The following is a 112,707-nucleotide window of genomic DNA, read 5'->3' as shown; positions in this document are numbered from 1 at the left end:
AACGCCGCTCGGCCGCGAACGGAAGCTGAAGGCGATCCGGTTCCGCTCCGCAGCGAGTTCACCCCTGTCCGCAGCAGGAGTGGCGGCCGGCGAGATCCACGGGTCGCGCGTGCCGGCTGGAGCCTGGCCTCATAATGTCCCGGTGACCCTTCCTCAGACCCTCGGGCGCCTGCGCCAGGTCAAGCCTCTCGGTTCCGGCGGATTCGCCGAGGTGTGGCTCTACCACGACCCCGACCTCGACTCGCCCGTTGCCGTGAAAGTCCTCAGTGCCCAGTGGACGCAGGCGGCCGACATCCGGGAGCGGTTCCTGCAGGAGGCGCGCTTCCTCCGGTCGGTCGACTCGCCCCATGTCGTCTCGGTCCACGACATCGGCGAGACCCCGACAGGTGCGCCCTACTTCGTGATGTCGTACGCCGACGGGGGAAGCGTCGCGGAGCTGATCGCCCAGCACCCTCAGGGGATGCCGCCGCAGCTGGTTGCGGACCTGGTGGCACAGGCTGCGTCCGGCCTCGACGCACTGCACGTTCGCTCGGTCATCCACCGCGACGTGAAGCCCGCCAACATCCTGCTCACCGGGGGGTCCGACGGGCGGCTGCGCGCGATGGTCGCCGACCTCGGTGTGGCCCGCGCGCTAGACCAGCACTCTGAGGTGACCCGGCAGATCGGGACGCCCGCCTACATGGCGCCCGAGCAGTTCGACGAGTCCCTGCCGATCGACCATCGCGCGGACGTACGCAGCCTGGGCGCGGTCGCGTGGGCGATGTTCGCGGGCCGCTCGCCCGCGCCGGCGTTGACGGTTGTGTCCCGGGTTCCCGAGCTCGGCACGGTTGCGCCCGTGCCTGCAACGGTGTCGGCGGTGATCATGCGCGCCCTGGAGCCGAGGGCCGAGGACCGCTGGCCGGACGCGGGGAGCTTCGCCGCAGCACTCACCGCCGCGGCCGCGGGGCGGGCGGTCGACGTACCTCCCCCTTCGGACGCGCAGACCGTGCTCCGTTCGCCGTCCCCAACGCAGCCGCAGCCGCAGCCGCCCGCACGCCGCCGGCACAACGCCGTCCTCGTCGCGGCCGCCGTTGTCGCCGCCCTGGTGCTGGGCGGCGCCGCGACCTGGTTCGTCGCACGCGGCGGCCCGGCCGAGGATCCGGCCGGCGGCGCGGAGACCGCGGCGGGGCAGCCGGTCAGCGGCGCGGAGACCGCGGCCGTACGGTTCGTCGACGCACTCCAGGCGGGTGACTGCGAGGCCGCGGGCCTCTACATCCCCGATCTCGACGACGCGGCCGCGTGGGACTGCACCGATGACGCCAACGGCGGCGACGGCTTCTACTACCACATCCTCGAAGACCTCGACGCCGGCGGCGAGCGGCGGGTCGAGGACCTCGGGGACGGCCTGTTCCGCGTGGTCTGGGTGGACCAGGGCTACGTCAATATGCAGCGCCAGGAGGACACGCTGTTCAAAGTGCAGCAGGTCGTCTGCTGCTAGAAACCGCAGCTCACTCGTCGCGCAGGATCTTCGGCGGTCCTGCGGGAGTGGCTTCGCCGCGTTCCACGGCGGCGGTGTGGCTGGCGAGGGCGGCTTCGAGGAGCTCCATGAGAGGGGTCTCCTCGCGTGCGATCTGCAGATACTTCGGGCCGAGGGAGACGATGATGTCGCGCTCGGCGAGGAGGGCGTTGTGGATGCGCTCGCGCTCGGCCGGGTCGGCGGTGTATTCGGAGTCGAGGTAGGCGGCGGCGTGCCGGCGGGCGTTGCCGATCGCGTTCTTCGCGCGGCCGCGCTTGCTGAAGAGTGAGGCGACGACGGTCACGACGAGTACGCCGAGGATGACGGTCAGGGAAAGGCCGGTGCTGATCTCGACGACGTGCACGGGATCGCCGTCGTTGATGAACGGGATGTTGTTCTCGTGGAGGGCGTGCAGGATCAGCTTCACGCCGATGAAGGCGAGGATCGCGGCCAGCCCGTAGGACAGGAAGATGAGCCGGTCGAGCAGGCCGTCGAGCAGGAAGTAGAGCTGGCGCAGGCCCAGCAGCGAGAACGCGGTCGCGGTGAAGACGAGGTAGACGTTCTGGGTGAGGCCGAAGATCGCCGGGATCGAGTCGAGGGCGAAGAGGATGTCGGTGCCGCCGATGGCCACCATCACCAGCAGCATCGGCGTCAGGATGCGCTTGCCGTTCTCCACCGTGAAGAGCTTGTCGCCGTCGTAGTGCTCGCTGACGTGGAACAGCCGTCGGGCCAGGCGGACGACGACGTTCTCCCCGTGGGAGTCGTTGTCGGGCTTCAGCATGTTGCCGGCCGTCATCAGCAGGATCAGGCCGAACAGGTAGAACACCCAGGCGAAGGTGTTGATCAGTGCGGCGCCAACGAAGATGAACCCGGTGCGGGCGATCAGCGAGAACGTGATCCCGAAGAGGAGCACCTTCTGCTGGTCCTCCCGCGGCACCCGGAAGCTCGTCATGATGATCAGGAAGACGAACAGGTTGTCGACCGAGAGCGCCTTCTCCGTGATGTAGCCGGCGAAGTACTCCCCGCCCATCGTGCCGCCGCCGAAGATCAGCACGCCGACGCCGAACAGCAGCGCGATCGCGACGTATACCGCCGACCAGGTGGCCGCCTCCTTCAGCGTTGGCGTGTGGGCCTTGCGTACGTGGAAGACGTAGTCGAACGCGAGCAGGCCGACGATCGCGACCACCGTGACCAGCCACACCCATGTCGGTGCGCCCATGTGACAACCCCCTGAGAGTCGACCCGAGAGTGGGACCGGACCTCAGCCTAGGCGGAGGTCCTCGGGATCGACAGACCATCGATGATCTGGGGGAGCGCGTCTTCGAGAAGCCGGTCGGCACGGGGGTCGTCGGGGCGGATCGTACGCATCGTGACGCTGTGGAGGAACACGCCCATCATCGTCTGGGCGAGGAGGTCGGTCGGCATCGTGGAGGTGCGGTCGAGGCGGTCCAGCGCGAGATCGACGACCTCGACGAGCTGCTCGCTGAGCGCGGTGAACGTCGCCGAGCTGATCTCGCGCGCGTCGGGGTCGCGCAGACTCTGCAGCACCACCTCGCTCTGCAGGACGAACCAGCGGTCCTGGAGGGGGCGGATCGCGTCGAATGCCGCGCCGATCAGTGATCCGCTCGAGTCGGCGTCGCTGTGCTCGCCGACGGCGGTGCGTACGGCCTCGATCAGCCGCTCGGACTCCTCCTTGAACGCCTCGAGCAGCACCTCCTCGACGCTGCCGAAGTTGGAGTAGAACGCTCCGCGCGTGTAGCCGGCCGCGCTGACCAGGTCGTCGACGGTGACCCGGCGCGCCCCGCGCTCGACAAAGACATCGACGGCCGCGGACAGCAGCCGGGCGCGGGTGTTCGTACGTCGCCTGGGGGCCTTCACCTCGGTCATGTAGCAATCCTCACATACGCCAACGATACACTTTTGTATTGAATGCGTTAATGTATTGAACGTGTCCTCCTACCTCTACCGGCTGGGCCGACAGGTCGCCCGCCACGCCAAGACCGTGCTGGCGCTCTGGCTCCTGCTCGCGGTGCTCCTGGGTGCGCTGACCGTCTCGCTCGGCGGCAAGCTGCAGAACGACTTCACGATCCCGGGCACCGAGTCCCAGCAGGGTCTGGACGCGCTCACGCAGCGCTTCCCCGAGGTCTCCGGGACCTCTGCCCAGCTGGTTTTCGTCGCTCCCGAGGGGGAGAAGATCGACGACCACCGCCAAGAGATCGAGAAGGTGCTCGCGCGGGTCGAGAAGGTGGACCACGTCGCGACGGTCACCGACCCGCTGGCCGCGGAGAGCAGGACCGTCAGCGACAACGGCCGGGACGCGCTGGCGACGGTGCAGTTCGACCTCGGTCTCGACGAGCTCCCCGAGGGTGTGACCTCGGATCTGGAAGAAGCTGCGGAGCTGCCGTCGGGGTCTTCGCTTGAGGTCCACGTCGGTGGGGATGCGTACTCCGTCACCGGGGTGCACGTCAGCGCGACGGAGGGGATCGGGATCCTCATCGCCCTGCTCGTCCTGGCGATCACGTTCGGGTCGCTGCTGGCCGCCGGCCTGCCGATCCTGACCGCGCTGCTCGGGGTGGCGATCGCGATGGCGGGGATCTTCTCGGTCGCCGCGGCCACCACGATCTCGGCCACCACCCCCACCCTCGCGCTGATGATCGGGCTCGCGGTCGGGATCGACTACGCGCTGTTCGTGATCGCCCGGCACCGCAGCCAGCTCGCCACCGGTCTCGGGGTGGAGGAGTCGATCGCCCGCGCGGTCGCCACCGCCGGCAGCGCGGTCATCTTCGCGGGTGTCACGGTCATCATCGCGCTGTGCGGCCTCGTGGTGGCGGGCATCCCGTTCCTGGCGGTCATGGGGTACGCAGCAGCCTCGGCCGTCCTGGTCGCCGTGCTCGTCGCGCTCACCGCCGTGCCGGCGCTCCTCGCGCTCGCGGGTGAGCGGCTCCGGCCCAAGCCTGGGTCTCGGGCCCACCGGCGTGAGGCTGTCGCGGAGGGGCGGCCTCACGCCACCACCCTCGGGGCACGCTGGGTGCGGCTGGTGACCAAGGTGCCGGTCCTCACCGTCGTGGTCTCGCTGCTGGTGATCGCCGTCCTGGCGATCCCCGCGCGCGACCTCGCGCTAGGGCTCAACGACAACGGCAGCGCCGAGCCTGGGAGTGCTCCGCGGGAGACGTACGACCTGATCAGCCGCGACTTCGGGCCGGGCTACAACGCGCCGCTGTTCGTGACCGCGGACATCATCGACACCACCGACCCGATCGGGGTGATGGACGACTTCGGCAAGGCGCTCGGGACCTATGACGGGGTGCAGAAGGTCGCGCTGGCCACGCCGAACCGGACCGCCGACCTCGGGCTCGTGGTGATCTACCCGACCACCGAGAAGAGCGACCCGGCGACCGCAGCGCTGGTCAAGGAGATCCGTGCGGACTCGGCAGACCTGGCGGAGCGGTTCGGGATCGAGGACGTCATGGTCACCGGGCAGACTGCGGTCGCGATCGACGTCAGCGCGCGTCTGTCCGGTGCGATCCTGCCGTTCGGGGCCGTCGTCGTCGGGCTGTCGCTGATCCTGCTGACGATCGTGTTCCGCTCGATCGCGGTCCCGTTGAAGGCGACGCTGGGCTACGTGCTGTCGGTGGCGGCCTCGTTCGGGGTGGTCGCCGCGGTCTTCGAGTGGGGCTGGGGTGCCGACCTGTTCAACGTCGCCAAGGTCGGCCCGGTGATCGCGTTCTTCCCGATCATCCTGATGGGCGTGCTCTTCGGGCTCGCGATGGACTACGAGGTGTTCCTGGTCTCCCGGATGCGGGAGGACTTCGTCCACACCGGCGACGCCCGGCGGTCCGTGGACACCGGGTTCGCCGCCAGCGCCCGCGTCGTCACCGCCGCGGCGATCATCATGATCGCCGTCTTCGCGGCCTTCGTGCCCAACGGCGATCCGATCGTGAAGCCGATGGCGCTGGGCCTCACCGTGGGGGTGCTCGTGGACGCGTTCCTGGTGCGGATGACGCTGGTGCCGGCGGTGCTCGCCCTGCTCGGACGCGGTGCCTGGTGGCTGCCGGCCTGGTTGGACCGGCGGATGCCGGTCCTCGACATCGAGGGTGAGGCGCTCATCCACCACCTCGAGCACGCCGACCACGTCGCCGCCAACGGCGAGGTCGCGGTCCGCGCACGGCAGGTCGAGGTGTCGGAGGCGCTCGCGCCGTTCGATCTTCACCTGCGGCCGGGAGGGCTCGGGATCGTCCACGGGGCCGACCCGGTTGCGCGGACCGCCGCGCTCGCTGTTCTCACCGGGCGGCTCGGCTTCTCGGGGCAGCTGGTCGTGCTCGACCGGCTGCTGCCGGAGGAAGCAGGCGCTGTGCGTGCCCGGGCAGCTCTCGTCGGCGACGTAGCGGAGGCGCTCCGGGTCGTGGGTGCTCGGCGGGTGCCGGCGCTGGTCGCCATCGACAGCCCGACCTCGCTCGACAGCGGGCAGCTCGCGGCCCTGTCCGCACTGACCTCGCGGGGCACGACGGTCCTGCTCGGGATGCCGTCGTTGCCCGCGGCGCCACAGGTCGCGGACGCGATCGCTCATGCCGCGCCCGCACGCACCACACCCGACCCTGAGCTCACCGACCCCGCGGCTTCGGTCGCCGACCTGGAGACAGTCCGATGAAGCGTACGAAATCATGGTGGTCGGGCCGCCGCCTGGTGGCGGCCGCGATCCTGCTGCCGGTCGTCGTGACGGTGCTCGCGCTCGTCGCGCTCAGCGACCGCGCCGAGAACCTCGACAAGGTGCCCGCCGCCGTGGTCAACCTCGATGAGCCGGTGACGACGGGGAGCGGGAAGGACAAGCAGACGGTCTACGCCGGCCGGGCGCTGGCCGCGGACCTCGTCTCCTCCTCGGGCTCGTCCGCGAGCCCCACGCTCGGCTGGGAGCTCACCGATGCAGCGGATGCACGGGAGGGCTACGCGGACGGGACGTACGCGGCCGTGATCACGATCCCCAAGGACCTGTCCAAGACGCTGTCCGGGGTGCAGGGGAGCGACCCGAGTGCCGGCCGGGTCAGTGTCGAGGCGTCCGACGCCTCCAGCGAGGTGACCGCCGAGATCGCTCGTCAGGTCGCGCGGCAGTCGGCATCGACCCTGGGGCGTACGGTCACGACGACCTACCTCGACGGGGTCCGGGACCAGACCGGGAAGCTCAAGACCAGCCTGGACTCGGCCGCCGACGGGGCCGACCAGCTCGCCGACGGCACCGCTGCCGCCGACTCGGGTGCCGGGAAGGTCGCCGACGGTGCTCGGTCGCTCAGCTTCGGTGCGGCCGGGGCTGCCGACGGCGCCTCGCAGGTTGCGGGCGGGCTCGACACGCTCGCCGGCGGGACCGCGCGGCTGGAGTCGGGTGCGGGAACGTTGGCCGGGGGCGCGGGCAAGGCGTCGAAGGGCGCGTCCTCGCTGGCCGCCGGTGCCGACGAGCTGAGCGGAGGGCTCGACCAGCTCGACAGGTCGACCGCGGGCCTCCCCTCGCAGGCCTCGTCGCTTGCGACCGGCGCCTCGCAGGTTTCGGAGGGCGTGGCCGGCTACACCCAGCTCGCCAAAGGCTGGGCGCAGGCGTGCGCGAGCGACCCGCTGCTCGCGGCCTCCAAGCCGCAGCTGTGCGGCGCCACCGCCTCGGCGGTCGGCTCCGGCGGCGGGCAGGCGGACCAGCTCGCAGCAGGGGCGGCGCAGGTCGCCTCGGGGGCTTCCGCCCTTTCGCAGGCGGCTCCTGAGCTGACCGGAGGGATCTCGTCGGCGGCGGACGGTGCCGGGAAGGTCGCGTCCGGGGCGTCCCAGGTCGCCGACGCCAACGCCCGCCTCGCCAAGGGCGCGCGTGAGCTCGAGTCCGGCCTCGGGAAGACCAACGACGGCGCCACCGAGCTGGCCTCGGGGGCCGATCAGCTCGCCTCCGGGACCAAGCAGCTCGAGAGCGGTTCGGCTTCGCTGGCCTCCGGGGCCGACGACCTCTCCTCCGGTACGTCCTCGCTGACCGAGGGCGCTGACTCGCTGGCCTCGGGTCTCGACGACGGTGCCTCGCAGATCGCGGTTCCCGGTGAGAAGCAGGCCGAGGTCGTCGCCGACCCGGTGCAGGTCTCGGTCGCTTCCGGCCCATCCACGTCGGGGGCGACCCGGCTGGCGCCGGCGGTGATCGCGCTGGCGCTGTGGCTCGGTGCGCTCGCGATCTACCTGCTCCGGCCGGCCTTCCCCGCCGGGCGGCTGCGGGAGGCGCTCACGGCGGGGCGGCTCACCTTCGCCGGTCTGTGGCCGGCGGCTCTCGTCGGGCTGGCGCAGGCGGTGCTCCTCGTGGTCGTCGCTGATCTTCTCGGCGCCGATCTCGCGCAGCCGATCGCCACGGTCGGGATCGCGGTGCTCGCCGCGTCGGTGTTCGTCGCGGTCCACCAGGCCGTCGTCGCGCTCGCCGGCCAGCGCCGTGGCTGGCTGATCTCGCTCGCGTTCATCGCCCTGCAGCTGGTCTCTCTCGGCGGGCTGTTGCCGGTCGCCACGGCCTCCGCGCCGTTCGGTGCGCTCGCGGGCATCCTGCCGGTCCCGCTCGCGGCCGAGGCGCTCCGCGGGGTCGCCGTCGCGCAGAGCGGTGCCGCGGTCGGTGCGCCGGTCGGAGGCCTGGTCCTCTGGCTCCTGCTCGCGGTGGCGGTCAGCCTCTTCGCGGCGGGCCGGGCGCAGCGTACGTCTGTGGCGGAGATCCGCGGAGCGGCTGCTGCCTGACGGGGTGCCGCCCCATGTAACACGTCGTTCGTAGGACTATCCGGTCGCCCCAATAGGGCGAGAAGTCCTACGAACGACGTGTTACAGCTCGTCGCGGCGGCTCAGAGCGAGGTGTCGTGCAGCACGATGTGCTCGTCGAGCGCGGCGCGGCCGACGTCGAGGCGGTTCACCGCGGCGTCGGGGTCGGCGGTGCCGAACGAGATGCCGTAGAGCAGCTTGCGGTCGGCGGGCAGGCCGAGGTGGGCGCGGACGGTGTCGGCGAAGAGGCCGTGCATGCCCTGGGGTACGCCGTGGTAGCCGCGGGCGGTGAGGGAGAGCAGGAAGTTCTGGGCGTACATGCCGACGTCGTTGGCAGCGCGTACGACATCGCCGAGCTCCGGAACGAAGAGCAGGGCCACGTGGGGCGCACCGTAGAAGCGGAGGTTCTCGGCGACGGCCTTGGTGCGGCCGTCGACGTCCTCGCGGGCGATGCCCAGGGCGCCGTAGAGGACGGCCCCGGTCTGCTGCGACCGCTGGACGTGGACGCTGTCGTCGTCACCGTACGTCGTGGTGAAGTCGGGACTCATCTGGCCGGCCTCGAACGCCTTGAGCATCGCCTCGCTGAGGCGCTCGCGGGCCTCACCGGAGAAGACGTGGACCTCCCACGGCTGGGTGTTGCTGTGCGACGGGGCGCGCTGGGCGTCCTCGAGCACACCGCGGATGTCGTCGGCGGGCACCGGGTCGGGCAGGAAGGCTCGCGCGGAGCGGCGCGAGCGGATCACGTCCGTGAAGGTGTCGACGGCGGTCGTGGTCACAAGAAGTTCCTCTCAGGTCTGCCGAGGCCGACGGCCTCGATCCACTCCTGACCCAAGACGGAGGGACTCTCCGGTATTCCTGGGGCGGTGCCGAGGTGGCCCATCACACAATCCGGGGGCTACCCGGTTCGGGTGATACCCGGGGATCGGACGGAGGCCTTTATCGGGGTGCGACGAAGACTCGAGATCCGACCTATCCGAGGGGGAAACCCATGATCCGAAAGCTCGTCTGTGCGGTCGCGGCGGGGGTGGCCGCGGCGGCGCTCTGGTCGATGCCGGCCTCGTCTGCACCGTTGCTGCAGCTCTCCGGCGCGATCTTCACCACCGACGTAACCGGCGCGCCCGTCAACCTCAACCACTATGCCGCCAAGCAGGACGTCTATCTCAACGGCGGTCCCGGCATCAACGCGCCCGATGACGCGGCCGGCCTGCCTGCCGGGATCTATGCCTTCCAGGTGACCGATCCCTCCGGCAAGACGCTGCTCTCCACCGATCCCGTCGGATGCCGCCGGGTCGAGGTCGACGCCAGCGGCCGCTTCGTCAGCGTCGCGCCGAGCGGTGCGTGCGCTCACGCGACCGGCACCGACGCGGAGGACGGCGGGATCACCGTGCAGCTGTTCCCCTACCTCGACACCCCGAACAACGGTGGCGAGTACAAGGTCTGGCTGACGCCGTACGACGCGCTCGACTCCACCGCTCCGGGCAACCGGCACGGTTTCGTCCCGTCCGACAGCAAGACCGACAACTTCAAGGTCAAGGCACGGGCGATCGTCGAGATCGACACCCGGTTCTCACGCGACGGTGGACCGTTCATCGATGGTCTGGCTGCCGAGTGGACCGACACCCTGGGTGCGCACAACGTGAAGTACTCCGAGTACAACCCGGCGGTCCTCGCGTTCCACGAGGCGCACGTCGAGGCGGCTGAGGCGGGTCTGCACAAGATCACCGTGACCGACCAGGTCGGCTGCGAGCTCGACGACGTGCACTACGCCGGGCAGACGTTCACGCCCGACGCGAACGGCTCGGTCACCGTTCCGGTCCAGGTCAAGAAGCACATGAGTGGGGACCACACCTACTGGGTGACCGTGCACTGCGTGTGAGGCGCTGCGTCTGACCCTCTGATCCGGTCACCGCGATCATCAACCTAGCATTTGCTTGGTAGGCGTTCTAGACTGCCGCACATGGCAGTCGAGATCGACTTCAGCGGCAAGGTGGTCGCGGTGACCGGTGGCGCGCGCGGAGTGGGCGCCGGGATCGTCGCGCGGTTCCTGGCGGCGGGAGCGGAGGTCGAGATATGTGGCCGCTCGACTCCCGATGATCTGCCCGTCGTGGACGGGCGCAAGCCGGTGTTCTCGCAGGTCGACGTGCGGGACCCGGAGCAGGTCGCGGCGTGGATCGCCGCGATCACCTCGCGGCTCGGGCGGCTCGACGTGGTCGTCAACAACGCCGGCGGCGCGCCCTACGCCGACTTCGCGACCGCGTCGCCGCGGTTCCACGAGAAGATCTCGGCGCTCAACTTCCTGGCCACCGCCTACGTCAGCCAGGCGGCGTACGAGGCGTTGACGGCCTCACGCGGATCCATCATCAACATCAGCTCGATCTCGGCACGGCGGCCCAGTCCCGGGACCGCGGTCTACGGGGCCGCGAAGGCGGCCGTCGAGAGCCTGACCGGGTCGCTCGCGGTCGAGTGGGCTCCGGACGTACGCGTCAACGCAGTCTCCTGCGGGCTCGTCGCCACGCCGGGGTCCGAGGACCACTACGGCAGCCCGGAGCAACGGGCCGCGGTGGCCGCGACCATCCCGCGCGGCGTCTTCGCGACGCCCGAGGAGGTCGGTGACGCCTGCCTTCTGCTCGCCTCCCCGCTCGCCGCGCACATCACCGGCGCCGTCCTCGCCGTCGACGGCGGCGGCGAGTGGCCCGCCTTCCTCCAGCACACCCCCAACTCCTGAGGAGCCCCCATGCCTGAAGCCGTCATCGTCTCCGCCGCCCGCTCACCCATCGGCCGCGCCTTCAAGGGATCGCTCAAGGACCTGCGTCCCGACGAGCTGGCCGAGCAGATCGTACGCAGCGCCGTCTCGTCGGTTCCGGAGCTGGACCCGACGCAGATCGACGACCTGATGATGGGCTGTGCCCAGCCCGCGGGGGAGCAGGGCTACAACATCGGACGGGTCGTCGGCGTACGGCTGGGTCTGGACGCCGTGCCCGGCACCACCGTCCACCGCTACTGCGCGTCGTCGCTGCAGACCACCCGGATGGCCTTCCATGCGATCCGCGCGGGGGAGGGGGACGCGTTCGTCTCCGCCGGGGTGGAGTGCGTGTCCCGCTACGAGCGCGGCAAGGCCGACGGGATGCCGGACACCAAGGCCGAGGAGTTCCTCAAGGCGGGCGAGCGCGGTGCCGCGCGGGTGGCCGCGGGCGAGGCCTGGACCGACCCTCGCGAGTCCGGCGACCTGCCCGACTACCACCTCGCGATGGGCGAGACCGCCGAGAACGTCGCGGAGATGTACGGCATCACGCGCGAGGCGCAGGACGAGTGGGGCGTACGTTCCCAGAACCGCGCCGAGGCCGCCGCCGTCCGAGGCTTCTGGGAGCGGGACATCACCCCGGTGACGCTGCCGTCCGGTGAGGTCGTCGCCACCGACGACGGCCCGCGAGCCGGGGTCACGCTCGAGAAGGTCGCCGGCCTCAAGCCGGTCTTCCGCGAGAACGGCACCATCACCGCCGGCAACTGCTGTCCGCTGAACGACGGCGCGGCCGCGCTGGTGATCATGAGCGACGTACGTGCCGCTGAGCTCGGCATCACACCCCTGGCCCGGATCGTGTCGACCGGAGTCTCCGGGCTCTCGCCGGAGATCATGGGCCTCGGGCCGGTCGAGGCCTCCCGCCAGGCGCTCGCTCGCGCGGGGCTCACTCCCGACGACATCGACCTGGTGGAGATGAACGAGGCCTTCGCCGCCCAGGTGCTGCCCAGCATCGCCCAGATCGGCCTCGACCCCGAGCGGGTCAACGTCAACGGCGGCGCGATCGCCCTCGGCCACCCCTTCGGCTCCACCGGGGCCCGCCTCACGACCACGCTTCTCCACGGCCTGCAGGAGACCGGCGGCCGCTACGGCCTCGAGACCATGTGTGCCGCCGGCGGCCAAGGCATGGCGCTGGTCATCGAGCGGCTGGGCTGAGCAGGCGTGTAACACGTCGTTCGTAGGACTACTCGCCCTATCAGATAGGGCGAGTAGTCCTACGAACGACGTGTTACACAGCCGCTTGGCCGTCGACCAGCAGGGGATCAGACGCTGCGGCGACCCAGGTGGATGACGGCGACGGTGATGCGGCGCTCCTCGACCACGTAGACGATGCGGTAGCGGCCGACGCGGAGGCGGTAGCGGTCCTTCCCCCAGGCGTAGGCGCCGATGTCGCGCGGGGTCTCGGTCAGGGTGTCGACGGTGTCGAAGACCTGGATCAGGCCGATGGGGTCGTCGTCGACGTACGCCTCGGCCGACTGCAACGCCTCGTCGGCCCAGACGACCTGATAGGTCACTCGCCGGCGTGGCGGTCGAGACCGAGGGCGCGGCGGGCCTCGGCGTGCGGGGTGTAGCTGACCTCGCCGAGCTCGCGGCGCAGGGAGTAGCGCGCGAGGGCGAGATCGTCCTCGAGATCCTCGATGCGCCGCTCGTGATCGTTGAGGTAGGCGCGGATGGCCTCGCGGGCGACCTCCTGCTTCGACCGGTTCTCCGTCCTGGCACGGTCGGTCAGCAGCCGGTCGTCGGCCTCGCTGAGTCGCAGAGTCATAGCCATGGACCCACTGTAACCCGAAGTGGTATCACGCGGTATCGTACGCGTGTCGGATCGTCGAGTTTCACCCTGGGGGAAGTCCAATATGACGCTGACCGCGCTCTATCTGCTCGTCGCACTCGGAGCGGGGCTGGTCGCGATGTTCCTCAAACTCCCGCCGCTGGTCGGCTTCCTGGCCGCCGGGTTCGGGCTGCACGCCGCCGGCGTCGGTGAGATGGCGGGGCTGCACACGCTGGCCGATCTCGGCGTCACGCTGCTCCTGTTCGGCATCGGCCTCAAGCTCGACGTGAGATCGCTGCTCCGGCCCGACGTCTGGCTGAGCACCTTCGCCCACCTCGGCTTCAGCGTCATCATCGGGGTCGGCCTGCTGGCCGGCATCGCGCCGCTCGGGTTCGCGCTCCTCGCCGACGCCGACCTGGGCGAGATGGCGTTGATCGCCTTCGTGCTCTCCTTCTCCTCGACCGTCTTCGCGATCAAGGTGCTCGAGGAGCGCCACGACAACAACACCCTCTACGGCCGGATCGCGATCGGCGTGCTGGTCATGCAGGACATCGTCGCGGTGGTGTTCCTGACCATCTCCAAGGGCCACTGGCCCTCCCCGTGGGTGTTCGCGCTGGTGCTGCTTCTCCCGGGTGCCTGGCTCGCCCACCGGATCTGGGACCGGATCACCTCCGCCGAGCTGACCGCGCTCTTCGGCCTGGCGATCGCGCTCGTGCCGGGCTACTGGCTCTTCGAGGCAGTGGGGCTCAAGGGCGACCTCGGGGCGCTGGTGGTCGGCGTACTCCTCGGGTCGCATGCCAAGGCGCCGGCGCTGGCCAAGCTGCTGTTCAGCACCAAGGAGCTCCTGCTCATCGCGTTCTTCCTGAGCATCGGGCTGACCGGGGTGCCCTCGCTCGAGGACCTGGCGCTGGCCAGCGTGCTCCAGATCCTGCTGCCGCTCCAGGCCGTTGCGTACGTCGTGATCTTCGCGTTCATGGGGCTGCGCTACCGCACCGCGACGCTCGCCTCGTTCACGCTGACCAACTACTCCGAGTTCGGGCTGATCGTGATCGTCATCGCCTCCGCGACCGGGCTGGCGTCGGCCCAGTGGCAGACCGTGCTCGCGGTCGCGACCTCACTCTCGTTCCTGGTTGCCGCGGTCTTCAACGTGTACGCCGCGAAGCTCATCAACCTGCTCAACCGCCGGCTTCCGGAGCGGAGGCCCGAGCGGCTCCAGGAGGCGGACCGGCCGATCAACCTCGGTGACGCCAAGGCGCTGGTGGTCGGGATGGGCCGGGTGGGGCGTACGACCTACGAGGAGCTGCGCGACGCCCAGGGCTACCAGGTCCTGGCTGTCGAGCACGACTCGCTGCGGGCCGACTCGCTCAAGCAGGAGGGCTTCGACGTGGTCGAGGCCGACGCCACCGACCAGGACTTCTGGGAGCGGGTCAAGAAGGGCACCGGCATGGAGCTGGTCGTCCTCACCATGCCCTTCCACGGCGACAACCTGCTCGCCATGGACCTGCTCCAGAAGCTCGGCTTCACGGGCACCGTGGCCGCCATCGCCCTGCGCCCCGAGGAGCGCGACGAGCTCAAGAAGCGCGGCGCCCACGCCGTCCTGAACCTGTACGCCTCCGCCGGCTCCGACCTCGCCGAGAAGGCACTCCGGGTCAACCAGGAGCGCCGTCTCTCTGCGTGAGTTGTGAAGCTGAGAGTGACCCATAGGTCACTCTCAGCTTCACAACTCGGGTCAGCCCAGCAGGTTGTAGCCCGACAGTGCACCCAGGTAGGTGCGGGTCACGCCGGTGCCGGTGCTGTTGCGCTCCAGCGCATAGATGTAGCTGCCCGACCGCACGATCAGGTCGCCGCCCGAGCCGGCCCGCAGATCGCGCACGCCGAGTACCGCGTCATAGCCGGACAGGTTGATCGACAGGGTCTGCGTGGAGACCAGGCCGCCGGGTCCGTTGCTCTCGTGGACGACGGTGCTGGTGCCGTTGACGAAGAGCACGTCGGGGGTGTTGCCGCTGTTCCAGCGCCCGACGCCGACCAGGCGGGTGCCCGAGGCCGAGGACTTCATGGTGATCGAGGCGCCGACCTTGGTCGAGCCCTTGCCCGGCCACAGCTTGATCGTGCCGCCGGAGGTGCGGCCCATCAGGTCCGGATAGCCGTCGCCGGTGACGTCGCCGACCGCGTCGATGACGCTGACCGTGCCGAGGCCGGTCGCGATCGTGACGGGGCTGGTGAACTTGCCGGTGCCGTAGCCCCGGTAGAGGCGGACGGAACCGTCGGACATCTTCGCCAGGAAGTCGCCCTTGCCGTCGCGGTTCCAGTCACCGGCGTTCATCAGTGCGGTGGCGCTCGTCAGGGTGATGCCGCTGTCGACCGGCGCGGCCAGGCTGACCCGACCGCTGTTCGGCTTGACGTAGAGCGTCGAGCCGGACTTCATCACCAGGTCCGGGAGGCTGTTGCCGACGAGGTTGACCGCGCCGACGATGGTGCGGTTGATGTCCGCGTACGGCCCCAACGGCTTGCCGAAGCCCGAGCCCGAGGCCGGGTAGATCCAGCCGCGGTTGGACGAGTCGCGGCCGATCAGGTCGCCGCGGCCGTCGCCGGTGAAGTCGCCGTAGCCGCTGATCTGGGCCAGCGAGGACCAGGACGGGCTCTGGGTCGCGAGCTTGATCGGCGAGCCGAACGTACCGCTGCCGGACCCCTTGAAGTAGTAGAGCGCCCCGGACTTGCGGCCGATCAGGTCGCGCTTGCGGTCCTTGTTGACGTCGCCGGTCGCGGCGAGCTTGTCGAAGCCGCTCAGCGAGCGCGTCGTGCCCGTCCGGGTGAACCCGCCGGCGCCGTTGCCGGTGTAGCGGACCAGGTAGCCCTTCGCGTTCTTGCCGACCAGGTCGTTGGCCGAGGTGCCGCCGATGTTGCCGGTCGCGGTGATCTTGGAGACCCCGTAGAACGTGCTCTTGCCGAGGTTCTTGAAGACCGCCGCGAAGGTGCCGTCGCCGCGGCCCTTGCGGATGCCGGCCGAGCCGTCGGTGCGGACCTGGACCAGGTCGGCCTTGCCGTCGCCGGTGATGTCCGGGGTGACGACGGCCTCGCGCACGGTGCTGCCGACCGTCGTGGACGTCTTGGTCGAGTTGAACCCGGCGAACCCGCCCGTGCGCAGCGTGAAGATCCGGCCGTCGGATGCCCGTCGTGCCACGAAGTCGGAGTGGCTCGTGCCGGCGATGTGGGACTCCAGGTCGCGGCCGCTCCAGCTCTTCTGGAGGCTGGCGGCGAGCGTACGGATGGCGGGGAGCTTGGCTTGGAGGTTCGCGCCCGGGCAGACGGTGGTGCCCGCGTCGCGGTGGCCATTGATCGCGTGCGGGAAGACCGTCTTGGTGCCGTCGGTCTTGGTCAGCGCCACGTTGGTGGCGTTGGCGGTGACGCCGTGGAGCGAGAGCTTCCAGGCGTAGAGAGAGCCGTACGCCTGGATCATCGCGTCCGTGGGCTGGTTCTGCGTCGAGCCGGTGTCGTCGGGGCAGCCGGCCGCGACCGTGTCGAAGCAGCCGAGCGCCGAAGCGCCGAAGCTGTCGTAGTTGTAGCCGCTGGTGTGGGCGCCCTCGACCGGCAGCGCGACGCCGCCGTGGCGGCCCTCCCAGATGCGGCCGAACTTGTCGACGAAGAAGTTGTAGCCGACGTCGCGGTAGCCGCGGGTGGTCACGTGGAACTCGTAGATGCCCCGGATGATGCTGGGCACGTCCGTCTCGGTGTAGGCGTTGGTGCCCGCGGTGTGGTGGACGAAACCGCCGTGGATCGCGCGGTAGCTCGGGGCCGTCTGCTCGCGGATCGTCTCGTCGGCGCCCCACTGCGCACGGCTGTAGATCGTCGGGCTCGAGGTGTAGGTGGACGCGACCAGGTTGAGGTCGGAGTCCTTGCTGCCCTTGTGGACGTTGGTCGCCCGCGGCTTGTCCTTGTCGGTCTCGATGTCGGGAAGCTCGGAGACCGTGTCCTCGGGCTTGCCCGGCTCGATCACCGCGAGCTCGAGGTCGCCGGGGATCTCAGCAGCGTCAGGGATGATGATCCGGGTCTGCACCTGGTCGACATGCCCGGCCAGGAACTCGTCGGTGCCTGGGCGGACACCCTTCGCCTCGGCGGTGCCCGCGTCCGGACCGTGGTCCTCGACATCGACCACCATCGGGTTCCACGACGACCACACGTCGTCCTTCAGGGTGCGGATCTCGGGGCGTACGTCGTCGGCGATCTCACCGGACCAGGTCACGCCGACGACACCGAAGCCGGTGACGTCCTGTGGTTCGCTCTTGATGACGTTGGTGCGGGGCTTGTCGACCTTCGTCGCGTGCTCGGTCGCCTTGCCGGTCGAGGTGGTCAGTGCGACCTCCTCGACGTGAGACTTCACCGAACCGGCGGGGAGGGTGGACGGCTCCCTGTTCGCGGCCTCGAATGCGGCCAGCGGGCCGGACGTGGTCGGTTCGGCGGTGGCGGAGTTCAGCGTCAGGGGGATCGCCACTGCGGCCGCGCCGAGAATGAGGGTGGTGCCGGAGATGGACGCGATCTTGGCGCGTCGGGGCATCGAAGCCTCCGTGGGGGAAGTAAAGAACGGGCTGAGGAAACCTATACCCCCGCGGGGTGGGGTGTCTCACCTATATCGAGTTGTCGCGCAGATCCGTCTTCAGGACCTTGCCGCTGGCGTTGCGCGGAAGGCTGTCGACCAGGACGTACGCCCTCGGCTGCTTGTAGTTGGCGAGGCGGTCCTTGAGCCAGGTCGCGATCGAGTCGGCGCTCAGGTCGTCGCTCACGACGACGAAGGCCTTGCCCACCTGACCGAGGCGGGCGTCGGGGACGCCGATGACCGCGGCCTCGACGATCCCAGGGTGGCCGGCGAGGGTGTTCTCGACCTCGGCCGGATAGACGTTGAAGCCACCGACGGTGAACATGTCCTTGATCCGGTCGGTGATCTTCAGGCAGCCGTGCTCGTCGAGGAAGCCGACATCGCCGGTGTGGAGCCAGCCGTCCTCGTCGATCGCCTCGGCGGTCGCCTCGGGGTTCTCGAAGTAGCCGAGCATGACGTTGTCGCCGCGGATCCAGACCTCGCCGTCCTCGCCCGGCTCCGCGTCGTCGCCGGCCGCGGTGACCGTGCGGATCTCCAGACCCTCGACCGCCGGCCCGACCACCTTGGCCACGTGCTCCGGATCCTCGCCGGGACGGGTGGTGGTGGCGACCATGCACTCGGTCAGGCCGTACGCACCCTTGACCTCGTCGATCCCGAGGATGTCGCGCATGTCGGCGAAGAGGCTCTCCGGGACGCTCGCGGCGCCGGCGATCGCGAAGCGCAGCGAGGAGAGGTCGTACGCCTTCAGGTCGGGGTGGTTGATGAGCGTGGTGAAGATCGTGGGAGCGCCGGGGAGGACCGTGATCCGCGCGTCCTGGATCAGCTGCAGCGCCTGCGTCGGGTCGTAGGTCGCGATCGGGTAGACCGTCGCGCCCGAGGTGAACGCCGCGATGAAGCCCGCCTTGTAGCCGAAGCCGTGGAAGAACGGGTTGACGATGGCGTAGCGGTCCCGCGTGGTGAGCTCGGCGCCGCGCGCCCAGACGTCGGCGACGCCGAGCGTCTGCCGCTGGGCGCTCATCACGCCCTTCGGCCTCCCGGTGGTGCCGGAGGTGAACAACAGGTCGGCGAGGGTGTCGGGGGTGACCGACGCTTTCGCGTCCTCGAGCTGCTGGTCGGTCGTGTCCTCGCCTCTGGCGAGGAAGTCGTCCCAGTCACTCGCGAGGTCGACGATGGTGAGCAGGTGCTCCGGGAGCGGGCCGGCGTCGTGGAGCATCTGGACGTAGTCGGTGCCGAGGAAGCCGTTGACGGTGACCAGGGCGGTGGCGCGGGAGCGATCCAGGATCTCGCGCGCCTCATGGCCCCGGTAGCGGGTGTTGAGCGGCACCACGGCCGCTCCGATCGTCTGCGCACCGAGAACCGCGACCGGGAACTCCCAGCGGTTGGGCGCCCAGATCGCGACCCGGTCGCCGCTGCGTACGCCGCTGGCGAGGAAGGCGCGCGCGGCTCTGTCCGCTGCCTCGGCGAGCTCGGCGTAGGTGAGTGTCGTGGGGCCGTCGACGATCGCCGGGTGGTCGGCGTAGGTCTGCTTGGCCTTCTCGATCAGGGCGGGGATCGTGCGCGGGGTCACCCTCGCTAGCGTAGTTGAGCAACTGCTTGTTTGGTAGGCTTCGTCCATGACTGACACGGGGGTTGCGCCGAGAAGGCGGGGGACGGCGTCGGGGTCGTCGCGACGGGCCGAGCTGCTCACGCTGGCTGCCGAGATGTTCGCGACCAAGGGCTTCGCCCAGACGACCGTACGCGACATCGCAGACGCCGCCGGGATCCTGTCCGGCTCGCTCTACCACCACTTCCGGTCCAAGGAAGCGATGCTGACCGAGCTGCTCTCGGGGTTCCTCGACGGGCTCAACGCACGGTTCACCGAGATAGTCGAGAGCGGGGTCGACCCGCAGGCCGACCTGGACGGTCTGATCACGGAGTCGTTCCGGACGATCCATCGGGAGCGGCTGGCGGTGGCGCTCTACCAGAACGAGGCGTCCTTCCTGGCGACCGTAGAAGGCTTCGAGTTCGTCGCCGAGCGCTCACGCGACAACGAGGCGCTGTGGATCCGGGTCATCGAGGCCGGACAGGCCGCGGGAGCCTTCCAGGCCTCCCTCGATCCAGCGCTGACCTACCGGTTCATCCGTGACGGCGTCTGGTCCACCGTCTCCTGGTATCGCCCCGGCGGCCGCCACACCCCCGAGACCCTCGCGGAGCAGTATCTGAAGCTGCTCCACGCCGGCATCCTCGCCTGACCTGCCTCGCGGGGGAGAATCCGGTGCCACCCGGATGAGGGTTCTGGCAGTCTTGCGTCGACCATTACCGGGCCAAGGAGATCGCTGTGGGCCGTTGGGGTGCCTTCCTTTACTATCCGTCGGACCGCTCACCGGAGGAGCTCTACCCAGATCTCACGGCCGATCCGATGGGCGGGTGCATTGCAGGGTGGACCGCCTGGGACTTTGGTCGTTAGCTTCCTGATCACTTCGCGCAGGCCATCGCGGCAGCGTTCGGGGTGTCGTTGTTGGCGGCCGAGATCTGGGACAGCGATGCGGCGATGTTGACGTTCTGCGGCCATGGCAGCGAGCTTGCCTGGAGCACGCCGATCCATCAGGACATGTACGTCGACTATGTCGCCGGTCCAGGTCACGCGCCGTTCTACGACGACGGCACCCCGATGTCAGCGCAAGACGAGTCCGAGCTCAACGCGCAACGTGACCGGAAGGTCGAATCGGCGCGAGAGTGGGTCGCGAGGACCTTCCCGGTCGGTGAGGCGGCTGGTGAGCGGGCCGTGGATTGGGCCACCGCAACGGGTCTGTCTCCGCAGAGCGTCGAGCGGGTCGCGGCGGCGCTCGGCGGTGACAACGTATTCGTCGAAGAGACGGTCTGGGAGATCGCGGCGGCGCTAGGCATGTGCGTCGTGCGCGAGTAGCTGCGCTGATCCGGCGTCGCTGAGTCGGCTCGTCATGACGAGCCGACTCGGCGGGAGGGTTAGGGGACCTCTTTGAAGCGGAGGCCCTTGGGGTCTTCTGCCTCGATGATCTTCAGCTCGTCCGGGGTGGGCTCGCGGGTGAGGGGCGCGTCGGTGGCGTCGATCGGGAAACCGGTCGCCTCCTGGAGCTCCTCGGGCGTGACGCCGGGGTGGATCGAGTCGACCTTGATCAGGCCGCTCTCGTCGTAGCCGAAGACGGCAAGGTTGGTGACGACGACGCCGAGGTCGTGGAAGCGCCCGGCGGTGCCGGTAGCGCGGTCGTTGCCGACGCCGCTGGCGACGTCGACGCGGTCGACGAAGATCCGGGCGGAGTGCTTGGCGACCCAGTAGTCGACGCGGTGGTTGACGGTGTTGCCGGGGGCCCCGCGTACGCCGATCAGCTGGCGTTTCGGCCGCCGCCAGTCGCCGATCGAGGAGATGTTCTGGTTGCCGTGGCGGTCGATCTGGCTGGCTCCCATCATCGAGTGCCGGCGGCCGCTGGCGACGATGTCGAAGATGCTGCGGAACGGCACCCATGCCTCCGGGGTGCCGCCGGCCGCCGCGGTCTTCAGCAGCGGCGGAGCCTCGGCCATCATGAACGCCTCACCGTCGCTGAGCGCGAGCTCGGGAGTGTGGGTGGCCTTGGCCAGGCGTACGCCGATGGCCGGGACGATCCCGACGGCGTGGGCGAGCACCTCGCCGGAGCCCTTGAAGGCGTCCGAGACGGCGGCCACGCAGATGTCTGCTCGGCTGATCGTTTGCAGGGTCACAGGTAACGCTCCTCGAACTCGGTCCAGTCACTGTCGGAATCCGACTTGGCTGCGGCGACGTACGTCTTCTGGAACTCTTCGTCACGGCTGTAGTCGGGCTCGCAGCTGGTGAAGTGGGCGCCGCCTGGGGCCTCGACGACGTGGTTGACGAAGATCCGCGGGACCAGGAGCGTCTGCGGCGGGGCCTTGGCGGTCAGGTCGTCGGTGGAGACGATCTGCTCGACCGACATGATCGTGGTGTCGGCGGCCATCGCGAAGAGGTCGTCGAAGTAGGGGTCGGGGCCGAGGTACTGCCCGTTGCCGGCCGCGTCGGCGCGGTTGAGGTGGATGAGCGAGACGTCGAGGCGGAGCCCGGGGACGGCGACGTACTCCTCGTCGTCGTAGGGCGACTTCACCGTCTTGAGGTCGGGGTTCATCGCCATCACGTCGCTGCCGAGGCCCGCCCGGATGGGCTGGAACGAGAGCCGGTTCGCCCCGGCGCGAAGGCCGGCGACGAACATGCCCTCGTCGTACTCGCTCGTCTCCGGGATCTCGCCTCGCTCGCGGGCGCGGGTGAAGTTCGGGTCGAGCGGGATCGAGTCGAGGCTGACGAAGCCGTAGACCAGCTTGCGGATCCTCCCGGCCCGGGCCAGCAGGCCCACGTCGGGGCCACCGAACGCGACCACTGTGAGGTCCGTGATGTCGCTGCGGAGGATCTCCTTGACCAGCGCCATCGGCTTGCGGCGCGAGCCCCAGCCACCGATGCCGATGGTCATCCCGGACTCGAGTTTGCTGCTGACCTCGGTGAGGGGGAGTGTCTTGTTCACGTGTCTCCTCGGAAGAGCTGAGCGGTGGCGTGGGCGCGCTTGAAGTAGAGGTGGGCGTCGTGCTCCCAGGTGATCGCCACCCCGCCGTGGAGCTGGATCATCTCGGCCGCGACCTGCGAGAACGCATCGGAGCACCAGGTCTTGGCGGCGCGAATGAGACGTACGTCGGGTGTCGTCTGAGTCAGTTCCCACGCCGCTGCCCAGCTCATCGTCCGGGCGGTCTCGACCTGGACCAGCAGGTCGGCGCACCGGTGCTTGAGCGCCTGGAAGGAGCCGAGCGGGCGGCCGAACTGGTGGCGCTCCTTGAGATAGGCGACCGTACGCTCCAGCGCCTCGCGCGAGGCTCCGGCCTGAAGGGCGGTCATCATGGTGGCGCCGACGGTGGTGACGTACGCCGGGTCGACCGTGCCGACGGATTCATCCGGGTGGTCGTCGATCGTGACCGTCGCGAACCGCCAGGTCGGGTCCAGGGCCGGGGTCGGGGCGACCGTGGCCGCCGAAGGATCCACCGCGCGGACCTGGTCGCCGCGCAGCACGAGGAGGATCTCCGCGCCGGACGCGTCGATGACGAGATCGGATCCCGGAGTGGCGACCGCGGCCGTGGCGCCGCCGGCGATCCGCTTCAGCAGCTCGCCGGCCTGCGGGGTGTCGGCGGCAGTCAGGACCTGGGTCGCCAGCAGCGTGCCGACGAACGGCGAGGGCGTGAGCGTGGCACCGAGCTCCTCGAGGACGAGATGCGCCTCGATGTAGGAGCAGCCGACCCCGCCGTACCCCTCGGGGACCGCCAGCGCGGTCACCCCGATCTGCTCGGTGAGCGTCTGCCACAGGGTGGTGTCGTAGCCCTCGGGCCTGCTGATCGCTGCCCGCAGATCCATCGACGCGGCCCGCTTGGCGATCAGCGTGTGTACGGTCGCGACCAGGTCGGTCTGCTCCTCGGTGAGCGCGAACCTCATCGGCCCTCCACCAGCGACTCGAGGATCCGTGCACGATGCTCGGCCGGGGTGCCCCAGGCGCCGACCAGCGCGCGCACCTTCAGGATCCACAGGCTCAGGTCGAACTCGCGGGTGTAGCCGATCGCACCGTGGACCTGGAGCGCGGTGCGCGAGGCGAGGTACGCCGCATCGCCGGCTGCGACCTTGGCCGCAGAGACGTCTCGCGGGGCGAGGGTCAGGCTCGCGTTGTGCACCAGCGGGGCCGCGAAGTCCAGGGCGACGCGTACGTCCGCGAGCAGGTGCTTGACCGCCTGCTGGCCGCCGATCGGTTTGCCGAACTGGTGGCGTTGTTGGGCGTACGCGACGGTGTCCTGGAGCATCCTTCTGCCGGCTCCGAGGAGCTGGGCGCTGCAGGCCAGAGTTCCTAGATCCAGGGACTGACGTGCGTCGACGGTTGCGATCTGCTCGGTTGGAGTGAGGTCGAAGACGTGTCGTGTCGCGTCGACGGATTCATATCGGTCACCAGCCTCAGCGCGGTACAGCGCGGAGATGGTCGTGAGCGTGAAAGCGTGGTCGGCGACGTCCGCATCGAGCGCCCTGGGCGTCATCGGCTGGACCGCGAGCGTGGCGACGTTCTCGCCCGAGGCGATCCCGGCGAGCACCTTGGCCTCGTCGGCCTGTGTCAGCAGCCCCGGAAGGACGGCGACGGACTCGACCCAGGGGCCAGGAGCCCCGTGATACCCGAGCCGCTCGAACGCGACAGTGAGGTCGACGGCGGACGCACCCGAACCGTCATACTCCTCGGGCACGAGCAATCCCGCGACCCCCAGCTCCGCAAGGCGCTGCCACAGCGACAGCCCGAGTGCAGGGTCCCCATCAGCCCACGAACGTGCCGCGCCCGGAGTGTCGGCGGCCCCCAGCAGATCGTCGAGGGCGTCCGCGAACGCCGTCTGTTCCGGCGTACGTCCGAAACGCATGTGCCCCTCCTTGTGTGTCGCTGCATAGCGAGGCTACCAAGCAAATGCTTGGTCGTCGAGAGGTGTCCGAAAAGGATCGGAGCGCCGCCTGCGGGTTGCAGGCGGCGCTCCGACGGCGTCGTCAGCGAGGATCGACGAGAACGCGGCGTGAAGCTGGTGCGTATCTCGTCGTTCCGGCGTACTTGACGATCCAGTACCCCTTGGCCTGCACCGGGATCGACGTGCGGTACGTCCCGGTCGAGGCGGTGGTGAGCGTGCGCTTCAGCACGGGACCGGCTGTGCCCGCGGGGTCGAAGTAGATCTTCACCGTTGACCGTGCAAGAGGCCGCCAGCGCGGGCCTGCCGAGGTCTTCTTGACGGCCTTCAGGTCGCCGGTGAACGTGACCCGTGTGCCGCGAACGGGCGTCTTGGTGGACGCGTTGATCCTCGCCGAGGTCGCCTGCTTCGTGGTCACCAGCGCCTCTGACGGGGCGTATGAGGCCGACCCGGGATAGCGGGCGATCCAACGGCCAGGAGTGGTGACGGCGACAGAGTACGAGTAGGCCCCCGACGTGTTTGTCTTCACGGTCGCTCGGTATTGCGGTCCTGTCGTTCCGGCCGGATCGAAGTAGAGCTTCACGCCCAGGCCGGTGACCGGCCGCCAGGCGGGAGCCCAGGTGGCCGAGGCGAGGTTGACGGCCTTGACCGTGCCGCCGATCCGATGTCGGACGCTCGTGGTCGAAGCCGGGGGAGTCGCCCGAATGCTGGTCGCCGTCACCTTCTTCACGGTGATGGAGCCGACTGCAGTGCCGTTGAGGCTGATCGCGTAGGTCCCCGGCGGAGCCATGCCGTCGATCCAGATCGTTCCTCGGGCGGTGTACTTGTCGATGGTGTGGATGAGGTTCGGGCCGAACCTGTCACCGAAGCCCACCTTGCGCGGCGAGAAGGACATCTCGACAGTGCCGGACAACTGCTCCCAGTTCCAGCCGCCGATGTACTCGACATCGATGGGCAGGGCTACCGGCTTGGTGCCTACGGTGACGCTGCTCGGCGTGAAGACACGGGCTCTGACACTGCCCTCTCCGACCTTGATCGCGACGGTCTTCTCCCGGTAGCCCGTGCCCGTGTGCACTCGGATGTCTTCGGCCAAGGTGGCCGCGATCTCGGCCGCCGAACCGGCGTACTCGGCGCTGATGACGCCGCTCGATGCCGCCGTGAAGCTCGTGGAGAAGGTGCCTGTGGACGAGGAAGTCACTGTCGCGATCTTGCGCTTCGCCGCGGAGCCGGTGGGGTCGAGGTAGATGTCAACGGCGCGGTCGGCCGCCGGCGCGTAGCCGGAGCCGTCATCGGTAACCGTGATCGAGCCGAAGACCCTCACGGCCTTTCCTGACGGAGCGATTCGCGGAGCGACGTTCATCTCCATACGTACGTCACGCTTGAGCCCGAACTCGATCGTCTGAGGTGCGTCGAGATGGATCTCATGCTCCTGCCCGTCCTTGGTGATGATGACGTGCTGGTTCAAGGTGAGGGAAAATCGGCCGTCGGTGTTGAAGAGCGCGCCACGGGCGCGCGTACGGCTGCTGTTGACGGAGGCCAGTCTCCAGTCCGAGAGAGTCGACGACTCGCCCGCTCGGGCGATTGAGATCGTCGGCCGCTTCTCCGTCTCATCCACGAACCGGATCGCCGTGCCGTTGTGCTCGTAGTGCACGTCGACGACGACATTTTCCGCCGTTGCGTTCCACCATCCGAGGGCGTTGGCGGTCGCGTCCTGGACGCGGATCCTCGCCGTCACGACGGCGTCGCCGTCGGTGAACTCGCGGGTGACCTCGTTTATGACGGGGGCTGCCTTGGCGCGGTCCTGGGATACCGAGACAAGGCCCACGCCCGCAGCGAGTGCGAGTACGACGAGACCACTGAGGATGCGGGGCGTTCTCAACTTGCCACCGCCTTGCTCGCGGAGGACGCCGCCCAGTTCGTGGATCCGGCGAAGGCGAACGACCAGGTCCCCTTGCCCTTCTTGGGAACGATGACATCGAAGGTTCCGTTTGCCGAGACGTAGATGCTGCGCTGCAACGCCTTGGGCCTGGTGCCTGCGGGGTCGAAGTAGATCCGAAGCACCTCGCCGGGGACGGCCTGGGTGTTGCCGTACTCTCCGGGCGCCCGGAGAGTCCCGGAGAACCGGATGGTGGTCCTGGTCGTGGCGGCACTCTCGAGCGCGACCTGGGTCTTGGTCTTCACGATGAAGGATCCGAGCTTGACGTTGCCGAAGGTGAAGTCGTCGTACGCCGCCCCGCCCTCGCCGAAGTGTGCCCTCACACGGGCGGCTTCCAGGAACACCTCGTACTTCCCAGTGAGAGTCGGGGCAGGGCCACGGTTGGACATCATGGGCACGTTGATCCGCGTCGTGCCGGCTCCAGTCGGTGCGGAGACCTGTGCGGAGGTGGCCCCCGGTCCGTTGCCATCGGTCTGTTCAACCCGCAGTTCCACGATGTTGCTGGTGAACTCGAGCCGATCAGCCGTCGTCGACCACGTCAGATCGACCGGGACGGTGGTCGACGTCGCATTGCTGAGCGTGGCTGTCGACGGAATCCTGGCCGACACCGTGACTGTCGTGTCCGGCGACTTCGCGGTTTGCTGGTTGGTGCCTATCTGCCAGGTTGCCGCCGGCGTGGAACCGGCTGTGCCGGCCACCAGTACCAAGCCCGCAAGCACGCCGAGAAGGCGCGTGGGGGTGATTCTCATGAAGGCGTTGCTCCGAGTGTGTGCCCGAGCCCGGTAGGTCCGGGTGCAGCACGGATGGTGCCATACCCCGACCGGTGTGCAGGGGTGATTCCTTCACGTACGCCACTCGTCTGAGCAACAGTTCGCTAGCCGAGCCGGGGGAGGCCCAGGACCCGCTCGGCGACGATGTTGCGCTGGATCTGGTTGGTGCCGGCGTAGATCGGGCCACCGAGAGAGAACAGATAGCCGTCCGACCAGTGCGAAGGTAGCTCTGCATCCGGGCCGAGAAGGTCGAGCGCGGTCTCGTGGAGGTCCACGTCGAGCTCGGACCAGAAGAGCTTGTTGACCGAACCTTCCGCGCCGACCGAGCCGCCGGCCTCGACCCGCGTCACGGTGTCCCAGGTGTAGAGGCGGTAGGCCTCGGCACGGATCCAGGCGTCGACTACCCGGTCGTTGGCATGGGGCTGCGGGGCGTCGGCGTACAACGAGATCAGCCGCTCCGCCGCCGCCATGAACCGCCCGGGCGAACGCAGCGACAGACCCCGCTCGTTGCCCGCGGTCGACATCGCGACCTTCCAGCCGTCGCCGACGCCGCCGAGCACGTCCTCATCAGGCACGAAGACGTCGTCGAAGAAGATCTCCGCGAAACCGGGTGTGCCGTCGAGTTGGTCGATCGGGCGTACGGTGACGCCGTCGGCGTCGAGCGGAAACAGGAAGTACGTCAGGCCTCGGTGTCGCTCGGCCTGCGGGTCGCTCCGGAAGAGGCCGAATCCTCGGTCCGCGAAGGGGGCGCGGCTGCTCCAGGTCTTCTGGCCGTTGAGCCTCCAACCGCCCTCGACCTGCGTCGCGGACGCACGGAGCGAAGCCAGGTCGGACCCCGCCTCCGGCTCCGACCACGCCTGCGCCCAGACGAGCGTGCCGTCCGTCATGTCGCGCAGGTAGCGCTCCTTCTGCGCCTCGGTCCCGTGGCCGAAGATGATCGGTGCGAGCAGCGAGATGCCGTTCTGGCTGATCCTCGTCGGGGCGCCGGCGAGGTAGTACTCCTCCTCGAAGATGACCCACTCGGTCAGCGACGCGTCGCGACCGCCGTATGCCTCGGGCCAGGCCACCACCGACCACCGACCGGAGGCCAGCGTGCGCTCCCACTCCCGGTGGGCCACGGCTCCCTCGGCGGTGTCCATCGACGGCAGCCGGCCTGGGTTGTTGGCGGCGAGCCACTCGCGGGCCTCGAGGCGGAAAGCCTCCTCGGCCTCGGTGAATTCCAACGTCGTCACGACTTCATCGACCTCGCGTTCATCCCCGCGAGCGAGTCCTTGCCGACCTCGGCGTTGTGAGCGTGGGCGGCGTGGTGGAGGCCGAAGACCGAATCCATCCCGGCGCGCATCCCCATCAGGTCCTCGGCCTGGTTGACCGCCTTCTTCGCCAGCGCCAGCCCCAGTCGCGGCATCTCGGCGATCCGCCCCGCGAGTTCCAAGGTCTCGGTCTCGAGGTCGTCGCGGCGTACGACATGGTTGACCATGCCCCAGCGCTCGGCCTGCTCGGCGGAGAAGCGGCCGCCGGTGAAGAGCATCTCCTTGGCGGCGCGGGGGTTGGTGACCCACGGGTGGGCGAAGTACTCGACCCCGGGGATGCCCATCTTGACCACCGGGTCTGAGAAGAAGGCGTCGTCGGAGGCGACGATGAAGTCGCAGGACCAGGCCAGCATCAGGCCGCCGGCGATGCAGGCTCCTTGCACCATTGCGATCGTCGGCTTCGGCAGCTCGCGCCAGCGGCGGCACATGCCGAGGTAGACCTCGGACTCGCGCGCGAAGCGGGAGTCGACACCCTCCTTGCCGACGTGGTCCCACCACATCACGGCCTTGCGCTCGAAGCTCTCGTCGATGTCGCGGCCCGGCGTGCCGATGTCGTGGCCGGCGCAGAAGTGCTTGCCGTTGCCGCCGAGGACGATCACCTTGATCTCGTCGTCGTTGGTCGCTCGGGTGAACGCCTCGTCGAGCGCGTAGGTCACCTTCGAGTTCTGGGCGTTGCGGTATTCGGGGCGGTTCAGCCGCACCACCGCGACGGGTCCGTGGGTCTCGTACGTCACGACACTGGTCTCGGTTGGAGTGGCGCTCATGCCGCAGACGCTACCAAACAAGTGCTTGGTTTGGTAGGTTGTCGGGCATGGACCTGACCTACTCCGCCGAGGACGAGGCGTTCCGTGCCGAGGTGCGCGAGTGGCTGGCCGACCATCTGGTCGGCGAGTGGGCAGCGCTGCGCGGCACCGGCGGGAACGGCCGCGACCACGAGTCGTACGAGGGGCGGCTGGCGTGGAACCGCTACCTGGCCGAGCACGGCTGGACCTGCCTGGGCTGGCCCGAGGAGCACGGCGGACGCGGTCTGCCGCTGTTCCAGCAGGTGATCTTCCACGAGGAGTACGCCCGGGCCGACGCCCCGGTCCGGATCAACCATCTCGGCGAGGAGCTGCTCGGGCCCACCTTGATCGCCCACGGAACCGACGCTCAGAAGGAGCGGTTCCTGCCGAAGATCGTGGCGGTGGAGGAGCTGTGGTGCCAGGGCTACTCCGAGCCCGGAGCCGGGTCTGACCTGGCCGGGGTGCGGACCCGCGCACGTTTGGACGGCGACCGGTGGGTGGTGGACGGGCAGAAGGTCTGGACCTCGAACGCCCACCTGTCCGACTGGTGCTTCGTGGTGTGCCGGACCGAACCCGGGTCGTCGCGCCATCACGGGCTGTCCTATCTGCTGGTCCCGATGGCGCAGCCCGGTGTCGACGTACGCCCGATCGAGCAGCTCACCGGCACCTCCGAGTTCAACGAGGTCTTCTTCGGCGGCGCCGTGACCTCGGCCGACATGGTCGTCGGTGAGCCCGGCGACGGCTGGAAGGTCGCCATGGCGACCCTCGGGTTCGAGCGCGGGGTCTCCACGATCGGCCAGCAGGTCGGGTTCGCGCGCGAGCTGGAGACGGTCGAGGAGGCAGCCCGGGCTTCCGGTGTCATAGACGAGCCGGAGATCGCGCTACGGCTGAGCCAGGCCCATGTCGGGCTGGAGGTGCTCCGGCTGCACGCGCTGCGGACGCTCTCTGCGTACGACTCCGGCTCCTCGGGCCCCGAGGCGAGCGTCTCCAAGCTGCTCTGGGCGCGGTGGCACCGCGAGCTCGGTGAGCTGGCGATGGACGTCGTCGGGGTCGCCGGGCTGACCACCGGGGAGGGCTACGCGCTCGACCGGCTGCAGTCGCTCTACCTCTTCTCCCGCGCCGACACGATCTACGGCGGCTCGGACGAGATCCAACGGAACATCATCGCCGAGCGCGTGCTCGGCTTGCCACGAGAGGCCCGTGCATGAAGCCCGAACAGCCAGCCCCCGCGTACGTCCCCGGCCACTCGCTCCTGGACGGACGGGTCGTCGTCGTGACGGCTGCCGCCGGTGCGGGGATCGGGGCGGCGGTGGTGCGGAAGGTGCTCGAGGAGGGCGCGAAGGCGGTCGTCGTCTCCGACACCCACGAGCGCCGGCTCAAGGAGTCGCGCGATGCCCTTGCCGAGGAGTTCGGCGAGGGCCGGATCACGGCCGTGACCTGCGATGTCACGCAGGAGGACCAGGTCCAGGCGCTGCTCGGTGCCGCGGAGCCGTACGGCGGTGTCGACGTGATGATCAACAACGCCGGCCTGGGCGGGACCGCCTCGGTGCTGGAGATGACCGACGAGCAGTGGTCCCGCGTTCTCGACATCACCCTGACCGGGACGTTTCGGTGCGTTCGGGCGGTAGGGCAGCGGTTCGTGGCCGCCGGGAAGCGCGGCGTGATCGTCAACAACGCCTCCGTGATCGGCTGGCGTGCCCAGGAGGGGCAGGCGCACTACGCCGCGGCCAAGGCCGGGGTGATGGCGCTGACCCGCTCCGCCGCCGCCGACCTCGCTCCGCACGGGATCCGCGTCAACGCGGTCTCGCCGTCCCTGGCGATGCACCCGTTCCTCGAGAAGGTCACCTCGCCCGAGCTCCTGGTGGAGCTCAAGGGCCGCGAGGCGTTCGGCCGAGCCGCCGAGCCGTGGGAGGTCGCCAACGTCGTGGTCTTCCTGGCCAGCGACTACTCGTCCTACATGACCGGCGAGGTCGTCTCCGTCTCCAGCCAGCACGCCTGATCGAGAGGGTCACCAGATGTCTGAGGCATTCATCATCGACGCCGTTCGTACGCCTGTCGGCAAGCGCGGGGGCGCGCTGGCCGAGGTCCACCCGGCCGACCTCGGCGCCCACTCGCTGGCCGCGCTCGTCGACCGCACCGGGATCGACCCGGGAGCCGTCGACGACGTGATCATGGGCTGCTGCGACACCATCGGCGGGCAGGCCGGCGACGTCGCGCGGACCACCTGGCTGGTGGCGGGGCTGCCCGACCACGTACCCGGCGTGACCATCGATCGGCAGTGCGGCTCCTCCCAGCAGGCGGTGCACTTCGCGGCGCAGGGAGTGATGTCGGGGACGCAGGATCTGGTCGTCGCGGGTGGGCTGCAGAACATGTCCGCGATCCCGATCTCGGCGGCGATGCTGGTGGGGGCGCAATATGGCTACACCACCCCGTTCGCCGAGTCGCCCGGCTGGGTGAAGCGCTACGGCGACCAGGAGGTCTCCCAGTTCCGGTCCGCCGAGATGATCGCGGAGAAGTGGGACATCTCGCGCGAGGACATGGAGGCGTACGCGCTCGCCTCGCACCAGCGCGCCAAGGCCGCGATCGCCGAGGGGCGGTTCGACCGGGAGATCGTGCCGGTCGGCGATTTCGCCGTCGACCAGTGCCCGCGGGAGACCTCGCTCGAGAAGATGGCCTCCCTGGAGCCGCTCGCTCCCGGCGGGCGGATCACCGCGGCTGTCGCCTCGCAGATCTGCGACGCGTCCTCGGCGCTGTTGGTGGCATCGGCGGCGGCCGTACGCACCTTCGGACTGACCCCGCGCGCCCGGATCCATCACCTCTCGGTCCGCGGCGACGACCCGGTCTGGATGCTCACCGGCCCGATCGAGGCGACTCGTCATGCCCTGGCCAAGACCGGTCTGTCGGTCGACGACATCGACCTGTTCGAGTGCAACGAGGCCTTCGCGAGCGTCGTCCTGGCGTGGATGAAGGAGCTCGACGTCCCGCACTCGAAGGTGAACGTCAACGGCGGCGGCATCGCCCTCGGCCACCCCATCGGCGCCACCGGCACCCGATTGATGACCACCCTCCTCAACGAGCTCGAGCGCACCGGCGGCCGCTACGGCCTCCAGACCATGTGCGAGGGCGGCGGTCAGGCCAACGTCACCATCATCGAGCGACTCTGATCTCGAGGTTGTGAAGCTGAGAGTGGCCTATAGACCACTCTCAGCTTCACAACTCCCGGGCTTGCCGGGTCAGGCAGGCTGCAGCTTGAGCGTTCGGCGCTCGGCGGCGGGGGAGCCGGGGGTGGGGAACCAGCGGTGGATGACCGCGGCCTGGCCGGCGGTCCACAGGCCGCTGATGACCCAGTAGACCAGCAGGGCGAGGGGGACGCTGCTGCCGGCGAGGAGCATGCCGGCGGCTGAGATGACGGGCATGAGCTCCTGCATCCGCACCATCGAATCGGGCAGGTCGGCGCGCACCATGTTGGGCAGGACCCAGAGCCGCTGGCTGAGGTAGCTGACCGCGGCGGCGGTCGCGGCGAGGCCGAGGGTGATCACCAGGTGTGTCGTGTCGCCGGAGAGGTAGCCGTGGCCGGTGAGCGGCGTGCCCAGGAAGGTCGCCGCGCCGAGGGAGCTGACCAGCGAGTCGTTCATCGCGCCGACTGCGTTGTTCCGGCTGACGTCGGAGAGCAGGTGATAGAGCGCCAGGAAGATCGGCAGCTGGGCGAAGGCGGCGAGCATGGCGAAGCGGGGTACGCCGTGCTCCTCGTTGATCTTGCGCCGCTCCTCCATCATCGCCATCACATCGGCCTGACTCGGGCTCTTGGACGAGTTCTTCTTGGCGTACTTCTTGGTCAGCGCCTGCAGCTGCGGGCGGGCCCTGGCGGCGGCGTGGGAGTGGCGTACGCCGCGGATCGTGAGCGGCAGGAGGGCGAGTCGGACCAGCACCACGACGGCGGCGATGGCCAGCAGCCAGCTGACGTTGGGGCCGACGAAGGAGAGAACGTGGTGGGCGCCGGCGAGGACGGCGGCGAGGGCGTGCGACAACGGGGCGAGAACGGACATGGGTGTGCTCCTGAGGTGAGTGAGTAGGACTGACGGGCTCGCCGGGGTCGGCGAGTGTCAGGCCTGCTCAGGAGCGCGCGGACGGCGCGGGGAGCACACCGGGTCGGTGACCCGGGCAGCAAGATGGTGAGGTCCGTCGGATACGTCCGGAGGGACCGTCGAACGCGCCCTGACCAGGGCGAACGAGCTCACGTTGTGGATCGCTCCGACCGCGACGGCCGCGAGCGCGGTCGAGACGGCGATGGTGAGCAGCGCCTGCTCGGGATCGACGCTCATCAGCGCCGGGAGCATCAGAGTGAAAAGTGCGACGAGCGCGATGCGTACGCGGCTCGTCTCGTTCTTCACGACTCACACTCTACCGATCGAGGTCAACCAAGCCCTCATCTCAGGTCGCGCCGCATCAGCACCCGCGGGTGACCGGCGAGGACCGAGGTGGTGTCGGCGGCCCAGGTGAAGCCCGCGGCCTCGAAGTTCTTGCGGATCCCGGCGTACGCCATCGTCAGGTCGACCTTCGCGCCCTGGTTGTCGAGTGGATAGGCCTCGACGGCCGGGGCACCACGGTCGCGCGCGAAGTCGACGGCCCCCTCGATGAGCGTGTGCGAGATGCCCTTGCCGCGATGGCCCGGGCGGACCCGGATGCACCACAGCGCCCAGACCGGGAGGTCGTCGACGTGCGGGATCTTGCGATTGCGGGCGAAGGAGGTGTCGGCGCGGGGTGCGATCGCGGCCCACCCGACGGGCTCGTCGCCGTCGTAGGCGAGCACGCCCAGCGGCCCCTCCTCGAGCAGAGTGCGGACATATTCGCCGCGCTCCGGGCCGTGCAGTTCGTTGTTGAGCTTCGACGGGATCCGGTAGCTCAGGCACCAGCACACGCTGGCGTCGGGCCGTTTGGGACCGACAAGAGCGCGTACGTCCTCGAACACCGTCGCCGGGCGAACCTCGATGGCCATGGGTCCACCCTGAGCCTCAGACTCGGGTCGCGTCCAGGTGTTTGAGGCGGTCGGTGGCCTGCGCGACGATGCGGTCGATCAGCTCCTCGCAGGTGGGGAGGTCGTCGAGGAGGCCGACGACCTGGCCGCTCGAGAGCATCCCGGCGTTGGTGTCGCCCTCGACGAGGCCGGCGCGGAGCAGCATCGGGGTGTTGGCGGCGAGTACGACCTCGGCCCAGGTGCGGTCGCCGCCGTGGACCATGCTTCGGCCGTCCTTGATGAGGGTGCGCCACGGGAGGCCGGACATGTCCTTGAACTGCCGGGTGCGCTTGAGCGTGCGCAGCAGCTTCGCGGTCAGGCCCTCCTTCTCGAGGGTGTCGATGAACTCGGTACGGAGCAGGCGATGCGGCATGCCGTCGGCCTTGGTGGTCACGACGGTGCCGTCGAGGCCGAAGTCCAGGTAGCGCTGTCGGACGTCCTCGGGGACGGCCGAGTCGGCGGTGAGCAGGAAGCGCGTGCCCATGCCGATGCCGGCGGCGCCGTAGGCCATGGCCGCGGCGAGTCCGCGGCCGTCGAAGAAGCCGCCCGCGGCGACGACCGGGATGTCGACGGCGTCCAGGACGCTGGGGAGGAGCAGGGTGGTCGGGACCGCGCCGGTGTGGCCGCCGCCCTCACCGCCCTGGATCATCACCATGTCGGCGCCCCAGCCTGCCACCTTCTTGGCGTGCTTGGCCGCGCCGATCGAGGGCATCACGACGATGTCGTGCTCCTTGAGCTTGCTGATGAGCTCGGGTTTGGGGGCCAGCGCGAAGCTGGCGACCTTGACGCCGTGGTCGATCAGGAGCCGGCAGCGGTCGGGGGCGTCCGAGGCGTCGGCGCGCAGGTTCACGCCGAACGGCTTGTCGGTGCGGCCCTTGACCTCGACGATCGCCTTCTCCAGTTCGTCGAGGGTCATCGTGGCCGACGCCAGGATGCCGAGCGCGCCCGCGTTGGCGCTGGCGGAGACGAGGCGCGGGCCGGCGACCCAGCCCATGCCGGTCTGCACGATCGGGTGGTCGACCCCGGTCAGCTCGGTCAGCGGCGTACGGAATGTCTGTGCGGTGCTCATCGTCCGTCCTTCACGAAGGCGTCGCGGCGCTCGTCGGCCACGCCGGCGAGGTTGAGCTCGTAGGTGAAGCCCTGCTCGAAGCGGTAGGAGGCGTTCACGTCGACCGGGTCGATGCCGTTGAGCGCGGCCTTGGCCGCGCGGATGACCCGCGGGTCCTTGGCCGCGATCTGTCGCGCGACCTCGAGGGCGGCCTCGTCGAGGTCCTCACGGGGAACGACCTGGTGGACCGATCCGAGCTCGTGGAGGCGCTGGGCGGTGATGGTCTGGGCGGTGAAATAGAGCGTACGCAGCATGTGCTGGGGCACGAGCCGGCTCAGATGGGTGGCGGCGCCGAGGGCGCCGCGGTCGACCTCGGGTACGCCGAAGAAGGCGTCGTCGCTGGCGACGATCGTGTCCGCGTTGCCGACCAGGCCGACGCCCCCGCCGAGGCAGAAGCCGTTGACCGCGGCGATGACCGGGACCGGGCACTCGTAGATCGCCTTGAACGCCGCGTAGCAGCCGCGGTTGGCGCCGAGGATGCCCTCGAACCCCTCGATCTGCTGCATCTCCTTGATGTCGACGCCGGCGTTGAAGCCCTTGCCCTCGGCGCGCAGGATCACGACTCGCGCGTTGTTGTCGGCGGCGGTCGTGACGGCGTCGGCGACCTCGAACCAGCCCTTCACCGGCAGCGCGTTGACCGGAGGGTGGTTCATCGTCACGACGGCGATCTGCTCGTCGGTGATCTCGGTGGAGATGCCCATGGTCCGTTCCTAACCTAGCGATTGCTTGGTACCCTAGCACTTGCTTGGTTTCTGAACGCAAGAATGGGAAGGGACGCCACCATGGCTCGACTGCTCGAAGGCCGGATCGCGATCGTCACCGGAGCGGGGCGAGGCATCGGCCGGGCGCACGCGCTCGAGCTCGCCCGTCACGGGGCGAAGGTGGTCGTCAACGACTTCGGCGTCTCGCTGGCGGGTGAGGGCACCGGCGAGTCGCCCGCTTCCCAGGTCGTCGACGAGATCGTCTCCGCAGGTGGGGAGGCGGTTGCCAACGCCGCCGATGTGGCCGACTTCGCGCAGGCCGAGGCGATGGTGCGACAGGCCGTCGAGACGTACGGCGGTCTGGACATCCTCGTCAACAACGCCGGCTTCGTCCGCGACCGGATGCTCGTCAACACCTCCGAGGAGGAGTGGGACGCGGTCATCCGGGTGCACCTGAAGGGTCACTTCGCGACGCTGCGGCACGCGGGTGCGTACTGGCGAGCGGAGTCCAAGGCGGGCCGGCAGCGGGATGCCCGGGTCATCAACACCTCCTCCGGTGCGGGCTTGCAGGGCTCGATCGGGCAGGGCACCTACTCGGCCGCCAAGGCCGGGATCGCCGGGCTCACCCTGGTCGCCGCGGCCGAGATGTCCCGTTACGGCGTCACCGTCAACGCCATCGCGCCGGTCGCCAAGACCCGGATGACCGAGGGCGCCTTCGACACCTCCGCCATGGCGCTGCCCGAGGACAACAGCCCCATCGTCGCCTGGCTCGCCTCCGGGGACGCCCGCGACATCACCGGCCGGGTCATCGAGATCGACGGTCCCACGATCACCGTCGAGAACGGCTGGGCCCACGGTCCCTCCGCCGACGCCGGAGCCCGCTGGGACGCCGCCGACGTCGGTCCTGCACTTCGCAAGCTCCTCGCGCAGGCGCCTGTGCCGGAGGCGGTGTACGGGGCTTAGTCACACCAGCCCCAGGAATACCCGGTTAACAGGGTATTCCTGCACTTCTCTGGCAATGCAACGCCAGAGAAGTGCAGGTTTCACCGGTTAACCGGGTATCCCAACCAACTCAGCCGAGCTCCCCACACACCGTCGCCGCGATGTCGGCGAGCGGGACGTCGAGCGGGGTGGCGGTGGGGTCGTCGGAGCGGGTGAGGGCAGCGATGACGATCGGGGCGCCGTCGGGGGTCCAGGTGACGCCGACGTCGTTCCGCGACGCGTAGTCACCACCGCCGGTCTTGTCGGCGAGCCGCCAGCCGGCAGGAACCCCGGCGCCGAACCTCGTGACGGTCGACTGGTTGGCCAGCATCCAGGTGAGCAGCTGGTCCCGATCGGCGCGGTCGAGGGCGTCGCCGAGCACCAGCTTGGTGTAGGTCTGCGCGATCGCACGGGGCGAGGTGGTGTCGCGCGGATCGCCCGGGATCGCGCTGTTGAGGTCGGGCTCCCAGCGGTCCAGCCGGGTCACGGTGTCGCCGAGGGACCGGGCGAAGCGCGTGATGCCGGAGGGGCCGCCGATGAGGTGGAGCAGCTCGTTGGCGGCGGTGTTGTCGGAGCGCGTCATCGTCGCCTCGGCGAGCTGCGCGACGGTCAGGCCGTTGCGCGTCGTGAGCGAGGTGACCGGTGAGTTGACGACGACGTCGGCCGCCTCCCAGGTCAGACGCTGCTGGAGCGTACGCGCGGGATGATCGCGCAGGATCGCCGCGGCGAGCAGGGTCTTGAAGGTCGACAGCATCGGGAAGCGCTCGTCGGCACGGTGCTCGATGACGCGGCCGGTCCGCATGTTCTTGGCCCAGACGCCGAGGTGACGCTGGTGCTTCTGCTCGAGTGCGGCGATCGAGGGGCTGTCGATGGCGTACGCCGCGGGGCTGCTGACTCCGGTCGCGGCGACGGCGACCGCGGTGGCGGCTCCGCCCAGGATGGCGCGGCGGCTGAGGATCGGTGTGGTCATGCCGAGCATCGTGAGGCCGCCGCGGCGACGGCGTCCAAGGACGATCCGGCATGGACATATGCATCGCCGACATGGGACGAGGTGGGGCCGATCAGCCATCCTGTACGCGTGGACCTACTGCTTCACCTGCGCGGCTTCGCCGCCGTCGCGGACGAGATGAGCGTCTCCGAGGCGGCTCTCGAGCTCGGCGTCGACCAGCCGCTCCTCAGCCGTCGCCTGCGTGCTCTGGAGCGGGAGCTCGGGGTGGAGCTGCTCGACCGCACCCGCCGCCAGATCGCGCTCACCCCGGCCGGCACGGCGCTGCTGCCACGCGCCAGGCACCTGCTCGACCAGGCCGACCATCTGCTTCGGAGCATCCGCCGGCACGACCGGGAGAGCTTCGTGGTCGCGGTGCCGTCCGGCTGCGATCCCGCGCCGCTCGCGCGGCTGGTCGCGCTGCTGGAGGCCGAAGGCGTCGACGTACGCCTCGCGAGCGACGGCGACCACGACGAGACGCCGGAGTCGGCCGCCTGGACGGTCGAGGCGTGCGACCCCGACGCGGCCACCTGGCTCACCCAGCTGGGCGCGGCCACCGCTCCCGGGACCACCGAAGGGCCGGTGTCGCTGAGCTCGCTGCGACCCCGCCGAGGCGGGGAACGTACGCAGGTGCTGGCCCTCCCGCGAGACCTGGACGATCCCGCCGGTCGGCTGCGACGGCTCGCGGACAGTGCCGGCATGGGACCGGCGACCCTGCGCCGAGCCCCGCATCAGCTCGCGGTGGCCGAGACCATGGCGGGGCGCGCGAGCCTGATCTGCGCACGGCACGAGGCGGTGACGTACGGACTGAGCTGGTCGCGCTTCGTTGACCAGGTGGCGCGCGGCCATCGCCTGGTCGAGCAGCCACCACCGCCCGGACCGCTGGCGACCGGCCCCGTGCGGGAGCAGGCGCTCGCGCTGCTCGGCGCGTGCGTCGGTGCACCTGAGAAAGGACGCGAATGAGCCCGCTCGTCGGCAGCGACCGGCGCCTGATCGACCTCGCCGAGGTGACCGCCGAGCGCTTCCGGGAGCTCCAGGTCCGGGTCGCGTTCCTCGCCCGCGACATCGACACCGGCCACGAGGTCGGGGTCGGCGTCGACCGGTCGATGCCGCTGGCGTCGGTGGCGAAGGTGCCGCTGGCGCTGGTGGTGGCGGACCGGATCGCCCGCGGCGAGCTCGACGGGGGCGAGATGGTGACGCTGACCGCGGCGGAGCGGAGCTACGGGCCGTACGGCATCTCGGCGTTCGCCCACGACGTGACCTGCTCGGTCGCCGACCTGATGCTGATGATGCTCGGCCTCAGCGACAACGCCGCCGCCGACGCGCTCTTCGACAAGGTCTCGCCGCGCGAGGTCGACGAGCAGCTCGCCGAGTGGGGCGTGGAGGGGCTGCGGGTGCGGCACCGGATGCAGCCGATGTACGACTACGCCACCCGCGTCGCCGGCCACGACTTCGCCCTCGCCACCCAGCTCGCGGTCGAGGGCCGCCGGCCGGGTGGCCGGCACGTCATCGACTCGCTCGACGTCGGACGCGCCACGATCGGCTCGCCGCGCGCCTGCGTCGACCTGCTCGAGCGCGTCTGGCGCGACGAGGTCGCCAAGCCCGAGGCGACCGAATTGGTGCGTCAGCTGATGGGAAAGCAGGTCTTCACCCATCGGATCGCCGCCGACCTGCTCGCCGACGACATCCAGCTCGCCGGTAAGACCGGCGGGTTCCTCACCCTGCGCCACGAGATCGCCGTGGTCACCCACCCCGCCGGCCGCGTCGCCATCGCCGTACTCACCGACTCCGACCGCACCGCCCGGATCCAGAACGACGTCGATCTCGCCATCGCCGCCACCGCCCGCGACGCCGTCGAAGCCCTCGCCTCCCGCCACCTCACCTGAGCCGAGGCGTCACCGACGTCGGCCGAGAAGTCACGTACGCAGGTCGAGACGTCACTCCCGTCGGCCGACCCGGCACGCTGATGCCACCTCGGCCGACGCGCCTGACGCCTCGGCCGACGGGGGTGACGTCTCGGCAGAAAACCAGTCGGCAATCACCCGGTCGCGGTGGTGGAATTGGCCGGTGCCCGTGCCCGGTTTCATCAGCAACCTCATCCCGCCGACACCGTTGTCGCGGCGGTTGGCGACGCAGTCGCTGCTCTTCGCGGCGGGGGACGGGACGTTCAACACCGCGGCCGCGTTCTACCTCGTCGCGTTCGTCGGCCTGAGCCCGGCGCAGATCGGCGTCGGCCTGACGGTGGCGGGGATCGCGTCGTTCCTCACCGCCTACCCGATGGGCCGGCTGGCCGACTTCATCGGCCCGAAGCGGATCTGGGCGATCAGCGCGCTGATCAGCGCACTGATGTTCGCGACGATGCCGTTCATCCACGGCTTCTGGGCCTACCTGGCGGTCATCGTCGTCTTCGAGGTGGTCAACAACGCGGGCGGCGCCGGCCGGAATGCGTACGTCCTCGATGTGCTGCCCGACAAGGAGCGGGTCGCGACCCAGGCGTTCATGTACTCCAGCCTCAATCTCGGCTTCACCATCGGCGCCCTGATCGCCGGCATCGCGCTCGCGCTCGACACCGACACGGTCCTCAAGTGGGGCGTGCCGTTCTTCGCGCTGGCCATCGGGATCGCCAACTCCGTCTGGATCACCCGGCTGCCGAGGGCGCCGCACGACGAGCGCCGCGCGGCCGGCGTGGTCACCGAGAAGCTGCCCGGCCCGGGCGCGCTGCGCAACGTCGGCTGGCTCCTGGTGACCACCTTCACCGGCACGCTGTGGTCCAACCAGGTGCTGCTGCACACGGTGATCCCGCTGTGGCTGGTCGAATACACCGACTCACCGCGCTGGCTGCTGGCCTGGCTCTTCGCGACCAACACGGTGCTGTGCATCGTCCTCCCGGCCTACACGTCCAAGGGCGTTCGCAACGTACGCGACGCGTTGCGCCGGGTGTGGTGGAGCAGCGCGTTCTTCGTCGCCGCGTGCGCGATCACGCTGGTCACCCACGACACCCGCGGGTTCCTCACCATCTTCCTGGTCTGGCTCGGCCACGTCGCCGTGACCGGCGCGGAGCTGGCCATCGGGTCCGCCTCGTGGGCCTTCCAGGCCGAGCTCATGGACCCCGAACGGCGGGGTGAGTACGAAGGCGTCGCCGGCATCGGCCGCCAGCTCGGCGGCGCGTGGGCCCCGGCCCTGTTCACCTTCCTCGCCATGGGCTGGCACCCCGACTTCTACAGCGGCGCCGGTTGGCTCGTGATCGGCGCCATCGTCGTCGCCGCTGCCGCCGCCATGGGGCCGTCGACCAGGATGGCCGTACGTTTCAAGCAGGCCCACTTCCCGCGCGAGGACGAGCCGGAGCCGGCCGCCGTCGCCTAGCTCCCGCGATCAGCGCAGGATCGTCGCGATCCGGTCGCCAAGGTAGGGCGCGAGGGAGGCGGCGTAGAGCGGCGAGATGTGGAAGCCGTCCTGGTAGACCTGCAGGTTGCCGACGACGGGGGAGCAGGTGTCGGCCTCGCAGAAGTAGTCGGTGAGGTCGACACGATGCGCGTTCGGGGTCAGGCGAACCGCGCCGGCGCTGCCGTCGTCGCGTACGACCCGTTCCCGGTCGCGCGCACAGGTCGACCCCGCCGCGAGGCCGGCGTCATCGATGCACGGCTGGACCACGCGGGCGAACCGGGTGGTGCTGCCCTCGAAGATCGGGCTGTCCCGGATCGCGATGACCGGCACCGACGGGTCCGGTCGGCTCGCCCATGCCTCCGCGAGACCACGACTGAGCGCCTCGCCGGGCGTCTCGTCACCGACGGCCTCGACCGAGACCTGGCTGGAGTGGATGACGACGTACGCATCGATCCCCCGCTCCTCAAAGAGATAGGTCGCGAGCCGCGACTTCCACTGTCGGCACAGCTCGACGGTCGTCCGGGGAGTGCCGACGCGATCGCGCGCGTTCCAGTGGCAGCCGGCCCGGCTGGCCACGTCGATGCGCCACCCGCGCCGCTCCGCGATCTCGCGGTAGGCGGGTACGAGCTGGTGGTTGTGCGAGTCGCCGATCGCGAGCAGCCGCCGGGTGTAGCCGCGAGCGGGCCCGAGCGTGCACACCTCGAACCGCACCGGCCGCTCCTTGTTGGACCAGCAGCCCGACCCGTCGGGCGCCTGGTAGCCGAGACTGCCGTCGAGCAGCCGGTCCGGGCCCTCGCAGCCGTCGGTCGCGGGGTCCATGGCGGCGGCGCCGATGCAGCCGGCGTACTTCTCCGCCGCGGCGACGGCGGCCGCCCTCGCCGCGGCGTCCTGACGCTCGACCGCGGTGGCGCCGGCCATCGTCGTGCCCGCGACCAGCGCGAGCACGATCGGAATGGTCACGAGCCGTCCCAGGCCCGCGAAAGACGGCCCGAAGCGGGTGATCGGCACCTCGACGAACCGGTGGGTGAGCCAGGCCAGGACCACCGACGCCGAGAGCACGACCACCGCGGCGAGGAGCGTGGTCCGGGTGGCGTACGTCCAGCTCAGCCACGCCACCAGCAGCGGCCAGTGCCACAGATAGAGCGGGAAGGAGATGTCCGCGACGAACCGCAGCGGCCTCACCGCGAGGAGCCGCTGCGGCCCCCAACGGGCCGTCGACCCCGACCCGACCACGACCAGCAGCGCCCCGCCGACCGGCCACAGCGCCCACGGTCCGGGGAAGAGCGCGGCACCGTCGAGCACGAACCCCGAGCTCGCGACGAGCAGCAGCCCGACCCAGGCGAGCACCGGGCGCACGGCCCCCGGCGGACGGAGACGGTCGAGTCCGAGCGCGAGCAGCGCGCCCGCGCCGAGCTCCCAGAAGCGGGCGCCGGTGTGGAAGTAGGCCACCTGCTGGTCGGCGATCCCGAGCCGCCACGCGAACACGAACGAGGCCACAGTCGCCACCGCCACGACGAGCGCCAGCACGAGCCGCAGCCGCGCCCGCGCCACCCGCCAGATCACCAGCACCACCACCGGCCAGACCAGCAGGAACTGTCCCTGCACCGCCAGCGACCAGAAGTGCTGCAGCGGGCTCGCGCTCGGCCCGGCGGCCCCGTAGGCGAGCTGCGACCGGATCATCTCCCAGTTCAGGACGTACGCCGCCGATGCAGCGATCTCTCGCAACGTCGAGCTCCATATCGACCGCGGCATGACCGTCACCATCAGCACCGCCGTCCCGGCGAGCACGACCAGAGTGGGAGCCGAGAGCCGCTGGAACGTACGCCCGTAGTGGTCGGCCAGCCGCAGCTCGGACGACGCGACCCGGCGGACGAGCGACCTTGTCACCAGGAATCCGGTCAGCGCCAGGAAGACGTCGACGCCCCCGGAAACCCGGCCGTTGCCGAAGAGGTGGAAGACCACCACGAGCGCCAGTGCCAGCCCCCGTAGTCCGTGGATCTCAGCGATGCGCGGCGGTCGGGGAGGCTGCGGCATCGGGTCACGCTAAGGGTCGCCGGTGACCCCAGGGAGAAGTGCAGGTTAAGAGCCGAGGATTTGCTCGAGGTGGGGGTTGCCGAATGTGCGGGACGGGTCGAGCTTGTCGCGCAGCGCGACGAAGTCGCCGAACCGCGGATAGCGTTCGCCCAGGTCAGTGGCGGTGAGCGTGTGCATCTTGCCCCAGTGCGGACGGCCGCCGGCCTCGCCGGCGATGCGCTCGAAGGTCGCGAAGTACTCCTCGCGCCATGGCGAGGACGGCGCCGTGTGGATGGCGATGTAGACGTTCTCGCGCTCGAACCCGGTGGACAGCGGGATGTCGTCGGCGCCGGCCACCCGGACCTCGACCGGGAAGGAGATGTTCCACGACGAGGCCTCGACCGCGCGCTCCAGCTCGGCGAGGACCTCCATGCCGACGGCACGCGGGACGGCGTACTCGCTCTCCACGAAGCGCACCTTCCGCTGCGAGGTGAAGACGCGGTAGGAGATGTCCGTGAACTCCCGTGGCGAGAGGGCGGAGGCGGCGAAGCGGGCCAGCGGCTTCACCAGGCCAGGGACCCGAAGGCCAAGGCCGACGGTCGCGCCGAAGGCCTGGTTGGAGAGGAGCTCGTCGTCGAACCAGCCCCGGAGCCGGCCCACCGGCGCCAGCGGCGTCTCCGGCAGCGGCAGCCGGGTGTTGTGCTTGGTCAGGACCCGGCTCGTGTGCGGGAACCAGTAGAACTCGAAGTGGTCCGTACCGGAGGCGTGCTCGTCGAACGATGCCATCACCTCGGCGAGCTCGCCGTTGCCCTCGCGAGCGTTCAGGGCGAACAGAGGCTCGGTCTGCAGGGTGACCTCGACGATGATCCCGAGCGCGCCGAGCCCCACGCGGGCGAGGTCGAAGACCTCGGGATTCTCTTCAGCCGAGCAGGCGATCACCGAGCCGTCGGCGAGGAGCAGCCGCAGGCCGCGTACCTGGGTCGCCAGGCCGCCGAAACGCGCTCCCGTGCCGTGGGTGCCGGTCGAGATCGCCCCGGAGATCGACTGCTCCTCGATGTCACCGAGGTTGGTCATCGACAGGCCGAGCGCCTCGAGCGCGCGGTTGAGGACCTTGAGGCGAGTGCCGCCGCGTACCGTCACCAGGCCGGTCGTCGAGTCCGCTCGAACGATCCCTGCGAGACGATCCAGGCTGACCTGGACATCGACCGGCGACCCGATCGCGGTGAACGAGTGCCCCGCGCCGATCGGCTTGATCCTCCGCCCGGCCTCCGCTGCGGCCACGACGACCGCCGAGAGCTCTGCCTCGTCGCGAGGCACTACCACCTCGACCGCGCCCGCATGCTGGTTGCCTGACCAGTTCTGCCACTCACTCACGCCACCACCTCCGTAGCGCAAGCGCAAGCATACGGACGCGGTGGCGTGTTGGTTGTCTGGTTCACTCGCTGGCGCTCGCTCACGCGGGAAAGGGTGTCGCCTCGGAGGCGTTCGGTCAACGGCTGCGCCCACATCGATCGGCCCGCGCGTTGGCACAGTTGGTCACCTCCCGTTGACGCGAGTGCCGCGCTGGGCATAGACACTTGCGTCGTGGTCACGACTTCCCACCATCTCTCCGCCCAGCAGCACGAACGGCTCGACCGGGCGACCGCCCGTCTCGACGGACCCGTCGGGGCGGTGGACCTCGCGGCGTTCGACGCCAACGCCGACGATCTCGTGCGCCGCGCCGCCGGCACCCCGATCCGAGTGGCCAGCAAGTCCGTACGCTGCCGGGCGCTGATCGACCGAGTGCTCGCCCGCGAGGGATACGAGGGGATCCTGGCCTTCACGCTGTTCGAGGCGCTGTGGCTGGCCGAGTCGCACTACGACGTCGTGGTCGGCTACCCGACCGCCGACCGGGCCGCGCTCGCCGCGCTCGCGAACGACGAGGAGAAGCTCGCCCGGGTCACCCTGATGGTCGACAGCGCCGAGGGGTTGTCGCTGGTCAAGGCCGCGATCGGCACCCCGGCCGCCCCCGTACGCGTGGCCATCGACCTCGACGCCGCGCTGGTCATTGCGCGCCGCATCTGGCTCGGCGCCCGCCGCTCCCCGGTCCGCACCCCCGAGGACGCCGTCGCGCTTGCCCGGATCGTCGCCGACGACCCCGACTTCCAGCTGGTCGGGCTGATGGCCTACGAGGGCCAGGTCGCCGGCACCGTCGACCGTCCGCTCGGCGGCAACCCGCCCCCGGCCGTCATCAGGAGGATGAAGAAGGCCTCCATCGCCGAGATCACCGAGCGCCGCGGGAAGATCGTCGCCGCCGTACGCTCCCTGACCGACCTCGAGTTCGTCAACGGCGGCGGCACGGGCTCGATCGAGTCCACCCACGCCGACCCCTCGGTGACCGAGATCGCGGCCGGTTCCGGGCTCTACGGGCCGACCCTCTTCGACCGCTACGACGGCTTCACGCCCCACCCCGCGGCCTACTTCGGGCTGAGCGTGGTCCGCCGCCCCGCGCCCGGCATCGTCACCGTCGCCGGTGGCGGCTGGATCGCCTCGGGCCCGCCCGGACTCGACCGCGTCCCCAGCCCGACCTACCCCTTCGGCCTGGAGTACGTCGGCACCGAAGGCGCCGGGGAGGTCCAGACACCGTTGCGTGGGCATGCCGCCGACGAGCTCGCGATCGGTGACAAGGTCTGGTTCCGGCACGCGAAGGCGGGCGAGGTCTGCGAGCGGCTCGACACGCTCCAGCTGATCGACGGCGACTCGATCATCACCGTCGCGCCGACCTACCGGGGCGAGGGCCAGACCTTCCTGTGACCTGCTGGATCACTCGCCCAGCAGCTGGAACCAGCTCTCGGTGACCAGCTCGCACATGCGGTCGTGCTCGACACCCCACAACCCGTCCGCCCAGCGCTGGAACAGATAGTCGAGCTGGCCGACCGCCAGTGCGCCGCGCAGGCGCCGGCTATCGGCGTCGAACCGGTCCGCCTTGTCCAGGCCCACGCTGACGTCCTCGATCGTCTCGTCCGTCCAGGCGTCGACGATGCGGGTGAGATCGGGATCGACGGCCTGGGCGGCCCGGGCGATCGTGACGATCGGACGCACCGCCGGCCATCGAGCCACGGCCTGTCGGATCCAGGCACCGAGCTGCTCGCGGGTGCCGGCCGCCACCGCGTCGGCCAGGCCGCCGAGCGAGCTGCCCTGTGGGGAGCGGAGCTGGACCAGCTCGTCCTCGAGGCGTTCGGCGATCAAGGCCTTGATGACGTCGGACTTCGAGGGGAAGTAGGCATAGAACGTCACCCGGGTGGTGCTGGCCGCCGAGGCGATCTCATCGATCGTCGTGGCCGCGTAGCCGCTCGCGACGAACCGGTCCATCGCCGCGTCCAGCAGGAGCTGGCGTGTCATCGCCCTCTGAGCTGCACGGTTGGCCATGGCGTCACGATAAGCGACGCCGATACCTCCCTAGGGATTTCCACAGTTTCTCGAAAACCCGGTGTCTCGCAACTGGGCCCTCGGTAGGTTCTGTCCCGATGGATGATCAAGTGACCTGGGCGGACAAGGGCTTCTGGGAGCCGGGAGAAGCCGTCGATCTCACCACGTACGCAGCCTCCGGCCGCAACCTCTTCGACGGCTCGTTCACCTGGCCGGTGATGGTGCTCAAGAAGAGCGCGCTGGAGCACAACATCGCGACCCTCGCGGGCTTCGCCGAGGAGCACGGCCTGCTGCTCGCCCCGCACGGCAAGACCACGATGGCGCCGTCGCTCTACCAGCGACAGCTCGACGCCGGCGCGTGGGCGATCACCGTCGCCTCGCCCAGCCAGGCCCTGGTCGCCCGCCATGCCGGCGTGCGCAGAGTCCTCGTCGCCAACGAGATCCTCGACCACAGCGCGCTGAGCTGGGTGGCCTCCGAGCGTGCGGCCGACCCGGAGTTCCTCCACCTGCACTGGGTCGACTCGGTCGAGGGTGTCGAAGCGGCGGCCGAGGCGTCAGCCCTGGTCGGCGTCGAGGACCGACCGATGGCCGTGCTGATCGACCTGGGCTTCCCGGGCGGACGGACCGGCTGTCGTTCCGTCAAGGAGGCTGTCGAGCTCGCGCGGGTGGTCGACTCCACGCCGGGCGTACTCCTGGCAGGGGTGGCCGGCTACGAGGGCGGGCTGCGGACGGCAGAGGCGGTCGGCGATTACTTCGACCGTCTCAAGGAGCTCGCCTCGAGCCTCTACACGTTGGGCCTGATCGCTGCCGACGCCATCGTCTCCGCAGGTGGCAGCGCCTTCTTCGACGTCCTCGCCGAGCGTTGGTCCACGGGCTGGCCGGACGGGATGACGCCTCGCAAGGTCCTGCGCAGCGGTGCGTACGTCACCCACGACCACGGTCTCTACGCCGGCGAGACGCCCTACGGCCGTATCGAGGGCACCCTGGACCCGGCCATCGAGGTCTGGGCACAGGTGATCTCGGCCCCCGAAGAGGGGCTGGTCATCGTCGGCATGGGCAGGCGGGACGCGCCCTTCGACCACGGCCTGCCCGTCCCGCTCGCGGTGCGACGCAACGGCTTCGGTGGCGCGGAGCCGCTCGAGGGCACCGTCGAGAAGCTGGCCGACCAGCACGCCTTCCTGCGCACCGACGCCGGGCTGCGGCCGGGCGACATGGTCAGCTTCGGGATCTCGCACCCGTGCACGGCGTTCGACAAGTGGCGGCTGATCCCGGTCGTCGATCTCGACTACACCGTGACCGACCTGGTCCGGACGTACTTCTGAGGGCTCAGGCGATGTCGGAGAGTCGCAGCCTGACCTGGTAGAACGCGCCGTGGTCGGTGGCCCGACGGGCCGAGGGGCCGGAGTAGACCTGGTAGCGGCCGGGCCGCAGCGACGGGCTGAGGAAGGCCTGGTCGATCGGCGCCCGGCGCGCGGTGGCGCACTTCTCATGCTTCGCGAGCGGACTCACCAGACCGGTCCCGGGTGAGGTCAGGTCGCACAGGATGTCGTTGCGCTGGTTGAAGTCACCGGCGACGACCATCGGCACCTCGGCCCGCGCGACCACGTCCTTGACGATCCGGGCGTTCAGGTCGCGCCACTTCTTCTGCCTCGGGGCGGACGGGAGGCTCGCCGGGAAGTGCACGGGCAGGACCCCGACGCGCTGTCCCGAGGAACGCTCCTCCAGCACGACCACCGGAGCGCTGACCCGGGCGCCGTGGCGGTAGTACATGGTGACCGTGTCTTTGCTGACCAGCCGGAACACCGAGCGCCGGTAGAAGACCGCGTCGTCGGTGGCATCGGGCGTGGAGACGAGGCCGAACTCACGGCCGAACGACTCGAAGGCCTCCCGTTGCGGCGCCTCCACCTCGGCGAGCACGCCGAAGTCGATGACCGTACGCCGCAGGTGACCCACCACGATCCGCATCCGCGGCACGCCGTCGAGCCGGCCGGCAGCAGCACCTCCGGGCGCGGTGTGGTGGTCGGCCCAGGCGTTGAGCCAGGCGAAGCGCTGGAAGCCGGGCTGTACCGGTCCGGCCTGGGCCACCTTGACGGTCGGGCCGGCGGAGGCGGTCGTCGGGACCAGGAAGCTCATGGCGACGGCGATGACGCCGCACAGCGCGACCGCGGGCACGATGGCCCGCCATCGGTGGTCGAGCTTGGCGAGACCGTCCGAGGCAGTGGGGGACACGCCTACCGACGGTATGAGTCCGCCGTGTGCGCCGAACCAAACGCTTTCGAATACTCGGAAACCTCGGGTGAACTCCGGCGCCTACAGGTCCATGAAGATCAGGGCGCCCGCGATGTCGGCGGTGCCGTAGTGGAGGTAGTCGTCGACAGTCGCTTCCGGTACGCCCTTCTGCGCGGTCACGAAGCCGACGACGACCGCCTTGGAGGAGTCCTTGGCGACCCACTTCCCGATCACGTCGTCCGCGATGAGGCTGCCGGTGGGTAGGTCGAAGTCGGTCTCCTTGACCGACTCCGCGGCCGCCGTCGCCTCCGCCTCGCTGTCGAAGACGTAGATCACCCGGAGCATCCGCAGCTTGCCGCCCTCGGCGTCGTGGATCCCCATCGCGGCATACCCGCAGCCCTTCTTCTCCAGGGCGGCCGACGCGATCGGCCCGCAGTCCGGATAGTCCTGGGAAGCCACGTACGTCGCGTTCATGCTCACGTCGCCGAGCTTGAACCTCCAGTCACCCTCGAACAGATCCGCGGCCAGTCCGCCCGGGGCAGGAGCGGTCGCCGACGTGCTCGGCGTGGCCGTCACCGTCAGCGGCCCGGGCTTGGCCGTAGGGTCCTCCTCGCCGCGGAGAACGACGAGAGCGGCAGTGATGATCACGCCGATCACCAGTACCACCGCGATCGCACCGAGCCCGATGACGATGGGCCACGGGTTGTGCGGCTTCTCCGGCGGTGGCCCTCCGGGGCCGAACGAATTTTCGTTCGGCGGCCAGGGGGCCGGTGTCCCAGGCTGGAGGTTCGGCGCAGGAGGCATCGCGCCGTATCCGTCCGGCGGCGGTGGTGGTGTCGGCGTAGTCATCGGACCCCCTGGCCGAGTAAAGATTCACGTAGGAGAAACGTTCCCACGCGGTTCCACGATTCTCTCGTACGCCCCCCAAACACCTATCGGCCGGGACAGCATCGGTAGCGGCCGGAAGTAGTCCGGGACGTTTCCGCCCCTCTACCCGCAGGTAATAGGCAGAAACGTCCCGGACTACCTCGTTCACGCCGTCCTGATCACGGAGCGACCGGGTAGTGGCTGGAGATCGCGATGCGGTTCCAGGCGTTGATGGAGATCGCGACCCAGGTGAGGGCGGCGATCTGCTTCGCGTCGAGGATGCTCTCGACGTCCACCTTGGGGGCGGGGGAGGTGTGCAGGTCGCCGATGCGGGTGATCTGCTCGGCGATGGTGAGGGCGGCCTGCTCCTCGGGGGTGAAGTACTGCGACTCCCACCAGGCGGCGACGAGGGCGAGACGGTCGGCCGTCTCGCCGTTCTTGATGGCGTCCTGGGTGTGCATCCGCAGGCAGAAGGCGCAGCCGTTGATCTGGGAGGCGCGGAGCTTGACCAGGTCGACGGTGAGCCGGTCGAGGCCGGCGACGGTGATGGCCTCCTCGACCGCCTCCTCGACGGCCATCTGGGCCTTGTACGCGGCGGGGAACAGCTTGGTCACGTTGACGTTGGCGAGCATCTGGGTCCTTCGGGTCTGGCCCGCCACTGCGCGGGCACTCACCAGGTTGACGAGGCGGCCGATGCGAATGTGAGGTCGCCACCTCACAATCGCGATGTCTGGCTCGTCACACTGGGTGAACCCCGGAGGAGATGCCACGATGCCTGACATGGACGACCTGGGCGAGGTGATGATCGAGCGCCGCCGACTGATCGCGCTCGCCTACCGCCTGCTCGGCACGGTCGAGGAGGCCGAGGACGCGGTCCAGGAGACCTACCTGCGGTGGTACCGCCTCTCCGACGACGAGCGGGCGGCGATCGACAACCCCTCCGGCTGGCTGAGCCGTGTGACCAGCCGGGTCTGCCTCGACGTACTCAAGTCGGCGCGCAGCCGCCGGGAGAGGTACGTCGGCCCCTGGCTGCCCGAGCCGGTCCGGCCGGGTTTCCTGGCAGCCCCCGAGGATCCGGCCGACCGAGCGACCCTGGACGACACGGTGAGCACCGCGCTGCTCGTCGTGCTCGACGCGATGACCCCGGCCGAGAGGGTCGCGTTCGTGCTCCATGACATCTTCGCCGTACCGTTCGGCGACATCGCCGGGGTGGTCGGCCGCTCGCCGGCCGCAGTGCGGCAGCTCGCCGCCTCCGCACGCCGCCGGGTCGCCCAGCAGCGTGACGACGTCGCCCCGCTGCCGGAGCACGACGACGTCGTACGCGCCTTCGTCGCGGCCACGGCCGGCGGCGACCTCGGCCGGCTGGTGACGCTGCTGGACCCGTCGATCACGCTCCGTTCCGACGGCGGTGGCAGGGTCAGCGCGGCCCTCAACCCGATCGCCGGGCCGGAGAAGGTGGCGCGGTTCCTGCTGGGCGTACTCACGAAGCGGCCGACCTGGGAGATCCGGACCGAGGCCACCGCCGACGGCCTCGGGTTCACGTTCGTCGAGGACGGCGCTCACCGCGGCGTCGCCAACCTGCGGGTCGCCGGCGGCCGGGTCACCGACGTCTGGATCGTCCTGAACCCGGACAAGCTCGCCCGCTGGAGCTGATCCCAGGAACGGTCAGAGCCACGATCCGAGCGTCGGCGCGTCCACGAGGTCGTGCGGTCGCCCGGCGAGCCAGGCAGCCACCTCGGGAAGCGGGCCCTCGACACCGAGCAGGTCGTCGTCAGCGAGTCCCCGCTTCGTACGGATCTCGTCGGCGAGGGCGAGCAGGAAGTCGTCGGGCAGATCGGCGAAGGTGATTCCGACGCCGAGGTCTACGGCGTGGACGAAGACCTCACGGGCCCGCATCCACGGGACGTCGCTCGCCTTCCGGGTGACGAGCTGGGCGGTGATCACCTCGTGCTCCCACTGCTCGGGGGTCAGCCGGTCCATGGCCGCGTCGAGCTCCGCGGCGCCGCGGTGATACCACGAGCGAAGCTCCTCGGCCGGTCGCGTCGCTGCCTCCTCGATGTCGGCGTTGCGCTGCTCCGTGGAGGCGTACATCCGCTTCTCCACGCCCGTCTCGGCCCAGGAGATCAGGTTGCCGAGGGCATCGGCGTTGGCGGCGACGTGGCCGACCAGGTGCTTGCGGGTCCAGCCGGGCAGCTGCGAGTCGGCGTCGAAGGCGGGACTGTCCAGACCGTCGACGGCGCCGGTCAGCAGAGCCGTGCCCTCCGCGACCCAGCGACGGGAGTCGTCGAACGTACGTGTCGGGGTGGTGCCGATCAGGACGGACATCACGTTCAGCCTTTCACGATCATGTCGGTGAGTCGGGGCGGGAGTGCCTCGAAGACGTGGTCATTGTCACAGCCCCCTCCTCAGCTCGGTCAATCTCCTGCGGAGGCGAGCGATAGATGCTTGGTTTGGTGTGATCAGGAAGAGGTGGGATGGACAAGCCGCTCAAGACCCGGCCCCCGTATGCGATCACCAGCGTCGACCACGCACTCAAGCTGGCGGCGATCCTCCAGCTCGAAGGCCGCCTGACCGTCTCGGAGGCAGCGGCTCGGCTCGACGTAGCCCGCTCCACCGCCCACCGGCTGCTGGCGATGCTGGTCTACCGCGACTTCGCGGTCCAGGACGAGGACAAGGTCTACCGAGCCGGACCGGTGCTGGAGCTGGCCGCCCACTCTCGCTCGACCGCATCCCGGCTCCGCCAGGTCGCGCTGCCGCATCTGCAGCGCCTGGTCGACCTGTTGGGCGAGTCCGCCAACGTCGCTGTACGCACCGGTGACACCTGCCGGTTCATCGCCTCGGTCGAGTCGCCGCAGTCGCTCAAGGTCGGCTCCCGCGAGGGCATGGTCTTCCCCGCTCACCGCACCACCGCCGGCCTCCTGCTCCTGGCCCAGATCTCCGACGACGAGGTCGCCTCGATCTACTCCCGGGAGAGGTACACCGACCACCTGGCCGACCGCCCGGACATCGGCGCGCTGCGTACCGAGCTCGAGCGCGTACGCCGCAACGGCTTCGCCTTCAACGACGGTCGCTCCGAGCGGGGCGTGGTCGCCGTCGGCGTCCCCGTCCGTGGCGCCGGCGGCGACATCGTCGCCGGGATGTCGATCTCCATGCCCAGCGTCCGCTACGACAAGGAGTCCCTGCCGAGCGTCGTCGCGACCCTGATGTCCAGCGCAGCGGCACTGGAGCGTGACCTGAGTCAGGGGTGATCTGCGTCAAGTTGGTGCCGGTAGCATCGGTTCGCGAGTTAACCTGGGCCTAATGAGCAACACCCCGCCCTCCAGCGATACCCGCGAATCGAAACCGGCCCGCATCGATTGGCTCGCGACCACCGCAGGTGCCCTTGCTGCCGTCACCTCCGCGGTGCTGCTCTCCACGCTGGGTGCCGTCGGCACCCTCGTCGGGGCGGCGCTCGGCAGCGTCGCGGCGACGGTCGGCACCAACCTCTACTCCCAGTGGCTCGCGAAGAGCCACGAGAAGGTGACCAGCGTCCAGGCCCTGGGCCGGTGGCGGTCGGCCGGGCTCGCCGGCGTACGGGCCACCTCGGAGCCTGCGACCGAGCCGACTTCGGGCTCCGTGGGCGAGGCGGCGGAGGTGGCCGATGCGGCCGAGGGTGGCGACACGGAGCCGACGCCGTCGTGGCAGGAGCGCCTCAAGACGCTGCCCTGGAAGCGGATCGCCCTGCTCTCCTTGGCGATGTTCGTGGTCGTGGTCGTCGCGATCACGATCTTCGAGCTGGCGGCCGGGCGCAGCGTCAGCTCGATCGTGGGTGGTGGGGACAGCAGCACGACGATCTCCCGGGTGACCGGCGGCGGTTCCGAGAAGCGGGACGAGAAGCGGAACGAGGATCCGTCGCCGGGCGCGACCGCGACTCCGGAGGAGTCCGCGGGTGCGAGCACTGAACCTTCGGAGTCGACCGAGCCGTCGGAGTCGGCCGCGACGGAGACGCCGAGCGCCGAGCCGTCGAGCTCGACCGGGTCGAGCGCCTCGCCGTCGGCGCAGCCCAACGAGGGTGGCGGCGTCTCGACGGAGCCTTCGCCCACGGTAGGAGCCTCGCCCGGAGCAGAGGACCAGGCGACCCCCTGACCCGGGCTCACATCCGGAAGAGGATCTCCGCGCCGAGGTCGGTGTTGCCGTAGGAGGTGTACTCCTTGCCCTGGGCCACGGTGATGCCGTCGCTGGCCGTGACCATGGTGTAGACGACGTACTTGCCGTAGTCCTTCACCTTGAACCAGCCCTGGGTGTAGTCGGGCAGGGAGGCTTCCGTGGGCGGGATCACGTGCCGCGGCTCGATCTTCTTGGCGGCCTTCCCTGCGGCCTCGACGGTGCTGAAGTCGTAGATGAAGTGGGTCATCCGCAGGTTGCCCCGCTGAGCCTTGTAGGAGACCCGCGCGGCGTAGTCGCAGCCGAGGTTGCGGATCGCGGGCTTCAGGGTCGCCTTGCAGCCGGAGTAGTCCTTGCCGCTCAGGTAGCGGGCCTTCAGGGTGACGTCGCCGTAGGTGAACTCCCAGGGGCGGGGGACGTCGTCCTTGGAGAGGTGTTCGGGGCCGATGGTCGAACGCGAGCTGGTGGCGCCGTCGCTGGGGTCGGCCGGGGAGCTGGTCGCGGGCCAGTCGGGCTTGCCGCTGGACTCACCGCCGACGTCGGAGCTTCCGCCACCCTGGCTCGCCGACTCGCTCGGTGTCTGGCCGGCCGAAGCCGTGTCGCTCGCGGTCGGTGCTCCGGCGGTCGTGGCCGCGTCGTCGCCGCGGGTGAAGAGGGCATAGACGACCACCCCGCACACGACCACGAGCCCGAGGGAGACGGCGATGGTCAGGATCTGGCGCAGCGGCCCGCCCTGGCCGGCGCGCTCCTTGCGGGCGTTGAACGCCGGTCGGTTGCCGCCGTCGTCGGAGAGTCCGATCAGGCGCTCGTTGTAGTCGAAAGGCGCAGGCTGCTTCTGCGGCTCCTCGTCAGGCGCGCCCGAACCGGGGGAGCCTGGGGGCGGCGGATACGGCATGGGGTTTGTCTACCATCTATCAGCAGTCGCCACGCCGAAGGTTTGGAAGACGGACGAATTCCCGCCCGAATCCTCGCTCGAGCAGCGAGATGAACACGGATACCCACCGTACGCGGCCCAGGACCCGGGTACCTACAACTTGGCAATGCTTACCCAATCCTCTTCTGTGGGCGGGGCGCCGCAAACCCTGCGGAATCGCGTGTTGCTGCATTGCAGGAATTCGATGAACGAGTCTTTGCAATGCGAATTCTTGGGGAATCGATTGTGATGCGGAGCAAGGGAAAGAACACGAAACTCAGTTACCCGCCCCCGGTAAGCCGCGAAACCCGTGGATTCGGGTGCGGAAGCCCACAACACATGGGCCTTTCCCCCAGGAGGAGACGTATGAGGTTCCAACGCACCACCTTCCGTCCCCGCACGATCGCCGCGCTTGCCGCGGGTGTGGGTCTCGCGGCCTCCGCCGCCGTCGCCGTCCCGGCAGCCGCCGCGGATGCCGAGTTCAGCAAGGCCGAGGTCGCGTCGGTCAAGTCGGCCGTCGCCGAGTCCGCTCCGGTCGGCTCGTCGTGGTACACCGACCCGGCCACCAACAAGGTCGTCATCACCGTCGACGAGACCGTCTCCGCGGCCGAGATCGCCGAGGTCAAGGAGGCTGCCGCCGAGAAGACGAGCCAGGGAGACGAGGCCGTGACCGTCAAGCACACCAAGGGCGAGTTCAGCCCGCTCATCGGCCCCGGCGACGCCATCTACGGCGGCGGCTCCCGCTGCTCCCTCGGCTTCAACGTCAAGGTCGGCGGCGCCGACTACTTCCTGACCGCGGGCCACTGCACCAACGCCGTCTCGACCTGGTACGCGAACTCGTCGAACACCACGCTGCTCGGCTCGACCGCGGGCTCGAGCTTCCCGGGCAACGACTACGGCATCGTCCGCTACAACTCGACGATCTCGAAGTCCGGTGGCTTCACCGCGGGCACCGCTCGCGTCGGCCAGAGCGTCACCCGCGACGGCTCGACGACCGGTGTCCACACCGGCACCGTGACGGCGGTCAACGCCAGCGTCCGCTACGCCGAGGGAACCGTCAGCGGCCTGATCCAGACCAACGTGTGCGCGGAGCCCGGTGACTCCGGTGGCGCGCTCTACTCCGGTTCGACCGCACTGGGTCTGACCTCCGGCGGCAGCGGCAACTGCTCCACCGGCGGAACCACCTTCTTCCAGCCGGTGACCGAGGCGCTCAGCGTGTACGGCGCCACGATCTACTGATCAAGTGCTCTTGACCGAGCGTTACTGATCAAGCACGAGTACGCCGCGGGGTGAGGTGGTTTGGGCCACTTTGCCCCGCGGCGTACGAAATTTCGTCGAACTACGAAAGTTTTTTGCCAACGACTGGCCGATGAGGTGCCTACAACGACATACTCACTGTGGTCGTGTTCGGGCACAATCCGCGGTGGAGGAACGTATGAGGTTCACCAGGTCACGTAACCGTCTGCTCGCAGCAGCGGTCGGACTAGGGCTGGCGGCTAGCGCCGCGGCCACGCCGGCGGTCGCCGCGCCACCGGAGGTGGGGGCCCGCGCCAACGCGCTGGCGGCCGCCTACGCCGCCGTCGACTCCGCGGTCAACAGGTCCGCGCTGTCCGGTATCGCCTGGTACACCGACGAGGCCACCGGCAAGGTGGTCGTGACCGCGGACTCCACCGTCCCCGCGTCCGCGCTGAGCAGGCTGACCGAGACGGTCGGCGCCGATGCCGACGCGATCACGATCAAGCGCGCCAAGGGCGAGTTCAAGCCCTTCATCGGCTCCGGCGACGCCGTCTACGGCTCAGGTGTTCGATGCTCGGTTGGCTTCAACGTACGCAGCCGCGGCACCCACTACTTCCTCACCGCGGGCCACTGCGCCGAAGAGGTGGCGACGTGGTACACCAACTCCGGTCGGACCACCCGGATCGGGCCGACCGTGAAGTCGAGCTTCCCGGGCAACGACTACGCGCTGGTGCGCTACGACAACACCTCGCTGACCCACCAGGGCGGCTACTCCGTCGGTGACGCCCGCGTCGGCCAGCGGGTCACCCGCGACGGCTCGTCCACCGGCGTGCACTCCGGCCGGGTCGAGGCGCTCGACGTCTCGGTCCGCTACCGCGGCTCCGGCACCGTCCGCGGCATGATCCAGACCGACATCTGCGCCGAGTCGGGTGACTCCGGCGGCCCGCTCTACGCGGGCTCAACCGCCCTCGGGATCACCTCGGGCGGCTCCGGTGACTGCGACTCGGGCGGCACCACCTTCTTCCAGCCCGTCCGCGAGGCCCTCAACGCCTACGACGTCAACATCTACTGATACGCAGCTCGAATGGGGGCGAAGTGGTTCAGACCACTTCGCCCTATTTGGTAATGATTTCCGCCTGGCGGTGAAATTTTCTTCCTCCGCATAGCCGACCGATCGAGCCGCCGACATACTCCCGAGAAGGCGTGCTCGGGCACATCGCGGTGGTCGGGCATTCCTGGCGCCTGCAACCACGCGGGTGCCTGGTCGTTCGTAGGAGGAACACATGAGGTTCACCACGTCCCGCACCCGTCTGGCCGCAGTCTTCGCCGGTCTTGGCCTGGCAGCCACAGCTGCCACCACGCCGGCCGTCGCCGCACCAGATCACAAGGAGTTCAGTCCGAAGGCGCTGGCAGCGGTCCACTCCGCCGTCGACAAGTCAGCCGTATCCGGCATCGCCTGGTACACCGACGCAGCGACCGGCAAGGTCGTCGTCACCGCCGACTCCACCGTCTCGAAGGCAGAGCTCGCCAAGGTCACCAAGGCCGCCGGCGCCGACGCAGAGGCACTCACGATCAAGCGCACCGCCGGCGAGTTCACCACGCTGCTCGGCGCCGGCGATGCGATCTACGGCTCCGGCTACCGCTGCTCGTTGGGGTTCAACGTGCAGAGCGGCAGCAGCTACTACTTCATCACCGCCGGTCACTGCGGTGACGAGGTTCCGACCTGGTACGCCAACTCGGGCCAGTCGACCCTGATCGGCCCGACGGTCTCCTCGAGTTTCCCGGGCAACGACTACGCCCTGGTTCGCTACGACAACCCCTCGCTCTCGCACCCCGGCGGCTTCTCGGTCGCCGATGCGTACGTCGGTGAGCGGGTCACCCGAGACGGCTCCACCACCGGTGTCCACACCGGCACCGTCCAGGCGCTCAACGTCACCGTCCGCTACCAGGGCTCCGGCCGGGTCAGCGGCCTGATCCAGACCAACGTGTGCGCCGAGCCGGGCGACTCCGGCGGTGCGCTCTACGACGGCACCAAGGCCCTCGGCATCACCTCGGGTGGCTCCGGCAACTGCTCCACGGGCGGAACGACCTTCTTCCAGCCCGTTCGTGAGGCCGTCAACGCCTACGGCGTGAGCATCTACTGATCCGCCCGACCGCTGGTCGAGCCCCGCTCACGAGGCTCGACCAGCGGTCGTCTCAAACCGCCATCGGGATGAGGGCTGCGTCGGCGGAGTCCTTGATGAGCCGGGCGTACGCATCGAAGAGCCGCTGTTCGGAGAGGCGCTGCCGGTTGCGGAAGATCCGCTCGAAGTGCTCCTCGCGCTGGGCGAAGGCGGCCTTCCAGGACTCGGCCATCTCGGCCGGGTCGAAGCTCGAGACCAGACGGAGGTCGCCGACCATCGCCGGAGCGTCGCCGACCGGCGTGGTCACCGGGACCGCGCCGCATGCCATCCCCTCGAGCAGGCACAGCGGGGCGGCCTCGCCGAATGCCGAGGTGAGCGTGATCAGGTCGGCGGCGTTGTAGAGCGGCGCCATCTGGCTCTGGATCCCGAGAGCGTGCAGGTTGGTCTCCAGCGCCGGCCACGCGCCGAGCTCCTCGGTGATGAGCTGGGCGAAGGCCGGGTTGTCCGCGGTCATCCCGGCGCCGCACATGACGAGGTGGGCGTCGGGGTGCTCCTGCACGAACCGGCGCGCCGCCCGGACGAAGAGCGGAATGTTCTTCATCTCGTCGAAGCGGGCCGCGATCATCACCACGGGTGCGTCGCCGTCCACGCCGAGCTCGGCCCGCTTGCCGGCCCGCAGCTCGGCGTCGGTGCGGAACTTGTAGAGGTCGACCCCGTTGGGGAAGACCGGCAGCCGCTCCAGCGGGATCCCGGTCGCCTCGTGGTACGCCCGCTGGGTCGACTCCGCGCAGCACACGGCCGCGGTCAGCAGCCCGGCCCGGTCGAGGTCGATGAGCTCCTGCACCCCGGCCCCCTGGTGCTCCGGGTCGGAGCGGTGCAGGCAGGTGATCAGCGGCGTCCCGGACGTACCCACCCTGCCCAGCACCGTGAGTGGCTGCTCCTTGAGGGAGAGCACCACGTCGGCCTTCGCCACCGACTGCGCCACGCGCTTGAGCTGGCTGGTGGTGATGGGGCCCGTCGGCGTACGTCTCAATGCCCGCACCGGCACGCCGGCCGAGGTCAGGCGGCGGTAGGAGTTGTCGGAGGAGATCCGCTGCGCGGTGAACTCGCGCTGCACGCGGTCGCTGAGGCTCAGCACGCTGTGCTGCTGAGGCGTGGTGGCGTCGAGCGCGCGGACGACTGCGGTGTGCAGGATCCGGGCGCCACCGGCGAAGAAACCTTCGTACAGGGAGAGAACGGAAGGGCCGTCCTCGAGGAATGTCACGGTGGACATGTCGACCTCACTTTTTCCGCAGGAGGCATCGCCCGAGCGGTGATGGTGGTGGGGCTACGGCAGAGATATGCGGCTTCGTCCGGACGCTAACGCGTCCGTGGGCGCATCCCAAGACATCATCGGCTCGGGGCGAAGGATTTCACTTGATCGTCATCTTCACGCGCGCATCGTAGGAGCGGCGGAGGATTTATCGAAACCGGCGGGGATCCGGGCTCGATTTACGGTATCTGATGTGGTGTTCGTCACGCTATGCGTTCCTCGACATTGCTCGGTGAACGATTGGCGCGGGTCTCGGACGCGCTGCTGAATAGGGCCCCGAGGGTGGCCGGATCCCGCTACGTTCGGGGCTATGACGACCGAGGTGACGACGTACCGCTATGTCCGTTTCGCTCTGTGCTGTCTGCTCGCGGGGCTCGCGATCTCGGTGGGCGCCGAGACGATCACGAGCGGGGAGTGGCAGACCTCCATCTCGTCCTACTACTACACCCCGGCGGGCCCGGTCTTCACCGCGGTGCTGTGCGCGCTGGGCGTGTGTCTGGTGGTGCTGCGGGGCTATACCGACGCGGAGGACACCGCGCTCAACCTCGCCGGGCTCTCGGCGCCGATGGTCGGCTTCGTGCCGACGCCGGAGATCGGGCAGCAGATCGACAAGGCCGCCATCGTCAACAACGCCTGGAGCTATCTGGCGGTGATGGCGATCGGCTGGGTGGTCGTGCTGATCTTCGGGCTCCGCAAGCGCGCCGCTGCCGGGGCCTGGCCGTCGCGCTGGGGCGCCATCGGGCTGGTTTCCGTCGCGGGGGCATGGGTCGTCGGTGTGGGCTGGCTGCTGATCGACCAGGAGAGCTTCGCGGCGAAGGCCCACGGGCTCGCGGCGATCTTCACCTTCACGCCGTTCGCGCTGGCGGTCGTGCTCAACACCGACTGGGGCGTGCGGAAGATCGCGCGGGAGGCCGACAAGGCGCGTACGCGGCTGGACAAGACCTACTGGGCGCTGGTCGTGGCCATGGTGGTGTTGCTGGCGGCCGGCATCGTGCTGGGCCTGACCGGCTGGACGTACTGGCTGCTGGCGACCGAGGTCTCGCTGCTGGTCTGCTTCACGATCTTCTGGGTCATCCAGAGCTTCGACCTGATGGACCCGGAGCGCGACGCGCTCACGACGCGTCCGCGAACAGTGCTTTGATCGCGGGGCTCACCGGAAGTCGATGAGCAGGTCGTCGTCGCCGTTCTCGGGGTCGGTGATGACGCGGGGGAGGCGTACGGCGGTGTCGGTGCGCTTGGCCAGCGGCACCTTCGGCTCCTGCTCCTCGTCCGTCTCGACGAGCTCGACGGTGTGCTTGACGTGCGCGTGCGGGAGCACCTGCGCACGCCAGGCGCGGCAGTTGTAGGGCAGCTGCATGCCGTCCATGCCGCGGCCGTAGTCGTCGTAGAAGGCCAGCACGTCGCGCCGCTTCTGCTGCTGAGCCTCCGGCTCGAGGGTGGCGATGTTGGAGCGCGACTGGACCAGGTCCTGGATCGAGTGGCGGTCGACGACCTGCCAGTGCCGGAACGTCTGGGCCTCCACCGCGGAGAAGAACCCGGAGTCGTCGAGGATCGAGGTCGGGTCGAAGCCGCCCTCTTCTGTCAGTCCAGTCTTCTTGCCGATCAGCTTGCCGAGCTTGCGCACCCAGGGGATCCGCTCGTCGCGCTCGTTCTGGACCACGGCGAGTCGTCCGTCCGTACGCAGCACCCGCCCGATCTCCGCCAGCGCCTTGGCGTGGTCGAACCAGTGGAACGCCTGGCCGACGACGACCACGTCGTAGAGGCTGTCGCCGGTCGGGATCTGCTCGGCGGTGCCGCTGGTGGCGCGTACGTCCGGGAGCTTCCCGGAGAGGATGTCGAGCATCGCGTCGTCCGGGTCGGTCGCGAAGACGTCGTGGCCCAGGCCGACCAGCACCTCGGTGAGCTTGCCGGTGCCGGCCCCGAGCTCGAGGATCGAGCACGGCTCCGCGCCGACCAGCCACTTCACCGCATCCACCGGGTAGGACGGGCGCCCGCGGTCATAGCTGTCCGCCACGCCACCGAAGGAGCGTGCCGGATCGGGGTTGGCTGGGTCCGTCATCTCGGTCAGGGTAACGCGCGCTTAAGGTTGACGCGTGAAGGACGATCCGCTTGCCCGGTTGGTGTCGCTCGAAGGTGTGGCCTCGGGCTTCGCCGCAGCTCGTGACGGTATCGACGTGATGCTGCGTGACCGGGGGCTGCGGCGTACGTCTCCGGAGACCACTGCCGAGTCGCTGCTGCGCGGTGCGCACGCCTCTGCCGTGCTGGAAGGGTCCTCGTCGTCCTTGGGTGAGGTTCGCGACTCGGGCGGGGACGCGATCGCGCAGGACGCGGTACGGCTCTCGACCGAGCTGCTCTCGCTGGTGCCGGTGGTGAAGCACGCGCCGTTGCAGGCGTTCGCGCGGCTGCACGCGCTGGCAGCGGCGGGGTCGCTGGACCCTGAGGAGCTGGGCCGTCCGCGCTCGGCCGAGTCGGCCGAGCGGTTGCGGCGTCTCTCCGATCTGCTGCTCGCCCCGACGTCCGCGCCGGCGCTGGTCGTGGCGGCGTTCGTGCACGCCGATCTGGCGACCGCTGCTCCGTTCGCATCCCACAACGGTCTGGTCGCGCGTGCCGCAGAGCGGCTCATCCTGGTCGCGCGCGGCGTGGATGAGAAGTCGCTGGTCGTCCCCGAGGCCGGCCATCTGGCGCTGCGGGCCGCCTACGAGTCGAACCTGCGCGGCTTCCGCGAGGGTGGCCAGGCGGGGGCGCACTCGTGGCTTCTCTACGCGGCCGAGGCGTACGCCGCCGGGGCCGAGGCTTCGCCGCTACGCCTGGACGCGGCCGAGTAGACGAGGCAAAAGCAGGTGGCACCCGGTGGGTTGTGAACACCGGGTGCCACCGCTGACACGAGCGTTTCTGGTTACCAAGCGTGCAAGGTCTGGTCACTGCGTCGGGATTTCTCCCCGGCTACAGCACCCCATCAGATGGGTGGATCGCCGCGTGGGTGCCTCTCACTCGTGTACGTCTTGTTACACCTCTGTTTCTACGCCGATCGGCGGCCAGATTCAAGGCTGGAAATTCTGCAGGATGAGGAGGATGATGCCGCTTCTGCAGAATTGGGTCAGGCGCCGAGGCGACGGCGCTTCGTGCCCGCCCAGATGACGCCGCCGGCGATCGCGACGGCGCCCCCGACGGCCAGCGCGGCCAGGGTCGGCGTGGACGGGGTGAGCACGCGGCTGCGCAGCGCGACCGGCTTGTTGAAGACCAGGATGTCCCAGCCGCGTTCCTTGGCAGCCTTACGGAGGTCCTTGTCGGGATTGACCGCGAACGCGTGGCCGACCTCCTCCAGCATGGGGAGGTCGGTGACGGAGTCGGAGTAGGCGTACGACTGCTCGAGGTCGTAGCCGAAGCGCTCGGCCAGCTGCTGGACCGCGCGGGCCTTCTCCTCGCGGTAGGCGTAGAGCGCGATCTCGCCGGTGTAGCGGCCGTCCTCGATCTCCATCTGGGTGGCGACGACGTGGTCGGCGCCGAGCATCGTGCCGATCGGCTCGACCAGCTCGGTGCCGGAGGCGGAGACGATGATGACGTCGTGACCCTGGGCGTGGTGCTGCTCGATGAGCTGCACCGCCTCCTCGTAGACGAGCGGGTCGACCACGTTGTGGAGGGTGTCGGCGACGATCTCCTTGACGGTCGCCACGTCCCAGCCGGTGACCATCTCGGAGAGCGCCTTGCGCATCTTCTCCATCTGGTCGTGGTCGGCACCGCCGACGACGTAGACGAACTGGGTGTAGGCCGAGCGGATCATGGCCGCGCGGGTGATCAGGCCGCCGGCCTGGAAATGCTTGGAGAACGCAAGCGTGCTCGACCTCGCGATGATCGTCTTGTCGAGGTCGAAGAACGCAGCGATGCGTGTCATGGGCACATCGTAGACGGCCGTTGGGCGGGCCGATCACCATCCACAGGGCGGGTCCGGGACGGGGTTATCCACAGGTCCTGAATTTGCGGGTGGAATTGTCGGTGTCCCGGCGGATCCTGCTGCCATGACCTCGGAACCGCTTGTCATCACCTCGGACTCGTTGCTCGCCGCTGAGGCGGCTCGCCTGGCCGCCGCCTCCGGCGTCACCGTCGAGGAGTGCACCGACGCCGTCGGCGCCCTGCGTCGATGGCAACGCCCGCCACTGATCCTCGTCGGCGCCGACCTCCTGGCGGAGGTGGCATCGCTGCGTCCACCCCGAAGAGACGGGGTGTACGTCGTGGGATGGGGCTCGACCGGCGAACCGCTGCTCCGGGCCGCGCTGGAGGTCGGCGCCGAGACGTTGCTCGAGTTGCCGGCTGCCGAGACCGTGGTCGCCGGGCTGCTCGCCGACGTCAGCGACGGTGAGGGCGGCGACGGCACGGTCGTCGGCGTCCTGGCCGGATCGGGTGGAGCCGGTGCGACGACGTACGCCGCGGCCCTGGCCAGCCTGGGAGCAGACCGTGGGTCGACGCTGCTGATCGACGCCGACCGGCTCGGTCCTGGAGCCGGGCGGGTGCTAGGCCTCGACGAGATCCCCGGCGTGACCTGGGGCGATCTCGGGCAGACTGCCGGGCGGCTGGGTGCGCGGGCGTTGCGTGAGGCGGTGCCGCACGTCGGGTCGCTGGGCCTGCTGGGGTGGCCGGGCGGCGACGTTGTGCCACCGCGGCCGGAGGTGGTGCGCGAGGTGCTCGCCGCCGCCCGACGCGGCCATGACCTGGTCGTGGTCGACCTGCCACGCGAGTCCGACGCCGCCGCTGAGGCGCTGCTGACCGGCTGCGACATCGTCCTCGTCATCGTTCGGGCGAACGTCACCGGCACGGCGTCCGCCGCTCGGCTGATCTCCCGCCTTCCCGAGCGGGATCGGGTGCGGATCGTCGTCCGCGGCCGCGCGGCTGAGCCGGAGGCCGTCGGGCGTGCGCTCGGGCTCCCGGTGATCGCCTCGATGTCCGACCAGCGCGGGCTCTCGGAGGCCATCGACCTCGGCCTGGGGCCGATCCGCTCGAAGCGGGCGCCGCTGGCCCGTGCCGCGGCCGAGGTGCTGATGCGCTGTCGGGTCCGCGCCGGGGTGATGGTCGCATGATCGGCGCTGTCGACATCGCGCCCCAGGTCGTCGACCTCGTTCGCGACCACCTGGCGCGTACGCCGGGAGAGCTCACCCCGCACCGGGTTCAGCAGGCTCTCCGTGCGGAGGGGCGGATCGTCGGTGATGCGACCGTGCTGGCTGTCTTCGAGATGCTGCGCCGCGACGTGGTCGGCGCGGGGCCATTGGAGCCGCTGCTGCGGTTGCCGGGGGTGACCGACGTCCTCGTCAACGGGCCCGATCAGGTCTTCATCGACCGCGGATCCGGTCTGGAGCCCGCTCCGGTCGCGTTTCCTGACGACGATGCGGTTCGACGGCTGGCGCAGCGGTTGGCTGCCGGGGCCGGCCGCCGCCTGGACGACGCCTCGCCCTACGTCGACCTGAGGCTGGGCGACGGCAGCCGGTTCCATGCGGTGCTGGCGCCGCTGGCGCGACCGGGCACGGTGATCTCGTTGCGGGTGCCGTCGGCGCGGGCGTTCACGCTCGCCGAGCTGGAGGCTTCGGGGATGGTGGTTCCCCGCGTGGCTGATCTGCTGCGCCGGCTGGTGCTGGCACGGTCGGCGTTTCTCGTCTCCGGAGGCACCGGCACCGGGAAGACGACCTTGCTGGCGTCGCTGTTGTCCTTGGTGCCCCCGGAGGAGCGGCTCGTGCTGGTGGAGGACGCCTCCGAGCTGCGTCCGGATCATCCGCATGTGGTCGGCCTCGAGGCGCGCCCGGCCAACATCGAGGCCGCCGGCGCCGTCGAGCTCCATACGCTGGTCCGCCAGGCCCTCAGGATGCGGCCGGACCGGCTGGTCGTGGGGGAGGTGCGTGGCGCTGAGGTCGTCGATCTCCTCGCCGCGTTGAACACCGGCCACGAGGGTGGCTGCGGCACGCTGCACGCCAACTCCGCCGCCGATGTGCCGGCTCGGGTGGAGGCGCTGGCGCTCGCCGCCGGTCTCGGCAGGGAGGCGGCGCACAGCCAGTTCGCCTCTGGTGTCGACGTGGTCGTGCACCTGCGGCGACGGGACGGCCGCCGGGTGCTGACCGAGATCGCGGTCCCGTGTCGCGGAGCCGATGGGCTGGTCCGGACGGAGACCGCCTTCTCGGTGGCCGCCGATGACGTCGTGGTCGCCGGACCGGCCGCGGACCGGCTCGAAGCGCTGCTGGGAGCGGAGCGGTGAGCGGGCTGAGCCTCGGGGTGGTCGCCGGCCTGGCCGGTGCCGCCGCCGCGCTGATGCTCCGCCCACGAGCAGCGGTTGGACCACGGTCGCCTGAGTGGCGGGTGCCGCGGTGGTCGTTCCTCCTGGTCGCCCTGATCCCCATCGTCTTCCCGGGCAAGGCGGTCGTCGCGGCTGTCTTGCTCGGGATCGCCACCTTTGGCGGTGTCGCCCTGTGGCGGCGCCGCTGCGAGCGGATCGAGGCGGGGCGTACGGCCAACCGCGTCGTCGAGGCCTGCGAGCAGATGGCCGCCGAGCTTGCCGCCGGGCACCCGCCCGGTCCCGCGCTGACGCAGCTCGCCACGGAGTGGCCGGTGATCGAGCCGGTCGCGGAGGCGCAGCGGATGGGCTCCGACGTACCCGCCGCGTGGCGGCAGGTCGCCGAGGTGCCTGGGGCAGGATCGCTCCGTGTGGTCGCCGCGGCCTGGCAGATCGCCCACCAGACCGGGAGCGGTCTCGCGGACGCACTCGACCGGGTGGCGCTGGACCTGCGGGCCGCAGCCGCCACCCAGCGGGTCGTCGACGGCGAGCTCGGCTCGGCGCGTTCCACCGCCCGCCTGATCGCAGGCCTGCCGGTGGCTGCCCTGGCGATGGGCAGCGGCGTTGGCGGCGACCCGCTGGCGTTCCTCTTCGGATCGCCGGTGGGTCTGGCCTGCCTCGGTCTCGGACTGCTGCTCGGCTGGTTGGGGCTGTGGTGGATCGAGGGCATCGCGCGTGGGGTGGAGGCGAGATGAGCGTCTGGCTCGTGGCCGTCGCGCTCGGGCTGGCGGCAGCGTTGCTGCCGGCGCCGGCCTCACCATTTCCCGGCAGGGTCGCGGCCATTGCGGACCGGGATGACCCCGACGGCTGGATGATGCGCTGGCGGCCGTTGCTGGCGCTGCTCGCCGCCGGCGCCGTCTACTCGTTCGTCGGCGGCACCGCGGGTGCCGTACTCGCCGCTCCGGCGGGTGTCCTCTGCTGGCTGGTCATCGGCCGGGTCGAGCCCGCCGAGGTCCGGCGCGAGCGGGAGGCCGCGAAGGCCGAGCTGCCTGCCTTGGTCCGACTTCTCTCCGCCGCGCTCTCCTCCGGCGCGGCGCCCGCCGAGGCGCTCGTGGCCGTCGCCGCAGCGCTGCCCGGGCCGGCAGCCGCCCGACTCCTGCCGGCGGCCTCTCGGCTTCGTCTGGGAGCTGATCCGGAGAAGACCTGGCGCACCCTGGTGGACGATCCCGCGCTGGCGCCGCTGGGCCGAGCACTGGCCCGAGCTCAGGCGACCGGTGCCCCGGTCGCCACGACGGTCGAGCGCCTTGCCGACGATCTGACCAGAAATGCCCGGGCAGAGGTCGAGGACCGCGCTCGCGCGGTGGGCGTCAAGGCCGCAGTCCCGCTCGGCATCTGTCTCCTCCCCGCCTTCCTGCTGCTGGGCGTCGTCCCTGTCGTCGGCGGCCTCCTCTCCAACCTCGGCATCTGACCCGGCCGAGCCGTCACCCCCGTCGGCCGAGACGTCACCCCCGTCGGCCGAGACGTCACGCGCGTCGGTCGAGCTGGCAGCCGAATGCCGACTCGACCGACGTATGTGGCGTCTCGGCGCGCTTGTTTTCCCTGATCAACGGGCCGTTTGTCATCCACAGGGTGGGTTCGGGATCGGGTTGTCCACAGCCGGCGACATGGCGGTCGCGGATGTCGGTGGAGCGGGTCATTGTCGTCGTGAGCGGCCGTACCGACGGCCATCGACCAGAGAGGACCAACCATGGCCAAGACACATCTTCGGAAGGACGAGAAGGGGATCACGACGGCCGAATACGCCGTCGGGACGGCGGCAGGTGCCGGGCTCGCCGGCCTGCTCTACAAGTTGCTCACCGGTGGCTTCGGCAACGACCTGCTCAACAGGCTGTTCCAGCACGTGCTCAGCCTGCTGGGGATCTGAGCCGTGGTCCGCGGGCAGCGGGACGAGCGAGGCGCCGCGACCGCGGAGCTGGTGATGGTCATCCCGCTCCTGGTGGCCGTGACCATCGGGCTGGTGTGGTTGCTGTCGGTGGGAGCGGCGCAGATCCAGGTGGTCGACGCGGCTCGGGAGACCGCCCGGGCCGTCGCCCGAGGGGACGACAGCGGCTCCGCCGTCGCCCGCGGACGTCGGGTCGGGCCTGCGGGCACACAGGTGAGTGTCAGCGCCGGCGCCGAGGAGGTCGTCGCCTCGGCCCGAGCCCGGGTGACCGGGCCCGGCGGGATCTTCAGGTGGATACCGGGTGTGACCGTTCGCGGCGAGGCGGTCGCTGCGACCGAGGCGACGCGGGGGGAGCAGTGAGCACGTTGCGGGCGGGCGAGGACGAACGCGGGTCGGCAGCCCCGTTCGCGGTCGGCGCGATCGGACTCCTGCTCTTCCTCGGCGCGGCGCTGGGTGTCGTGGGCGCGGTCTTCGTCGCCCACCGCACCGCACAGTCCGCGGCCGATCTGGCCGCCTTGGCGGGCGCCAACGCGCTCCAGGTCTCCGAGGACGCATGTGCGGAGGCGTCGACGATCACCGCCCGCAACGGCGCCACATTGGAGTCGTGCGAGATCGCCGGGGAGGACGTCACCGTCACCGTGCGGGTCGAGGGACCGCGCTGGCTCGATCAGCCGGGGGACCCGGTCGCCGAGGCGAGAGCCGGCCCGACCGAGCCTCGGCCGGACTAGAGGCAGCGTCCAGGCGGGGTCGGTCGGGTCAGGCTACGAGGCTCATCTCGATAGTGTGACCGCCATGACCGCAAGCAGCGCGGATGACAACCGACGGGCACAGGCCCACCTCTATGGTGAGCCGCTCGGTGACTTGATCAAGCGGTGTTCCTCGGTGTTGTCGTTGACGCAGGTCAGGGTCGCCGATCTGTTGGGCATCTCAGCGCCGATGCTGTCTCAGCTCATGAATGCGCGGAGGGTCAAGATCGGCAATCCTGCGGCGGTCAAACGCCTGCAGCTGATGTACGCCGCCGCGTGCCGCGTCGCCGCTGGTGAGCAGTCGCTCGACGATGCCGTACGACAACTCGAGGCCGCGCGCACCTCGGAGGCGGTCGTCACGCATCACACCGAAGCCGACCCTGCGGCCGTACGTGCAGTGTTCCGCGCTGCCGCGTCATCCCAAGAGTTCGCAGCGGCAGCCGAACAGCTGCGAGCGAGTCATCCGGCGATTGCCAAGCTCCTGCAGACCTTCGGCGTCAACGATGGGTGAGGTCTTCGCGGGCCGCTACGAGCTTCTCGACCCTATCGGCGAAGGCGGCATGGGGACGGTCTGGCTCGCCTGGGACCAGCGTGAGGGCGTTCATCGTGCTGCCAAGATGCTGCGCCACAGCGACGCAGCGTCGTTGATCCGCTTTGTCCGTGAGCAGTCGTTCCGGATCGACAGTGAGCATTGTGTCTCACCGCTGGGCTGGTCGGCCGAGGACGATCGGGTCCTGTTCACGATGGACCTCGTACGCGGTGGATCGGTGCACAGTCTGCTGAAGGACTACGGCCCCTTGCCCGGGCAATGGGCCGCATGCCTGCTCGATCAGCTGCTCGTCGCGCTCCACGCGGTGCACAGTGCCGGGATCGTTCATCGCGACGTTAAGCCCGCCAACCTGCTGCTGGAGCCCACCGGGCTGGGGCGCCCGCATCTGCGTCTCTCGGACTTTGGCATTGCGATCGCCGCCGAGGAGCCGCGGTTGACCGAGGCCTATCAGTTGCTGGGAACGCCTGGCTATCGCGCCCCCGAGCAGGGCGTGATGAGTGATCCGAGCCCAGCGCAGGATCTGTGGGCGGCTGGCGTCGTACTCATGGAGATGCTGACGGCTACCCGACCTCCCACAGAAAGCGGAAGCCTGGCGGCGGTCGCTCCTGACGGTGTCGATCAGCGGCTGTGGAATGTGGCGCGCTCTCTGACGAGCAGAGACCCGGCCTTCCGGCCGGCCTCGGCCCTGGACGCCCGTCGCCTGCTTGCGCAGACCGGCCAGGTTCCGCCTGAGGGCGTTGCGCCCGACGACGAGGGCAGGCAGGTCGAGGTGCTGGAGCATCTCGACCTGCCTATTCAACCTCCAGCTCAAGCTCCTGCTCGAACCCCGTGGGCCCGATCAGCGGTGCTCGGCATGCTGGCGACCATCGTGGGGTTGGGATTGCTGTCGACGGGCGTCTGGATGCTCTTCAGCTGATCTGACGGCGCTTGCGCGTGGCCAGAACGGTGGCGATGATCCCGCCGACCAGCACGAGCGCGCCGACGCCGGTGAGTGTCGCACCGACGACGGGGAAGTCGTCATCGGTTGCCGGGCCCGACTTGGCGGGCTCTTGCGGTTCAACCGCGACGTCCTGGGCGCCGTCCGGAGCGACTGCATCGCCGTCCTCGGCATACTCGGGCTCACCGTCGCCTGCTTGGCCGAGGACCTTGACCGTCAGGTCGTACTCGACGACGGCATCTGGGTTGTCGATGTTGTAGCCGACGTCGATGTAGCGATAGCCGGCCAGAGAAGAGGCGACCATGTCTTGGTCGACGACCGAGCGGTTGAGGTAGCTCACCGGGTGGCTGGCCGCGCCCTTTCGCCAATGCCAGTTGTCGACGTTCGGCATGTTGGCGAGTGGAAGGTCGGACCAGTCGTCGGGCGTGTGAATGCCGAAGTTGTAGGTCTCGTCGCCGCGGGTCGGGCTGATGATGTTGGGCTCGAACCCGCCGTTGACGCTGTGGGTGTTGATGGTCTTCTCCGACAGGTCGGCGTCGATCTGCACCTGAAGGCGCTCGCCCCAGTTCAGAGGGATCGCGAAGACCTGACGCTCGCCGGAGCGGATGTCGAGCGTGTAGCTGCCGGGCTCGATCTCGGGGGCGCTCGCGATGCTGGTCCCGGAGACGACCTCGCCGGTCGACTTGCCGGGAGTCATCGGCTCCCACTCGATGGCCTTGTCGGCAGGCGGAAGGCTCTGCTCCGAGCCTTCGGCCAGCGGAGGCTCCTCGAAGACCACGATCTCGACGGGGCTGTCCTCGAGGTCGTTGTTGATCGACTGCTTGATGCTCAGCACCAGGAAGTCGACCGTGGCGCAGCTGTCGTCCGGGTTGGACGACCAGCTGTTGAGGCTCGCGTTCAACAGCCTGACGCCACCGGAGATCCCATCGAACGAGGTGGCGCGGTCACACTCGGTTACGCCGTTGGGGTCGTCGCTCAGTGTCATCAAGAGGCCGGTGCCGCCGCCTTCGACTGTCGTACGGGCGGTGGTGCCGACATGGATAGTGGAACCAGGGACCGTACGCGGGATCTTGTAGAAGGTGACGCCGTCCTTTGCCGGCAACTGGTCGAGGTACTGGCCCACGCCGATCTCGGGCGCGTCCAGCGGGTTCGCCGATCCGGTCACGGGAGTCCCGGAGAAGTCGAAGGGCCGAAAGGCCCGGGTGGAGGTGACGGTGAGCCGTTCGGTGAGCGATTCGGCGTCGTCGGCGTCGAAGTAGCTGCCGTGTCCCGCGTCGGCGATGCAGCGGAGCTTCTTGCGGGTCTTGGCGTCGACCGAGAGCCCGACGACATCGATCTTGAGGTCGATTCCGTCCCGGGAGAGCTTCTTGGCGACCTTGCAGGGATCGGGGGAGCAGGTGGGCTCGCCGTCGGAGACCAGGACGATGGTGCGTTCGCCTTCGCTGCCGAGGTCTTTGCCTGCCTGCTGGAGGGCATATCCGATAGGGGTTTCACCGAGAGGCTTGTAGGCCGTGATCGCGTCGCGGAGCTGGTCGCGGTTGTCGGTTCCGGGGGCAACGACCTCCTGGGAGTCGGTGCAGGCTTTGGGCCCGGTGCTGACCTTGGCGCCATAGACCCGCAGGCCTACCTGGGCTTGGTCCGGCAGGGTGTCGATGACATGGCCGAGAGCCTTGCGGGCGGCTTGGATCTTGGTGCCCTTGGCTGCGGGTTCCTTCATCGAACCGGACGCGTCCAGGACCAGCTGGAGTCGCTGGTTCTCGGTGCTGTCGGTGACGCCGGTGTCGTCGGCAACAGCGGGGCCGGTGGTCAGGGCAAGGGCGATGATGGTGAACGCGAGGGCTAGTTGGGGCCTGCGACGTGTGGGGGTCACGTATTCTCCTTGTCGGTTTGCTATCGCAAACTTAGCGGCCGTCTGGCCACCTTTGCAATAGCAAATCCGAGGGCCTGCAGAGACTCTACGCAATGCTCCGCAGCGAGAACTACGCCTCGTCCTTCGACTCGGGCGTGACGTCCTGCAGCGTCTTGGTCAGCTTCCGCATCTGGCGCTTCTCCTTCATGTTCTTCGCCTGGAGCTTGCCGCCCCACTTGGTGAGGGAGAGGCCGAAGAGGAGGAGTACGCCGGCGACGAGGCCGATCACGAAGATCGTGGTCGAGCCGACCGGGAGGCCGAGCAGGGTGGCGGTCGGGTCGTCGAGATCACCGTTACCGGTGGTGAAGAGACCCAGCACGATGAGGACTGCGGCAACGACGATCAGCACGAGGCCCAGGATCAGCATTTCTCCACATTAGGCCTATTTTCCGAGAAGCAGGCGCAACAACACGATCGCGCCTTGCTTGTCGAGAGGGTTGTTCTGGTTGCCGCACTTGGGCGACTGCACGCAGGAGGGGCAGCCGTCGTCGCACTCGCACGCCTCGATGGTCTCCAGCGTGGCGCCGAGCCACTCCCGGGCGGCACGGAACCCGCGCTCGGAGAATCCGGCACCGCCGGGATGTCCGTCGTAGACGAAGACGGTGAGCATGCCGGTGTCCGGGTGGGACGCGGTGCTGACCCCACCGATGTCCCAGCGATCACAGGTCGCGATCAGCGGGAGCAGCCCGATGGAGCAGTGCTCGGCGGCGTGGGCGGCGCCCGGGATGTCCGCCGTCTCCAGGCCGGCCGCCTCGAGGGCTGAGGCGGGCACGGTCCACCAGACGGCGGAGGTGCGCAGCGTACGTTCGGGGAGGTCGAGGAGCTCTTCGCCCAGCACGTCACCGCTCGGCTGTCGCCTGCGCAGGAAGGAGACGACCTGGTGGGTGACGTCGACGTCGCCGTACGCCAGGCGGCACTCGCCCCAGGCGACCTGCTCCCGCTCGGCGACGATCGAGATCTCGGTGATCTCCCGGGCGAAGGTGGAGTAGCCGGGGTCGTTGCGGGAGATGACCGCGACGTTCTCCTCCAGATCGAGCTCGTGCACGAGATAGGTCTCGCCACGGTGGACGTAGACGGCGCCGGCGTGCGCGCTCGCGTGTGAGCTCGCTGCGTCGACCGTGCCGACGACCCGGCCGGTCTCGGCCTCGATCAGCTGCACCTGAGATCCGCCCGAGGAGCGGATGTCGGCGAGGTCGGCCGCGCGGCGGCGGTCGGTCCAGAACCAGCCACGCGGACGCTTGCGCAGCAGCCCCGAGGCGACCAGGTTGTCCAGGATCTCCCGGGCGCCCGGCCCGAAGAGCGGCAGGTCCGCCTCGGTCAGGGGCAGCTCCTGCGCCGCGGCGCACAGATGGGGGCCGACGACGTACGGGTTCGCCGGGTCGAAGACGGTGGCCTCGACCGGCTGACCGAGAAGCGCGTCCGGATGGGTGACGAGGTAGGTGTCCAGCGGGTCGTCGCGCGCGACCAGGATGCCGAGCGCGTCACCCGCGCCCCGCCCTGCCCGGCCGATCTGCTGCCAGAAGGCCGAGCGCCTGCCGGGGTACCCGGCGAGCACCACGGCGTCCAGACCGCTGATGTCGATGCCGAGCTCGAGCGCGTTCGTCGCCGCCAGCCCCAGCAGCTCGCCGGAGCGGAGCGATGCCTCGATCGCGCGGCGCTCCTCGGGCAGGTAACCACCGCGGTAGGACGCCACCCGCCCGGGAAGCGACGGGTCGACCTCTTCCAGCTCGGCGGCCGCGGTCAGGGCGACCTGCTCGGCACCGACCCGGGAGCGTACGAAGGCCAGGGTGCGTACGTCCGAGGAGACCAGGTCGGCGAGGAGGTCGGCGGTCTCGGCGGAGGCCGCGCGGCGTACGGGAGCGCCGTTCTCGCCGGCGTGCGACGTCAGCGGCGGCTGCCACAGGGCGATCGAGAGCTCGCCGCGTGGTGACGCGTCGGCGGTCACAGGGAGCACCGGAAGGCCGGTGAGCCGCTCGCCCGCGATCGACGGCTCGGCGACGGTCGCCGAGGCGAGGATGAACGTCGGCGACGAGCCGTAGAGCGCACAGATGCGCCGCAGCCGCCGCAGCACGTGCGAGACGTGCGCCCCGAAGACGCCGCGGTAGTGGTGGCACTCGTCGATGACGACGTAGCGCAGCGAGCGGAAGTACGCCGTCCATCGCTGATGACCGGGGAGCAGCGAACGGTGCAGCATGTCGGGGTTGGTCAGGATGTACTCGCCGAAGTCGCGCGCCCAGTCCCGCTGCTCCCGGGTGCTGTCACCGTCGTGGGTCACCGCGCGCACGTCGACGCCCAGTTCGCGCAGCCCGGTCAGCTGGTCCTGAGCGAGCGCCTTGGTGGGCGCGAGATAGAGGACGCCGGCGCCGCGCTCACCACGTGGACCACGCGCGTCTCGGATCGCGGTCAGTGCGGGCAGCTGATAGGCCAGCGACTTCCCGGAGGCGGTGCCGGTCGAGACGATCACATGGGTGCCCTCGTGGGCGGCCTCGGCGGCCACCGCCTGATGCTGCCAAGGACGCTCGATCCCGCGAGCGGCGAAGGCGGCGACCACGTCGGCAGAAGCCCACGTCGGCCAGTCGGCGAAGACGGCATCTCGTGGCGGGATCTGCTCGAGGTGAGCCAGCCGGTCCTCGCGGCCCGGGACGTCCGCGAGCCGGCGTACGAGATCACCGGTCGCTGTCGTCAACACCTGCCTATTCTCCCAGAATCCTGGTCGCCGCCACGCTTGCGGCCCCGCATCGTGTCCATGACGTTGCGAGTTTCTTGCGCGCATCCTGGTGAGCCGTGGTTACATTACGATCGACTCCGGGTATCGGACACCAGGCATGCCGACCGGAGCTGGTTGTCTCACGTTCCTTGGCAGGAGAACTTCGAAGTGGATCTGACGCTTGCGACTCGCGAGCTCGACTCGGCCACCATCGTGGCCGTGGGCGGCGAGATCGACGTCTATACCGCGCCGAAGCTGAGGGACAAGATCACCGAGCTCGTCGCGCGGGGTCACTACGACATCGTCGTCGACCTCGAAGCCGTGGAGTTCCTCGACTCGACCGGCCTCGGCGTCCTGGTGGGTGGCCTGAAGAAGGTGCGCCAGCACAACGGCATGCTCCGCCTGGTCTGCACGCAGGAGCGGCTGCTCAAGATCTTCCGGATCACCGGTCTTGCCAAGGTCTTCGACATCCACGCCAGCGCCGAGGGCGCGGCAGCAGGCTGACACTGTCCGCGCATTAGGCTCCAGGTGTGAGTGACCTCCCGCACCGGCTCCGTGACGCCCTCCAGCAGGCTGACTTCTCCTACGACTCGGTCGCCGAGCTGCTCGGTCCGATCGCGCACAGCGCGCTGAGCCGCAACGAGACGCTGCCGGGCCGGCGGCGCACCCACGGAGGCTCCCCGCTGGAGACCCTCATCCGGCTCTTCCTGCTGCAGACGACCGTGCCCCTGGACCACGCCGAGGCAGCCCTGCCCGGGCTCGTCGACCGGCTCGCCGTCGAGGGGATCCTGGAGCAGTCGGTCGGAGAGGTCGCGGCCCGCCTCGACGTACGTCCGTACGCCACCGAGGACACCGCCCTCTGGGTCGTCTCCGACCTCACGCCGGGGCTCGACGGCGGCCCCCAGCGCGTCGGCCACGAGCACGTGCTCGGGATCAGCCCTGCCTCGACCTCCCTGGCGCAGCTGACCATCCGCGACCAGGTCGGCACCTCGCTCGATCTCGGCACCGGCTGCGGCGTCCAGGCCCTCCACCTCGCCACCCACAGCGACCGGGTGGTCGCGACCGACGTCAACCAGCGAGCCCTGTGGATCACCACCTTCAACGCCGCCCTCAACGACGTGGCGGACCGGATCGACGTACGCAACGGGTCGTTCTTCGAGCCAGTCGCCGGTGAGCGCTTCGACCTGATCGCCACCAACCCGCCGTTCGTGATCAGCCCGGCGACCGGTGAGCGCCTCGTCTACCGCGACTCCGGGCTCCCCGGCGACCGGGTGGTCGAGGACATCGTCAGGGCCGCTCCCGGCATGCTCACCGAGGGCGGCTGGTGTCAGATCCTGGGCAACTGGATCATCTCCGAGGACCAGCCCTGGGACGACCGCCTCGAGGGATGGCTCGTGGACGAGGTCGACGCGTTCGTGGTCCAGCGTGAGGTGCTCGACCCCGCGGCGTACGTCGAGCTCTGGCTCAAGGACTCCGGCCACCACGGCGCCCAGGACTACCTGACCCGCTACGACACCTGGCTGTCCTGGTTCGAGGAGCAGAAGATCGAGGGCGTCGGGTTCGGCTGGATCAACCTGCACCGCACCGGCGCGAGCAACCCGAAGCGCGAGCTCCTCGAGTGGCCCTACGACGTCGAGCAGCCGATCGCCCCGGCGCTCGCGGCGTGGGGTGAGGCGGCTCGCGTCGAGGTCACCGAGGACTCCACGCTGGTGATCGTCGAGGACGTCCAGCAGGAGACCCTCGGCCAGCCCGGCGCCGAGGACCCCAGCACCGTCATCCTGCGCCAGCAGCGTGGCCTGCGCCGCGCGCGCCAGGCAGACACGATCGAGGCGGCCTTCGCGGGCGCGTGCGACGGTGACCTGACCGTCGGTCAGATCCTCGACGCGCTCGCGCAGATCCTCGACCGCGACCCCGCGGTCGTGCGCAGCAGCTATCTGCCGATCGCCCAGGAGCTGGTCAGCGAGGGCTTCCTCCGTCCCGCACCAGGCACGCCTGGTCCCGCAGCCTGATCAGGCGTCTGCGCACGCTCGAGACCAGCAGGTCCGGATAGCCCAGCGGCTCGAGGTCGGGAAGGTCACGCATGCCCCACGGCCGCTGCGTCTGCCACGGCCAGAAGCCACGCAGCGCGGCCGCCAGCTGCTTGCCGTAGGCCGACGGCATCTTCGTCACGCCCAGCCGCTCCTTGAGCTCGGTCGCGGTGACCAGGCCGCCCGGCCCGGCGAGCCCGTTGGCGCCCAGGACCGTCCAGACGATCCCGGCCGCCACCTGAGCCGGCTGCGTGGGCCGGTCGACGACCAGCGGGTCGATCTCCCACAGCCGCAGCAGGGCCCGTCGCAGCGCGAAGCCGACCTCTTCTACCGGGAAGTCGGCCGCGACCTCGTCGAGCAGCGCGGCGACTGCCTCCAGCTGCGTACGTCCCGCCGGATCCTCCACGACCGGCAGGTCCAGCCCGTCCTCGACCAGGGGCGCGGCATCCAGCGCGGTGACCGCCTCGTGGCCGCCGCACAGCGCGGCCAGCCAGTCCAGGGCCACCTCATGGTCCGGTCGTGGCGGCGTATCCGGCTCCGACCAGCGGGGCCGGGTCAGCTCGGCCTCCAGGCGCTCCAGGATCACGTTGGTCCGGGTGAGCAGCTGCGCGCACTCGGAGCAGACCAGGTGCTCCGGGGGCGTGGCCAGACCCTCTATGTAGTCGGTGTATTCAGCGTCGATCATCAGCAGAGACCTCTCGGTTCGGATTGGTCTCGCCGTCCTCGAAAGCCACCATACGGACGAGCACCGACAGTTTTTGGACATGGCCGGATGAGACACCGATTTCGCGCTCCCGCTCCCCAGCGTGCTAGGTATTGTCTTCGCGGCGCCCAAGGCAACACGCCATGTTGTCCGAGAGCTCAGTGCCGCATGAACCGCGGTGACTGGACCCATGCCGGCTGGAGACACGCGCTAACGTGTCTCGCCAGAGCTTGTCAGTGGTGCCAGGCTCTGCTGCAGTGAGATAAGGACGTCAGTGGCACACAAGTTGGTGATCGTCGAGTCCCCGGCGAAGGCTCAGAAGATCGGCGGATACCTCGGACAGGGGTATGTCGTCGAGGCATCCGTCGGGCACATCCGCGACCTTCCGCAGAGCGCGGCAGACACCCCTGCCAAGATCAAGGACAAGCCGTGGGGGCGCTTCGGCGTCGATGTCGACAACGGCTTCACCCCTTACTACGTCGTGCCCAGCGACAAGAAGAAGCAGATCGCCAAGCTCAAGTCGCTCCTCAAGGACGCCGACGAGCTCTACCTCGCCACCGATGAGGACCGCGAGGGTGAGGCGATCGCCTGGCACCTCCTCGACGAGCTGAAGCCGAAGAAGGGCATCCCGGTCAAGCGGATGGTCTTCCACGAGATCACCAAGGCCGCGATCCTGGCGGCCGCCGAGAACCCGCGCGAGCTCGACATGGACCTCGTCGAGGCCCAGGAGTCGCGCCGCATCCTCGACCGTCTCTACGGCTACGAGATCTCCCCGGTGCTGTGGAAGAAGGTCATGCCCCGCCTGAGCGCGGGCCGTGTCCAGTCGGTCGCCACCAGGCTCGTCGTCGACCGTGAGCGTGAGCGGATCGCCTTCCGCACCGCCTCCTACTGGGATCTCGCCGGCACCTTCGACGCCGGCTCCGACCACGAGCCGCGGATGTTCCCGGCCCGGATCACCTCCGTCGACGGCAGCCGCGTCGCCCGAGGCACCGACTTCGGCCCCGACGGCCTGCTGAAGAGCGACAAGGTCGTCCACCTCGACCGCACCCGCGCCGAGTCCCTCGTCGCCGGCCTCGAGGGCCAGACCTACGAGGTCCGCTCGGTCGAGTCGAAGCCCTACAAGCGCAGCCCATACGCCCCCTTCCGCACCACCACGATGCAGCAGGAGGCGAGCCGCAAGCTCGGGATGACCGCGGCGAGCGCGATGTCGGTCGCCCAGCGTCTCTACGAGAACGGCTTCATCACCTACATGCGTACCGACTCCACGACCCTGAGCGGAGACGCCGTCAGCGCGGCCCGCGCTCAGGTCAGGGAGCTCTACGGTGCCGAATACCTGCCCGACGCCCCCCGGACGTACGCCTCCAAGGTCAAGAACGCCCAGGAGGCCCACGAGGCGATCCGGCCCGCGGGTGACTCGTTCCGCACCCCGGCGCAGACCGGTCTGACCGGCGACCAGTTCCGCCTCTACGAGCTCATCTGGATGCGCACCGTGGCCTCCCAGATGAAGGACGCGGTCGGCAACTCGGTCGCGATCCGCCTCGGCGCCTCGGCCGCCACGGGCGAGGACGTCGTCTTCTCCGCGACCGGGCGCGTGATCACCTTCCACGGCTTCCTGAAGGCGTACGTCGAGGGCACCGACTCCGCCGACCAGACCTCGGACGACCAGCAGACCCGCCTCCCGAACCTCACCGAGGGCGAGCGCGTGAACGCCGCGAGCCTCACCGCGGACGGCCACGAGACCAAGCCGCCGGCTCGTTACACCGAAGCGACCCTGGTCCGTGAGCTCGAGGAGCGCGAGATCGGCCGTCCGTCGACCTACGCGAGCATCATCCAGACCATCATCAACCGGGGCTACGTCTTCAAGAAGGGCACCGCGCTGGTGCCTGCCTGGGTCGCGTTCTCGGTGGTCAGGCTGCTCGAGGAGCACTTCCCGCGCCAGATCGACTACCGGTTCACGGCGAGCATGGAGGAGATCCTCGACGAGATCGCCAAGGGCGACAAGGACATGACCACCGAGCTCGGGGAGTTCTACTTCGGCTCCGAGCGGATCATGGGTCTCAAGCCGCTGGTCGACGGTCTCGGCGAGATCGACGCTCGCGAGCTGGCGACCTTCCCGGTCGGCACTCCGGAGTCCGGGGTCAACCTCCGGGTCGGCCGCTACGGCCCCTACATCGAGGGCCCCGGCGACGACGGCACCCCGTTCGCGGTGCGTGCCAACGTCCCCGACGACCTGCCGCCCGACGAGCTCACCCTGGAGAAGGCCAAGGAGCTCTTCGCCAACCCCGCCGGCGAGGAGCTCAACCTCGGCGTCCACCCCGAGACCGGGCTCACCGTCGTCGCGAAGAGCGGCCGGTTCGGTCCCTACGTCACCGAGCAGCTCCCCGAAGACGCGAAGAAGGGCGCCAAGCCCCGCACCGCGAGCCTCTTCAAGTCGATGAGCCTGCAGACCATCACGCTCGAGGACGCCGTCAAGCTGCTGACCCTGCCCCGGGTCGTCGGCACCGGCGCCGACGGCGAGGAGATCACCGCCCAGAACGGCCGCTACGGGCCCTACCTGAAGAAGGGCACCGACTCCCGGACCCTGAGCTCGGAGGACCAGCTGCTCACGATCACGCTGGAGGAGGCTGAGCAGATCTACGCCCAGCCGAAGCAGCGCGGCCGTGCCGCCGCCAAGCCGCCGCTCAAGGAGCTCGGCCCCGACCCGGTCTCCGGGCAGCCGATGGTCGTCAAGGACGGCCGCTTCGGTCCCTACGTCACCGACGGTGAATACAACGCCACCCTCCGCGCCGCCGACGACCTGGAGACCCTGACTGCCGAGCGTGCCGCCGAGCTGCTCGCCGACAAGCGCGCCAAGGGTCCGGCGAAGAAGACCACCAAGCGGGCCACGAAGAAGACCACGAAGAAGTCTCCGGCGAAGAAGTCGACTGCCAAGAAGACGACCAAGAAGGCCGCGACCAAGAAGTCGTGATCAGGTTGTCACTGAGCGTGGCGCGTAGGAAGAACGCCTGACTTCTCAGGTGTTTCCTGCACTTCTCGGGTGTTGCAATGCCTGAGAAGTGTAGGAATACCCGGTTAACCGGGTATTCCTACGCGCGCGTCAGCCGAGCGACCCGACGACCTCGTCGTAGTCCAACCGATCGGCCGCGATGTAGAAGAGCCGCGCGCCAGGGGAGACGGGAAGGTCCCAGGGCGGGCTGACCTGGATGCCGTCGACGGTGCGTACTGCGAGGAGCGTGGCGCCGTACGAGCGGCCGAGAGCGGCCTGCCAGGCGCCGACGTCAACGGTCGCGGCAGAAGGAGGCACGGTGAGTGAGTAGGTGCCCTTGCCGCCGGCGGTGGCGAGCTCCTGGTAGACCTCGGCGATCCCGGGGTCGCTGAGCTCCTCGGCGATCAGTTGGGTGTTGTGCCACTGGACGCAGTGGACGGTGGTGTCGACGCGGAAGATCGTGCGTTGCACCCGCAGGTCCCGCAGCGCCACGATCGTGTGCACAGCAGGAGCCGCGGTGTTGGCTGCGACGGTGAGCGTGACCGCCTCGTTGTCGTCACTCGGGTCGATCAGCACGCTGTGTGCGTTGGACAGCCCGGTGCGAGCGAGCACGTCGAGGTCGGTGATGTCGCCGCGTACGAAATGCAGGCGGTCCTCCCCGGGCATCGGGTGCTCGGAGAGCTGGTCCTCCCAGGTCGCGAGCACGACCTCGCGCTCCGGCTCGGAGAGCAGTTCGACCAGGATCCGCTCGGTACGCCCGGCGGCGTAGCCGAGCATCACGATGTGGTTCTGTCCGCTGAAGCTGATCTCTCCACGCATGCGGCGTCCTTTGGCGTTCTCGATGATTGCCGAGATCCGGCTGAACAAGATGGCGAGGGTGGTGATGGAGCCGAAGACGACGTACGCCCCGACGAGCCGACCACCGGTGGTCTCCGGGAAGAGGTCGCCGTAGCCGACCGTGGTCGCGGTGACCAGGAACCACCACCAGTAGTTGGTGGGGCGCACGATGTCGCTGCCCGGCTGGGTCAGCGCCATCGCGATCCAGCCGGTGACGAAGACGAAGCCGATGATGGCGAGCGGAAGCACCCAGGCGTAGTGCCGCGAGGTGCGCCGGACCAGTCGGAGAAGGAAGAACATCAGTAGCCCACCCAACCGTTCCGGGCATAGTCCAGGATCGCCGGATCCAGCAGCGTGGTGACCGAGGTCGGCCGCTCGGCACGGTCCGGCGGGAACGACGAGGCGGCCGCGAGCACGGCGTCGCTGGCGTAGCGCAGCCCGCCCGGCGCCTCGTCGTCGAGCGCCAGCTCAGGGGCCGAGCCGTCGCGGGAGGCGAGGACGTAGCCCCAGTTGCCGAACGAGGGTACGTCCGCCTGGTAGGGCGTGGTCCGGTAGCCGGCCTCGGTGAGGGTGTGCCGCACCGACCAGAACGCGTCCGGCGCGAAGAACGGGCTACCCGACTGCACGACCATCCGTCCGGACGGGGCGAGCAGCCGCGCGATCATGCTGTAGTTCTCGACGGAGTAGAGCTTGGCCAGAGCGGTCGAGTCCGGGTCCGGGAAGTCGGCGATGACCACGTCGAACGGTGCCGCGGAGTAGTCGCGCACCCAGGAGAAAGCGTCGGCGGCGACGTACGTCAGTCGGGGGTCCTCCAGGGACCCCGACGTCAGCGACGAGACCGGCTCGAAGGAGCGCGCCAGCGACACCATCGCCGGGTCGAGATCGACCAGCGTCACCGAGGAGACGGACTTATAGCGCAGCACCTCGCGCGCCGCGAGCCCGTCGCCACCGCCGATGATCAGCACCCGCTGGTGCGGCCCGTTCATCGCCGGATGGACGAGCATCTCGTGGTAGCGGTACTCGTCGAGTGAGGAGAACTGCAGGTCACCGTCGAGGAAGAGGCGTACGTCGTCGAACGCCGGCCCGACCGGAGCGCCCCGTGTCACCACGATCTCCTGATAGGCCGAGCGCTGGGAGTGGATGATCGGGTCGCGGTAGAGCGCCTGCCGGGCATTGAGCTCGAAGGAGTCGGCCGTCACCGCGGTCAGGCCGAGGGCGACCGCGAGTGCGCCACAGATCGCCGTGACCGTCCCACGCTGACGGCGTGAGCCGGCCAGCGCCACCCCGACCGTCCAGGCGGCGATGACGTTCAGCGCAGCCGTCGCCACCGTCCCCACCAGCAGCCCCAGGGTCGGCAGCAGCACGAACGGGAACGCCAGCCCGCCGATGAGCGCCCCGACGTAGTCGACCGCGTTGATGTCGGCGACCGCGAGCGAGGCCTGCTGGCGCTTCAGCCGCTGCAGCAGCTCCATCAACAGCGGGATCTCGGCGCCCACCAGAGCGCCGATCAGGAACGTCACCAGCAGCATCATCGGGGTGTAGAGGTGCAGCCACGCGAACGACGCGTAGAGCGCCGGCACCGAGGCGCCGCCGACCGCGGCGAGCGCGATCTCCACACCCACGAACGAGCGCAGCGGCCGCGCGGTGAGCGGCTTGGCGAGCACGGCGCCGATGCCCATCGCGAACATCGACACCGCGATCACCAGCGACGTCTGGGCGATCGAGTTGCCGAGCAGATAGCTCCCCAGCGTCACCAGCGCGAGCTCGTACACCAGGCCGCACGCCGCGCAGACGAATACCGCCGCGAGGACGAGCAGCCGGGCCGCCCGTCCCTCGGGCAGCGCGGACAACGAGGGGAGAGTCAGGCTCACGTGATCGAGGCCGCCACGATCACGCCGACGGCCAGCTGCACCGCGACGGCGACCCAGATCGCCGGGTCGTCCTTGTCGTCGGTCATCAGCTCACCGAGCCGGCCCGGGGTGAGCAGGTCGAGGATCACGAACGCGAACGCGAGCAGGGCGATCCCGATGAGACCGTACGCAGCCGTCTCGGCGAGCCCCTGGAGGGTGTCCGCCTCCGCGGTGTAGATCGAGGTGGCCACGATCGTCGCGATCGCGACGACCGAGGAGCCGAGCAGCAGCGCCGGGTCGCGGCGGTGCTCCACGAAGATCAGCTGCCCCAGCCGGCCCGGCGTGAGCAGGTCGATCACGTAGAAGCCGATCATCAGCAGAACCAGCCCGAGGGCGGCGAAGGCGACGGTGGACAGCAGTCCGCTCACAAGGTCAGTCATCGGTTCATCTCTCCAGTCTGAGGGGTGGTCACTTGCCGGATCCGCTGCCGCCGCCGCGGAAGGAATCACCGCTGCTGCCGCCACCGCTGCTGCGGCCGTAGTAGCTGTTCCAGCCCCACAGCCCGATCACCGTGGCGTGGTGGCGGTAGCCACGGTCGTACTCGTAGAGCGTGATCGTCGATCCCGAGGGCGTACGCGGCTCCACGACGACCAGCCAGTCGTCGTCGTAGCGCAGGTAGTGGCTGGTTCCCTCGGCCCGGTTCTCGTCCGCGTCGGTGCCGCTGTCGATCTTGTTGGCGACCGAGCTCACCGAGCCGTCGTCCTCGAAGACGATCCCGGCCTCGCTGTCGGGGTCGGTGCCGCTGACGTGGTCGAAGTTCTTGCGCAGGTACTTCTCGGGGCTGTTCCCGTCGCCGGACACGGCGATGGCGATGATGATGGCGAGCGCGACGCACGCCGCGACGATCGCCCAGCCGATCAGCTTGCGGTTCGGGCCTCCGGAGCCATGGGGGTCAGACACTTGTGCCCTCCTCGGGCCGGTAGCTGGTGGTGGTGGCGACGATCTCGCCGGTCTGTGGGTAGGTGTGCCAGGTGTTCCAGACGATCTGCCTGGCGTCGGACCGGTCCAGGGCCAGCGCGGTCACCGCGTGCGGGTCACCCGGGAAGTGCGCGACGACGGCATCCGTACGCCCGCTCAGCCGCTCCACGAGCCGCGACGCCTGCGCGGCGAGCTCCTCGGGTCCCATCTCCTCGACGTGTGAGACGAGGCGGTAGCCGCCGGCCGCGTGCGCCTCGGGAAGGGGTGCGGCCTCGGCGATCCCGCACGCGATGGTCTCGTGCAGGAGCGGGTGATCATGGCGGCGTACGACGACCTGGTGGCTGGCGCCCAGGACGCTCAGCGTGACCGTGAGACCGCTGCCGAGGTCCACCGTCCGGGAGGCCAGCGGGGTGCAGGGGGTCGGTGCGAGGGTCCAGCGCAGGGTGTCGCCGCGTACGTCCGCGAACGGGACGTCGAGAAGCGTCACTCGTCGTCCAGGGTGGCAGGCCGGTCGGTGGAGGGGTAGACGGTCAGCTCGAACGGCTGCAGCACCTCGCCGAGGGAGGGCTCCCAGTTGCTGCCCCACTTCTCGAAGCCGAGCAGCTTGCCGTCGACCGACTTGTAGTCGGCGTACTCGGCCGTGCCCGACGGCGCCGTGCCGGTCGCGCCGGTGGCGGTGAAGGCGGCGGAGCCCTTCTCCTGGAGCCGGTAGGCGACGCCGCCGACGATGATGTCGCGGTCACCGACGGCGCCCTGCTCGATGTCGCCGAGCGGGATCGCGTGCCACAGCGAGACCTCGAAGCTCTCGTCGTCCTCGATCGAGAGCCACTTCTTGCCCTCCGCGTCGTCGAGCATGTGCTCGGTCCAGCGGTAGCCGTGCTCGTCGAAGTCGATCCGTCCGCGGACGAACCAGTTGTGGCCCAGGTATTCGACGACGTCGCCGTTGCGCACCTGGCGCAGCTGGTCGGAGGCGTGCTTGTGCTGGTCGCCGATGAAGTCGTCGGGCTCCTTCTGCGCCGTCGGCTGCTGCCTGCTCTTCCAGAGCAGGTAGGCCGCGACCGCGAGGGCGGCCAGCAGCAGGACGATCAGGACGTAGATCACCGGAGACTCCTAGGTTCAGCGTGAGGACGACCCGAACCTTAACGTGGAGGTCCGACCTTCGACATCCGGGAATCGCCCTATCCGCGGGCGGCGTACTCCGGGGTTGTCGGTACCACCCCGTAGGTTTGCCTCGTGAGGTTTCCGGGTGTCTACGCAGAGCACGGCGTCTTCGTCTGTTTCGAGGGCGGCGAGGGGTCGGGCAAGTCGACCCAGTCGCGGCTGCTCCACGAGGCCCTGACCGCCCGCGGCCACCGAGTCCTGCTGACCTTCGAGCCGGGCGACACCGCCGTAGGCAAGGACGTACGCCGCATCGTGCTGTCCCCGGAGACCGGCGACCTCGACGACCGGACCGAGGCGCTCCTGTTCGCCGCCGACAAGGCCGAGCACATCGAGTCGATGGTCCGCCCGGCGCTGGAGCGGGGCGAGGTGGTCATCACCGACCGCTATGTCGACTCGATGCTGGCCTACCAGGGCGCCGGCCGTGTGCTGGACGCCGCGCAGCTCGAGGAGGTCGCGCGGTGGGCGACCGCCGACCTGCGACCCCACCTGACCGTGCTGCTAGACCTTGATCCGACGGCCGGGTTCACCCGGTTCGAGGAGCGCGACCGGATGGAGCAGGAGTCGGTCGAGTTCCACCAGCGGGTGCGCTCCGCGTTCGTCGGGCTGGCCGAGCGGAATCCCGACCACTACCTGGTCCTGGACGCCCGCGCGCCGGTCGAGGAGATCCACGCGGCGGTGCTGGCGCGGCTCGAGCCGCTGCTCGCCGAGGCGGTGACGGCATGAACGTCGCCACGACCTCGGTCTGGGACAACCTGGTAGGCCAGCACCACATCATCTCGACGCTGCGGACCGCCGCAGCCGGCCACGGCATGACCCAGTCGTGGCTGTTCACGGGGCCCCCGGGCTCGGGACGGTCCAACGCCGCGATCGCCTTCGCCGCCGCGCTCCAGTGCCCCAACGGAGGCTGCGGCCAGTGCCACGCGTGCCACACCGTGCTCGCGGGCAGCCACGCCGACGTCAACCTGGTCCGCACCGAGAAGCTCACGCTCGGGGTCGACGAGATCCGCGACCTCGTCCGTCAGGCCGCCCTCACGCCGGCCGGAAGCCGCTGGCAGATCCTGATCATCGAGGACGCCGACCGGCTCACCGAGCAGGCCAACAACGCGCTGCTCAAGGCGGTCGAGGAGCCCGGCGCCCGCACGGTCTGGATGCTCTGCACGCCGACGGTCGAGGACGTACTCCCGACCATCCGGTCCCGGTGCCGGCTGGTCACGCTGACGACCCCGACGGCTCCCGACGTGACCGCCTTTCTCCAGCGCACGCTCGGTGTCGACGAGGCGCGCGCGGCCTACGCGGCGCGCGCGAGCCAGAGCCACATCGGCCGGGCCAAGGCGCTGGCCCGCGACGACGACACCCGGCGCCGTCGCGAGCAGGTGGTCGCCTACCCGGCCCGGCTGAACACCCTCGCCGACGCGCTTCGGGCCGCCGGCGAGCTCGCTGCGGTCTCGAAGGAGGAGGCCGACGCGGTCACCGCCGACCTCGACGCTCGGGAGAAGGCTGACCTCGACACCGGCTACGGCGTGGTCGATCGCGGCCGCCGTCCGCGTGAGTACGGTCCCGCGCTGTCCGCGCTCGAGAAGGACCAGAAGCGCCGCGCCACCCGCCGCCACCGCGACGTGATCGACCGCGGGCTGATGGACCTGGTCTCGGTCTACCGCGACGCGATCGCGATGGCCGCCGGCGCTCCGGTGACCCTCGTCAACGAGGAGCACCGGCGCGAGATCGAGCAGCTCGTCGCGGCCTCGACCCCCGAGCTCAACCTGCAGCGGATCGGGGCGATCTTCGAAGCCCGTGAGCAGCTGCTGGAGTTCAACGTGCAGCCCCAGTTGGTGCTGGAAGCGATGATGGTGGCGCTGTTGCCGCCCGGAGGAGATCAGTGAAACTCAAAGCAGTGACCGGCGCCGCCGCGCTGACCGCTCTGACCGTGATCACCGCTGGTTGTGGTGCCGACGGCGGCACCCCCGACGCCGACCAGGTGAGTCCGAGCGCGGAGGCCACCGCGGCCCCGACCGAGGGGCTGCAGACCTTCTACAGTCAGAAGCTGGACTGGAAGGACTGCAACGGCGCTTTCGAGTGCGCGACCCTCGAGGTCCCGCTCGACTACTCCGACCCGACCGGCCGCACCATCGAGGTCTCGGTCATCAAGGACCCGGCCAACGAGAAGAAGATCGGCTCGCTGGCGATCAACCCGGGTGGCCCTGGCGGCTCGGGCATCGAGTACGCCCTCTACAACAACCAGTCCTTCAGCTCCACCGTCCGCGACTCCTACGACATCGTCGGCTTCGACCCGCGCGGTGTCGGGCAGAGCACCCCGGTCGACTGCCTCGACGACGAGAGCCTCGACGCCTACGTCGCGGTCGACCCCGACCCCGACACCCCCGCCGAGGAGAAGGCGTACGTCGACACCGGCGTCGAGATGGCCAACGGCTGCGCCGGCCAGAAGGACGGCATCTCCGCTCACGTCAGCACCGTCGAGGCGGCTCGGGACATGGACGTACTCCGGGCTGCGCTCGGTGAGGACCAGCTCGACTACTTCGGCGCCTCCTACGGCACCCAGCTCGGCTCGACCTACGCCGAGCTCTACCCCGACCGGGTCGGCCGCTTCGTGCTCGACGGCGCGATCGAGCCGGGGCTGAGCGTCCTCGAGGCCAACCTCGCCCAGGCGAAGGGCTTCGAGGTCGCACTCCGCTCCTACGTCGAGAACTGCGTCGACGAGGGCGACTGTTTCCTCGGTGACAGCGTCGACGAGGGCGTCGAGCGCGTCCAGAAGCTGATGGCCGACATCGACGCCGAGCCGCTGCCCGCCGGCGACCGCGAGCTGACCGCCGGCAACGCCCTCTACGGCCTGATCACCCCGCTCTACGTCGAGTCCTACTGGCCCTACCTCACCGACGCCCTGCAGGCGGCGCTGAAGGGCGATGGCTCCCAGCTGATGAGCCTCTCGGACAACTACGCGGGCCGTGACCCCGAGGGCGGCTACATCAACAACACGATGGAGGCCAACTGGGCGATCAACTGCCTCGACGACTCCTCCGGCCTCAGCCCGGAGGAGGTACGCAAGCAGGTGCCCGCCTTCGAGGAGGCCGCTCCCACCTTCGGTGCCGCCCTGGCCTGGATGCTCAACGGCTGCGCCGCGGAGAAGTTCAAGGCCACCGAGCCCGAGCCCGAGATCGACGCCCAGGGCTCCAACCCGATCGTCGTCGTCGGCACCACCCGCGACCCGGCCACCCCCTACGAGTGGGCCGAAGCGCTCGCAAAGGCTCTCGACAACGGCGTACTCGTCTCCCGCGACGGCGACGGCCACACCGGCTACATGCAGGGCAACGGCTGCGTCGACGACGCCATCGACGCCTACCTGGTCGACGGTAAGGTCCCCGACGACGGCTTGGAGTGCTGACACCGCTCGAACTGCGGATTTACCCGATGTGGGGTGGGTCCTCGTCGTGACGCCCCGGCGGATCTCTCTGGACCAGAGGATCACTGCCGGAAACGTCACTTCGAGAGGAAGGGTCACGAGCACGTGATCATCAACCAGCGAATCCGTTCGACGACGAAGGTCTTCGCTGCCACCGCCATCGCCTCCCTGGCGATCGCGGTAGCCCCCGTCATCAGTCAGCCCGCCCACGCCACCACGCCCCCGGGGACGGCCGCCAAGGTCATCACCAAGGTCGTCAAGGTCTCCGCCAACAAGTACGGGACGAGGTCCTACCGCCCGGTCGGCAAGCTGACCGCGGGCGGCAACCCGATCAAGGGCAAGCGCATCCACCTGCAGAAGAAGGCCAGCGGCCGCTGGATGAGCGTGACCTCCTGCGTCACGAACAGGTACGGCAAGTGCGCCGTGATCGTGACGCCGAAGGTCAGCCGCTACTACCGCTGGAAGTTCGCCGGCGACGCCAACCGGCGGGCCGACGTGTCCGCGTCGTTCTACCTGAAGAAGCGCGTCTCGGGTCTGGACTACACCTACGCCAACGGCGAGCAGGTCTTCAACGCGACCTCGACCAACGACCGCGACTGCGGCGAGATCCCCGGTTACAAGAAGCCCGTACGCGTCCACGGCTCCGATCCGTGGCGCCTCGACGCCGACAACGACGGTTACGGCTGCGACTGAGTCGGGACCTTCGTCAAGGTATGCAGGTCAGGGCTCACATCCCCAGCGGAACTCCGCACGGGATGTGAGCCTTCGGCTGCATCCCTTGCTGGAGGAACTGCTAGCGCCGGTGAACCGGGTCTGCGATGGCCTGGATCCGCTTGGTGGCCAGCTCGATCATCAGTGTGGCGGCGGGGGAGAGGGTGGCGTCGGTGCGGTGGACGACGGCGAAGGTGTCGTACGTCCGGGGCCGCAGTGACACCCAGCCGGCCTTCGGCGCCAGCCGGGGGAGCAGCTGTTCGGCTGCTCCCTTGGCGATGACGCTGTCGGCGTACCCCATCCCCACCAGCTCGACGGCCGTCTCGATGTCCTCGACCTCGATCCGGCTGGGTGGGTTGCGCCCGGTCTCGTGGAGCAGGTTGCGGATGGTGACCCGGGTGGGATCCTCGGAGCTCCAGCTCGTGTCGGACATGACCAGCGAGGCCAGCGAGAGCCGGTGCGGGGTGACCGGCGTGGCCAGGTGAGCGGGGTCGGCCGAGATGTAGACGAGCTCGTCGCGCGCCACCGGCGTGACCTTCAGCCCCGGACCGGAGACGCTGCCGACGAGCAGCATCGCCGCCTCGAGCCGTCCGCGCCGCAGGTCCTCCTGAACCTCGGCGGAGTTCTGCCCCATCAGCTCGACGCGCACGCCCGGGTATCGATCGAGCACGTCGGCCACCAGGCCGGCGCCGCCGTAGAGCCGCGCGATCCCGAACATCCCGAACCGGATCGTCCCGGTCTCGAACTGTTTCACCGCCTGCACGGCCTTGCGCGCGTCCTCCGCAGCCGCGACCGTACGCTCCGCATGCGGCCTCAGCTCGTCGGCCACCCCGGTCGGCACCACCCCGCGCCCGACGCGCCGGAAGAGCTGGACGCCGAGCGTACGCTCCAGGCCTCTGACCTGCTCCGAGATCGACGGCTGCGCATAACCGAGCTCGTCGGCCGCCGCGGTCAGCGAGCCATGCTCGTAGACCGCGAGGAACACGCGGAGCTGGTGCAGCGACAACATAGAGACATCCTATGACTTTCCAAGGAAAGATCGTCTACCTCTATGAATCGCCGGCGGTCATCATTGAATCACCACCACTGCGTCCGCAGTCGGTGGTTGACCCACGTTCAGAGAAGAGCAAAGCAACAATGAAGCACGGCGTACGCCGCTTGGGCCGCCTCATCGGCAAGGGCAAGCCCACCCGCATGACCATCGACGAGCACGTCGAGGCGCACCGTTTTAGTGTCGAGCGCGCAGTCTCGGTACACTCATCCGGTCCGCTCAACCAGAGCCGCTTCATGCGGTAACGGCTGACGGTACGCCGCCTTAGCTCAGTCGGCAGAGCGTCTCACTCGTAATGAGAAGGTCGTCGGTTCGATTCCGACAGGCGGCTCCACCAAAACCCTCGTCTGACCAGCCGGAACACGGCAGGATCGGCGGGGGTTTCTTCGTTTTCGTCCGCCGCGCGCATCAGGGACCAGTCGGCGTGAGAGCTCACGTGACTTGCCTGGCGACTCTTGACGGCAGCCTCGAACCCCTGGTTATGTTAGCGCTCACATTCATGTGATCGCAGTCACACATGAATGCCCCGGCGTTTGTCCAAAGCTGACCCTGGAGCGCAGATGGACCAGTCGAACATGACCCCCCACAACCCGCGCCGGAAGCATCTCGCGCGCACCTTGGCGGCGCTTGCGTCGTTGCCACTGATCCTGGCCAGCCTGGTATCAACCGCGCCGGCGCAGGGGGCGAGCGACGTAGGGCTCGTCGTCCACTACCCCCTCGACCAGGTCACCGGCACCACGGTCGTCGACGAGTCAGGTGCCGGTCACAACGGCACGCTGACCGGTGACGCGACCTGGCTCGGCGGCGAGGGGCTGTCCCTTGGTGGCACCAACGGGCACGTCAGGCTGCCGAACGACGTGATGGCCGGCCTGACGTCGATCACCGTCTCGCTCGAGGTGAAGATCGCAGCGGACCAGGCCACTCCCTACTTCATCTGGGGCCTTGGCAACACCGGCGACAACGGCACGGGCAACGGTTACCTGTTCACGACCGGCAACGCCTACCGGACGTCGATCGCCACCGGCAACTGGAGCACCGAGCAGACGGTGACGGCCGGCCGCAACCTGGCCCGCGACACCTGGAAGACCATCAGCTACACGCTCGCCGACGGCACCGCGGTGCTCTACGAGGACGGTGTCGAGGTCGCCCGCCGCACCGGCGTGACCATCACACCAGGTCAGATCGGCAACGGGGTCACGACCGCGAACTATCTCGGCCGATCCGTCTACAGCGGCGACCGTCATCTGAAGGGACAGCTGCGCGACTTCCGGATGTACGACCGCGCGCTGACGGCCTCAGAGGTCCACGAGCTGGGCCACGTCACCGACGAGCAGCGCGTCGAGCGCGACCTCGCCTGGCTCGACCTGGGCGACACGTCCCGCGTCGTCAGTGACCTCTCGCTCCCGACCAGCGGCCCGAATGGCTCCACCTTCACCTGGGCCTCCTCCGACCCTGCCGTCGTCTCCCCGACCGGTGCCGTCACCCGTCCGCTCTACGGCAGCCCCGATGCCGCCGTGACGCTCACCGCCACCGCAGCCCACGGCTCCGCCAGCGGGTCCGAGGAGTTCGCCGTCAACGTGCCGGCCGACATCAGCGACGAGGAGAAGGTCACTCGCGCCGCAGCCGCGCTCAAGGTCTGGGACGCCGACGGGATCCGCGGCAACATCACCCTGCCGACCAAGGGCCTGCACGGCACGACCATCAGCTGGACGTCCAGCGAGCCCGCCGTCGTGACCCCGACCGGCGAGGTCGACCGGCCGGCGTACGGTGAGAAGGCCGTCCGCCTGGCACTCAACGCCACCGTGAGCCTGGGCAAGGTCAAGGACAAGCGGCAGTTCCGGCTGACGGTCCTGCCGCTGCCGAAGCAGGAGCCGCTCGAGGGCTACACCTTCGCCTACTTCACGGGCGAGGGGACGGCCGACGGTGAGCAGGTCTACCTCGCCGCCAGCAGAGGCAACGACCCGCTCCACTGGGACGAGCTCAACGGCGGTCAGCCGGTGCTGCGGTCGCAGCACGGCGACAAGGGCGTACGCGACCCGTTCATCATCCGCTCCCCGGAGGGCGACAAGTTCTACCTGATCGCCACCGACCTCAAGATCTACGGCAACGGGGACTGGGACGCGGCACAGCGGAGCGGGAGCCGCTACATCGAGATCTGGGAGTCCACGGACCTCGTGAACTGGTCCGAGCAGCGACACGTCCGCGTGTCCTCGCCGCAGGCCGGGAACACCTGGGCACCCGAGGCCTACTACGACGAGGGGATCGGTGCGTACGTCGTCTTCTGGGCCTCCAAGCTCTACGACGAGGAAGACCCCGACCACGCCGGCAACACCCACAACCGGATGGTCTACGTCACCACCAGGGACTTCCGGACCTTCAGCGAGCCCCAGGTGTGGATCGACCCGGGCTACTCGGTGATCGACTCCACCGTCGTCGAGCACGAGGGGACCTACTACCGGTTCACCAAGGACGAGCGGAACAACACCTCCACCACGCCCTGCAGCAAGTTCATCGTCGAGGAGAAGGCCACCTCGCTGCTCGACCTGGACTGGAGCTTCGTCGCGGAGTGCATCGGCAAGGCCACGGCCGACAACCCGGGCATCGACCGCGGTGAGGGGCCGACGATCTTCAAGTCCAACACCGAGGACAAGTGGTACCTGTTCATCGACGAGTTCGGCGGCCGCGGGTACGTGCCGTTCGAGACCACCGACCTGGAGTCAGGCTTCTTCCGGATCTCCAGCGACTACCAGCTTCCCAGCCGCCCCCGCCACGGGACCGTTCTGCCGGTGACCAAGGCCGAGCTGGACCGCATCCGCACCTCCTACCGCGTGTTCTGAGGAGACCATCGTGCACAGAATCCGTCTGCTGACCATCCTGTCCGCCGCCACCGTCCTCGCACTGCCCTTGGCCTACGCCGCGCCCAGCCTCGGCGCGGACCGGCGAGCCGCTGCACCCGAACCCGACTACACGATCACGGCCCGCACCGGTGAGTCCGGACCCGAGATCAGCGACTCGATGTACGGCGTCTTCTTCGAGGACATCAACTACGCGGCCGACGGCGGTCTCTATGCCGAGCTCGTGCGGAACCGGTCCTTCGAGTTCCTGCCGGCCGACAACCGCTCCTATACCGGGCTGACCGCCTGGACCCCGCGAGGAGAGGGCGGAGGCAACGGCACCGCCACCCCCGTCGACGACGGCTCCCGGCTCAACGAGCGCAACCGCACCTATCTGCAGCTATCCCTGGCCAACACCGCCGGCGGCACGTACGGCGTCTCCAACGGCGGTTGGAACAACGGCGTCGCTCTCGAGGACGGCAAGAGCTACGACTTCTCGGTCTGGGCACGCTCGGACACCGCCAGCGGTACGCCGCTGACCGTGTCGCTGCGCGACGAGTCCGGCGCCACCTCGTACGCCGATCCGGTCCGGCTCCAGGTGAACGGGGACACCTGGAAGAAGTACGCCGGGACCTTCACCGCGAGCGCCACGACCGACTCCGCACGCCTGTGGCTGCAGGGGGAGGGCGTCGGCACCCTCCGTCTCGACATGGTCTCGCTGATGCCCGAGGACACCTTCATGGGCCGCGAGAACGGGCTGCGCAAGGACCTCGCCGAGAAGATCGCGGCGCTCGAGCCGGAGTTCGTCCGCTTCCCGGGCGGCTGTCTCGTCAACACCGGCAGCATGTCCGGCTACGACGCCGCGTCCGGTTGGCAGCGCGCCCGGTCCTACCAGTGGAAGGACACCGTCGGCCCGGTCGAGGAGCGGGCGACGAACGCCAACTTCTGGGGCTACAACCAGTCCTACGGACTGGGCTACTACGAGTACTTCCAGTTCGCCGAGGACGTCGGGGCGATGCCGCTGCCGGTCGTGCCGGCGCTGGTCACCGGCTGCGGCCAGAACCGGGTCACCGACGACGAGGCCCTGCTGCAGCGCTACATCCAGGACACTCTCGACCTCATCGAGTTCGCCAACGGCCCGGTCAACTCCGAGTGGGGCGCCCTGCGCGCGGAGATGGGACACCCGGAGCCGTTCGGACTCACTCATCTCGGCGTCGGCAACGAAGAGAACCTGCCGGCGGAGTTCTTCGAGCGGTTCCAGAAGTTCCGCGCGGCCATCGAGGCGCGCTACCCGGAGATCACGATCATCAGCAACTCCGGCCCCGACGACCAGGGTGCGCTCTTCGACCAGCACTGGGCGCAGAACCGGGCCGCCGGTGTCGACATGGTCGACGAGCACTACTACAACTCCCCGACCTGGTTCCTGCAGAACAACGACCGCTACGACAGCTACGACCGCAACGGGCCGAAGGTCTTCCTCGGTGAGTACGCCTCCCAGGACAACAAGCTCTTCAACGCGCTGTCGGAGGCGGCGTACATGACCGGGCTCGAGCGCAACGCCGACGTCGTGCGGCTGGCCTCCTACGCCCCGCTGCTGGCCAACATCGATCACGTGCAGTGGCGCCCGGACATGATCTGGTTCGACAACGACCAGTCCTGGAGCTCTGCGAGCTACGAGGTCCAGAAGCTGTTCATGAACAACGTCGGTGACCGGGTCGTACCCAGCGAGGCGACCGGCAAGGTGATCGAGCCGCAGCCCATCACCGGCGGCATCGGTCTCTCCACCTGGGCCACCTCCGCGGCGTACGACGACGTGTCGGTCACCGCACCCGACGGAACCTCCCTGTTCGCCGACGACTTCCAGGACGGGAACGCCGAGGGCTGGAGCCCCCTGGCCAACCGGGGGAGCTGGTCGGTCGTCGATGGCGCCTACACCCAGACGGACGCTGCTGCCCAGGACACCCTGGTCGCGGCTGCGGACATCGCCGCGAGCGACTACGACATCGAGCTCAAGGCCAAGAAGCTGTCCGGCTCCGAGGGCTTCCTGGTCGCGTTCGGGGTGAAGGACACCGGCAACTTCTACTGGTGGAACCTCGGCGGCTGGAACAACACCCGCACCGTCGTCGAGAAGGCCACCAACGGCGGCAAGGAGACCCTGGTCGCCCGCGAGGGTCACTCGGTCGAGACCGGGCGCACCTACGACGTACGGATCGAGGTCCGCGGCACCCACGTCCGGCTCTTCCTCGACGGCCAGCTCTTCCAGGAGTTCGACGACGACCAGGTCACCGAGCCGTTCGCGCAGGTGGTCACCCGCGACGAGGCGACCGGCGACCTGCTCGTCAAGGTCGTCAACGCCCAAGCCGAGCCGGCGGTCACCCGCATCGACCTCGGCGTCAAGGTCGCCCCCAAGGCGCAGATGACCGTCATCAGCGGCGACCCGGAGGAGCAGAACACCCGGACCGCGCAGCCGATCAAGCCGGTCACCAGCACCATCCGTGGCGTGGACAGCACCTTCACGCGCACGTTCGCGCCGTACTCCGTGACCTTCATCCGCATCCAGACCCGGTAGGGGAGCACCATGTCCGATCACCTGAACCACCTCAGCCTCCGGGCCGGCCTCAGCAGGCGGCACCTTCTGCAGGCCGGGGTCGGCCTCGGGGCGGCGGCCGCCCTCGCCGGGCATGCTGTGCCTGCCGCCGCGGCACCGCCCGTACCGATGCCCAGCGACGCCGACATCTGGGGAGTGCCGACCCTCAACCCGCTCGTCGAGCGCCGAGCCGACCCGTTCGTCACCCCGCCCGTCGACGGGATGTACTACCTGACCGGCTCCGTACCGGAGTACGACCGTCTGGTGATCCGCGGGTCGGCGTCGCTCGCCGGCCTCGCGACAGCGGCGGAATCGGTGATCTGGCGCCGCCCCGCCAGCGGAAAGATGGGCGGCCACATCTGGGCGCCCGAGCTGCACCGCATCGACGGCCGCTGGTACGTCTACTTCGCGGCCGGCGACTCAGACGACGTCTTCCGGATCCGGATGTACGTCATGGAGTCGACGCTCGCCGACCCGCGTGACCCGGCGGGCTGGGGCGCACCGCAGCAGATCATCACGCCGTGGCAGAGCTTCGCCCTCGACGCCACCACCTTCGAGCACGCCGGCCGCCGCTACCTGGTCTGGGCGCAGAGCGAGCCCGAGATCGCGGTCAACACCAGCCTCTACATCGCCGAGATGAGCTCCCCGTTCGCGATCAGCACCTTCCCGGCACGGATCGCGACCCCGACCCGCAGCTGGGAGGTGCAGGGCTTCAAGGTCAACGAGGGGCCCGCCGTGCTGGTCCGCAACGGCCGCGTCTTCATGACGTTCTCTGCCAGTGCCACCGACTCGCGCTACTGCATGGGCCTGCTCACCGCGTCGGCGGACGCCGACCTGCTCGACCCGGCGTCGTGGGTCAAGAGCCCCGATCCGGTGTTCACGACGAACGTGCAGACCGGGCAGTACGGCCCGGGCCACAACTCGTTCACGGTCGCCGAGGACGGCGTGACCGACGTCCTCGTCTACCACGCCCGGGACTACCGCGACATCACCGGCGACCCGCTCTACGACCCGAACCGGCACGCTCGCGTGCAGAAGGTGGTGTGGCACGCGGACGGCACACCCATGTTCGGGGTGCCGGTCGGGAAGGGCGGGCCGATCGTGCGGCTCACCCCGCTGGACGCGCCGGGCTCGTTCGTACGCCACTACGAGTACGCCGTGCGGGTGGACCATGCCCCGAGGGAGCTCGCCGACAGCCAGTTCCGCTTCGTCCCCGGTCTGGCGGGCGACGGCTCGGAGTCGCTGCAGTCGGTCAACTTCCCCGACCGGTATGTCCGGGTCACTACCGGCACGGTCCGGATCGACCCGGTCGAGCCGGGCCCGGCGTACGCCGCAGAGGCCAGTTTCCGCCGGATCCCGGTCAAGGGCGGGATCTCGCTCCAGGTGGCCACGGACCGCGGCGACTACCTCCAGCACAACCGTGGTGCACTCACCGTCGGTGGCACCGCGGGCCGACGCTCCAGCACCTTCACCCTGACCTGAACACCGGTTACCAGTTGTCGAGGTTTGACGACGCTCGACGCAGGATGCGTGCTATCACTTCCGGGTGCGGTCCGGGCGCCCGTGCTGCTGGAGTCCCCCCACTCGGTAGCGAGGGCGTCCAGGACCGCACGCCAAGTTCACGTGGGCCGCGTCCATGGTCAGGTTCGATCCGCCGACACGGCCTCGACCGACGGCTCGGTGTGAGGCCCGGCCCACCAGACGACGGTGGTGACCACACCGATCAGGAGCAGCCCGCTGGTCAGCCAGAACGGATAGGTGCGGTCCATCCCCGAGAGCCACCCGGAGATCAAGCCGAACGGGGCGGCAGCGAGCATCACCGCGGTGCGCTGCAGCGCCATCACCCGTGACCGCTCGGCCTCGTCGACGTGGAAGGCGACGAGCGACTCCGAGAGCATGAAGAGCATCCCGGCGCCGAAGCTGTCGAGGAGGAGGCACACCCCGAGAAGCGCGTACGTCACGAGGTCGGCCTCACCCTCGGCGGCGGGGATCACGACGAGCACGAGCTGGCCGGCCAGGTAGATGCCGAAGCCCCACAACGTCGCCTGCTTGAGGTCGTGGCCCGAGGTCAGCCGGCGGATCAGGGTGAAGAGGAAGAGCACCGACAGCAGCGAACGCACCATCGGGAAGAACGGCAGCACCGCGTCGGGCACGTGCAGGTGGTGGTTGACCAGGACCTGCCAGAAGGTGGCGTTGACAAGGGTGACGGCTGCGACGAGGGCGGCGATGGCCAACGCCAGCAGCGAGCCACGCGAGCGGGCCAGCAGCCGCGCGGCCTCGCGGTAGCCGACGAAGAGCCGCCAGAGGCTCTCGTGCCGGGTCTGCTCCATCCGGATCCGGCCCTGTCGCGTCTCGTGGGAGGCGGCGTACAACAGGATGATCTTGGCCAGCATCACGACCGCGGCGTTGATGAAGAGCACCCGCACCGCGGGCTCCATGCCGAACTGCGCGACCATGAAGGCGGCGATCGGGGCGAAGAGCGCCGAGCAGTCGGCCGCGACCCGCACCAAGGAGTAGATGCCGGTGATCTGGTCGCGCTCCGCGTCCTCGACCATCAGGCAGTCCCAGGCGTTCTGCGTGACCTGCAGCGCGCCGTTGAGCAGCGACGCGGCCAGGAAGGCCCAGAAGTCCTGGGCGAACGCCCAGATCAGGCACGGGATCACGAAGGCGATCACGTCGAAGACCGCGTTCGTCAGCCGACGTCCCATCCGGTCGGTGATGATGCCGCCGGCGAGCCCGAAGAACACCTGGGAGATCATCCCGGCGGTCGCGAGCAGGCCGATCTGTGTGTCGTGCAGCCCGAGCGTGAGCATGAAGACGGAGAGGTAGGGCAGCACGAGCGCCATCGACAGGCCCCACATCGGCTCGGTCCACACGCATGCGCGCGGGTTGCCGCGGAGATGGATCAGGGTGTGCCAGAGAGAGCCGGGGGAGGATGCCACCGGGACAGTGAATCAGGCGCGACATCAAGGGTGGAAACGCTTTAGTAGGGCTCCTGCGACGTCCGATTACCGCCAGAACTGACGGACCGACATCGGTTGAATGGTTCATGAAGCAACCAATTCGAACGATGGGAAGCACATGAAGGTCGCGCTTGTCACCGGAGCCAGCCGCGGTATCGGCGAGGCCACGGCACGCCAGCTGGCCCAGAGCGGCAGCCACGTCATCCTGACCGGACGCCGGCCCGAGACGCTCGAGGCAGAGGTCGAACGGCTCAACCGCGACGGCCACTCGGCCTCCGCACTCCAGTTGGACGTCACCGACCGCGACAGCGTGCGGCGCGCTGCTGACCATGTCGCCGCGACGTACGGGCATCTCGACGTGCTGGTCAACAACGGCGGCGTCCTTCCGGAGGCCACCAACCCCGATCCGGCCGAGGTCGTCGACCTCGAGATGTTCCGGGTCACCTACGAGACCAACCTGATCGGCGCGGTCGCGGTCCTCGAGGCGTTCCTGCCGCTCATCCGCAAGAGCGAGGCGGGGCGGATCGTGAACGTGACGTCCACGATGGGGTCATTGGCCGACCAGACCAACCCGGAATCTCCCTACTACGGCATGGTCCTGCCCGCCTACCAGTCGTCCAAGGCCGCGCTGAACAACGTGACCATCGCTCTGGCGAAGGCGCTCACCGAGACACCCGTCAAGGTGACCTCGGTGTGCCCTGGATTCGTGCAGACCGACCTGACCCCGATCAACCGGGACAACGCACCCACCACGGCGGACCAGGCCGCCGAGGTGGTCGTCCGCGCGGCGACACTGCCCGACGACGCCCCGTCAGGGACGTTCGTCGACGCCAACGGACCCGTGCCGTGGTGAGTGCCGTGTGAGCGGCCCCGTCAGCCGGCCGCGATCTCCGCGAGGAGATCGGCGGCCGGGGCCGGGTGGACGAGCCAGCCGAGGTGGCTCGACGTCAGGGTGTGGACGGCGTAGGCGTTGTCCGGGGTGAGGGCGTCGCCCTCGCGGATCAGCCGGTCCTGCATCGCCGGCGGCATGCTGACGTCCTCGCTGAGACGTACGAACGCACGGGGCACCGTTCCCCACGTCGAAGCCTGGGCGCGGTCCTCGGGGCCGCCGGCGTCGAGGTTCTCGTCGGGCTGGAAGGTGTTGAGGAACGTACGGAACTCGTCGTCGGTGCCGTCGGCCATGAAGGCGTGCTTGAGGCCGGCGAGGACCTCGGGGGAGGCGGTGCGGAAGTTGCAGCGCAGCAGGCCGACGTCGGCGGGGTTCGCGGCGGCCGCGCCGATCAGCACGGAGGCGTCGAAGGAGGCCATCTCCGGCTCGGCGTTGTACGCGACCGCATCCAGCTCCACCGGGGCCCAGGCCGAGACGTAGATCATCGAGTCGATCAGGTCTGGGCGGGCGTTGGCGGTCGCAGTCAGGGTGATCCCGCCGCGGCTGTGCGCGACGACGATCACCGGGCCGTGCTCCTTGGCACGCTCGAGCACCGAGACCAGGTGGGCCACGTTGTCGGCGAGGGTGACGCCCTTGATCCCACCCGGGGCTGAAGCGAGCTCGGCGAGGTCCTGGGGCGCCTGGTAGGCCTCCGGGAACGTCGCCTCGAAGCCGTGGCCGGGGAGGTCGACCGCGAGGGAGCGGAAACCGCGCAGCGCCAGCTCGGCCTGCAGCGGTGCGAACGAGAACGAGTTGGCGAAGGCGCCGTGGACGAGGACGAAGGTCGGCTCCGGGGAAGGCATGGGCGAGACCTTAGCGGCGAGTCAGCGATGGCGGCTGGCCATTTATTCGTCGGCCGCGCCACCGAACGGCGTCGACCGCGGCGCCGCGCCCATCGGCGTACCGCCGTAGACGACCGAGCCGTCGGCCCGCTGGTAGGTCAGCCACGACACGGTCTTCGTGAAGCCGACACCCGGCTTGCTGTAGTCGCACACCCCTTCGGGGAACGCCGCCTCCAGCCGGGTCCACTGGGCGTCGCTGAGGCCGAAGGCGCCGTAGTCGTCGGTGCGACGCAGCGGCTTGAGCCGGCACTTGGCGTTGTCGGAGTAGTTGTTGTCGCCGGCCACGATCCGCGGCGTCGCGAAGTCGGTCTTGACCAGGTCGCTGACCGGTCCGAGCCCGCACACCAGGTCCGAGACCGGGTCGACGACGAGGTTCAGCGCGGGATCCAGGACCGGGTTGAGGGCGGGGTTCAGGCCGTCGAGCGCGCCCCCGGTCAGGTCGTCCACGAGCGGGTCGGCGACCGGCAGGAACAGGCCGTCCTCGCTGGAGACTCCCTGGGTCTGGGTGCACCGGTCGTGCAGGTCGCCGGGACGGTCCTGGACCACCTTCTCCGCCAGCGGTACGTCGCGCTCGTCCGCCTCCACCGAGGCCAGCCAGCGGTCCATCGCGAGCAGCGCCTCCTTGGAGTAGCTCGGGTCGCCGATGAGGGGTGTCACGCCGTACCAGATCACCTGGTTGTCGGCGTGCCCCTGCTCCCGGGTCAGCCGGTCGCGCATCGCCCATGCCCAGCGCGCGTCGTGCGCGACGCCCGGGTCCGGTCCGCGGTGGTCGATGATCGCCACGTCGGACAGGTTGCTGGCGGTGTTGACCATCCCGCTGCGGTAGGCGTTGGTGAGCGCCGTCGGGTCGGCGACCGAGCGCTGTGCCCGCGGCTGGACGTCGATGTCGAGCCCGCCGATCTTCTCGTTGACGTCGACGAACTGCTCCGGCGTGATCGCCCCGGAGCGCAGAGCCTCGAGGCCGTACTGCACGCCGGTGTTGTCCAGCGGCGAGCCCGCGAAGCCGCGCCCGATCTGCTTCTCCTGGGGCGTCCACACACTCTCCGGCCGGGGGCCGAAGACGTTGATCGCGCCGTCGATGATCGAGCAGCGTACGCCGCCGGGGTTGTTCTCCGCGTCGTAGCGCTCCTGGTCGCTGACCCCGGCGCACGGGTGCGTCGGCATGACCGCCTGCTTGAACAGGCCCTCGTCGGCGGTGACCGCGTTGAGCGGCAGCAGGTGGCCCTCGACCGCCGCCCACTGCAGCGGGTTCCAGAACTTGCCGTCGGTGAGGCGCTTGGAGCTCTCAAAGTACTTGCGGAGCAGGTGGTAGTCGGAGAACTGCAGGCCCGGCGAGAGCGAGTCGGGGTAGGAGCAGGTCACGACCAGGCCCTGGTAGATCCCGGGGTAGGCGTTCGCGATCGTCTGCTGAGCGATCGAGCCGCCGGAGCAGCCGCTGCCGATCGTGTAGCGAAGGTCGCCGTACGTCTCGACGAGGTGCTCCTTGGCCATCATCAGCGACTCGGCCGCGCTCGTCACGTTGCAGTTGTGGCCGGTGTTGGCCAGCGCGGTGGAGAGCATCGCGAAGCCGCGGCCGAGGGCGACGGTCGGGCTGTCGCCGAGGGCGTCCGCGACGACCGGGATCCCGAGGTCGAAGGTGCCGGCGTAGTCGGCGGTCGGCGCGGTCCCGGTCTCGTGGTCCACGCCGCAGCTGCCTCCGTGGGGGATGAACAGCTTGTTGTTCCACTGCTGCTGCGGGCGCCAGCGCTGCCACGGCTTGCCGGGCTGCCAGAGCACGGCGATCCGGTACTGGTCGCGGTTCTGGTAGCCGGTCTCGACACGTACGACGAACGGCACCGTCACGCCCTCGTCGGTGGTCGTGGTGGCGACGTCGCGAGGCGGGTTCGCTGGATCGTAGGGCTGGAGACCGTCGAGCAGCGGGTTGGTGGACCGGTAGAGCCAGCTGATCGCCGGCTCCTGGTTGCACTGCGCGTCCGTCGCGGTGGGCTGGCAGCGCCACGGCTGCAGCTGAGGTCCGGAGAAGATCGGCCCGCCGCGCGGGTGGTTGGTGATCGTGAGCCAGGCGCCACGACCGTCGGGCAGGCGCGCGGTCAGCTCGTTGGTCCCGACTCGCAGGCCGCGTACGACGCCCTCGATCTCGCCGTTGGGCCGCTCGGCGAAGGCCGCGGTGACGTCGCGGTCGCCCTTGCGGGTCGACGTTTGGCGGGTGTCGTCGAGCCAGACCCGCAGCGCATCGGGGTCGGCCCCGTCGGGGAGAGTGATCCGCACCAGAGCGTTGTCGTCGAAGACCAGATCGGCCCGGTTGGAGAGCGTCTCCAGGACGATGTCCTCGGCCGGCGCGGGTGCCGACGAGGCCGGTGCCACACCGAGCAGCATGCTCGCGACGAGGGTGGACACCGTCGCGAGCGAGAGGGGCAGGGCGCGAGCGGGCATGGCATGCCTTTCCGAGAGCTGCGCACGTCCCTCGAGCGGACGGTCGCCGTGACAGGAGAATGCCCCCTGCCACGGCGACCGTCAAGGAAGCTTCAGCCTGCGACCGCCTCCCCGCGGGCGACCATGCCGGCCTCGTCGGAGAGCTTGACCTCCTTGAGGAACAGCGCGAGCGCGAGACCGAGGAGGATCAGCGGCACGAGATACCAGAACGCCGGTGCGAGCGCCTCGGTGAAGGCGTCGACGACCCAGGTGTGGAGCGGCTCGGGCAGCTGCTCGACAGCAGCCGGGGTGAGGCTCCCACCGGAGAACCCGGCACCGTCGGCGGGCATCATCCCGGAGGAGGCCATCTTCTCGGCCAGGCCCCCGAAGTTGTCGGTCAGTCGCGTGGTGAACACGGTCGTGAACAGCGCCGTACCGACGGTCGCACCGATCTCCCGAAAGAAGTTGTTCGCCGAGGTCGCGGTGCCGAGCTCGTGCGGGTCGACGGCGTTCTGGACGGCGAGCACGATGGTCTGCATGACCAGGCCCATCCCGGCGCCGAGCACGAAGATCATCAGCCCGAAGACGACCATCGACATGTCGCCGGTGATCGTGGTCAGCCAGGCGATCCCGGCCGCTGTGACGGCCAGCCCGACGATCGGGAAGATCTTGTAGCGACCCGTCTTCGAGATCGCGATGCCCGAGCCGATCGCGGTCAGCATCAAGCCGGCCATCATCGGCAGCATCAGCAGTCCGGAGCTGGTGATCGAGGCACCGGTCGACATCTGCAGGAACGTCGGCAGCATCGCCATCGCCGAGAACATGCCCATCCCGAGCACCAGACCGATCAGCGTGGTCACCGTGAAGGTGGGGTTCTTGAAGAGGCGCAGCGGGATCAGCGGCTCCGGCGCGAGGGTCTCGGTGACGATGAATGCGGCCACCGAGGCCAGCGTGCCGACGAGCAGGCCGAGCAGCTGCGGCGAGGACCAGTCGTAGCCGTCGTGGCCGAGCGACTCCCACGAGGTCAGCAGCACGATGCCGCAGGTGGAGAGCACCATGAACATGATCCCCAGCCAGTCGACCGGGCGTCCCGAGCGGTGCGAGGGCAGCCGCAGGGCGAACCAGGCCACGGCGAACGCGATGATGCCGATCGGTACGTTGATCCAGAAGGTCCAGCGCCAGCCGGGCCCGTCGGTGAGCCAGCCACCGAGGAGCGGCCCGATGACCGCGGAGATGCCGAAGAGCGCGCCCATCGGACCCATGTACTTGCCGCGCTCGGAGGCCGGCACGATGTCGGCGATGATCGCCTGGGACAGGATCATCAGCCCGCCACCGCCAAGCCCCTGGAGACCGCGGGCGGCGACCAGTTCGGGGAAGGTCTGCGCCATCCCGCCGAAGAGCGAGCCGAGCGTGAACAGGGTGACGGCGACCAGGAACGGCCAGCGGCGACCCCAGAGGTCACCGAACTTCCCGTACAGCGGCATCACGATCGCGATCGCCATGATGTAGGAGGTGATCACCCACCCTTGGTGCTCGACCCCGTCGAGCTCCCCGACGATCGTCGGCATCGCCGTGCTCACGATCGTCTGGTCGAGGGACGAGAGGAACATCGAGGCCATCAGGGCACCGAAGATCAGCCAGATCGTACGCGGCGTCAGCACGACCAACGGCTTGTCGGGCGCGTCGGGCGCGACCGTTTGACTCATGGGGTTGGACCTTCCAGGCAGGAGTTGAACAGGCAGGGTGAAGCGGTGGTGACACACGGGTTCCGTGTGACATGAGAAGTCCCGAGAGACCTGCGGCTAGTCGTCGAGGAGCAGGCGGAGCTGGGCGACGGCCTCGGGTAGATGCGCCGCCGCATCGCCCTCGTAGCCCGACCGCGCCCAGGCGAGCGCGCTGGATCGCATCAGCAGCCCGGCGACCATTCCGATCGTGTCGTCGTCGACAGGGGAGGGCCGTGCCGTACGTCGCTCGGCGAGCAGCTGCTCGAGCTCGCCGATGACGCGCTGGTGCCAGGCGATGTGTCGTTGGACGAGGCGGGGTTCGGCGACCATCAGCCGCATTGCCCGTTCGCCCTGCTCGATGTTGGGTGCAGCGTTCGTGAGAAAGCCGGCGACCAGCGCCTCCAGGTCGGTCATCAGTCGCCCCGACGGCCCGCCAGAGACGAACTGCGCACGCACCTCGGCGTCGAGCTCGATCTCCTGGATGCCGAGGACCGCGTCGTCCTTGGAGTCGAAGTAGTTGAAGAACGTACGCGTCGACAACCCCGCCGCGGAGCTGATCTCCTCCACGGTGACGTCATCGAGACCACGCTCGCCGACCAGTCGCTGAGCAGCCTCGATCAGCGCCAGCCGACGCTCCCGCTTCTGGCGCTCGCGGGCGTTCGGAGGCGGGGCAGACGTGGACACGCCACTATTCTTGCAGTGAGTGCAAGTTGCAGTCAATGCAAGAATAGTGTGTTGGGGGTTACACCGCTCAGGCCCCGGCGGCCGCCTGGTGGAGCGCTCGGATCTCTTCGACGAGCTCGGGGACGGGGCCGACGACCTCGACGGCGGGCGCGACCTCCTGGATCGGCAGCGCTCGTACAGGCGACTCTCCGGCGCCCCAGCCGGCCCGCCACTTCGTCAGCTGCTCGGAGGAGGCGATGTAGACGATCCGCCCGACCCCTGACCAGCCGTGCGCCGCCGAGCACATCGGGCAGTGCTCGCCGGAGGTGTAGACCGTCGCACCGGCCCGGGTCGCCGGGTCGAGGTGGATCGCCGCCCAGCGGGCGAGCTCGATCTCCGGGTGCGCGGTCGGGTCGCCGGTCGAGTGCTCTCGGTTGCGGCCCTCCTGGAGCGCGTTCCCGGCGCTGTCGGCCAGGACGGACCCGAACGGGCCGTCGCCGTCCGCCAGCGCCTCGCCCGCAAGCTCCAGGCAGCGTCGCAGGTGGGCAATGTCAGTCTGGGTCAGATCGGTGGTCACCGTTCCAGTCTGCTGTCCCCGGCGGCGTACGTCGCTTCATTTCACGACGGTCAGCCGGCCTCGATCACCGCGCAGGCGATCCGGTCACCGGCGTCACCGGTCTTGGTGGTGTCCTCGTCCGGGCCCTCGGGGGCGTAGCGCTCCGGGACGTTGGCGTAGTTGTCCCGGTCCGCGTGGATCATCACCGCGCTGCCGTCCGCGTCCCGGAGATCCTCGAGCGTGAAGGGGGCGGTGAACTCCAGGTCGGCGGTGCCGTCCTCGTTCACGAGGAGCGCCGGCAGGTCGCCGAGGTGCTCGCCGTGGGCGCTGTCGTCCGGGTTGAGGTGGCCGCCCGCGGAGAGGAAGTCGCCGGTCTTCGACGGGTCGTCCGGGGCAGCGCTGTCGGCCTCGCACTTGCCGGTCGTGTGCACGTGGAAGCCGTGGTAGCCGGCCGACAGGCCGCTCACCCGGACGCTGATCTGGGTGGCCCCGTCGTCCTCCTCGATCTCTACGGTCCCGACGTTCTTCCCGTCGGGATCGGCGAACCTCGCGCCCACCTCGTTGCGATCGTCCGGGTCAGCATCTGCCCCCTCCCCGCAGGCGGAGAGGGTCAGCAGGCAACCGGCAGCGAGTGCAGCAGCCGTTGCACGACGGGACATGGGATACCTCCACGAGAACAGGATCCGGTCGCCTCCACCGTACGCCGCGGCGGAGGCGACCCGTGCGCCAGGGATCAGCAACCGTCGCGGAGCAGACCCGGCTGACGCCCGACGGAGACCTCGATGAACTCGATCTTCGCGTCGCGGGTGTTGCCGGAGAGCAGGAAGCCGATCCAGCGGCCGCCGTTCTCGACCACCCAGGTCGTCTGGCCGTAGTCGTTGGTCCGCTGGGCGCCGGTCCCGTAGATGTCCTTGAGGACCATCAGGGAGTCGCCGATCGTGACGCCTCGAGCGGTCTCCAGGACGGGCTTGCTCATCCCGAAGGAGACGATCTCGCCCTGCTGGTCGTAGGTGACGTCGACGCCGTCGCCGACCTGGTCGGCCCACTTCCAGTGCTTGCCCTCGCAGGCGTCCTCGCGCGCGGTGTCGCGGATCATCCATCCCTGCTGCACGAGAGAGCGTACGTTGCCCGCAGCGCTGATCCGCCCGAAGGCCCCGGGAGCCAGCGGGCCGCCCCAGTCGAGCTTCGGCGTCGGCTCGGCCGGCGACGGAGCGGCCGAGACCGGGACCTCCGACGGGGCAGGCGTGGGGGTCGCGGGCGGTTCCGAGGGCGGCACCGAGGAGGAGGGGGCCGCGGAGGGCGAGCCGGCCGACGGGGCCGGGTCGCTCCCGCACCCGGCGAGGCCGAGCAGACCGACAACGGCGGTCGCCGCGAGCGCGGCACGGAGCTGGATGCGGGATGTGGACATGGGTGGACTCCTCGTCGGTCGTACGCCCCGAGCGGGCGTCCTGCCGATCTAGACGGTCCACGGCCCGTCCCGGTTGCAGCCGGGACGGACCGATTCCCGGCGCCTAGGCCGAGGCCATGTCCGGAACGGTCCGAGCGGCCTGCCCGGTACGCAGGAAGAGCAGCGCGACGGCGGAGATGGCGACGACGACGGCAGCGCCGACGTACAGGTTGACCGGCGTCCACGAGGCGTCGAGCAGGCGCCCGGCGAGCATCGGGGACAGGATCGCTCCGATGCGGCCGATGCCGATCGCCCAGCCCATACCGGTGCTGCGGATCTCGGTGCCGTAGACGGCCGGGGTGATCGTGTAGAGGCCGGCGATGCAGCCGTTGATGAGCGCCCCGACGACCACGCCGATGATGAGCGCGACGGTGAGCAGCGCCGTGCTGGTGATGAAGACGACCATCGTCAGCGCCGAGAGCACCGTGAAGCCGATCAGGACCAGGCGGCTGTCCAGCCGGGAGGCGACGAGGCCGTAGAGGACCGAGCCGGCGGTGCCGCCCAGCGCCAGCATCATGCCGGCGGTGACCGCGTCCGCTTCAGCCATCCCCGACGTCACCAGCAGCTGCGGGGTCCAGCTGTTGACGAAGTAGAAGCCGAACATCGTGGCCAGGAACGCCACCCAGATGAGCAGGGTCGAGCGGCGCAGGTCAGCGCTCAGCAGTACGCCGGGGTTGCCGCTGCGGTGCCGGGTCGTCGGCCGCGGCGCGGCCTCCAGTGCGTCCGAGGTGATCGCGGGCTGCCCGAGCCGCCCGAGGATCCGGTTGATCCGCTCGACGGCCTGCCGCGGCCGGCGCTGGACCAGGAAGTCGACCGACTCGGGCAGCAGCACGACCAGGAGGATCAGCGCGACCCCGGTCGCGACGCCGCCCGCGACGAAGACGCTGCGCCAGCCGAGGTCGGCCAGCATGCCGCGCGCGGCCACGCCGCCCAGGGTGGCGCCGATGCCGTACCCCGCCGTGTAGAGGCCGATCGCCAGACCGCGCCAGCGCGCCGAGGCGTACTCGCTCGCGATCACGTTGGTGCTGGCCAGGATGCCGCCGACCCCGAGTCCGGTGACGACGCGGGCGAGGCCGAGGAGGACAGCGGACGGGGCCACCGCGGAGAGCAGCATGCCGAGGGTCGCCAGGCCGACGCTGATCAGGATCAGCGGCCGGCGTCCGATGACGTCGGCGACCGGGGCCAGCGCCAGCGAGCCGACCGCCATGCCGACGAGGCCGGCGCTCAGCAGCACGCCGAGCTCCGAGCCGCTCAGCGCGAACTCCTCGGTCAGCGAGGAAGCGGTGAAGGCCATCGCCATCACGTCGAATCCGTCCAGACAGTTCAGCAGGACGCAGAGGGCGACGACCATCCACTGGTAGGGAGTCATCGCGGCGGCGTCGATGCGCGCACGAAGGTTCATCTCGGGTCTCTTTCGGGGTGGGGGTTCACGGAAGATGCAGAGTCACGGCGGCTGGTTCGCCGGAGGCTGAGCCGGGATCGCCGGGTTCGCCGCGGGCGGCGCGAGCGACGCAGAGGCACAAGGAGGCGTACGTCTCCTTCTGCTGCTGGCTCAGGAAGACGTCTCGGTGGTCGATGCGGCCGCTGACGTCGAGGACCTTGACCTGGCAGATCCCGCACTCGCCCTTGCGGCAGTCCCACATCACGTCGACGCCGGCGTCCTCGAGCGCGTCGAGCATCGAGCTGTCCTTGCCGACGCGGACAGAGCGGTCGAGCTGGGGGAGGTGTACGACGAAGTCCTCCGCCGCCCAGGCGCCGCTGCTGCCGAAGGTCTCGAACCGCAGGTTGGGCTCGGGCAGCTCATGGGTGACCCAGGCGCGGCGGATCGCGTCCATCAGCCGGATCGGCCCGCACATGTACATCTCGGTCCGCGCCGCCGCCGGGGAGCCGGCGATCTCGCCGACCAGCGCCTCCACGTCGAGGCGTACGTCCTCGTCGTCGACGAACACCCGCACGCGATCGCCGTGCACCTCGACGAGCTCGTCGAGGTGGGCCATGACCGCACGCCGGCGGCCGGCCAGGACGAGCGTGTAGTCGGCGCCGCGGCGGCGCAGGGTGTCGGCCATCGCCACCAGCGCGGTGATGCCGATGCCGCCGGCGACCAGCACGTAGCGGTCGGCGCCGACCCCGAGCGGGAAGCTCTGGACCGGACCGGTCATCTCGACCACGTCCCCCACGCGGAGGCCGTGCATGTGGCGGGACCCGCCGCGTGAGCTCGCGGCCAGCTGCACCCCGAGAGTGAGCCGGCGGCCGCCGTCCTCGGAGCGTACGACCGAGTAGGACCGCTTGCGGACATGCCCGTGGAGGTCGAGCCGGAGATCGATGTGGGTGCCGGGCGCGGCGTGGACGGGGCGGTCGGGGCAGAGCACGATGCGGCGTACGCCTTCGGCGAGGTCATCGGTCTCGACCACACGGCCCTGCTGCCACCAGGTCTGGGTGTTCACTGCCATGGCGGCTACCTCACTTCGCAGCCGCGGCGGCGGGGAGACCCTCCGCCTGCAGCATGCGGTCCAGGATCCGGCGTACCCACATCCCACCGGCGTCGATGTTGAGGCTGTAGAACTCGTGCTCCGGGTTGGCGTCGATCGCGCGCTGCTGCGCGGCCAGCATCTCCTCGTCCTCGCCGAAGACGCCGTGGACGCCCTGGCGCAGCTGGGTCGTGATCGTCTGGCTCTCCAGGCGGTAGTTGCGCATGAAGGCCCAGAAGTAGTGTGACGTGCGCGCGGTCTCGGGGGTGATCGTGTTCATCACGAAGCCGTTGACGCCCTGGCTGCGGTCACCCTCGGGGGCGCCGGTGCCGGCCTTGGCGACGCCGACGTCGATGCGGATCGTCGAGGGGGCCTCGAAGTGGATGATCTGCCAGCGGTCGACCTTCCCGCTGAAGCCGGGGAACCGGTCGCGCATGTTCTTGAGCCAGAACGGGGGCGCGTCGATGTCGCGCATCCAGCGGGTCACGGTCACGCCGCGATCGGTGTGGCTCACCTCGAACTCGGCCTCGGAGAGCTCGTCCTGCCCGATGCTCGAGCTGTGCACGAACTCCTCGTGGGTGAGGTCCATCAGGTTGTCGAGCACCAGCTGGTAGTTGCAGGGCGCGTAGATCGTCTCGCCGTCGCCGGCCCACTCCGGGGAGTCCATCTGGAACATGTCGGGCACCGTGTCGGGGTCGGCCAGGTCGGGGTCGCCCACCCAGACCCAGACGTAGCGATAGCGCTCCACGACCGGGTAGGACGGGACGATCGCGCTCGGGTTGATCGTCTCCTGCGCGGGCATGCTCGTGCAGCGGCCGGCCGAGTTGTAGCGCAGCCCGTGGTAGGGGCACTGAATCTCGTCGCCGAGCACCTTGCCCTTCGACAGCGGCGCCAGCCGGTGCCAGCAGGCGTCGGCCAGGGCGACGGCACGACCGTCGCTGTTGCGCCACAGCGCCAGCGGGCGGCCGGCGATGGTGCGGGCGAGCGGCTGCTTCGCGGTCACCTCGTGGTCCCAGGCCGCGACGTACCAGGCGTTGCGGGGGAAGTTGAAGATCTTGCTGGCGGCGGTGACCGGCGGCGATTCCAGGATGGTCATGGGTGAACTCCCTATGGAGATAGGTGTTGTGCTCGTCACAAACTACCTATCTCTATAGTTAGTAGCAAGAGGCGGGTACGCTCGCCGCCACAGTCACTGCGTGAAGAGGGGGTCACGATGTCGCTGAGGTACGCGCTGCTCGCGCTGCTCACCTCACGCCCGATGACCGGCTACGACGTCTCCAAGCAGTTCAGCCAGTCGGTGGCGCACGTCTGGCACGCGCCCGACTCGCAGATCTACCCGGAGCTGAACCGGATGGAGCGCGACGGCCTGCTCGAGTCCGCGGTCGTGCCGTGGGGCAAGAAGGGCACCAAGAAGGAGTACGCCGTCACCGAGGCCGGGGTGAAGGCCTTCCGGGAGTGGATGGACGCGCCCATAGAGATCCGCCGGCAGCGGGAGCCCGCCTACCTCAAGGCGGCCTACCTGGAGTGGGCCGAGCCCGGCGCCGCGCGCGCCGAGCTGGAGCAGTTCCGCGACCACTGGACCGAGCATCTGGCGATGCTCGAGGCCACCCGCGCCACGCTCGTCGACCGCAGCCACCCCACGCTGGCCCGGCGGCTCGAGCACTACGACGCGAGCCAGTGGGACCGGATCGTGCGCTACAAGATCTTCGCCTACGACGGCCTGATCGACCAGGCGCGCGCCGCGGTCGCCTGGGCCGAGCGAGGCCTTGTGCTCGTCGACGAGCTGGAGGGCTCGACCGTCGACTGAGTCACCGGAGTCAGGCCGGCAGGCGTACGTGGAACCGGCAGCCGGTCGCGGCCGGAAGGTTCTCCACCCAGACCCTGCCGCGGTGCGCATCGACGAGACCCTTGACGATGGCGAGACCGAACCCGGCGCCCTGAGCGCCAGCGCCCTCGGGAGCGGTCGGGGTGCGCGCGGAGCTGCCCTGCCAGCCGAGGTCGAAGACCCGCTCCATGTCGCCCGGATCCAGGCCGCCACAGCCGTCGCTGACGCTGAGGTCCACGCTGCGTACGTCTCCAGGGGCCATCTGGCAGTGCACCACCACGGTGCCGTCGGCGGGAGTGTGGCGGATGGCGTTCATCAGCAGGTTGGAGACGACGCGGGACAGGCTGGCCGGATCGGCGGTGATCTCGAGACCGTCCTCGACCTGGCCACCGAGCCGGACCCGCCGCTCCCGGGCGACCGGATCGGCCCCGGCCAGCGCCTCGCTGACCAGGTCGCCGAGCAGGACCGGCTCCGGTGTCAGGGTGAGGGCGCCAGCCTGGATCCGGGAGAGCTCGAAGAGGTCGTCCACGAGCCGGGCCAGCCGCTCGACCTCGACGCGGATGCGCTGGTGGTAGCGGTGGGGGTCGGCGGCGATCCCGTCCTCGAGCGCCTCGGCCATCGCCCGGAGCCCCGAGAGCGGCGTACGCAGGTCGTGGGCCACCCAGGAGACCAACTCGCGCCGTGACTCCTCGAGCCTGGCCTCTCTCGCGCTCGCCTCCTCGAGCCGCCGCTGGGTCTCGGCGAGCTCGGCCGACAGCGACCGGAGCTCTCGCGGTCCGCTCTCCGCAGGCTGCTGATGACCTCCGAGCGCCATCTCCCGGGCCTGCTGCTGGACCGCCCCCGACCAGCGCACCATCGCGGAGCCGATGACGAACGCCACCAGGATCGCCACCACCACGGCGATCGAGGTGACCACGGTGATGACCTGCAGGTCGTGGCCGGAGAGGAACATGAGCCACGCGATCCCGAGTACGCCACCGAAGACCGTCAGCACGGCGACGCCGGCGACCAGAGTGAGCTGCCAGCGGATCGACCAGCGGCGCGTCAGCCACGCGACAAGGAGCCCGGCCAGCCCGACGGCGAGACCGGCGCCCGCGGCGACGAGGGCGATCTGGACGGCATCTGCCGTCTTCATGCGCTCACCTCCGCGGTCTCCCAGCGATAGCCGACGCCCCAGACCGTCACCAGCCGCTCCGGCCGGGTCGGGTCGGACTCGATCTTCTCGCGCAGCCGGCGTACGTGGACCGTGACCGTCGAGCGGTCGCCGATCGTCCATCCCCAGACGTGCTCGAGCAGGTCCTCCCGGGTGAAGGCCTTGCCGGGGTGGGCGATCAGGTAGCGGAGCAGGTCGAACTCCCGGGTGGTCAAGGACAGCTCCGCCCCGGCGTTGGTCGCCACCCGCCGGTCGGCGTCGACCACCAGGGAGCCGTCGGAGACCACGCCGCCCTCGCCGGAGTGGCCGGTGCGCTTGAGCACCGAGTCGACGCGCAGCACCAGCTCCCGCGGACTGAACGGCTTGCCGACGTAGTCGTCGGCGCCCAGCTCGAGCCCCATGATCCGGTCGGCCTCGCTGCCGAGTGCGGTGAGCATGATGATCGGTACCTCGCTCGCCTGTCG

At 69.6% G+C, this 112,707-nt stretch carries 106 protein-coding genes and 1 tRNA gene (2 of these 107 cut by a window edge); 50 read left to right on the top strand and 57 right to left on the bottom strand.

What is annotated here, in order from left to right:
- Both OG801_RS14130 and OG801_RS14125 read left to right on the top strand, forming a co-directional pair.
- Nucleotides 1-29, top strand: partial view of an AraC family transcriptional regulator gene (locus OG801_RS14130; protein ID WP_406036178.1) — the 3' portion only. It extends 922 nt beyond the left edge of the window; 29 of the gene's 951 nt are visible here — the last part of the coding sequence; its start codon lies beyond the left edge, outside the window; the stop codon is at nucleotides 27-29.
- A gap of 113 nt (nucleotides 30-142) precedes the next feature.
- Complete coding sequence (locus OG801_RS14125; RefSeq protein ID WP_406036177.1) at nucleotides 143-1,477, top strand: serine/threonine-protein kinase; 1,335 nt, start codon at nucleotides 143-145, stop codon at nucleotides 1,475-1,477.
- A 10-nt stretch (nucleotides 1,478-1,487) separates the two neighbouring features.
- Here OG801_RS14125 and OG801_RS14120 read toward each other — a convergent pair whose 3' ends face one another.
- Nucleotides 1,488-2,714, bottom strand: coding sequence for a TerC family protein (locus OG801_RS14120; RefSeq protein ID WP_355021844.1), 1,227 nt, complete (start codon nucleotides 2,712-2,714; stop codon nucleotides 1,488-1,490).
- Between the two features lie 47 nt (nucleotides 2,715-2,761).
- On the bottom strand, nucleotides 2,762-3,382 hold the full coding sequence (locus tag OG801_RS14115; protein ID WP_406036176.1) for a TetR/AcrR family transcriptional regulator: 621 nt from the start codon (nucleotides 3,380-3,382) through the stop codon (nucleotides 2,762-2,764).
- 61 nt (nucleotides 3,383-3,443) lie between these two features.
- Between OG801_RS14115 and OG801_RS14110 the strand changes: the two genes are divergently transcribed.
- Nucleotides 3,444-6,143 (top strand): MMPL family transporter, encoded by a 2,700-nt coding sequence (locus OG801_RS14110; RefSeq protein ID WP_406036175.1) that lies wholly within the window; start codon nucleotides 3,444-3,446, stop codon nucleotides 6,141-6,143.
- The gene (locus OG801_RS14105; RefSeq protein ID WP_406036174.1) at nucleotides 6,140-8,227 is read left to right on the top strand and encodes a YhgE/Pip family protein; all 2,088 of its coding nucleotides are present in this window, start codon (nucleotides 6,140-6,142) and stop codon (nucleotides 8,225-8,227) included. The genes OG801_RS14110 and OG801_RS14105 overlap by 4 nt, the downstream gene beginning before the upstream one ends.
- A gap of 101 nt (nucleotides 8,228-8,328) precedes the next feature.
- On the opposite strand, the gene OG801_RS14100 is transcribed toward OG801_RS14105, so the two are convergent.
- The gene (locus OG801_RS14100; protein WP_355021848.1) at nucleotides 8,329-9,021 is read right to left on the bottom strand and encodes a nitroreductase; all 693 of its coding nucleotides are present in this window, start codon (nucleotides 9,019-9,021) and stop codon (nucleotides 8,329-8,331) included.
- A 212-nt stretch (nucleotides 9,022-9,233) separates the two neighbouring features.
- On the opposite strand from OG801_RS14100, the gene OG801_RS14095 reads away from it, so the two are divergent.
- From OG801_RS14095 to OG801_RS14085, 3 genes are all read left to right on the top strand, one after another.
- Nucleotides 9,234-10,121 carry a hypothetical protein gene (locus OG801_RS14095; RefSeq protein WP_406036173.1) on the top strand — a complete coding sequence of 296 codons (888 nt, stop codon included), beginning with the start codon at nucleotides 9,234-9,236 and terminating at the stop codon, nucleotides 10,119-10,121.
- Between the two features lie 81 nt (nucleotides 10,122-10,202).
- Nucleotides 10,203-10,970, top strand: coding sequence for an SDR family oxidoreductase (locus OG801_RS14090; protein ID WP_355021850.1), 768 nt, complete (start codon nucleotides 10,203-10,205; stop codon nucleotides 10,968-10,970).
- 9 nt (nucleotides 10,971-10,979) lie between these two features.
- A complete protein-coding gene (locus OG801_RS14085) occupies nucleotides 10,980-12,197 on the top strand; it encodes an acetyl-CoA C-acetyltransferase (protein ID WP_406036172.1) in 1,218 nt (405 codons plus the stop codon).
- Nucleotides 12,198-12,304: 107 nt separating this feature from the next.
- On the opposite strand, the gene OG801_RS14080 is transcribed toward OG801_RS14085, so the two are convergent.
- Together OG801_RS14080 and OG801_RS14075 are read right to left on the bottom strand one after the other, a co-directional pair.
- Nucleotides 12,305-12,556, bottom strand: coding sequence for a type II toxin-antitoxin system RelE/ParE family toxin (locus tag OG801_RS14080; RefSeq protein ID WP_406036171.1), 252 nt, complete (start codon nucleotides 12,554-12,556; stop codon nucleotides 12,305-12,307).
- The gene (locus tag OG801_RS14075; protein ID WP_355022159.1) at nucleotides 12,553-12,813 is read right to left on the bottom strand and encodes a hypothetical protein; all 261 of its coding nucleotides are present in this window, start codon (nucleotides 12,811-12,813) and stop codon (nucleotides 12,553-12,555) included. Before OG801_RS14075 ends, OG801_RS14080 begins: the two co-directional genes overlap by 4 nt.
- An 82-nt stretch (nucleotides 12,814-12,895) precedes the next feature.
- Between OG801_RS14075 and OG801_RS14070 the strand changes: the two genes are divergently transcribed.
- Nucleotides 12,896-14,488, top strand: a complete 1,593-nt coding sequence (locus tag OG801_RS14070; RefSeq protein WP_406036170.1) for a cation:proton antiporter — start codon at nucleotides 12,896-12,898, stop codon at nucleotides 14,486-14,488.
- A gap of 51 nt (nucleotides 14,489-14,539) precedes the next feature.
- Here the strand turns inward: OG801_RS14070 and OG801_RS14065 are convergent, their stop codons facing one another.
- Nucleotides 14,540-17,362 carry an FG-GAP-like repeat-containing protein gene (locus OG801_RS14065; RefSeq protein WP_406036169.1) on the bottom strand — a complete coding sequence of 941 codons (2,823 nt, stop codon included), beginning with the start codon at nucleotides 17,360-17,362 and terminating at the stop codon, nucleotides 14,540-14,542.
- Nucleotides 17,363-17,432: 70 nt separating this feature from the next.
- Nucleotides 17,433-18,968, bottom strand: coding sequence for a FadD3 family acyl-CoA ligase (locus OG801_RS14060; RefSeq protein WP_406036168.1), 1,536 nt, complete (start codon nucleotides 18,966-18,968; stop codon nucleotides 17,433-17,435).
- A 46-nt stretch (nucleotides 18,969-19,014) separates the two neighbouring features.
- On the opposite strand from OG801_RS14060, the gene OG801_RS14055 reads away from it, so the two are divergent.
- Nucleotides 19,015-19,632, top strand: a complete 618-nt coding sequence (locus OG801_RS14055; protein ID WP_406036167.1) for a TetR/AcrR family transcriptional regulator — start codon at nucleotides 19,015-19,017, stop codon at nucleotides 19,630-19,632.
- Nucleotides 19,633-19,898: 266 nt separating this feature from the next.
- On the top strand, nucleotides 19,899-20,306 hold the full coding sequence (locus OG801_RS14050; RefSeq protein WP_406036166.1) for a hypothetical protein: 408 nt from the start codon (nucleotides 19,899-19,901) through the stop codon (nucleotides 20,304-20,306).
- A 59-nt stretch (nucleotides 20,307-20,365) separates the two neighbouring features.
- On the opposite strand, the gene OG801_RS14045 is transcribed toward OG801_RS14050, so the two are convergent.
- The 8 genes from OG801_RS14045 to OG801_RS14010 all read right to left on the bottom strand — a co-directional run bounded on the left by OG801_RS14045 (nucleotide 20,366) and on the right by OG801_RS14010 (nucleotide 28,646).
- Nucleotides 20,366-21,115, bottom strand: a complete 750-nt coding sequence (locus OG801_RS14045) for a CoA-transferase subunit beta (protein WP_406036165.1) — start codon at nucleotides 21,113-21,115, stop codon at nucleotides 20,366-20,368.
- Nucleotides 21,112-21,921, bottom strand: a complete 810-nt coding sequence (locus OG801_RS14040; protein WP_406036164.1) for a CoA transferase subunit A — start codon at nucleotides 21,919-21,921, stop codon at nucleotides 21,112-21,114. Before OG801_RS14040 ends, OG801_RS14045 begins: the two co-directional genes overlap by 4 nt.
- Nucleotides 21,918-22,874: an acyl-CoA dehydrogenase family protein gene (locus OG801_RS14035; RefSeq protein ID WP_406036163.1), complete on the bottom strand. Its 957-nt coding sequence runs from the start codon at nucleotides 22,872-22,874 to the stop codon at nucleotides 21,918-21,920. Before OG801_RS14035 ends, OG801_RS14040 begins: the two co-directional genes overlap by 4 nt.
- Nucleotides 22,871-23,830 carry an acyl-CoA dehydrogenase family protein gene (locus OG801_RS14030; RefSeq protein WP_355017343.1) on the bottom strand — a complete coding sequence of 320 codons (960 nt, stop codon included), beginning with the start codon at nucleotides 23,828-23,830 and terminating at the stop codon, nucleotides 22,871-22,873. The genes OG801_RS14035 and OG801_RS14030 overlap by 4 nt, the downstream gene beginning before the upstream one ends.
- Nucleotides 23,831-23,951: 121 nt before the next feature.
- A complete protein-coding gene (locus tag OG801_RS14025) occupies nucleotides 23,952-25,745 on the bottom strand; it encodes a hypothetical protein (protein WP_355017344.1) in 1,794 nt (597 codons plus the stop codon).
- Nucleotides 25,742-26,551, bottom strand: a complete 810-nt coding sequence (locus tag OG801_RS14020) for a hypothetical protein (protein WP_355017345.1) — start codon at nucleotides 26,549-26,551, stop codon at nucleotides 25,742-25,744. The genes OG801_RS14025 and OG801_RS14020 overlap by 4 nt, the downstream gene beginning before the upstream one ends.
- 125 nt (nucleotides 26,552-26,676) lie before the next feature.
- Complete coding sequence (locus OG801_RS14015; RefSeq protein WP_406036162.1) at nucleotides 26,677-27,804, bottom strand: acyl-CoA dehydrogenase family protein; 1,128 nt, start codon at nucleotides 27,802-27,804, stop codon at nucleotides 26,677-26,679.
- Nucleotides 27,801-28,646 (bottom strand): enoyl-CoA hydratase, encoded by an 846-nt coding sequence (locus tag OG801_RS14010; RefSeq protein ID WP_406036161.1) that lies wholly within the window; start codon nucleotides 28,644-28,646, stop codon nucleotides 27,801-27,803. Before OG801_RS14010 ends, OG801_RS14015 begins: the two co-directional genes overlap by 4 nt.
- A gap of 47 nt (nucleotides 28,647-28,693) precedes the next feature.
- Between OG801_RS14010 and OG801_RS14005 the strand changes: the two genes are divergently transcribed.
- Genes OG801_RS14005 through OG801_RS13995 form a run of 3 tightly spaced genes read left to right on the top strand, consistent with a single transcriptional unit; the run spans nucleotide 28,694 to nucleotide 31,828 of the window.
- The gene (locus OG801_RS14005) at nucleotides 28,694-29,872 is read left to right on the top strand and encodes an acyl-CoA dehydrogenase family protein (RefSeq protein WP_406036160.1); all 1,179 of its coding nucleotides are present in this window, start codon (nucleotides 28,694-28,696) and stop codon (nucleotides 29,870-29,872) included.
- Nucleotides 29,869-30,663: an SDR family oxidoreductase gene (locus tag OG801_RS14000; protein ID WP_406036159.1), complete on the top strand. Its 795-nt coding sequence runs from the start codon at nucleotides 29,869-29,871 to the stop codon at nucleotides 30,661-30,663. The genes OG801_RS14005 and OG801_RS14000 overlap by 4 nt, the downstream gene beginning before the upstream one ends.
- A 16-nt stretch (nucleotides 30,664-30,679) precedes the next feature.
- Complete coding sequence (locus OG801_RS13995) at nucleotides 30,680-31,828, top strand: acetyl-CoA C-acetyltransferase (RefSeq protein WP_406036158.1); 1,149 nt, start codon at nucleotides 30,680-30,682, stop codon at nucleotides 31,826-31,828.
- 69 nt (nucleotides 31,829-31,897) lie between these two features.
- On the opposite strand, the gene yidC is transcribed toward OG801_RS13995, so the two are convergent.
- The 5 genes from yidC to OG801_RS13970 are packed head-to-tail and all read right to left on the bottom strand — an operon-like array spanning nucleotide 31,898 to nucleotide 35,487.
- Nucleotides 31,898-32,710 (bottom strand): membrane protein insertase YidC, encoded by an 813-nt coding sequence (gene yidC, locus OG801_RS13990; RefSeq protein WP_406036157.1) that lies wholly within the window; start codon nucleotides 32,708-32,710, stop codon nucleotides 31,898-31,900.
- A 57-nt stretch (nucleotides 32,711-32,767) separates the two neighbouring features.
- Complete coding sequence (locus tag OG801_RS13985; RefSeq protein WP_406036156.1) at nucleotides 32,768-33,055, bottom strand: hypothetical protein; 288 nt, start codon at nucleotides 33,053-33,055, stop codon at nucleotides 32,768-32,770.
- A gap of 35 nt (nucleotides 33,056-33,090) precedes the next feature.
- Nucleotides 33,091-33,660 (bottom strand): GNAT family N-acetyltransferase, encoded by a 570-nt coding sequence (locus tag OG801_RS13980; protein WP_406036155.1) that lies wholly within the window; start codon nucleotides 33,658-33,660, stop codon nucleotides 33,091-33,093.
- 16 nt (nucleotides 33,661-33,676) lie between these two features.
- Nucleotides 33,677-34,747: an NAD(P)H-dependent flavin oxidoreductase gene (locus OG801_RS13975; RefSeq protein ID WP_406036154.1), complete on the bottom strand. Its 1,071-nt coding sequence runs from the start codon at nucleotides 34,745-34,747 to the stop codon at nucleotides 33,677-33,679.
- Complete coding sequence (locus OG801_RS13970) at nucleotides 34,744-35,487, bottom strand: enoyl-CoA hydratase family protein (protein ID WP_406036153.1); 744 nt, start codon at nucleotides 35,485-35,487, stop codon at nucleotides 34,744-34,746. The genes OG801_RS13975 and OG801_RS13970 overlap by 4 nt, the downstream gene beginning before the upstream one ends.
- Before the next feature lie 81 nt (nucleotides 35,488-35,568).
- On the opposite strand from OG801_RS13970, the gene OG801_RS13965 reads away from it, so the two are divergent.
- Nucleotides 35,569-36,450 carry an SDR family oxidoreductase gene (locus OG801_RS13965; RefSeq protein ID WP_406036152.1) on the top strand — a complete coding sequence of 294 codons (882 nt, stop codon included), beginning with the start codon at nucleotides 35,569-35,571 and terminating at the stop codon, nucleotides 36,448-36,450.
- Nucleotides 36,451-36,559: 109 nt separating this feature from the next.
- On the opposite strand, the gene bla is transcribed toward OG801_RS13965, so the two are convergent.
- Entirely contained in the window at nucleotides 36,560-37,438 is an 879-nt protein-coding gene (gene bla / locus OG801_RS13960; RefSeq protein WP_406036151.1) for a class A beta-lactamase, read from the bottom strand.
- Between the two features lie 108 nt (nucleotides 37,439-37,546).
- On the opposite strand from bla, the gene OG801_RS13955 reads away from it, so the two are divergent.
- From OG801_RS13955 to OG801_RS13945, 3 genes are all read left to right on the top strand, one after another.
- The gene (locus tag OG801_RS13955) at nucleotides 37,547-38,416 is read left to right on the top strand and encodes a LysR family transcriptional regulator (protein ID WP_406036150.1); all 870 of its coding nucleotides are present in this window, start codon (nucleotides 37,547-37,549) and stop codon (nucleotides 38,414-38,416) included.
- Nucleotides 38,413-39,339: a serine hydrolase gene (locus tag OG801_RS13950; RefSeq protein ID WP_406036149.1), complete on the top strand. Its 927-nt coding sequence runs from the start codon at nucleotides 38,413-38,415 to the stop codon at nucleotides 39,337-39,339. Before OG801_RS13955 ends, OG801_RS13950 begins: the two co-directional genes overlap by 4 nt.
- 181 nt (nucleotides 39,340-39,520) lie before the next feature.
- The gene (locus tag OG801_RS13945) at nucleotides 39,521-40,816 is read left to right on the top strand and encodes an MFS transporter (RefSeq protein ID WP_406036148.1); all 1,296 of its coding nucleotides are present in this window, start codon (nucleotides 39,521-39,523) and stop codon (nucleotides 40,814-40,816) included.
- Nucleotides 40,817-40,825: 9 nt separating this feature from the next.
- On the opposite strand, the gene OG801_RS13940 is transcribed toward OG801_RS13945, so the two are convergent.
- Both OG801_RS13940 and OG801_RS13935 read right to left on the bottom strand, forming a co-directional pair.
- Nucleotides 40,826-42,871, bottom strand: coding sequence for an acyltransferase family protein (locus tag OG801_RS13940; protein ID WP_406036147.1), 2,046 nt, complete (start codon nucleotides 42,869-42,871; stop codon nucleotides 40,826-40,828).
- 45 nt (nucleotides 42,872-42,916) lie between these two features.
- Entirely contained in the window at nucleotides 42,917-44,224 is a 1,308-nt protein-coding gene (locus OG801_RS13935) for a D-arabinono-1,4-lactone oxidase (RefSeq protein WP_406036146.1), read from the bottom strand.
- A 210-nt stretch (nucleotides 44,225-44,434) separates the two neighbouring features.
- Between OG801_RS13935 and OG801_RS13930 the strand changes: the two genes are divergently transcribed.
- Entirely contained in the window at nucleotides 44,435-45,643 is a 1,209-nt protein-coding gene (locus OG801_RS13930; protein WP_406036145.1) for an amino acid deaminase/aldolase, read from the top strand.
- Nucleotides 45,644-45,652: 9 nt separating this feature from the next.
- On the opposite strand, the gene OG801_RS13925 is transcribed toward OG801_RS13930, so the two are convergent.
- The gene (locus tag OG801_RS13925) at nucleotides 45,653-46,258 is read right to left on the bottom strand and encodes a TetR/AcrR family transcriptional regulator (RefSeq protein ID WP_355017364.1); all 606 of its coding nucleotides are present in this window, start codon (nucleotides 46,256-46,258) and stop codon (nucleotides 45,653-45,655) included.
- Nucleotides 46,259-46,356: 98 nt separating this feature from the next.
- Between OG801_RS13925 and OG801_RS13920 the strand changes: the two genes are divergently transcribed.
- Nucleotides 46,357-47,580 carry an alanine racemase gene (locus tag OG801_RS13920; protein WP_406036144.1) on the top strand — a complete coding sequence of 408 codons (1,224 nt, stop codon included), beginning with the start codon at nucleotides 46,357-46,359 and terminating at the stop codon, nucleotides 47,578-47,580.
- Between the two features lie 4 nt (nucleotides 47,581-47,584).
- Here OG801_RS13920 and OG801_RS13915 read toward each other — a convergent pair whose 3' ends face one another.
- The 3 genes from OG801_RS13915 to OG801_RS13905 form a co-directional block, all read right to left on the bottom strand.
- Nucleotides 47,585-48,487 (bottom strand): endonuclease/exonuclease/phosphatase family protein, encoded by a 903-nt coding sequence (locus OG801_RS13915; RefSeq protein ID WP_406036143.1) that lies wholly within the window; start codon nucleotides 48,485-48,487, stop codon nucleotides 47,585-47,587.
- An 81-nt stretch (nucleotides 48,488-48,568) separates the two neighbouring features.
- Nucleotides 48,569-49,336, bottom strand: coding sequence for a hypothetical protein (locus OG801_RS13910; protein ID WP_406036142.1), 768 nt, complete (start codon nucleotides 49,334-49,336; stop codon nucleotides 48,569-48,571).
- Nucleotides 49,337-49,533: 197 nt separating this feature from the next.
- A complete protein-coding gene (locus OG801_RS13905; RefSeq protein ID WP_406036141.1) occupies nucleotides 49,534-50,028 on the bottom strand; it encodes a carboxymuconolactone decarboxylase family protein in 495 nt (164 codons plus the stop codon).
- Between the two features lie 97 nt (nucleotides 50,029-50,125).
- On the opposite strand from OG801_RS13905, the gene sigJ reads away from it, so the two are divergent.
- Entirely contained in the window at nucleotides 50,126-51,007 is an 882-nt protein-coding gene (gene sigJ / locus OG801_RS13900) for an RNA polymerase sigma factor SigJ (protein ID WP_406036140.1), read from the top strand.
- 12 nt (nucleotides 51,008-51,019) lie between these two features.
- On the opposite strand, the gene OG801_RS13895 is transcribed toward sigJ, so the two are convergent.
- Nucleotides 51,020-51,679, bottom strand: a complete 660-nt coding sequence (locus OG801_RS13895; RefSeq protein ID WP_406036139.1) for a maleylpyruvate isomerase family mycothiol-dependent enzyme — start codon at nucleotides 51,677-51,679, stop codon at nucleotides 51,020-51,022.
- Nucleotides 51,680-51,828: 149 nt separating this feature from the next.
- On the opposite strand from OG801_RS13895, the gene OG801_RS13890 reads away from it, so the two are divergent.
- Nucleotides 51,829-52,602: an IclR family transcriptional regulator gene (locus tag OG801_RS13890; RefSeq protein WP_406036138.1), complete on the top strand. Its 774-nt coding sequence runs from the start codon at nucleotides 51,829-51,831 to the stop codon at nucleotides 52,600-52,602.
- A gap of 52 nt (nucleotides 52,603-52,654) precedes the next feature.
- On the top strand, nucleotides 52,655-53,479 hold the full coding sequence (locus tag OG801_RS13885) for a hypothetical protein (RefSeq protein WP_355017372.1): 825 nt from the start codon (nucleotides 52,655-52,657) through the stop codon (nucleotides 53,477-53,479).
- Between the two features lie 7 nt (nucleotides 53,480-53,486).
- Here the strand turns inward: OG801_RS13885 and OG801_RS13880 are convergent, their stop codons facing one another.
- Nucleotides 53,487-54,392, bottom strand: coding sequence for a hypothetical protein (locus OG801_RS13880; protein WP_355017373.1), 906 nt, complete (start codon nucleotides 54,390-54,392; stop codon nucleotides 53,487-53,489).
- A 384-nt stretch (nucleotides 54,393-54,776) separates the two neighbouring features.
- Between OG801_RS13880 and OG801_RS13875 the strand changes: the two genes are divergently transcribed.
- The 3 genes from OG801_RS13875 to OG801_RS13865 all read left to right on the top strand — a co-directional run bounded on the left by OG801_RS13875 (nucleotide 54,777) and on the right by OG801_RS13865 (nucleotide 57,790).
- Nucleotides 54,777-55,649: a S1 family peptidase gene (locus tag OG801_RS13875; RefSeq protein WP_355223672.1), complete on the top strand. Its 873-nt coding sequence runs from the start codon at nucleotides 54,777-54,779 to the stop codon at nucleotides 55,647-55,649.
- Nucleotides 55,650-55,845: 196 nt separating this feature from the next.
- Entirely contained in the window at nucleotides 55,846-56,718 is an 873-nt protein-coding gene (locus tag OG801_RS13870) for a S1 family peptidase (RefSeq protein WP_355017375.1), read from the top strand.
- Between the two features lie 211 nt (nucleotides 56,719-56,929).
- Entirely contained in the window at nucleotides 56,930-57,790 is an 861-nt protein-coding gene (locus OG801_RS13865; protein WP_406036137.1) for a S1 family peptidase, read from the top strand.
- Nucleotides 57,791-57,842: 52 nt separating this feature from the next.
- Here the strand turns inward: OG801_RS13865 and OG801_RS13860 are convergent, their stop codons facing one another.
- The gene (locus OG801_RS13860) at nucleotides 57,843-59,042 is read right to left on the bottom strand and encodes a glycosyltransferase (protein WP_355017377.1); all 1,200 of its coding nucleotides are present in this window, start codon (nucleotides 59,040-59,042) and stop codon (nucleotides 57,843-57,845) included.
- Between the two features lie 349 nt (nucleotides 59,043-59,391).
- Here OG801_RS13860 and OG801_RS13855 point away from each other — a divergent pair, with 349 nt between their 5' ends.
- Nucleotides 59,392-60,222 (top strand): hypothetical protein, encoded by an 831-nt coding sequence (locus OG801_RS13855; protein ID WP_355017378.1) that lies wholly within the window; start codon nucleotides 59,392-59,394, stop codon nucleotides 60,220-60,222.
- 9 nt (nucleotides 60,223-60,231) lie between these two features.
- Here OG801_RS13855 and OG801_RS13850 read toward each other — a convergent pair whose 3' ends face one another.
- Nucleotides 60,232-61,140 carry a class I SAM-dependent methyltransferase gene (locus OG801_RS13850; RefSeq protein ID WP_406036136.1) on the bottom strand — a complete coding sequence of 303 codons (909 nt, stop codon included), beginning with the start codon at nucleotides 61,138-61,140 and terminating at the stop codon, nucleotides 60,232-60,234.
- Between the two features lie 34 nt (nucleotides 61,141-61,174).
- Here OG801_RS13850 and OG801_RS13845 point away from each other — a divergent pair, with 34 nt between their 5' ends.
- The gene (locus tag OG801_RS13845) at nucleotides 61,175-61,906 is read left to right on the top strand and encodes an oxidoreductase (protein ID WP_355017380.1); all 732 of its coding nucleotides are present in this window, start codon (nucleotides 61,175-61,177) and stop codon (nucleotides 61,904-61,906) included.
- Between the two features lie 272 nt (nucleotides 61,907-62,178).
- On the opposite strand, the gene OG801_RS13840 is transcribed toward OG801_RS13845, so the two are convergent.
- Nucleotides 62,179-62,973 (bottom strand): HAD family hydrolase, encoded by a 795-nt coding sequence (locus tag OG801_RS13840; RefSeq protein ID WP_350713752.1) that lies wholly within the window; start codon nucleotides 62,971-62,973, stop codon nucleotides 62,179-62,181.
- 124 nt (nucleotides 62,974-63,097) lie between these two features.
- Here OG801_RS13840 and ssd point away from each other — a divergent pair, with 124 nt between their 5' ends.
- Genes ssd through OG801_RS13820 form a run of 4 tightly spaced genes read left to right on the top strand, consistent with a single transcriptional unit; the run spans nucleotide 63,098 to nucleotide 66,799 of the window.
- On the top strand, nucleotides 63,098-64,153 hold the full coding sequence (ssd, locus tag OG801_RS13835; protein WP_406036135.1) for a septum site-determining protein Ssd: 1,056 nt from the start codon (nucleotides 63,098-63,100) through the stop codon (nucleotides 64,151-64,153).
- Nucleotides 64,150-65,316: a TadA family conjugal transfer-associated ATPase gene (locus OG801_RS13830; RefSeq protein ID WP_406036134.1), complete on the top strand. Its 1,167-nt coding sequence runs from the start codon at nucleotides 64,150-64,152 to the stop codon at nucleotides 65,314-65,316. Before ssd ends, OG801_RS13830 begins: the two co-directional genes overlap by 4 nt.
- A complete protein-coding gene (locus OG801_RS13825) occupies nucleotides 65,313-66,086 on the top strand; it encodes a type II secretion system F family protein (RefSeq protein WP_406036133.1) in 774 nt (257 codons plus the stop codon). Before OG801_RS13830 ends, OG801_RS13825 begins: the two co-directional genes overlap by 4 nt.
- Nucleotides 66,083-66,799 carry a type II secretion system F family protein gene (locus tag OG801_RS13820; protein WP_406036132.1) on the top strand — a complete coding sequence of 239 codons (717 nt, stop codon included), beginning with the start codon at nucleotides 66,083-66,085 and terminating at the stop codon, nucleotides 66,797-66,799. The genes OG801_RS13825 and OG801_RS13820 overlap by 4 nt, the downstream gene beginning before the upstream one ends.
- 55 nt (nucleotides 66,800-66,854) lie before the next feature.
- Here the strand turns inward: OG801_RS13820 and OG801_RS13815 are convergent, their stop codons facing one another.
- Nucleotides 66,855-67,028, bottom strand: a complete 174-nt coding sequence (locus OG801_RS13815; RefSeq protein WP_355017385.1) for a hypothetical protein — start codon at nucleotides 67,026-67,028, stop codon at nucleotides 66,855-66,857.
- 50 nt (nucleotides 67,029-67,078) lie between these two features.
- On the opposite strand from OG801_RS13815, the gene OG801_RS13810 reads away from it, so the two are divergent.
- The 5 genes from OG801_RS13810 to OG801_RS13790 all read left to right on the top strand — a co-directional run bounded on the left by OG801_RS13810 (nucleotide 67,079) and on the right by OG801_RS13790 (nucleotide 69,485).
- A complete protein-coding gene (locus OG801_RS13810) occupies nucleotides 67,079-67,255 on the top strand; it encodes a DUF4244 domain-containing protein (protein ID WP_355017386.1) in 177 nt (58 codons plus the stop codon).
- Nucleotides 67,256-67,258: 3 nt separating this feature from the next.
- Nucleotides 67,259-67,633: a TadE family protein gene (locus tag OG801_RS13805; RefSeq protein WP_355017387.1), complete on the top strand. Its 375-nt coding sequence runs from the start codon at nucleotides 67,259-67,261 to the stop codon at nucleotides 67,631-67,633.
- Nucleotides 67,630-68,001, top strand: a complete 372-nt coding sequence (locus OG801_RS13800; protein WP_406036131.1) for an Rv3654c family TadE-like protein — start codon at nucleotides 67,630-67,632, stop codon at nucleotides 67,999-68,001. The genes OG801_RS13805 and OG801_RS13800 overlap by 4 nt, the downstream gene beginning before the upstream one ends.
- Nucleotides 68,002-68,065: 64 nt before the next feature.
- Entirely contained in the window at nucleotides 68,066-68,530 is a 465-nt protein-coding gene (locus tag OG801_RS13795; RefSeq protein WP_355017389.1) for a DNA-binding protein, read from the top strand.
- Complete coding sequence (locus tag OG801_RS13790; RefSeq protein ID WP_406036130.1) at nucleotides 68,523-69,485, top strand: serine/threonine-protein kinase; 963 nt, start codon at nucleotides 68,523-68,525, stop codon at nucleotides 69,483-69,485. Before OG801_RS13795 ends, OG801_RS13790 begins: the two co-directional genes overlap by 8 nt.
- Here the strand turns inward: OG801_RS13790 and OG801_RS13785 are convergent.
- The 3 genes from OG801_RS13785 to OG801_RS13775 form a co-directional block, all read right to left on the bottom strand.
- Complete coding sequence (locus tag OG801_RS13785; RefSeq protein ID WP_406036129.1) at nucleotides 69,478-71,376, bottom strand: vWA domain-containing protein; 1,899 nt, start codon at nucleotides 71,374-71,376, stop codon at nucleotides 69,478-69,480. The genes OG801_RS13790 and OG801_RS13785 overlap by 8 nt on opposite strands.
- Nucleotides 71,377-71,485: 109 nt before the next feature.
- Complete coding sequence (locus OG801_RS13780; RefSeq protein ID WP_355017392.1) at nucleotides 71,486-71,782, bottom strand: hypothetical protein; 297 nt, start codon at nucleotides 71,780-71,782, stop codon at nucleotides 71,486-71,488.
- A gap of 15 nt (nucleotides 71,783-71,797) precedes the next feature.
- Nucleotides 71,798-74,104, bottom strand: coding sequence for a DEAD/DEAH box helicase (locus tag OG801_RS13775; RefSeq protein ID WP_406036128.1), 2,307 nt, complete (start codon nucleotides 74,102-74,104; stop codon nucleotides 71,798-71,800).
- A 186-nt stretch (nucleotides 74,105-74,290) separates the two neighbouring features.
- On the opposite strand from OG801_RS13775, the gene OG801_RS13770 reads away from it, so the two are divergent.
- Nucleotides 74,291-74,626 (top strand): anti-sigma factor antagonist, encoded by a 336-nt coding sequence (locus OG801_RS13770; protein ID WP_091044749.1) that lies wholly within the window; start codon nucleotides 74,291-74,293, stop codon nucleotides 74,624-74,626.
- A 26-nt stretch (nucleotides 74,627-74,652) separates the two neighbouring features.
- Nucleotides 74,653-76,131: a methyltransferase gene (locus OG801_RS13765; protein ID WP_406036127.1), complete on the top strand. Its 1,479-nt coding sequence runs from the start codon at nucleotides 74,653-74,655 to the stop codon at nucleotides 76,129-76,131.
- Here the strand turns inward: OG801_RS13765 and OG801_RS13760 are convergent.
- Nucleotides 76,079-76,834 (bottom strand): hypothetical protein, encoded by a 756-nt coding sequence (locus OG801_RS13760; RefSeq protein WP_406036126.1) that lies wholly within the window; start codon nucleotides 76,832-76,834, stop codon nucleotides 76,079-76,081. The two genes, OG801_RS13765 and OG801_RS13760, sit on opposite strands and share 53 nt — an antisense overlap.
- A 292-nt stretch (nucleotides 76,835-77,126) precedes the next feature.
- Here OG801_RS13760 and topA point away from each other — a divergent pair, with 292 nt between their 5' ends.
- Nucleotides 77,127-79,820 (top strand): type I DNA topoisomerase, encoded by a 2,694-nt coding sequence (topA, locus tag OG801_RS13755; RefSeq protein WP_406036125.1) that lies wholly within the window; start codon nucleotides 77,127-77,129, stop codon nucleotides 79,818-79,820.
- Nucleotides 79,821-79,949: 129 nt separating this feature from the next.
- Here topA and OG801_RS13750 read toward each other — a convergent pair whose 3' ends face one another.
- From OG801_RS13750 to OG801_RS13725, 6 genes are read right to left on the bottom strand one after another with little or no spacing between them, the layout of a single operon-like run.
- Nucleotides 79,950-80,975, bottom strand: coding sequence for an ion channel (locus tag OG801_RS13750; protein ID WP_406036124.1), 1,026 nt, complete (start codon nucleotides 80,973-80,975; stop codon nucleotides 79,950-79,952).
- A complete protein-coding gene (locus OG801_RS13745; RefSeq protein WP_406036123.1) occupies nucleotides 80,975-82,546 on the bottom strand; it encodes a polyamine aminopropyltransferase in 1,572 nt (523 codons plus the stop codon). Before OG801_RS13745 ends, OG801_RS13750 begins: the two co-directional genes overlap by 1 nt.
- Nucleotides 82,543-82,965, bottom strand: a complete 423-nt coding sequence (locus OG801_RS13740; protein ID WP_350660294.1) for a DUF350 domain-containing protein — start codon at nucleotides 82,963-82,965, stop codon at nucleotides 82,543-82,545. The genes OG801_RS13745 and OG801_RS13740 overlap by 4 nt, the downstream gene beginning before the upstream one ends.
- 28 nt (nucleotides 82,966-82,993) lie before the next feature.
- On the bottom strand, nucleotides 82,994-83,485 hold the full coding sequence (locus OG801_RS13735; RefSeq protein WP_406036122.1) for a DUF4247 domain-containing protein: 492 nt from the start codon (nucleotides 83,483-83,485) through the stop codon (nucleotides 82,994-82,996).
- The gene (locus OG801_RS13730; protein WP_406036121.1) at nucleotides 83,478-83,990 is read right to left on the bottom strand and encodes a DUF2617 family protein; all 513 of its coding nucleotides are present in this window, start codon (nucleotides 83,988-83,990) and stop codon (nucleotides 83,478-83,480) included. Before OG801_RS13730 ends, OG801_RS13735 begins: the two co-directional genes overlap by 8 nt.
- Complete coding sequence (locus OG801_RS13725) at nucleotides 83,987-84,604, bottom strand: DUF4178 domain-containing protein (protein ID WP_355017401.1); 618 nt, start codon at nucleotides 84,602-84,604, stop codon at nucleotides 83,987-83,989. Before OG801_RS13725 ends, OG801_RS13730 begins: the two co-directional genes overlap by 4 nt.
- 132 nt (nucleotides 84,605-84,736) lie before the next feature.
- Here OG801_RS13725 and tmk point away from each other — a divergent pair, with 132 nt between their 5' ends.
- From tmk to OG801_RS13705, 4 genes are all read left to right on the top strand, one after another.
- Nucleotides 84,737-85,387 (top strand): dTMP kinase, encoded by a 651-nt coding sequence (gene tmk, locus OG801_RS13720; protein WP_406036120.1) that lies wholly within the window; start codon nucleotides 84,737-84,739, stop codon nucleotides 85,385-85,387.
- Nucleotides 85,384-86,544, top strand: a complete 1,161-nt coding sequence (locus OG801_RS13715; RefSeq protein WP_406036119.1) for a DNA polymerase III subunit delta' — start codon at nucleotides 85,384-85,386, stop codon at nucleotides 86,542-86,544. The genes tmk and OG801_RS13715 overlap by 4 nt, the downstream gene beginning before the upstream one ends.
- A complete protein-coding gene (locus OG801_RS13710) occupies nucleotides 86,541-88,061 on the top strand; it encodes an alpha/beta hydrolase (protein WP_406036118.1) in 1,521 nt (506 codons plus the stop codon). The genes OG801_RS13715 and OG801_RS13710 overlap by 4 nt, the downstream gene beginning before the upstream one ends.
- A 123-nt stretch (nucleotides 88,062-88,184) precedes the next feature.
- Nucleotides 88,185-88,772 carry a hypothetical protein gene (locus tag OG801_RS13705; RefSeq protein ID WP_406036117.1) on the top strand — a complete coding sequence of 196 codons (588 nt, stop codon included), beginning with the start codon at nucleotides 88,185-88,187 and terminating at the stop codon, nucleotides 88,770-88,772.
- 100 nt (nucleotides 88,773-88,872) lie between these two features.
- On the opposite strand, the gene OG801_RS13700 is transcribed toward OG801_RS13705, so the two are convergent.
- Entirely contained in the window at nucleotides 88,873-89,799 is a 927-nt protein-coding gene (locus tag OG801_RS13700; RefSeq protein WP_355017406.1) for a LysR family transcriptional regulator, read from the bottom strand.
- Between the two features lie 11 nt (nucleotides 89,800-89,810).
- Between OG801_RS13700 and OG801_RS13695 the strand changes: the two genes are divergently transcribed.
- From OG801_RS13695 to OG801_RS13675, 5 genes are all read left to right on the top strand, one after another.
- Complete coding sequence (locus tag OG801_RS13695; RefSeq protein WP_355017407.1) at nucleotides 89,811-90,086, top strand: hypothetical protein; 276 nt, start codon at nucleotides 89,811-89,813, stop codon at nucleotides 90,084-90,086.
- 13 nt (nucleotides 90,087-90,099) lie between these two features.
- A tRNA-Thr gene (locus tag OG801_RS13690) sits at nucleotides 90,100-90,175 on the top strand.
- Nucleotides 90,176-90,401: 226 nt separating this feature from the next.
- The gene (locus tag OG801_RS13685; RefSeq protein WP_406036116.1) at nucleotides 90,402-92,678 is read left to right on the top strand and encodes an immunoglobulin-like domain-containing protein; all 2,277 of its coding nucleotides are present in this window, start codon (nucleotides 90,402-90,404) and stop codon (nucleotides 92,676-92,678) included.
- A gap of 10 nt (nucleotides 92,679-92,688) precedes the next feature.
- Nucleotides 92,689-95,244 (top strand): alpha-L-arabinofuranosidase C-terminal domain-containing protein, encoded by a 2,556-nt coding sequence (locus OG801_RS13680; RefSeq protein ID WP_406036115.1) that lies wholly within the window; start codon nucleotides 92,689-92,691, stop codon nucleotides 95,242-95,244.
- Nucleotides 95,245-95,253: 9 nt separating this feature from the next.
- Nucleotides 95,254-96,744, top strand: a complete 1,491-nt coding sequence (locus OG801_RS13675) for a family 43 glycosylhydrolase (protein ID WP_406036114.1) — start codon at nucleotides 95,254-95,256, stop codon at nucleotides 96,742-96,744.
- Nucleotides 96,745-96,902: 158 nt separating this feature from the next.
- Here the strand turns inward: OG801_RS13675 and OG801_RS13670 are convergent, their stop codons facing one another.
- Nucleotides 96,903-98,204 carry an MFS transporter gene (locus OG801_RS13670; protein WP_406036113.1) on the bottom strand — a complete coding sequence of 434 codons (1,302 nt, stop codon included), beginning with the start codon at nucleotides 98,202-98,204 and terminating at the stop codon, nucleotides 96,903-96,905.
- A gap of 139 nt (nucleotides 98,205-98,343) precedes the next feature.
- Between OG801_RS13670 and OG801_RS13665 the strand changes: the two genes are divergently transcribed.
- Complete coding sequence (locus tag OG801_RS13665; RefSeq protein WP_406036112.1) at nucleotides 98,344-99,078, top strand: SDR family oxidoreductase; 735 nt, start codon at nucleotides 98,344-98,346, stop codon at nucleotides 99,076-99,078.
- A 20-nt stretch (nucleotides 99,079-99,098) separates the two neighbouring features.
- On the opposite strand, the gene OG801_RS13660 is transcribed toward OG801_RS13665, so the two are convergent.
- The 10 genes from OG801_RS13660 to OG801_RS13615 form a co-directional block, all read right to left on the bottom strand.
- Nucleotides 99,099-99,956, bottom strand: a complete 858-nt coding sequence (locus OG801_RS13660; RefSeq protein ID WP_406036111.1) for an alpha/beta hydrolase — start codon at nucleotides 99,954-99,956, stop codon at nucleotides 99,099-99,101.
- 42 nt (nucleotides 99,957-99,998) lie between these two features.
- Nucleotides 99,999-102,428 carry a DUF6351 family protein gene (locus OG801_RS13655; RefSeq protein WP_406036110.1) on the bottom strand — a complete coding sequence of 810 codons (2,430 nt, stop codon included), beginning with the start codon at nucleotides 102,426-102,428 and terminating at the stop codon, nucleotides 99,999-100,001.
- Between the two features lie 92 nt (nucleotides 102,429-102,520).
- Entirely contained in the window at nucleotides 102,521-104,113 is a 1,593-nt protein-coding gene (locus OG801_RS13650; protein WP_406036109.1) for an MDR family MFS transporter, read from the bottom strand.
- Nucleotides 104,114-104,209: 96 nt separating this feature from the next.
- Nucleotides 104,210-104,815 (bottom strand): TetR/AcrR family transcriptional regulator, encoded by a 606-nt coding sequence (locus OG801_RS13645; protein WP_355017416.1) that lies wholly within the window; start codon nucleotides 104,813-104,815, stop codon nucleotides 104,210-104,212.
- Between the two features lie 67 nt (nucleotides 104,816-104,882).
- Nucleotides 104,883-105,371, bottom strand: a complete 489-nt coding sequence (locus tag OG801_RS13640; RefSeq protein ID WP_406036108.1) for a nucleoside deaminase — start codon at nucleotides 105,369-105,371, stop codon at nucleotides 104,883-104,885.
- A 50-nt stretch (nucleotides 105,372-105,421) separates the two neighbouring features.
- Nucleotides 105,422-106,009 (bottom strand): superoxide dismutase family protein, encoded by a 588-nt coding sequence (locus tag OG801_RS13635; RefSeq protein ID WP_406036107.1) that lies wholly within the window; start codon nucleotides 106,007-106,009, stop codon nucleotides 105,422-105,424.
- 74 nt (nucleotides 106,010-106,083) lie between these two features.
- A complete protein-coding gene (locus tag OG801_RS13630; RefSeq protein WP_406036106.1) occupies nucleotides 106,084-106,758 on the bottom strand; it encodes a hypothetical protein in 675 nt (224 codons plus the stop codon).
- Between the two features lie 103 nt (nucleotides 106,759-106,861).
- Nucleotides 106,862-108,199 (bottom strand): MFS transporter, encoded by a 1,338-nt coding sequence (locus OG801_RS13625; protein WP_355017420.1) that lies wholly within the window; start codon nucleotides 108,197-108,199, stop codon nucleotides 106,862-106,864.
- A 25-nt stretch (nucleotides 108,200-108,224) separates the two neighbouring features.
- Nucleotides 108,225-109,247, bottom strand: a complete 1,023-nt coding sequence (locus OG801_RS13620; protein ID WP_406036105.1) for a PDR/VanB family oxidoreductase — start codon at nucleotides 109,245-109,247, stop codon at nucleotides 108,225-108,227.
- A gap of 10 nt (nucleotides 109,248-109,257) precedes the next feature.
- Entirely contained in the window at nucleotides 109,258-110,361 is a 1,104-nt protein-coding gene (locus OG801_RS13615; protein ID WP_406036104.1) for a Rieske 2Fe-2S domain-containing protein, read from the bottom strand.
- Nucleotides 110,362-110,478: 117 nt separating this feature from the next.
- On the opposite strand from OG801_RS13615, the gene OG801_RS13610 reads away from it, so the two are divergent.
- Nucleotides 110,479-111,072, top strand: coding sequence for a PadR family transcriptional regulator (locus OG801_RS13610; RefSeq protein WP_406036103.1), 594 nt, complete (start codon nucleotides 110,479-110,481; stop codon nucleotides 111,070-111,072).
- Nucleotides 111,073-111,082: 10 nt separating this feature from the next.
- On the opposite strand, the gene OG801_RS13605 is transcribed toward OG801_RS13610, so the two are convergent.
- On the bottom strand, nucleotides 111,083-112,225 hold the full coding sequence (locus tag OG801_RS13605; RefSeq protein ID WP_406036102.1) for a sensor histidine kinase: 1,143 nt from the start codon (nucleotides 112,223-112,225) through the stop codon (nucleotides 111,083-111,085).
- Nucleotides 112,222-112,707: the 3' portion of a response regulator transcription factor gene (locus OG801_RS13600; protein WP_355017425.1), read on the bottom strand. 201 nt of this gene lie beyond the right edge of the window; 486 of the gene's 687 nt are visible here — the last part of the coding sequence; the start codon falls outside the window, past its right edge — the gene reads right to left on this strand; the stop codon is at nucleotides 112,222-112,224. The genes OG801_RS13605 and OG801_RS13600 overlap by 4 nt, the downstream gene beginning before the upstream one ends.

This window comes from Nocardioides sp. NBC_00163, assembly GCF_045206295.1.
Classification (GTDB): Bacteria; Actinomycetota; Actinomycetes; order Propionibacteriales; family Nocardioidaceae; genus Nocardioides.
The sequence above is the reverse complement of the archived record's forward strand: the minus strand, read 5'-3'. Positions and strand labels throughout refer to the sequence as shown.

Excerpts from the sequence above, each read along its gene's own strand:
- OG801_RS13810 (WP_355017386.1), top strand. The coding sequence starts at position 67,079 with ATGGCCAAGACACATCTTCGGAAGGACGAGAAGGGGATCACGACGGCC.
- OG801_RS14020 (WP_355017345.1), bottom strand. The coding sequence starts at position 26,551 with ATGAGAATCACCCCCACGCGCCTTCTCGGCGTGCTTGCGGGCTTGGTA.
- OG801_RS13635 (WP_406036107.1), bottom strand. The coding sequence starts at position 106,009 with ATGTCCCGTCGTGCAACGGCTGCTGCACTCGCTGCCGGTTGCCTGCTG.
- OG801_RS13965 (WP_406036152.1), top strand. The coding sequence starts at position 35,569 with ATGGCTCGACTGCTCGAAGGCCGGATCGCGATCGTCACCGGAGCGGGG.
- OG801_RS13750 (WP_406036124.1), bottom strand. The coding sequence starts at position 80,975 with ATGTTCTTCCTTCTCCGACTGGTCCGGCGCACCTCGCGGCACTACGCC.
- OG801_RS13950 (WP_406036149.1), top strand. The coding sequence starts at position 38,413 with ATGAGCCCGCTCGTCGGCAGCGACCGGCGCCTGATCGACCTCGCCGAG.
- OG801_RS13655 (WP_406036110.1), bottom strand. The coding sequence starts at position 102,428 with ATGCCCGCTCGCGCCCTGCCCCTCTCGCTCGCGACGGTGTCCACCCTC.
- OG801_RS13895 (WP_406036139.1), bottom strand. The coding sequence starts at position 51,679 with ATGTCCGTCCTGATCGGCACCACCCCGACACGTACGTTCGACGACTCC.
- OG801_RS13920 (WP_406036144.1), top strand. The coding sequence starts at position 46,357 with ATGGATGATCAAGTGACCTGGGCGGACAAGGGCTTCTGGGAGCCGGGA.
- OG801_RS13610 (WP_406036103.1), top strand. The coding sequence starts at position 110,479 with ATGTCGCTGAGGTACGCGCTGCTCGCGCTGCTCACCTCACGCCCGATG.
- OG801_RS13855 (WP_355017378.1), top strand. The coding sequence starts at position 59,392 with ATGACGACCGAGGTGACGACGTACCGCTATGTCCGTTTCGCTCTGTGC.
- OG801_RS14085 (WP_406036172.1), top strand. The coding sequence starts at position 10,980 with ATGCCTGAAGCCGTCATCGTCTCCGCCGCCCGCTCACCCATCGGCCGC.
- OG801_RS14065 (WP_406036169.1), bottom strand. The coding sequence starts at position 17,362 with ATGCCCCGACGCGCCAAGATCGCGTCCATCTCCGGCACCACCCTCATT.
- OG801_RS13875 (WP_355223672.1), top strand. The coding sequence starts at position 54,777 with ATGAGGTTCCAACGCACCACCTTCCGTCCCCGCACGATCGCCGCGCTT.
- yidC (WP_406036157.1), bottom strand. The coding sequence starts at position 32,710 with ATGTCCGTTCTCGCCCCGTTGTCGCACGCCCTCGCCGCCGTCCTCGCC.
- OG801_RS14005 (WP_406036160.1), top strand. The coding sequence starts at position 28,694 with ATGGACCTGACCTACTCCGCCGAGGACGAGGCGTTCCGTGCCGAGGTG.
- OG801_RS13685 (WP_406036116.1), top strand. The coding sequence starts at position 90,402 with ATGGACCAGTCGAACATGACCCCCCACAACCCGCGCCGGAAGCATCTC.
- OG801_RS13910 (WP_406036142.1), bottom strand. The coding sequence starts at position 49,336 with ATGACTACGCCGACACCACCACCGCCGCCGGACGGATACGGCGCGATG.
- OG801_RS13790 (WP_406036130.1), top strand. The coding sequence starts at position 68,523 with ATGGGTGAGGTCTTCGCGGGCCGCTACGAGCTTCTCGACCCTATCGGC.
- OG801_RS13925 (WP_355017364.1), bottom strand. The coding sequence starts at position 46,258 with ATGGCCAACCGTGCAGCTCAGAGGGCGATGACACGCCAGCTCCTGCTG.
- OG801_RS14095 (WP_406036173.1), top strand. The coding sequence starts at position 9,234 with ATGATCCGAAAGCTCGTCTGTGCGGTCGCGGCGGGGGTGGCCGCGGCG.
- OG801_RS14120 (WP_355021844.1), bottom strand. The coding sequence starts at position 2,714 with ATGGGCGCACCGACATGGGTGTGGCTGGTCACGGTGGTCGCGATCGTC.
- OG801_RS13760 (WP_406036126.1), bottom strand. The coding sequence starts at position 76,834 with ATGATCGACGCTGAATACACCGACTACATAGAGGGTCTGGCCACGCCC.
- OG801_RS14030 (WP_355017343.1), bottom strand. The coding sequence starts at position 23,830 with ATGCGTTTCGGACGTACGCCGGAACAGACGGCGTTCGCGGACGCCCTC.
- OG801_RS13625 (WP_355017420.1), bottom strand. The coding sequence starts at position 108,199 with ATGAACCTTCGTGCGCGCATCGACGCCGCCGCGATGACTCCCTACCAG.
- OG801_RS14000 (WP_406036159.1), top strand. The coding sequence starts at position 29,869 with ATGAAGCCCGAACAGCCAGCCCCCGCGTACGTCCCCGGCCACTCGCTC.
- OG801_RS13740 (WP_350660294.1), bottom strand. The coding sequence starts at position 82,965 with ATGACTGACCTTGTGAGCGGACTGCTGTCCACCGTCGCCTTCGCCGCC.
- OG801_RS13885 (WP_355017372.1), top strand. The coding sequence starts at position 52,655 with ATGAGCAACACCCCGCCCTCCAGCGATACCCGCGAATCGAAACCGGCC.
- OG801_RS14075 (WP_355022159.1), bottom strand. The coding sequence starts at position 12,813 with ATGGCTATGACTCTGCGACTCAGCGAGGCCGACGACCGGCTGCTGACC.
- OG801_RS13660 (WP_406036111.1), bottom strand. The coding sequence starts at position 99,956 with ATGCCTTCCCCGGAGCCGACCTTCGTCCTCGTCCACGGCGCCTTCGCC.
- OG801_RS13795 (WP_355017389.1), top strand. The coding sequence starts at position 68,066 with ATGACCGCAAGCAGCGCGGATGACAACCGACGGGCACAGGCCCACCTC.
- OG801_RS13865 (WP_406036137.1), top strand. The coding sequence starts at position 56,930 with ATGAGGTTCACCACGTCCCGCACCCGTCTGGCCGCAGTCTTCGCCGGT.
- OG801_RS13700 (WP_355017406.1), bottom strand. The coding sequence starts at position 89,799 with ATGTTGTCGCTGCACCAGCTCCGCGTGTTCCTCGCGGTCTACGAGCAT.
- OG801_RS13940 (WP_406036147.1), bottom strand. The coding sequence starts at position 42,871 with ATGCCGCAGCCTCCCCGACCGCCGCGCATCGCTGAGATCCACGGACTA.
- OG801_RS13890 (WP_406036138.1), top strand. The coding sequence starts at position 51,829 with ATGGACAAGCCGCTCAAGACCCGGCCCCCGTATGCGATCACCAGCGTC.
- OG801_RS13630 (WP_406036106.1), bottom strand. The coding sequence starts at position 106,758 with ATGTCCACATCCCGCATCCAGCTCCGTGCCGCGCTCGCGGCGACCGCC.
- OG801_RS13975 (WP_406036154.1), bottom strand. The coding sequence starts at position 34,747 with ATGAGCACCGCACAGACATTCCGTACGCCGCTGACCGAGCTGACCGGG.
- sigJ (WP_406036140.1), top strand. The coding sequence starts at position 50,126 with ATGCCTGACATGGACGACCTGGGCGAGGTGATGATCGAGCGCCGCCGA.
- OG801_RS14115 (WP_406036176.1), bottom strand. The coding sequence starts at position 3,382 with ATGACCGAGGTGAAGGCCCCCAGGCGACGTACGAACACCCGCGCCCGG.
- OG801_RS13830 (WP_406036134.1), top strand. The coding sequence starts at position 64,150 with ATGATCGGCGCTGTCGACATCGCGCCCCAGGTCGTCGACCTCGTTCGC.
- OG801_RS13780 (WP_355017392.1), bottom strand. The coding sequence starts at position 71,782 with ATGCTGATCCTGGGCCTCGTGCTGATCGTCGTTGCCGCAGTCCTCATC.
- OG801_RS13715 (WP_406036119.1), top strand. The coding sequence starts at position 85,384 with ATGAACGTCGCCACGACCTCGGTCTGGGACAACCTGGTAGGCCAGCAC.
- OG801_RS13980 (WP_406036155.1), bottom strand. The coding sequence starts at position 33,660 with ATGGCCATCGAGGTTCGCCCGGCGACGGTGTTCGAGGACGTACGCGCT.
- OG801_RS14105 (WP_406036174.1), top strand. The coding sequence starts at position 6,140 with ATGAAGCGTACGAAATCATGGTGGTCGGGCCGCCGCCTGGTGGCGGCC.
- OG801_RS14055 (WP_406036167.1), top strand. The coding sequence starts at position 19,015 with ATGACTGACACGGGGGTTGCGCCGAGAAGGCGGGGGACGGCGTCGGGG.
- OG801_RS13675 (WP_406036114.1), top strand. The coding sequence starts at position 95,254 with ATGTCCGATCACCTGAACCACCTCAGCCTCCGGGCCGGCCTCAGCAGG.
- OG801_RS14010 (WP_406036161.1), bottom strand. The coding sequence starts at position 28,646 with ATGAGCGCCACTCCAACCGAGACCAGTGTCGTGACGTACGAGACCCAC.
- OG801_RS13815 (WP_355017385.1), bottom strand. The coding sequence starts at position 67,028 with ATGACCCGCTCCACCGACATCCGCGACCGCCATGTCGCCGGCTGTGGA.
- bla (WP_406036151.1), bottom strand. The coding sequence starts at position 37,438 with ATGACCACACCGATCCTCAGCCGCCGCGCCATCCTGGGCGGAGCCGCC.
- OG801_RS13880 (WP_355017373.1), bottom strand. The coding sequence starts at position 54,392 with ATGCCGTATCCGCCGCCCCCAGGCTCCCCCGGTTCGGGCGCGCCTGAC.
- OG801_RS13870 (WP_355017375.1), top strand. The coding sequence starts at position 55,846 with ATGAGGTTCACCAGGTCACGTAACCGTCTGCTCGCAGCAGCGGTCGGA.
- OG801_RS14035 (WP_406036163.1), bottom strand. The coding sequence starts at position 22,874 with ATGAGGTTCGCGCTCACCGAGGAGCAGACCGACCTGGTCGCGACCGTA.
- OG801_RS13970 (WP_406036153.1), bottom strand. The coding sequence starts at position 35,487 with ATGGGCATCTCCACCGAGATCACCGACGAGCAGATCGCCGTCGTGACG.
- ssd (WP_406036135.1), top strand. The coding sequence starts at position 63,098 with ATGACCTCGGAACCGCTTGTCATCACCTCGGACTCGTTGCTCGCCGCT.
- OG801_RS13615 (WP_406036104.1), bottom strand. The coding sequence starts at position 110,361 with ATGACCATCCTGGAATCGCCGCCGGTCACCGCCGCCAGCAAGATCTTC.
- OG801_RS14090 (WP_355021850.1), top strand. The coding sequence starts at position 10,203 with ATGGCAGTCGAGATCGACTTCAGCGGCAAGGTGGTCGCGGTGACCGGT.
- OG801_RS13860 (WP_355017377.1), bottom strand. The coding sequence starts at position 59,042 with ATGTCCACCGTGACATTCCTCGAGGACGGCCCTTCCGTTCTCTCCCTG.
- OG801_RS14070 (WP_406036170.1), top strand. The coding sequence starts at position 12,896 with ATGACGCTGACCGCGCTCTATCTGCTCGTCGCACTCGGAGCGGGGCTG.
- OG801_RS13995 (WP_406036158.1), top strand. The coding sequence starts at position 30,680 with ATGTCTGAGGCATTCATCATCGACGCCGTTCGTACGCCTGTCGGCAAG.
- OG801_RS13850 (WP_406036136.1), bottom strand. The coding sequence starts at position 61,140 with ATGACGGACCCAGCCAACCCCGATCCGGCACGCTCCTTCGGTGGCGTG.
- OG801_RS13665 (WP_406036112.1), top strand. The coding sequence starts at position 98,344 with ATGAAGGTCGCGCTTGTCACCGGAGCCAGCCGCGGTATCGGCGAGGCC.
- OG801_RS13695 (WP_355017407.1), top strand. The coding sequence starts at position 89,811 with ATGACTTTCCAAGGAAAGATCGTCTACCTCTATGAATCGCCGGCGGTC.
- OG801_RS13620 (WP_406036105.1), bottom strand. The coding sequence starts at position 109,247 with ATGGCAGTGAACACCCAGACCTGGTGGCAGCAGGGCCGTGTGGTCGAG.
- OG801_RS13840 (WP_350713752.1), bottom strand. The coding sequence starts at position 62,973 with ATGACACGCATCGCTGCGTTCTTCGACCTCGACAAGACGATCATCGCG.
- OG801_RS13650 (WP_406036109.1), bottom strand. The coding sequence starts at position 104,113 with ATGAGTCAAACGGTCGCGCCCGACGCGCCCGACAAGCCGTTGGTCGTG.
- OG801_RS13820 (WP_406036132.1), top strand. The coding sequence starts at position 66,083 with ATGAGCGTCTGGCTCGTGGCCGTCGCGCTCGGGCTGGCGGCAGCGTTG.
- OG801_RS13605 (WP_406036102.1), bottom strand. The coding sequence starts at position 112,225 with ATGAAGACGGCAGATGCCGTCCAGATCGCCCTCGTCGCCGCGGGCGCC.